This is a genomic window from Agrobacterium sp. DE0009 (assembly GCF_007680755.1).
Lineage (GTDB): Bacteria > Pseudomonadota > Alphaproteobacteria > Rhizobiales > Rhizobiaceae > Agrobacterium > Agrobacterium tumefaciens_B.
In genome coordinates this window covers 229038-344380 of sequence record NZ_VEIU01000004.1, presented here as the reverse complement: position 1 = coordinate 344380, position 115343 = coordinate 229038, and the positions used below count along the sequence as shown (strand labels likewise).

The 115343-nt window shown below is 59.0% G+C and carries 105 protein-coding genes and 1 pseudogene (2 of these 106 cut by a window edge); 41 read left to right on the top strand and 65 right to left on the bottom strand.

Going from position 1 to position 115343, the window contains the following annotated elements:
• The 7 genes from FS804_RS17085 to FS804_RS17055 all read right to left on the bottom strand — a co-directional run.
• Positions 1–600 carry the 5' portion of an ABC transporter permease gene (locus FS804_RS17085; RefSeq protein ID WP_144577988.1) on the bottom strand. Its footprint begins 315 nt before the window's first position, so only the first 600 of its 915 coding nucleotides appear in the window; the start codon lies at positions 598–600; its stop codon lies beyond the left edge, outside the window.
• A gap of 234 nt (positions 601–834) precedes the next feature.
• On the bottom strand, positions 835–2124 hold the full coding sequence (locus tag FS804_RS17080) for a PotD/PotF family extracellular solute-binding protein (RefSeq protein ID WP_144577986.1): 1290 nt from the start codon (positions 2122–2124) through the stop codon (positions 835–837).
• 31 nt (positions 2125–2155) lie between these two features.
• Entirely contained in the window at positions 2156–3241 is a 1086-nt protein-coding gene (locus FS804_RS17075) for an ABC transporter ATP-binding protein (RefSeq protein WP_144577984.1), read from the bottom strand.
• Between the two features lie 182 nt (positions 3242–3423).
• A complete protein-coding gene (locus tag FS804_RS17070) occupies positions 3424–4404 on the bottom strand; it encodes a 3'-5' exonuclease (protein WP_144577982.1) in 981 nt (326 codons plus the stop codon).
• A 172-nt stretch (positions 4405–4576) separates the two neighbouring features.
• Positions 4577–4990, bottom strand: coding sequence for a hypothetical protein (locus FS804_RS17065; RefSeq protein ID WP_144577980.1), 414 nt, complete (start codon positions 4988–4990; stop codon positions 4577–4579).
• 156 nt (positions 4991–5146) lie between these two features.
• Complete coding sequence (locus FS804_RS17060; protein WP_144578129.1) at positions 5147–6040, bottom strand: lytic transglycosylase domain-containing protein; 894 nt, start codon at positions 6038–6040, stop codon at positions 5147–5149.
• Between the two features lie 256 nt (positions 6041–6296).
• Positions 6297–8078 carry a PAS domain-containing methyl-accepting chemotaxis protein gene (locus FS804_RS17055; RefSeq protein WP_144577978.1) on the bottom strand — a complete coding sequence of 594 codons (1782 nt, stop codon included), beginning with the start codon at positions 8076–8078 and terminating at the stop codon, positions 6297–6299.
• Positions 8079–8355: 277 nt separating this feature from the next.
• Here FS804_RS17055 and FS804_RS17050 point away from each other — a divergent pair, with 277 nt between their 5' ends.
• Positions 8356–8829 (top strand): VOC family protein, encoded by a 474-nt coding sequence (locus FS804_RS17050; RefSeq protein WP_144577976.1) that lies wholly within the window; start codon positions 8356–8358, stop codon positions 8827–8829.
• 66 nt (positions 8830–8895) lie between these two features.
• Here FS804_RS17050 and FS804_RS17045 read toward each other — a convergent pair whose 3' ends face one another.
• The 7 genes from FS804_RS17045 to FS804_RS17015 all read right to left on the bottom strand — a co-directional run bounded on the left by FS804_RS17045 (position 8896) and on the right by FS804_RS17015 (position 17136).
• Positions 8896–9723: a carbohydrate ABC transporter permease gene (locus tag FS804_RS17045; protein ID WP_063949887.1), complete on the bottom strand. Its 828-nt coding sequence runs from the start codon at positions 9721–9723 to the stop codon at positions 8896–8898.
• The gene (locus FS804_RS17040; protein WP_063949888.1) at positions 9720–10604 is read right to left on the bottom strand and encodes a carbohydrate ABC transporter permease; all 885 of its coding nucleotides are present in this window, start codon (positions 10602–10604) and stop codon (positions 9720–9722) included. Before FS804_RS17040 ends, FS804_RS17045 begins: the two co-directional genes overlap by 4 nt.
• A gap of 67 nt (positions 10605–10671) precedes the next feature.
• Positions 10672–11946, bottom strand: a complete 1275-nt coding sequence (locus FS804_RS17035; RefSeq protein WP_144577974.1) for an extracellular solute-binding protein — start codon at positions 11944–11946, stop codon at positions 10672–10674.
• 74 nt (positions 11947–12020) lie between these two features.
• Positions 12021–13094, bottom strand: coding sequence for an ABC transporter ATP-binding protein (locus FS804_RS17030; RefSeq protein ID WP_144577972.1), 1074 nt, complete (start codon positions 13092–13094; stop codon positions 12021–12023).
• 7 nt (positions 13095–13101) lie between these two features.
• Positions 13102–14613, bottom strand: coding sequence for an alpha-N-arabinofuranosidase (locus tag FS804_RS17025; RefSeq protein WP_144577970.1), 1512 nt, complete (start codon positions 14611–14613; stop codon positions 13102–13104).
• 120 nt (positions 14614–14733) lie between these two features.
• Positions 14734–15663, bottom strand: coding sequence for a transcriptional regulator (locus FS804_RS17020; RefSeq protein WP_144577968.1), 930 nt, complete (start codon positions 15661–15663; stop codon positions 14734–14736).
• A gap of 180 nt (positions 15664–15843) precedes the next feature.
• Entirely contained in the window at positions 15844–17136 is a 1293-nt protein-coding gene (locus tag FS804_RS17015) for an ABC transporter substrate-binding protein (protein WP_063949893.1), read from the bottom strand.
• Between the two features lie 112 nt (positions 17137–17248).
• On the opposite strand from FS804_RS17015, the gene FS804_RS17010 reads away from it, so the two are divergent.
• The 6 genes from FS804_RS17010 to FS804_RS16985 all read left to right on the top strand — a co-directional run bounded on the left by FS804_RS17010 (position 17249) and on the right by FS804_RS16985 (position 22793).
• Complete coding sequence (locus FS804_RS17010; RefSeq protein ID WP_144577966.1) at positions 17249–18313, top strand: LacI family DNA-binding transcriptional regulator; 1065 nt, start codon at positions 17249–17251, stop codon at positions 18311–18313.
• Complete coding sequence (locus tag FS804_RS17005) at positions 18306–20177, top strand: DUF2264 domain-containing protein (protein WP_144578127.1); 1872 nt, start codon at positions 18306–18308, stop codon at positions 20175–20177. Before FS804_RS17010 ends, FS804_RS17005 begins: the two co-directional genes overlap by 8 nt.
• Positions 20174–21190: a hydroxyacid dehydrogenase gene (locus FS804_RS17000; protein ID WP_144577964.1), complete on the top strand. Its 1017-nt coding sequence runs from the start codon at positions 20174–20176 to the stop codon at positions 21188–21190. The genes FS804_RS17005 and FS804_RS17000 overlap by 4 nt, the downstream gene beginning before the upstream one ends.
• Positions 21187–21963 carry a sugar phosphate isomerase/epimerase gene (locus tag FS804_RS16995; RefSeq protein WP_144577962.1) on the top strand — a complete coding sequence of 259 codons (777 nt, stop codon included), beginning with the start codon at positions 21187–21189 and terminating at the stop codon, positions 21961–21963. Before FS804_RS17000 ends, FS804_RS16995 begins: the two co-directional genes overlap by 4 nt.
• Positions 21964–22056: 93 nt before the next feature.
• Positions 22057–22317 (top strand): DUF4160 domain-containing protein, encoded by a 261-nt coding sequence (locus FS804_RS16990; protein ID WP_144577960.1) that lies wholly within the window; start codon positions 22057–22059, stop codon positions 22315–22317.
• Entirely contained in the window at positions 22314–22793 is a 480-nt protein-coding gene (locus tag FS804_RS16985; protein WP_144577959.1) for a hypothetical protein, read from the top strand. The genes FS804_RS16990 and FS804_RS16985 overlap by 4 nt, the downstream gene beginning before the upstream one ends.
• 17 nt (positions 22794–22810) lie before the next feature.
• Here FS804_RS16985 and FS804_RS16980 read toward each other — a convergent pair whose 3' ends face one another.
• The 4 genes from FS804_RS16980 to FS804_RS16965 form a co-directional block, all read right to left on the bottom strand.
• A complete protein-coding gene (locus FS804_RS16980; protein WP_063949898.1) occupies positions 22811–23884 on the bottom strand; it encodes an ABC transporter ATP-binding protein in 1074 nt (357 codons plus the stop codon).
• 87 nt (positions 23885–23971) lie between these two features.
• Positions 23972–24847 carry a carbohydrate ABC transporter permease gene (locus tag FS804_RS16975; protein WP_063949899.1) on the bottom strand — a complete coding sequence of 292 codons (876 nt, stop codon included), beginning with the start codon at positions 24845–24847 and terminating at the stop codon, positions 23972–23974.
• Positions 24840–25727, bottom strand: a complete 888-nt coding sequence (locus FS804_RS16970) for a carbohydrate ABC transporter permease (protein WP_010972768.1) — start codon at positions 25725–25727, stop codon at positions 24840–24842. Before FS804_RS16970 ends, FS804_RS16975 begins: the two co-directional genes overlap by 8 nt.
• Positions 25728–25799: 72 nt before the next feature.
• A complete protein-coding gene (locus FS804_RS16965; RefSeq protein ID WP_144577957.1) occupies positions 25800–27089 on the bottom strand; it encodes an ABC transporter substrate-binding protein in 1290 nt (429 codons plus the stop codon).
• A 118-nt stretch (positions 27090–27207) separates the two neighbouring features.
• On the opposite strand from FS804_RS16965, the gene FS804_RS16960 reads away from it, so the two are divergent.
• The 11 genes from FS804_RS16960 (at position 27208) to FS804_RS24980 (ending at position 34676) form a co-directional block, all read left to right on the top strand.
• Positions 27208–27906 (top strand): TetR/AcrR family transcriptional regulator, encoded by a 699-nt coding sequence (locus FS804_RS16960; protein WP_144577955.1) that lies wholly within the window; start codon positions 27208–27210, stop codon positions 27904–27906.
• Between the two features lie 244 nt (positions 27907–28150).
• Positions 28151–29293 (top strand): Gfo/Idh/MocA family protein, encoded by a 1143-nt coding sequence (locus tag FS804_RS16955; protein WP_186376847.1) that lies wholly within the window; start codon positions 28151–28153, stop codon positions 29291–29293.
• Positions 29294–29303: 10 nt separating this feature from the next.
• Positions 29304–30467, top strand: coding sequence for a dihydrodipicolinate synthase family protein (locus FS804_RS16950; protein WP_144577954.1), 1164 nt, complete (start codon positions 29304–29306; stop codon positions 30465–30467).
• A gap of 27 nt (positions 30468–30494) precedes the next feature.
• Entirely contained in the window at positions 30495–31316 is an 822-nt protein-coding gene (locus tag FS804_RS16945; RefSeq protein ID WP_144577952.1) for a sugar phosphate isomerase/epimerase, read from the top strand.
• A gap of 18 nt (positions 31317–31334) precedes the next feature.
• Positions 31335–32570 (top strand): Gfo/Idh/MocA family protein, encoded by a 1236-nt coding sequence (locus FS804_RS16940; protein WP_144577950.1) that lies wholly within the window; start codon positions 31335–31337, stop codon positions 32568–32570.
• Between the two features lie 318 nt (positions 32571–32888).
• A complete protein-coding gene (locus tag FS804_RS24985) occupies positions 32889–33059 on the top strand; it encodes a hypothetical protein (protein WP_186376845.1) in 171 nt (56 codons plus the stop codon).
• 261 nt (positions 33060–33320) lie between these two features.
• Complete coding sequence (locus FS804_RS16930; protein ID WP_003508146.1) at positions 33321–33530, top strand: cold-shock protein; 210 nt, start codon at positions 33321–33323, stop codon at positions 33528–33530.
• 109 nt (positions 33531–33639) lie between these two features.
• A complete protein-coding gene (locus tag FS804_RS16925) occupies positions 33640–33930 on the top strand; it encodes a cold-shock protein (RefSeq protein WP_144577948.1) in 291 nt (96 codons plus the stop codon).
• Positions 33931–33957: 27 nt separating this feature from the next.
• Positions 33958–34194, top strand: coding sequence for a 30S ribosomal protein S21 (gene rpsU / locus FS804_RS16920; protein WP_063949907.1), 237 nt, complete (start codon positions 33958–33960; stop codon positions 34192–34194).
• Positions 34195–34230: 36 nt separating this feature from the next.
• Entirely contained in the window at positions 34231–34446 is a 216-nt protein-coding gene (locus FS804_RS16915) for a hypothetical protein (protein WP_063949908.1), read from the top strand.
• Positions 34447–34538: 92 nt separating this feature from the next.
• Complete coding sequence (locus FS804_RS24980) at positions 34539–34676, top strand: hypothetical protein (protein WP_172801636.1); 138 nt, start codon at positions 34539–34541, stop codon at positions 34674–34676.
• A gap of 611 nt (positions 34677–35287) precedes the next feature.
• On the opposite strand, the gene FS804_RS16910 is transcribed toward FS804_RS24980, so the two are convergent.
• Positions 35288–36385 carry an acyltransferase gene (locus FS804_RS16910; protein ID WP_144577946.1) on the bottom strand — a complete coding sequence of 366 codons (1098 nt, stop codon included), beginning with the start codon at positions 36383–36385 and terminating at the stop codon, positions 35288–35290.
• Positions 36386–36693: 308 nt separating this feature from the next.
• Here FS804_RS16910 and FS804_RS16905 point away from each other — a divergent pair, with 308 nt between their 5' ends.
• The gene (locus FS804_RS16905) at positions 36694–36930 is read left to right on the top strand and encodes an acyl carrier protein (protein WP_144577945.1); all 237 of its coding nucleotides are present in this window, start codon (positions 36694–36696) and stop codon (positions 36928–36930) included.
• 10 nt (positions 36931–36940) lie between these two features.
• Here the strand turns inward: FS804_RS16905 and FS804_RS16900 are convergent, their stop codons facing one another.
• The 9 genes from FS804_RS16900 to kduI all read right to left on the bottom strand — a co-directional run bounded on the left by FS804_RS16900 (position 36941) and on the right by kduI (position 45754).
• A complete protein-coding gene (locus FS804_RS16900; RefSeq protein WP_144577943.1) occupies positions 36941–38071 on the bottom strand; it encodes a glycoside hydrolase family 105 protein in 1131 nt (376 codons plus the stop codon).
• 80 nt (positions 38072–38151) lie between these two features.
• Positions 38152–39432, bottom strand: a complete 1281-nt coding sequence (locus FS804_RS16895) for a TRAP transporter large permease (protein WP_144577941.1) — start codon at positions 39430–39432, stop codon at positions 38152–38154.
• Positions 39432–39953, bottom strand: coding sequence for a TRAP transporter small permease (locus FS804_RS16890; RefSeq protein WP_144577939.1), 522 nt, complete (start codon positions 39951–39953; stop codon positions 39432–39434). The genes FS804_RS16895 and FS804_RS16890 overlap by 1 nt, the downstream gene beginning before the upstream one ends.
• A 70-nt stretch (positions 39954–40023) precedes the next feature.
• Entirely contained in the window at positions 40024–41001 is a 978-nt protein-coding gene (locus FS804_RS16885; RefSeq protein ID WP_144577937.1) for a TRAP transporter substrate-binding protein, read from the bottom strand.
• Positions 41002–41139: 138 nt separating this feature from the next.
• Positions 41140–42018, bottom strand: coding sequence for a D-galactarolactone isomerase (locus FS804_RS16880; RefSeq protein ID WP_144577935.1), 879 nt, complete (start codon positions 42016–42018; stop codon positions 41140–41142).
• Entirely contained in the window at positions 42015–43151 is a 1137-nt protein-coding gene (locus tag FS804_RS16875) for a D-galactarolactone cycloisomerase (protein WP_144577933.1), read from the bottom strand. The genes FS804_RS16880 and FS804_RS16875 overlap by 4 nt, the downstream gene beginning before the upstream one ends.
• Positions 43152–43174: 23 nt before the next feature.
• Positions 43175–44086: a 5-dehydro-4-deoxyglucarate dehydratase gene (kdgD, locus tag FS804_RS16870; protein WP_144577931.1), complete on the bottom strand. Its 912-nt coding sequence runs from the start codon at positions 44084–44086 to the stop codon at positions 43175–43177.
• A 103-nt stretch (positions 44087–44189) separates the two neighbouring features.
• A complete protein-coding gene (gene kduD, locus FS804_RS16865; RefSeq protein ID WP_144577929.1) occupies positions 44190–44933 on the bottom strand; it encodes a 2-dehydro-3-deoxy-D-gluconate 5-dehydrogenase KduD in 744 nt (247 codons plus the stop codon).
• Positions 44930–45754, bottom strand: coding sequence for a 5-dehydro-4-deoxy-D-glucuronate isomerase (gene kduI / locus FS804_RS16860; RefSeq protein WP_144577927.1), 825 nt, complete (start codon positions 45752–45754; stop codon positions 44930–44932). Before kduI ends, kduD begins: the two co-directional genes overlap by 4 nt.
• Positions 45755–45889: 135 nt before the next feature.
• Between kduI and FS804_RS16855 the strand changes: the two genes are divergently transcribed.
• From FS804_RS16855 to FS804_RS16845, 3 genes are all read left to right on the top strand, one after another.
• A complete protein-coding gene (locus FS804_RS16855; RefSeq protein WP_144577925.1) occupies positions 45890–46687 on the top strand; it encodes an NAD(P)-dependent oxidoreductase in 798 nt (265 codons plus the stop codon).
• A 109-nt stretch (positions 46688–46796) separates the two neighbouring features.
• Positions 46797–47534 (top strand): FadR/GntR family transcriptional regulator, encoded by a 738-nt coding sequence (locus tag FS804_RS16850; RefSeq protein ID WP_144577923.1) that lies wholly within the window; start codon positions 46797–46799, stop codon positions 47532–47534.
• A 29-nt stretch (positions 47535–47563) separates the two neighbouring features.
• On the top strand, positions 47564–47881 hold the full coding sequence (locus tag FS804_RS16845; protein ID WP_063949921.1) for a cupin domain-containing protein: 318 nt from the start codon (positions 47564–47566) through the stop codon (positions 47879–47881).
• Positions 47882–47889: 8 nt separating this feature from the next.
• Here the strand turns inward: FS804_RS16845 and FS804_RS16840 are convergent.
• From FS804_RS16840 to FS804_RS16815, 6 genes and pseudogenes are all read right to left on the bottom strand, one after another.
• Positions 47890–49121: pseudogene (locus FS804_RS16840) on the bottom strand (M24 family metallopeptidase).
• A 219-nt stretch (positions 49122–49340) separates the two neighbouring features.
• Positions 49341–51344 (bottom strand): aldo/keto reductase, encoded by a 2004-nt coding sequence (locus FS804_RS16835; RefSeq protein ID WP_144577921.1) that lies wholly within the window; start codon positions 51342–51344, stop codon positions 49341–49343.
• 45 nt (positions 51345–51389) lie between these two features.
• A complete protein-coding gene (locus tag FS804_RS16830; RefSeq protein WP_144577919.1) occupies positions 51390–52475 on the bottom strand; it encodes an ABC transporter ATP-binding protein in 1086 nt (361 codons plus the stop codon).
• Between the two features lie 11 nt (positions 52476–52486).
• Entirely contained in the window at positions 52487–53323 is an 837-nt protein-coding gene (locus FS804_RS16825) for a carbohydrate ABC transporter permease (protein ID WP_144577917.1), read from the bottom strand.
• Positions 53320–54180, bottom strand: a complete 861-nt coding sequence (locus tag FS804_RS16820) for a carbohydrate ABC transporter permease (protein ID WP_144577916.1) — start codon at positions 54178–54180, stop codon at positions 53320–53322. Before FS804_RS16820 ends, FS804_RS16825 begins: the two co-directional genes overlap by 4 nt.
• Before the next feature lie 260 nt (positions 54181–54440).
• Positions 54441–55712, bottom strand: a complete 1272-nt coding sequence (locus tag FS804_RS16815; RefSeq protein ID WP_144577914.1) for a sugar ABC transporter substrate-binding protein — start codon at positions 55710–55712, stop codon at positions 54441–54443.
• Positions 55713–55804: 92 nt separating this feature from the next.
• Here FS804_RS16815 and FS804_RS16810 point away from each other — a divergent pair, with 92 nt between their 5' ends.
• Positions 55805–56692 (top strand): helix-turn-helix domain-containing protein, encoded by an 888-nt coding sequence (locus FS804_RS16810; RefSeq protein ID WP_144577912.1) that lies wholly within the window; start codon positions 55805–55807, stop codon positions 56690–56692.
• Here FS804_RS16810 and FS804_RS16805 read toward each other — a convergent pair.
• Entirely contained in the window at positions 56689–57540 is an 852-nt protein-coding gene (locus FS804_RS16805; protein ID WP_144577910.1) for a helix-turn-helix domain-containing protein, read from the bottom strand. The two genes, FS804_RS16810 and FS804_RS16805, sit on opposite strands and share 4 nt — an antisense overlap.
• Before the next feature lie 124 nt (positions 57541–57664).
• Between FS804_RS16805 and FS804_RS16800 the strand changes: the two genes are divergently transcribed.
• Positions 57665–58861 carry an MFS transporter gene (locus FS804_RS16800; protein ID WP_144577908.1) on the top strand — a complete coding sequence of 399 codons (1197 nt, stop codon included), beginning with the start codon at positions 57665–57667 and terminating at the stop codon, positions 58859–58861.
• A 47-nt stretch (positions 58862–58908) separates the two neighbouring features.
• On the opposite strand, the gene FS804_RS16795 is transcribed toward FS804_RS16800, so the two are convergent.
• The 11 genes from FS804_RS16795 to aztA form a co-directional block, all read right to left on the bottom strand.
• Positions 58909–59922, bottom strand: coding sequence for a LacI family DNA-binding transcriptional regulator (locus tag FS804_RS16795; RefSeq protein ID WP_144578124.1), 1014 nt, complete (start codon positions 59920–59922; stop codon positions 58909–58911).
• Between the two features lie 161 nt (positions 59923–60083).
• Positions 60084–61166: an ABC transporter ATP-binding protein gene (locus tag FS804_RS16790; protein ID WP_144577905.1), complete on the bottom strand. Its 1083-nt coding sequence runs from the start codon at positions 61164–61166 to the stop codon at positions 60084–60086.
• 4 nt (positions 61167–61170) lie between these two features.
• Positions 61171–62001, bottom strand: coding sequence for a carbohydrate ABC transporter permease (locus FS804_RS16785; protein ID WP_144577903.1), 831 nt, complete (start codon positions 61999–62001; stop codon positions 61171–61173).
• A 3-nt stretch (positions 62002–62004) separates the two neighbouring features.
• Complete coding sequence (locus tag FS804_RS16780; protein WP_144577901.1) at positions 62005–62949, bottom strand: carbohydrate ABC transporter permease; 945 nt, start codon at positions 62947–62949, stop codon at positions 62005–62007.
• A 150-nt stretch (positions 62950–63099) separates the two neighbouring features.
• Complete coding sequence (locus FS804_RS16775; RefSeq protein ID WP_144577899.1) at positions 63100–64359, bottom strand: sugar ABC transporter substrate-binding protein; 1260 nt, start codon at positions 64357–64359, stop codon at positions 63100–63102.
• Positions 64360–64394: 35 nt separating this feature from the next.
• The gene (locus tag FS804_RS16770) at positions 64395–65567 is read right to left on the bottom strand and encodes a PLP-dependent transferase (protein ID WP_144577897.1); all 1173 of its coding nucleotides are present in this window, start codon (positions 65565–65567) and stop codon (positions 64395–64397) included.
• Complete coding sequence (locus FS804_RS16765; RefSeq protein WP_186376867.1) at positions 65564–66256, bottom strand: FadR/GntR family transcriptional regulator; 693 nt, start codon at positions 66254–66256, stop codon at positions 65564–65566. Before FS804_RS16765 ends, FS804_RS16770 begins: the two co-directional genes overlap by 4 nt.
• Positions 66257–66545: 289 nt before the next feature.
• Entirely contained in the window at positions 66546–67019 is a 474-nt protein-coding gene (locus FS804_RS16760) for a ribonuclease H (RefSeq protein ID WP_144577893.1), read from the bottom strand.
• 168 nt (positions 67020–67187) lie between these two features.
• Positions 67188–68201, bottom strand: coding sequence for a zinc ABC transporter substrate-binding protein AztC (gene aztC / locus FS804_RS16755; protein WP_144577891.1), 1014 nt, complete (start codon positions 68199–68201; stop codon positions 67188–67190).
• 27 nt (positions 68202–68228) lie between these two features.
• Positions 68229–69095, bottom strand: a complete 867-nt coding sequence (gene aztB, locus FS804_RS16750; RefSeq protein WP_144577889.1) for a zinc ABC transporter permease AztB — start codon at positions 69093–69095, stop codon at positions 68229–68231.
• Positions 69088–69930 carry a zinc ABC transporter ATP-binding protein AztA gene (aztA, locus tag FS804_RS16745; RefSeq protein ID WP_144577887.1) on the bottom strand — a complete coding sequence of 281 codons (843 nt, stop codon included), beginning with the start codon at positions 69928–69930 and terminating at the stop codon, positions 69088–69090. The genes aztB and aztA overlap by 8 nt, the downstream gene beginning before the upstream one ends.
• Positions 69931–70345: 415 nt before the next feature.
• Between aztA and FS804_RS16740 the strand changes: the two genes are divergently transcribed.
• Positions 70346–71551 (top strand): GTP-binding protein, encoded by a 1206-nt coding sequence (locus FS804_RS16740; protein ID WP_144577885.1) that lies wholly within the window; start codon positions 70346–70348, stop codon positions 71549–71551.
• A 190-nt stretch (positions 71552–71741) separates the two neighbouring features.
• On the opposite strand, the gene FS804_RS16735 is transcribed toward FS804_RS16740, so the two are convergent.
• Positions 71742–72179, bottom strand: a complete 438-nt coding sequence (locus FS804_RS16735) for a YqaA family protein (protein ID WP_144577883.1) — start codon at positions 72177–72179, stop codon at positions 71742–71744.
• A gap of 572 nt (positions 72180–72751) precedes the next feature.
• Here FS804_RS16735 and ugpB point away from each other — a divergent pair.
• The 4 genes from ugpB to FS804_RS16715 all read left to right on the top strand — a co-directional run bounded on the left by ugpB (position 72752) and on the right by FS804_RS16715 (position 76930).
• The gene (ugpB, locus tag FS804_RS16730) at positions 72752–74062 is read left to right on the top strand and encodes a sn-glycerol-3-phosphate ABC transporter substrate-binding protein UgpB (RefSeq protein ID WP_172801639.1); all 1311 of its coding nucleotides are present in this window, start codon (positions 72752–72754) and stop codon (positions 74060–74062) included.
• Positions 74063–74129: 67 nt separating this feature from the next.
• Positions 74130–75011 (top strand): sn-glycerol-3-phosphate ABC transporter permease UgpA, encoded by an 882-nt coding sequence (gene ugpA, locus FS804_RS16725; RefSeq protein ID WP_063949941.1) that lies wholly within the window; start codon positions 74130–74132, stop codon positions 75009–75011.
• A gap of 9 nt (positions 75012–75020) precedes the next feature.
• Entirely contained in the window at positions 75021–75869 is an 849-nt protein-coding gene (gene ugpE, locus FS804_RS16720; RefSeq protein ID WP_063949942.1) for a sn-glycerol-3-phosphate ABC transporter permease UgpE, read from the top strand.
• Positions 75869–76930 (top strand): sn-glycerol-3-phosphate import ATP-binding protein UgpC, encoded by a 1062-nt coding sequence (locus FS804_RS16715; RefSeq protein ID WP_063949943.1) that lies wholly within the window; start codon positions 75869–75871, stop codon positions 76928–76930. Before ugpE ends, FS804_RS16715 begins: the two co-directional genes overlap by 1 nt.
• Positions 76931–77001: 71 nt before the next feature.
• Here FS804_RS16715 and FS804_RS16710 read toward each other — a convergent pair whose 3' ends face one another.
• The 6 genes from FS804_RS16710 to odc2 form a co-directional block, all read right to left on the bottom strand.
• Complete coding sequence (locus tag FS804_RS16710; RefSeq protein ID WP_144577881.1) at positions 77002–77445, bottom strand: glyoxalase superfamily protein; 444 nt, start codon at positions 77443–77445, stop codon at positions 77002–77004.
• A gap of 207 nt (positions 77446–77652) precedes the next feature.
• On the bottom strand, positions 77653–78351 hold the full coding sequence (locus FS804_RS16705) for an OmpW family protein (RefSeq protein ID WP_144577879.1): 699 nt from the start codon (positions 78349–78351) through the stop codon (positions 77653–77655).
• A gap of 263 nt (positions 78352–78614) precedes the next feature.
• Positions 78615–79910 carry an MFS transporter gene (locus FS804_RS16700; RefSeq protein ID WP_144577877.1) on the bottom strand — a complete coding sequence of 432 codons (1296 nt, stop codon included), beginning with the start codon at positions 79908–79910 and terminating at the stop codon, positions 78615–78617.
• 83 nt (positions 79911–79993) lie between these two features.
• Positions 79994–80395, bottom strand: coding sequence for a MarR family winged helix-turn-helix transcriptional regulator (locus tag FS804_RS16695; RefSeq protein WP_144577875.1), 402 nt, complete (start codon positions 80393–80395; stop codon positions 79994–79996).
• Positions 80396–80539: 144 nt separating this feature from the next.
• Entirely contained in the window at positions 80540–81109 is a 570-nt protein-coding gene (locus tag FS804_RS16690) for a GNAT family N-acetyltransferase (RefSeq protein WP_144577873.1), read from the bottom strand.
• Between the two features lie 192 nt (positions 81110–81301).
• Positions 81302–82435: an ornithine/lysine decarboxylase gene (odc2, locus tag FS804_RS16685; protein ID WP_144577871.1), complete on the bottom strand. Its 1134-nt coding sequence runs from the start codon at positions 82433–82435 to the stop codon at positions 81302–81304.
• A 536-nt stretch (positions 82436–82971) separates the two neighbouring features.
• Here odc2 and FS804_RS16680 point away from each other — a divergent pair.
• Entirely contained in the window at positions 82972–83865 is an 894-nt protein-coding gene (locus FS804_RS16680) for a LysR family transcriptional regulator (protein ID WP_063949950.1), read from the top strand.
• Positions 83866–83919: 54 nt separating this feature from the next.
• Here FS804_RS16680 and FS804_RS16675 read toward each other — a convergent pair whose 3' ends face one another.
• The 9 genes from FS804_RS16675 to FS804_RS16635 form a co-directional block, all read right to left on the bottom strand.
• Entirely contained in the window at positions 83920–84873 is a 954-nt protein-coding gene (locus FS804_RS16675) for a substrate-binding domain-containing protein (protein WP_144577869.1), read from the bottom strand.
• Positions 84874–84945: 72 nt separating this feature from the next.
• Positions 84946–85947: an ABC transporter permease gene (locus FS804_RS16670; protein ID WP_063949952.1), complete on the bottom strand. Its 1002-nt coding sequence runs from the start codon at positions 85945–85947 to the stop codon at positions 84946–84948.
• A gap of 50 nt (positions 85948–85997) precedes the next feature.
• Complete coding sequence (locus tag FS804_RS16665) at positions 85998–87521, bottom strand: sugar ABC transporter ATP-binding protein (protein ID WP_144577867.1); 1524 nt, start codon at positions 87519–87521, stop codon at positions 85998–86000.
• A 200-nt stretch (positions 87522–87721) separates the two neighbouring features.
• A complete protein-coding gene (locus FS804_RS16660; protein WP_077224905.1) occupies positions 87722–88345 on the bottom strand; it encodes a TetR family transcriptional regulator in 624 nt (207 codons plus the stop codon).
• A gap of 119 nt (positions 88346–88464) precedes the next feature.
• On the bottom strand, positions 88465–91599 hold the full coding sequence (locus tag FS804_RS16655; protein ID WP_144577866.1) for an efflux RND transporter permease subunit: 3135 nt from the start codon (positions 91597–91599) through the stop codon (positions 88465–88467).
• Positions 91600–91610: 11 nt separating this feature from the next.
• Positions 91611–92789, bottom strand: a complete 1179-nt coding sequence (locus tag FS804_RS16650; protein ID WP_144577864.1) for an efflux RND transporter periplasmic adaptor subunit — start codon at positions 92787–92789, stop codon at positions 91611–91613.
• Between the two features lie 235 nt (positions 92790–93024).
• Positions 93025–94530 carry a sensor domain-containing diguanylate cyclase gene (locus tag FS804_RS16645; RefSeq protein WP_186376841.1) on the bottom strand — a complete coding sequence of 502 codons (1506 nt, stop codon included), beginning with the start codon at positions 94528–94530 and terminating at the stop codon, positions 93025–93027.
• Positions 94531–94695: 165 nt separating this feature from the next.
• On the bottom strand, positions 94696–95520 hold the full coding sequence (locus FS804_RS16640) for a bifunctional allantoicase/(S)-ureidoglycine aminohydrolase (RefSeq protein ID WP_144577860.1): 825 nt from the start codon (positions 95518–95520) through the stop codon (positions 94696–94698).
• Between the two features lie 92 nt (positions 95521–95612).
• Positions 95613–96659, bottom strand: a complete 1047-nt coding sequence (locus tag FS804_RS16635) for a class I SAM-dependent methyltransferase (RefSeq protein ID WP_186376840.1) — start codon at positions 96657–96659, stop codon at positions 95613–95615.
• Between the two features lie 316 nt (positions 96660–96975).
• On the opposite strand from FS804_RS16635, the gene FS804_RS16630 reads away from it, so the two are divergent.
• Positions 96976–98970, top strand: a complete 1995-nt coding sequence (locus FS804_RS16630) for a bifunctional diguanylate cyclase/phosphodiesterase (protein WP_144577858.1) — start codon at positions 96976–96978, stop codon at positions 98968–98970.
• Positions 98971–99009: 39 nt separating this feature from the next.
• On the opposite strand, the gene FS804_RS16625 is transcribed toward FS804_RS16630, so the two are convergent.
• Both FS804_RS16625 and FS804_RS16620 read right to left on the bottom strand, forming a co-directional pair.
• Complete coding sequence (locus tag FS804_RS16625; protein WP_144577856.1) at positions 99010–100086, bottom strand: Ldh family oxidoreductase; 1077 nt, start codon at positions 100084–100086, stop codon at positions 99010–99012.
• Between the two features lie 89 nt (positions 100087–100175).
• On the bottom strand, positions 100176–102881 hold the full coding sequence (locus FS804_RS16620) for a DNA translocase FtsK (protein WP_144577854.1): 2706 nt from the start codon (positions 102879–102881) through the stop codon (positions 100176–100178).
• A gap of 373 nt (positions 102882–103254) precedes the next feature.
• Here FS804_RS16620 and FS804_RS16615 point away from each other — a divergent pair, with 373 nt between their 5' ends.
• From FS804_RS16615 to FS804_RS24975, 7 genes are all read left to right on the top strand, one after another.
• Positions 103255–104865 (top strand): ABC transporter substrate-binding protein, encoded by a 1611-nt coding sequence (locus FS804_RS16615; protein WP_144577852.1) that lies wholly within the window; start codon positions 103255–103257, stop codon positions 104863–104865.
• A gap of 27 nt (positions 104866–104892) precedes the next feature.
• Entirely contained in the window at positions 104893–105864 is a 972-nt protein-coding gene (locus FS804_RS16610) for an ABC transporter permease (RefSeq protein WP_371417893.1), read from the top strand.
• Positions 105861–106691 carry an ABC transporter permease gene (locus FS804_RS16605; RefSeq protein ID WP_144577848.1) on the top strand — a complete coding sequence of 277 codons (831 nt, stop codon included), beginning with the start codon at positions 105861–105863 and terminating at the stop codon, positions 106689–106691. Before FS804_RS16610 ends, FS804_RS16605 begins: the two co-directional genes overlap by 4 nt.
• On the top strand, positions 106688–107491 hold the full coding sequence (locus FS804_RS16600) for an ABC transporter ATP-binding protein (protein ID WP_144577846.1): 804 nt from the start codon (positions 106688–106690) through the stop codon (positions 107489–107491). The genes FS804_RS16605 and FS804_RS16600 overlap by 4 nt, the downstream gene beginning before the upstream one ends.
• On the top strand, positions 107488–108267 hold the full coding sequence (locus FS804_RS16595; RefSeq protein WP_144577844.1) for an ABC transporter ATP-binding protein: 780 nt from the start codon (positions 107488–107490) through the stop codon (positions 108265–108267). Before FS804_RS16600 ends, FS804_RS16595 begins: the two co-directional genes overlap by 4 nt.
• A gap of 9 nt (positions 108268–108276) precedes the next feature.
• The gene (locus FS804_RS16590) at positions 108277–109395 is read left to right on the top strand and encodes an alanine--glyoxylate aminotransferase family protein (RefSeq protein ID WP_144577842.1); all 1119 of its coding nucleotides are present in this window, start codon (positions 108277–108279) and stop codon (positions 109393–109395) included.
• Between the two features lie 157 nt (positions 109396–109552).
• A complete protein-coding gene (locus FS804_RS24975; RefSeq protein ID WP_063949968.1) occupies positions 109553–109747 on the top strand; it encodes a hypothetical protein in 195 nt (64 codons plus the stop codon).
• Positions 109748–109887: 140 nt separating this feature from the next.
• Here FS804_RS24975 and FS804_RS16580 read toward each other — a convergent pair whose 3' ends face one another.
• The gene (locus tag FS804_RS16580) at positions 109888–111699 is read right to left on the bottom strand and encodes an IlvD/Edd family dehydratase (RefSeq protein WP_063949969.1); all 1812 of its coding nucleotides are present in this window, start codon (positions 111697–111699) and stop codon (positions 109888–109890) included.
• Between the two features lie 523 nt (positions 111700–112222).
• On the opposite strand from FS804_RS16580, the gene ytfQ reads away from it, so the two are divergent.
• From ytfQ to FS804_RS16565, 3 genes are all read left to right on the top strand, one after another.
• The gene (gene ytfQ, locus FS804_RS16575; protein ID WP_063949970.1) at positions 112223–113182 is read left to right on the top strand and encodes a galactofuranose ABC transporter, galactofuranose-binding protein YtfQ; all 960 of its coding nucleotides are present in this window, start codon (positions 112223–112225) and stop codon (positions 113180–113182) included.
• A gap of 298 nt (positions 113183–113480) precedes the next feature.
• Positions 113481–115004: a sugar ABC transporter ATP-binding protein gene (locus FS804_RS16570; RefSeq protein WP_144577840.1), complete on the top strand. Its 1524-nt coding sequence runs from the start codon at positions 113481–113483 to the stop codon at positions 115002–115004.
• Positions 115004–115343 carry the start of an ABC transporter permease gene (locus FS804_RS16565; protein WP_186376866.1) on the top strand. The gene runs 704 nt beyond the window's last position, so 340 of the gene's 1044 nt are visible here — the first part of the coding sequence; the start codon lies at positions 115004–115006; the stop codon falls past the right edge of the window. Before FS804_RS16570 ends, FS804_RS16565 begins: the two co-directional genes overlap by 1 nt.

The following is a 115343-nucleotide window of genomic DNA, read 5'->3' as shown; positions in this document are numbered from 1 at the left end:
GATGCGCATCAGCGTGTTGAAGATGGGCGTGACCATGAAAAGCGTATAGAGATGCACCATGGCCAGCACCACGGCGAAGTCGGAATAGAGCAACCACTCGATCGGCTCGGGAATGATGCCGGTGCCGACCAATGCGCTGTTGACGAGACCGTTTCGCCCGAGAACGGGAATCCAGGAAATCATGCGGATGATGTTCGAGGTCAGGAACGGCACGGTGCAGACGAGGAACAGGACCATCTGCATGGTGGTGGTGCGAATGTGGAAGGCGAGGAAATAGGCTACCCAGAAACCGCAGAAAAGCGTGATCGCCCAGACCATGGCGGCATATTTCAGCGTGTTGAGATAGGTCTGCCAGGTGACCCAGGAGCCGAGCGTCTCCAGGTAATTGAAAGTGACGAAATCGGGGTACATCTGGGCGAAGTCATAATCCCAGAAGCTGACGACGGCGATCATCAGGATCGGCAGAGCCAGGAAAAAGCCGAGGATCAGGAAAAGCGGCGTCGCCTGCACATAGGAGACGAGCTTTGTCGGCAGCGCGAAGCTGCGGGGCGGCTTGTCCTTATTTTTATCGCTGACGCCGATGAGTCTGACCGTCACCATGGGGGAGCCTTTCGGTGGATTTTCGGATGCACCGGCGGCTTCGCACCGGGCAATGTGTCAGGCAAAGCTCTCTTCAAACGCGACGTCATCCTCGGGCTTGTCCCGAGGATCCAACCACGTCTGATGTGGTGGTTCGTGAGATCCTCGGGTCAAGCCCGAGGATGACGGAGTGTTTAGAGGCTCTGTCCCTGTCAAGACCGGCAGCCGACGCCACCGATCTCAACTTTTCGGGTGCTAAGCGGCGATGAACTCGTTCCAGCGGCGGACCATGTAGCGGTCTTCGTCCATGACAGAGTTCCAGCACGCCACCTTGCCCATTCGCTCCTCAAAGGAGCCGCCATCGCGCACCGCGCCGGCCTTTTCCATGACCTTGCCGTCTGGTGCGATGATATCGCCCTGCGCGGGCTTGCCTTCGACCCAGTAGCCCCACTCGTCGGCGGTCATGTGCTCCTTTGCTGTTTCCATCGCCGCCGAGTAATAACCCTGACGATTGAGGTAAGCGCCGACCCAGCCGGAGGTGTACCAGTTGATATATTCATAGGCTGCATCGAGCTTCGCACCGGACAGATGCTTGGCGAGACCCAGACCACCGCCCCAGGAACGATAGCCTTCCTTCAGCGGCTGGTACTTGCAGGCGATACCCTTGGAGCGGACGGCGGCAACGGCCGGCGACCACATGGACTGGATGATGACTTCCCCCGAGGCCATGAGGTTGACGCTTTCGTCGAAGCTCTTCCAGAAGGCGCGGAACTGGCCGTCCTTCTTCGCCTTGATCAGGAACTCGATGGTCTTGTCGATCTCTTCCTTCGTCATATTGCCCTTGTCGGCATATTTGATGTTGCCCATGGCTTCCATGATCATCGCCGCGTCCATGATGCCGATGGACGGGATGTTGAGGATCGAGGTCTTGCCCTTGAACTTCGGGTCCATGATATCGGCCCAGCTGGTGATATCACGGCCGACGAGATCGGGGCGGATGCCGAGCGTGTCAGCATTGTAGATGGTCGGAACCATGGTGAAATAATCGGTTTCGCCCTTGGCGAAGGTCTTGTCGCCGGGCTTCTCGACGTAACCGACCGTGTGCGGCGCGGTGCCCTGCGCCACAACGCTGTCAGGCTTCAGCTTGCCGTTTTTGAACAGCGGCACGATCTTGTCGTAGTACTTCAGCTTCTTGATTTCCATCGGCTGGATAACACCCGCCGGATAGACCTTCTTGAGGATCCAGTATTCGATATCGGCGATGTCGTAGGAATTCGGCTGGGTGACGGCGCGCTGGGCGGCTGCATCGGAATCCGTCGCCGTCATCTCAAGCGTGATGCCGAGATCGGCCTTGCACTTCTCGGCAATGGCATTGAGGTTGGAGACGCCGGTGCCGAACTGGCGGATGGTGATGGGGTTCTGCGCCCAGATAGTCGGGAAGCCTGTGATGAGGCCGGAGCCGATCGCCGCACCCGTCGCGGCCGCGCCTGCCTTCAGAAGGCCACGGCGGGACAAGCCCTTCTTGCTGTTGATGGTATCGGTCATTTCAAAGTTCTCCTCTGGTTATTTTTTGGGGTCACTTCTCTACCCGGCCGAGCACGATGGCATCGGCCGCATTCCATGAAAGCGGTATGGCATCACCGGCCTTGACCGGATTTTCGAAGAAGGCGGCATCGCTGAGGATGACGTTGAAGTCCTCGATGCCCGCGCCGGTGACGGCAATCTTCACGCTGGCGCCGCGATATTCGACGTTGGAAACGATGCCGGTGAAACCGAGGCCCGGCTGATCCGCTTCGCCGACGCGCACGCGGTCGGTGCGCACGGCAATATCGACCGCGTCATCGTCAGGCGCGACGCCACTTGCGGTGAAGCTGCCGCCGCCGACAACGTCCAGCGTGACGAGATCAGCGCTCTTCTCCCGGAAACGCCCCGAGATGACATTGTGATCGCCCATGAAGCGGGCGACGAAAGCGGTCGCCGGACGTTCGAACACCTCACGTGGCGTGGCAGCCTGCTCGATGCGTCCGTCGTTCATCACGACGATGATATCGGCGAGCGCCATTGCCTCTTCCTGGCTGTGGGTGACATGGACGAAGGTGATGCCAAGCGACGTCTGCAGCTTCTTCAGCTCGGCGCGCATTCGTATCTTGAGGAAGGGGTCAAGCGCCGAAAGCGGTTCGTCCAGCAGCAGCGCCTCGGGATCGGTAATCAGCGCCCGCGCCAGCGCGACGCGCTGCTGCTGGCCACCGGAAAGCTGGGCGGGGCGCCGGCTGGCATAGGCCTCGAGCTGCATCAGTTGCAGCATCTCGAGCGCCTTCGCCCGGCGGGCATCCTTGTCCACGCCCTTCATCTTGAGGCTGAAGGCGACATTGTCGACGAGATCGAGATGCGGAAACAATGCATAGGACTGGAACATCATCGCCGTGCCGCGTCTGGCGGGCGGCAGGTCCGTCACAACCGTATTGCCAAGCCTGATATCGCCGCCGGAAATCGTCTCATGGCCGGCGATCATCCTCAGCGTCGACGTCTTGCCGCAGCCCGAGGGACCAAGAAGGCAGCAATAGCTGCCGGCGGGAATTTTGAGGCTGATCGCATGCACGGCGGTGGTGCTGCCGTAGACCTTGGAAACGGAAGCGATGTCGATTGCTGCGGCTTTGCTCATAAACACTCTCCTGCGACATCTTGGTCATGCAGGAGCCGCGCCAGTTGGGCTTTGCCATTGATCTAAAATAATATTTGTCCGCTGCCCGAAAAGGCGAATTCGGACATGCTCAAATTTAGGTCGATTGTTTTCGATCCATTGCAGAAATTGTATGCAATCCTGACTGGCGGATTTTGCAGCTTCTAACGGGCCTTGAACCGCTCGAAAGCGGTGAGATGCTGGATAACAGGATAAGCTTCCCACCTATAGATTTCCGTGCGCAGGAAATGCAGTTCGTCGTCCAGACTCTCTTCCGGCAATTCCACCCACCAGGATTTCGGTCTGCCATCCGAGCCGTCGGACCAGCGATAGCCGCGCTTTTTCAGATGATCCTTCATGTCGAACGGGCTGTTTTCCGCGTAGAGGCGCACTTTTGACCGCTGGCTTGCCGCATAAAGTTCGGCAAACGGCGTGATGCTGTCGCCCGGTCGGGTCTGCTCAAGGACCTCCAGCAGAGCGAAGCAATCATCCACGGCGCGATGTCCGTCATGGAAGTAGCCGGATTGCCCGATGAGATAGCCGAGCTTGTTACCCTCGAAGCCCCGGCCTTTCCAGTCGATTTCGGAAACGGAACAAGCCCAGGCCTTTTCGTGGAAGATAGGGGAAAAAGCCTCGCAAAACGGCCGGTCGAACCCGGCATTATGGGCGATGATCAAATCCGCATCGGCGACAAGCGACGTTAGGACGTCGATATCGATCGACTGCCCTGAAACCATTTCGTCCGTAATTCCCGTCAGGCGCGTAATATCCTCGGGGATTGCGATATCGGGCTGGCGAAGTCCGCCATAGATGCCGGTGACATCACCGATCATCCCGTGGTCGTCGAACGTAAAGGCGATGACGCCAATTTCGATGATCTCGTCTGCGCGGTGGTCAAGGCCAGTCGTCTCCGTATCGAGGATCACGCCCCGCCGCGGATAGTCCGGCCTCGGCCGGTCAACGACCGCGCGCTGCTGCAGCCTGCGCAGGACGCGATAATTGCCAGTGGACTCCAGGTAGTTCGCAAGCGATTCATCATCAGCCGCCGCGCGCTGAACTCTCTCGCGCCCTACCGCTTTCCGCCCCTTGTCAGCCTGGGAAAGCCGCGCCGCGGCAGGAGCAAAGAAGTCCAACTGAGAGGTCATTAGGGGCCTGTCCGCCTTGCCGAAAGATCGAAATTAAGGGACCCAACATATGCTCAGAGGCTCACGGTAACAACCGCATGAAACCTCATCCACAGGAACAACGAACGAAGTGGGGCTCAAGTCCGGTCCTGCCCAGAACGACCCCACCGCCTCTCACCCACAAGGGAACGCTTTACGACGTCTGGCGATTGAGGACATTCTTACAATTGGCGGGACGACCGATGATTTCGCTCGTCTTGATGACCGATGCTGCATCGGCGGTCATCTTGATGATGCAGTCGCGCCGATGTTGCTTGATCTTCATGCCCTCCGTTTCTGACACCTGCGCCTTTCCGTCGACAGTGCTGATTTCTCGCCTGTTGCTGAGACCCGCATAGGTTTCCACATCGACCTTCAGCCAATAGGATTCGGTTTCGCCGTTTTCGATGATAACCTTGTTCGGGCGGCCAAGGCGATCGATCGCGGCTTCACGCGGCTGACCAACAAAACCCGCGACAGTGCGTGAAATCTGCGTTTCTCCTGTCGTGGTGCAGGCCGCTACGAAGACCAGAACGGCTGCGAGACAAGCGGTTTCAAACCATTTCATTTTCAGATCAATCCCCAACGATACAGCGGCCCCCTTGGCCGGCAATCGCCGCCAATCTAGGCACGTTCATGGCTCCCTAAAAGATCGAGCACTGCTTTGCGAGATCAACTTGTTATGATGATGCGGCGCTTTGCGAACTGGTCACGGAGCACGCGGCTATCTGTTGCGAAAAACGGTACAGGGTACCCCCGCTTGCCTGATGTCGTGACAGAGAGCGTTGGCTTCGGCTCTATTTTCACGGCCGATACGGGCGGCATAACGCGGGCGCGAGCCAAAATTTCCGCCTCTCTGGCGCACGATCAGTGCGCGTTCTGCATTGAGCGGCTCGGGCAATTGAACAATTGCGCGCGTAAACAGGCGGTTCGCCACGCCGGGATTATAGTGCGCGGAAAGCTGCACACCCCAGGGCGCCCAGTCTGCCGAGGAAACAAGGACGGGATCATTCATGGTGCGGGTGTCGGCGAGCCGCACGCAGGCATCGAAAAAAGGGCGGCTGTCGTCCAGTGCCGGAGCGGCCTTTTCAGGCGGATTATCCTTCCAGGTCTCCACCGGATGACCGGTAATGGCAAAGACGTAGTCCCGTGTCTCCGTCGGCAGGCGACCGTTGGCAATAAAATTGCGAAGGCCTGCCTCGCCCGCATTGTAGGCCGCTGCGGCAAGACCGAAATTGCCGAACCGCGTATTGAGTTCGGACAGATAACGGGAAGACGCCTCCAGTGCGGCAATAATGTTGAAACTGTCGTTCAGACCCCGCAGCCGCGCCGTTCCCGGCATGAACTGTGCAATGCCTTCCGCCCCCTTGGGGCTGACGGCATTCGGCCGAAACAGGCTTTCCCGCCAGATCAGACGCGCGAAATAATCCGGCGGAACCGCGTGCCGGGTAGCCAGCGCTTCGATGGCACGGCAAAGATCTTTGTTGTAGGTCGCTGCATGGATGCACAATTCCGGTGCGACATCGTGCCTATAGGTGCAGATGGCTTTGGAATCAGCGGTACCTTGATCCTGCGCCACCGCGTCCCCCGTGGCCAGCAGGCAGATGACAAGAGCCAGGCGGCTTATCGATAGTCCTGACAAACGAATGTCCCCAGACTGCTAAGGCGGAAATGGTTGTATCGGCCGATCCACAACCATATCCGTTGTCTTTAGCCTTGTCATCACGTGGCCACCCCGGTCGAGAAGCCCCGTTCAAAGGATGCGCTGGCAAAACGAGAAATCCCGCCCCCTGCGACGGGACCGGCCCGAGGCATGAGAGCGGGAGAATACTCGATTTAGCACCTGCCGCCCGAGGGCGATGACTGACCAGTCCTCAAAAGTCCTGCCATTCCTCCTGGTTGGCAGCAAGGGCAGCAGAGCCACGTGTGGCAAGGGGACGCGAGACGGCACGGCGCGGAGCGACGGGCGACGCCTGATGGTGGACGCTCCGTGAAGACGAGACCGATCGAGACGCATCCTCGAACTTGAATTGCCCCAGGAGTTCGAACAGGGCTGCGGCCTCGCGCGCCAGGCTGTGGCTTGCTGCCGTCTGCTCCTCCACCATGGCCGCGTTTTGCTGCGTACCCTGATCGACGGTGTTCACCGCCTGATTGATTTCCGCAAGGGCCGTGGACTGTTCACGAGCAGCGTCGACAATCGCCACGACGTTGCCATTGATATCCCGAACCTGCTCGGCAATCTCCTGAAGAGCCGAGCCAGCCTTTGTGACGAGGCTCACGCCGTTCTCCACCTGCGCGCCGGAGGCATTGATCAGGCTCTTGATTTCTTTTGCGGCCGTCGCGGAGCGTTGGGCGAGTTCGCGAACTTCCTGCGCCACGACGGCGAAGCCTTTGCCCGCCTCGCCTGCCCGCGCCGCTTCCACACCGGCATTCAGAGCCAGAAGATTGGTCTGGAAGGCGATTTCATCGATCACGCCGATGATATTGGAAATTTCACGGGACGATTTTTCGATCTGGTCCATTGCGCTGATGGCGTCGCGCACGACCTGGCCCGAATGTTCGGCATGGTCGCGGGCACGGGCGACGATCTTTCCTGCTTCGTCCGCACGGCGGCTCGAATCATTCACTGCAGTGGTGATCTCTTCCAGTGCGGCCGCCGTTTCCTCAATCGAGGCCGCCTGCTGTTCGGTGCGTCTCGCAAGGTCATCGGCAGCGGACCTGATTTCGTTAGAGCCGGACGAAATGGCGCCGGCATTTTCAGAAACCAGCGTCATCGCCCTTTTCAGCTTTTCAGACGCGGCGTTAAAGTCCGTGCGCAAGCGATCCAAAGATGGAATGAACGGCTTGTCGATGCGTTGCGCCAGATCACCATCCGCGAGGTCGGTGAGACATTGCGCCAGTTTCTCGACATTCTCGACGCGTCCCGTAACGTCAGTTGCAAATTTGACGACCTTGAACACTTTGCCGTTCAGATCGAAGATCGGATTGTACGAGGCCTGTATGAAGACCTTGCGGCCGCCTTTTCCAAGACGCATGAACTCATCCGCCACAAAATTGCCGCCGGCCAGCTTGTCCCAGAACTGTTTATATTGCGGCGACTGGATATAGGCGGGTTCGCAGAACATGGAATGGTGCCTGCCCTGCACTTCGGAAAGAGAATAGCCGAGCGCTGCCAGAAAGTTGTCGTTCGCAGTCAGGACTTCACCCTCGGGAGAAAATTCAATGATGGCCTGCGCCCGCGAAAGCGCGTCGATCTTGCCCGCATCTTCTGCCGACTTCAACTTTCGGTCAGTAATTTCAGTGGCGATCTTGACGACTTTGACGGGCTTGCCGCGCCGAAACACGGGATTATAGGAAGCCTCGATCCAGACCTCACGTCCGCCCTTGCCGATGCGCTTATATTGCCGCTGATCGAACTGACCGGCAGCGAGCTTGGACCAGAAGGCTTTATAGTCCTGCGAAGACACGACGGACGGCTCAACGAACATGCTGTGGTGCCTACCGACAATTTCAGAAAGGTCGTAACCCAATGCCCGACAAAAATTCTCGTTTGCTGTCAGGATCTTCCCCGAAAGATCGAATTCTATGATGGCCTGCGATTTGGAAAGCGCGGCGAGAACCGCAACGGCATTTACACCACGATCAAGAATACTCACGCGCCATCCTCCATAAAAGATAAATTCACACCAAGAATTGTTCGATGATATTATCATTGCATTATTAAATAATATTTAAGAATAATATTGACTTTCGTCATCAGTATAGCGCTGGAAAGACGCCCAATGTTCGGTGTCGGCTCTGATCTTGCGAAACGTCAGGGCCTTGGATTTCGTTCGGAACAATTGACGCGCGCTGGCGTTTCATCCCGATGCGGGATGCATTGGAGCTCCACGTTCCGCCTGCTGCACTGATTTCACCTGCAGGATGATCCACATGGAAAAGAACACGATCTGCATCTGGTACGACAAGGACGCCGAGGCTGCCGCCAGATTTTATGCCGAGACATTTCCCGACAGCGCGGTTACCGGGGTCAACCATGCGCCCGGCGATTTTCCCTCCGGTAAGAAGGGTGATGTGCTGACCGTGCAGTTCACGGTCGCGGGCGTTTCCTGCATCGGTCTCAACGGCGGGCCGGCCTTCAAACATAGCGAGGCTTTTTCTTTCCAGATTTCAACCGACGACCAGGAAGAGACCGACCGCTACTGGGACGCCATCGTCGGCAATGGCGGTCACGAAAGTGCCTGCGGCTGGTGCAAGGACAAATGGGGCGTTTCCTGGCAGATCACGCCCCGCGTGCTGATGGAAGCCCTGGCCGCCGGAGGCGCAGAAGCCAAGCGAGCCTTTGACGCCATGATGGAGATGAAGAAGATCGACATCGCCGCCATCGAAGCCGCGCGACGCGGTTGACACGAACCTTTCGGCGGGCAGACCTGTGTTCCTTGCTGCCCGCCGCGCTCCGGCTAGAAGTGGGATTTATCCCTTTACCCCCGAAGAAATCATGATCGCCTCCGTGACGCGTCTCTGGAAAATGACGTAAGCGATGATCACCGGGAGCGCCGCCAGCATGGCGATGGCCATGAGCCTGGCATAAGCGACACCAAAGGTGTCGTTGACCTGTGTGATGCCAACAGGGATGGTCATCATGTTTTCCGAGGTGACGACAAGGAAAGGCCAGAAGAAGGCGTTCCAAACCGTGATGAATGTTACGATCGCCATGGCGGTCGTGATGCCCCAGTTGAGCGGCAGATAGACCTTGAACAGAATGGTGTATTCGCCGCCGCCATCCAGCACCACAGCCTCTCGCATCTCTTTCGGCACGCTGTCGAAGAACTGCTTGTAGACGATGATGACGATGGGCGTGATCAGCTGCGGCAGGATGATGCCCGCCCAGGTATTGATGAGGTTGAGGTTCTTCATCAGGATGAACTGGGTGACCACAAGCGTCTGCGCCGGCACCATGAAACTCGCCAGCACGATGCCGTAAAGCAGCCGCCTGCCAGGAAAGCGGATTTGCGACAGGGCATAAGCGCACAACATCGAAATCAGCAGGACCGACACGGTAACGATCGCCGCCGTGCCAACGGAGTTGATATACCAGTTCATCAATTTGGTATTGAATATGGCGCTGACATAGGCGCTCAGCCGGAATTCATCCGGGATCAGCGATGTATTGCCCGCGACATTCTCATCCGAACGGATGGAGGTGACGAATGTCCAGTAGAGCGGGAAAATCCAGACCAGTGCCGCAGAAAAGGTCAGCACGGTCAGGATAATGTTTTCTAGTCTTCTGGTGAGGCTCATGAGTTCCTCCGGATGCGCAGCAGCTGGAACTGGAGAATGGAAACGATCATGATCAGCAGGAACAGCACGGTCGCGACAGCGGAGGCATAACCGCCATTGTTGAGCTGGAAGGCTTCACGATAGACTTTGAGCAGAAGCACGAAGCTGGAATTGAAGGGTCCGCCGCCGCTGAGCAGATAGATCTGGTCGAATATCTTTAATTGCAGGATCAATTGCAGAGTGAGCACGAGAGCCGTCACGGGCCAGAGAAGCGGCCAGGTCACCCGCCAGAAGCGCTGCCAGGTTGTCGCACCATCGAGCGAGGCGGCCTCGTAAAGCTCGGTCGGAATATTGCGAAGACCCGCGATGAACAGCAACACGTTGAAGCCATTCGTCCACCAGATGGTGACGACGGCGACCATCGGCATCACCCAGTATGGATTCTTGAAGACGGCGACCGGCTTTCCGGCAATCAGCGAAATGACAGGCTGGAGAATGCCGAACTGCAGATCGAGCATCCAAGCCCAGATTTCGGTCACGACCGATACGGGCAGCACATAGGGCAGGAAGAACAGGCTCATGGCGATCGTCTGCTTGACGCCCGAAAGACGGCTGACGGCGAGCGCTATCATCAGGGCGATGACGGTCGTCGGCACGACGGTCAGAAGCACGAAATAGCCGTTATTCTTCAGCGAGGTTACGAAGAGCTTGTCGCTCAGCAGCTTGGTGTAGTTGGCAAGCCCAACCCAGTTTCCGTCACCGATCAGCGGCGCATCTGTGAAACTCATGCGCACCATTTCAATCAGCGGATAAAGGAAAAAGGTGGCGAAGACCACGATGAACGGCGTCACCATCGACAGCGCGATCAGCGATTTCTTGCGCCGGTTTTCAATCATTGCCATGGACTGTCTCCGGAACTTCACGCATTGCAGGCGCCCCCCGGCCAGAGACCGGAGGGCTGGTATCCTGTCACTTCAGCTTGCTTTGCAGCTCTTCCTTGATCTGCTCCACCGCATCCGCACCGCTCATGAAGCCCTGGATGGCCGGCGCGATGACATTGAGCGCCGCATCATAGGCGGGCGAGGCAACACCGGTGATCGTGGTTTTCGGATCGAATACTGCCGCTTCCGCAAGAGATGCATAGGTCGCATTCGGCTGCATCGCCTTGTAGTCGCTGCCTTCGGTGATGGACTTATAGGCCGGGATATGGCCCGCATCCGCCCAGCTGATGGCATGTTTTTCCATCCAGCCGATCACTTTCATGACGGCGGCGCGCTTCTCACCCGAAACGGTCTTGTCGCCCTGGTTGGGAATGGCAAAGGCGTGTGAATCCGCCCATGTGGCGCGTTTCCCCATGAAGGGCGGAACCTCGACCGCACTCCATTTGAAGCCCAGCTTGTTGTTCTTTTCCAGATCCTTGTAGGTCGGCACTTCCCAGACGCCGTTTAGCTGGAAGGCGGATTTTCCGGCGGAGAAGAGCGCAACCGAGGCGGGATATTCCGCCTGCTCCGGCGCCCAGCCGTTTTCACGCCATTTCGACATGGTGTCGATGGCCTTAGCGGCCTTTTCGGCATTGTCGCCAGCAAGCACCTCGCCATTGGTGACGAGCTCGCCGCCCTGCTGCGAGAAGAGGGTGTAGAAGACACGCCAGACCCCGGCTTCGCCGCCGGATTGGTAGGTCACCGGCGTCTCAACGCCATTCTCCTTCGCCCAGGCCAGCGCCTTCTCAAAGTCATCCATCGTCTTGATGCCGGTCAACTTGCCTTCGGCGTCGATATAGGGCGACCCTTTGAGAAGATCGGCATTGTAATAAAGAATAAGCGCGTGAATGTCGAAAGGCACGGCATAGAGATTGCCGTCATGGGTCGCCGCCTCAAGCGGTGCGCTGAAGAAATCGTCTTTCTTCAGACCGGCATCTTCGAGGTCCTTGTCGGTAATCTCGCTCAGCACCTTTTCCTGGAGCGCCAGCGGCGCACGGGAAAGGTGGTAGGTCATGACATCGGGCCCCTCACCGACGGCAGAAGCGGTCCGCACCTTGGTGTAGAAGGGCACGCCCCATTCGAGCGTTGTTCCCTTCACCTGGATATCCGGATGTTCCTTGTTGAAGGCATCGATCAGCGCCTTCATGCGCACGCCGTCACCGCCGGACAGAAAGTCCCACCAGACGATATCCTGTTTGGCCAGCGCCGGCAGGGCGGTCAAACCCAAAACCGTGCCAACAAGCAATGTCTTGATCAGTCGCATCGTTCACTCCTCCCGTTATGTGGAAACACCCTTTGAAGAGGTGGTCTGCTCAATCGAAAGGCGCCTCCTCGCGCCTATCGCAATCTCCTGCCCTCGCTGTCGAAGACCAGGATGTGCTGAGGCGCGGCGCTCAGCGTCACGGACCGGCCATCGAGGCTCTCGCGTGAGCCCTGCCGCTGCACGATGATTTCCTTGCCCGAGGGCGCGCGTGTGTAGAGATAGGAAACATCGCCCAGCTCCTCCGCCACCTCAACATTGACGGGCAAGGCACCCTCCTGCGTTATCGTCAGATGCTCCGGCCGAACGCCGATTTCGACCCGCTGGCCGGCGGATACAGGCTGTGAAAGCCGTGCTTCGAGATGCTTCTGCCCGCCATCGAGCGAAATCGTCACGACGCCATTTCGCTGTTCGACAATCTGCGCCTGCAGGAAGTTCATCGCCGGCGAGCCAATGAAGCCAGCGACGAACCGGTTATCAGGATCGTCATAAAGGGTGAGCGGTGCACCAGCCTGCTGCACCACGCCGCCCTTCAGCACGAAAATCTTGTCAGCCAGCGTCATGGCCTCCACCTGGTCATGCGTGACATAGATCATCGTGGCGCCGAGCTTGCGATGAAGGCGTGTCAGTTCCAGCCGCATCTGCACGCGCAATTCCGCATCGAGGTTCGAAAGCGGCTCGTCGAAAAGGAACACTTTCGGCTGCCGCACGATCGCGCGTCCAATCGCGACGCGCTGCCGCTGCCCGCCGGAAAGCTGCGAAGGTTTTTTATGCAGATGGTCTTCGAGTTGCAGGATGCGGGCAGCCTCGCCCACCCTCTCATTCACCTCGGCTTTCGGGCGGCGCGCAAGCCGCAGGCTGAAAGCCATGTTCTCAAACACCGACAGATGCGGATAGAGCGCATAGTTCTGGAACACCATGGCCACACCACGATCGGCCGGTTCGACGGCCGTGACATCACGGTCGTCGATGGCGATGCGCCCGCCGCTGGTCTCCTCAAGACCGGCGATCATTCGCAGCAGCGTGGATTTGCCGCAACCGGAAGGCCCGACGAAGACCGCAAAGCTGCCGGTCGGGATTTCCATCGAGACATCCCGGATCGCCGCAAAGGACCCGAAGGACTTGGCTATATTGTTGAGACGGACACCCATGGCCGCCTCACTGAACCTTCAGCCGCAGCACGTGATAGGACAGCGCCGGCACGGAACCTTTCAGCGCTCCGTCTTCGACGCCAACGCCGCTGCCCGGCGTCGGCACAACGCGATCCGGCTGATCCGGCCCGTTGCCGACACGCAGGTCGTATCCCGCCATGGCCAGATGCAGGTCGAGTGTTGCCGACGAGAACCCGGTGAGGCTGACATCGAGATCGGCTGACTCGGTCAAGTGCCGGTTCAACACGAACAGCGTCACCATGCCTTCGGCTTCATCATAAACACCGGCGACATCGAGATACTTGACGTCATCAGCCGCGTTGCAATCATAAGTCGGGCAATCAACCGCAACATTCAGCGCAACACCGCGACCATAAAGCGAGGCGAACTGATAGGGATAATAGATGGTCTGGCGCCAGGCAGGCCCGTTCTTTTCCGCCCGGATGGGGGCAATGACATTGACGAGCTGCGCGATACAGGCGATGCGCACCCGGTCCGAACGGCGGATGAACTCGTTGAGCAGACCGGCGACAAACAGCGCATCCTCGAAATTGTAAGTTTCCTCCAGAAGTGCCGGCGCTTCCGGCCAGTCCCAGCTCTTGATGCGTTTGCCGTCTTCTTCGCGGATGTGATACCAGACGTTCCATTCGTCGAAGCAGATGGACACATCGTTCTTGGCGCGCTTCTTCGCCTTCACATAATCGATGACGCCTGCAATCGTCTGGATATAGCGCCCGGTTTCCTCGATCTTGCCGAAATAGTTCAGCGTGTCGCGGCTGCTGTTGCCGAAATATTTGTGCAGCGAGATGTGATCGACATTCTCGTAGCATTCTTCCAGCACTTCGCGCTCCCATTCGGGATATGTCGGCATGCCGTCATTGGAGCTGCCGCAGACGATCGCTTCAATGGTCGGATCGAAGCCCTTGAAAGCCTTGGCTGTTTCATTGGCGAGGCGGCCATATTCCACCGCCGTCTTATGGCCGATCTGCCAGGGGCCGTCCATCTCGTTGCCGAGGCACCACATTTTCACGCCATGCGGCTTCTCCGTGCCGTGACTGCGGCGCAGGTCGCTGAGAGCAGTACCGCCTGGGAAATTCACATATTCAAGAAAGTTGCGGGCGTCATCCAGACCACGGGAGCCGAGATTGACCGCGAGCATCATCTCGATGCCGGCCATCTGCGCCCAGTCGGCAAATTCATTGATGCCGATCTGGTTGGTTTCCTTGGAGCGCCAGGCGAGGTCGAGGCGGATGGGACGCTGGTCGCGCGGGCCGATGCCGTCTTCCCAGCGATAGGCGGACACGAAGTTGCCGCCGGGGTAGCGGATGGCTGGAATTTTTAGATCCTGAACAAACTTCAGAACGTCCTTGCGGAAGCCATTTGCATCCGCCTGCGGATGGCCGGGCTCATAGATCCCGCCATAGATCGCACGCCCCATATGTTCGATGAAGGCGGAATATAGGCGATCGTCGATACGCCCAATCCGGAAATCCCGGTGGACTGAAACCCGCGCTTTCATAGGCTCTCCTCCCTGCGCATTCATATTTCAAAACATGATATAAACCATATTTATCGATATAGTTGCCGAGGGAATTCGCGCCTGTCAACCGCGAAAATCATACTTATGACTTTTGTGAGATCAGCCGGCTGTTCGCAGCCGCAGGATTATGTCCTGATCATAATTGCCGAAACCACGACCGAAGATGTTCAACCCGCCGGGATGTTTGGCATCGGCCTTGACCTCGATGCGTAACCGAATGGAGCGGTGGCTGGCGAGATCGATATCCGCAAGCGTGACATCCGAAATGCGGGTTCCGTCGACATAGGTTCCCTGTGCGGTGATGCGCCACGTTTTCAGCATCCCGTATTGGGAGCCGGACAGTTTCCACCAGTCCGGCGTGAAGACGCCACGCTTGTCGCCGAAGTCCCCTGGCGAGGTCCAGACGCCGATTTCCTTGCCATTGACGGACAGCGTGATATCGGAGGGCCAATTGCTGTGAGTTCCCGGCACCTCGGAACTCACCTCCATCGAAAACTCGATTTCCTCGACTTCACGGCCCTGAATCTTGGCATTATTAGGGAATTGATACTCCACGAAACCCGACGTCAGCCATAGCAGCGCCGTCTTCATCCGGTCTGGATCCATGAAAGTATCAGGCACATCGAGAAGCCCGATAATACCATCGGGCGAGCAGATGCCACAGGGCGCGGTGACAGAACTCTGGGTATAGAGGCCGAGCGGCATGGCGACCGCAATGTAATTTGAGACCACCGGCACCTCGGGTTTCCGGAAGGAAACGATCAGTTCGTCGCAGGTGGCAAAGCAGATTTTTTGGCTGCCCTTACGGGCCTTGCGTGTCTCCGTCCGCAACAGCCCGGCGTCTTCGAGCACAGCCACACCGGCGGAAACGGTGGACTGCGGCAGCTCTAATTTTTGAGCGATTTCGTTGACGTTGAGGCCGCTTTGCTCATGTAGCAATTTCAATATCTGTACGCGGATCAGAGACGCAGCCGCCTTCAGAACATCGAACTCTTTTTCAGCATCAACGAGCAGGAAATTGGGCGCCATAGTCTAATCTTCAGATTTATCGATCCAGATCAGAATTTCTGGCTTAAATAACCCGTACTTGTCCAGCCCTCTTTGTCATAATGCCGGCGCAAAGGAAAGAAAGCCTTCCCACGTCGCCAGATATCAAGGGAAAGGCACCGCCATGCGGCTGCGAGACGGCACGGCGGTGCCTTTTCGTCGTCACCCGCGCTTGCGCAGGGTCCGCGTGCCGGTGTCGACGAGATTTTGCGCTGCTTCATCCACGCTGGCGCGGCCGAAGGCGAGCGAATCGGCGATAGGACGCATCACGCCGCGGTCAAACTCATTGGCGCCGATCGGGGCGGGCTCGGGGTAGGAATCCAACTTACCCGACAGGCTCTCAATGTAATCCACCGTCTTGCGCTCGGTCTCATTGAGCGTCGGCAACAGGGCCTCACGCACCACCTTGGCGGGCGGCACGCCGCGCTCGACGCCGAGCACCTTGCCCGCTTCCAGATCATTGACGAAGAAGTTGATGAATTTCGCCGCCTCTTCCCCATTGGTCGAGGTGGACGAAATCGACCAGATGAGCCCTGGCCGGTAATAATGACCGGTTGGCTTCCCCGGCCCCTCGCCCGGGAGCATACCGATGGAGAGCGTTTGCTTGTTGAGTTTCTGGTAGCCGACAAGCTGGTTGGAATAGGCAAAACCGATGGCTGAATTGCCAAGCGTCAAGGCGTTGGACTCGATGGTATTGTCGTCGCGCGTCTGGATATCGGCGGAAACGCAAAGCTTGTTCTCGCGCAGGTCCTCCCAATAGGCGAACCATTCCTTGGCGTCTTCCTTGTTAAAGCCGATGGTGCCGTCCTGGAACAGAAGCTTGCCGCGCTGACGCAGCCAGACATCGAAGACATAATGATAACGCGCGCCATAGGGCACGGCCCAATAGTTGCGTTTTGCCGGGCCGTTCTTCTTGAAATCGCGCGCCAGTTCCGCAAGCGCCTTCCAGGTGATCTGCTCCTTCGGCACAGATACGCCGGCCTCCTTCAGCGTATCGGCGTCATACATCATGCAGAAGGAATTCAGCCCGAGGCCGACGCCGTAAAGCTTGCCGTCGATGCGGCAGAGATCCACCTCGCTTTTGCCGAAGGTAGAAAGATCAAGCGACTTGCCGACGAACTGATCCAGCTCCATGCAGGCGCCTCGACCCGAATAATCGGCAATGGTGGAAGGCTCGAGCTGGAAGATATCGGCAACGTTGCGTCCCGCCATCGACGTCGCAAGCTTGGTCCAGTAATCGGAACCGGCGATCATTTCGCCGCTCACCTCCGTCTGCGGATTGGCCTTCTGGTAAAGAGCAATGACATCGTTGGTGCGCTTGCTGCGATCGGCAGATCCCCACCATACGCAACGGAGGCGCGTGTCTGCTGCGGACGCGCGCAAGCCGCCAGCGGCAACGCCAAGGCCGGCCAGTGCCGCGGTCACCAAAAATCCACGTCTATCGATCATTTGCATCTGCTCCTCCCGCGTTTTGCAAATTTTTCAGATACGGCTTAATTTCTTGCAATTTTTCTTTCGTTGCAATATTTGCATTACAAATGATTTTTTTGCAAGCGCAGGAGACGATATGAACGATACGCCCGACATCAGCCGTCCGCGTCAGTCGGATATCGCCCAACGCGCTGGCGTCTCCATCAGCACTGTCTCGCGCGTTTTGGCTGGCGAAAAAGGAATCAGCGCATCGATCCAGACCAAGGTTCTGGGCGTTGCGGCGGAGCTCGGCTATCCTCTGCGACCGGCGATGAACCAGACAACCGGCGTGCCGCTGGAAGGCAAGACAATTCTTGCGCTCATGTCCGCGGAAAGGGCAACCGGCGATATCGGCGCCTTTTACCACGACATTTTCGATACGTTGCGAAGCCTTGCGCAGACGGACGGATTCGAACTCGATATCAGGCTTTTACACCAGAAGCAGATTGACGACGCGCTGATCCAGCGGGTTTGCGAGGTGGACGGCCTCCTCGCAATCGGCCTCGATCCTGAGGAGGAGATCATCCACCGCATCACGCAGGGCGTCGTGCAACCGGTTCTGGTCAACAGCGCCGATCCCGCCATGGCCCTCGATTGCGTCTCGCCTTCGAATTTTTACGGGGGTGCGCTGGCAGCACGAAGACTGCTGGAACTGGGGCATCGCAAGGTCGCCTATATAGGCCCACATCATCGCCACACCATCAGGGAGCGTATGCGCGGTTTCCGGCAGACGATTCTTGAGGAAGAGGGAGCGACCTATGAGGAGTTCCTGCTTTCGACGGCGGATAGCGGCTTCGGGCAGGCCGGCGATGCGGTTCGTCAGCTGCTGGCCCAAAACCCTGAACTGACAGGCCTATTCTGCATGAATGACGCCATTGCGCTTGGTGCGCTGGGCGCAGCGCAGGAGCTTGGCCTCGGCGTGCCCGAGGATCTTTCCATCATCGGTTTCGACGACCTTCCTTTTGCCGAACTCTCCACGCCTCGTCTCAGTACAATCCGGGTCGAACGCCGCGAGATCGCCCGCGAAGCGGTTGACCTGCTGCGGCGGCGTCTGACCGAGCCTTCCGCCAACGCCCGTCAGGTGCAGCTCGGCGTTCATCTTGTCGAGGGGCAAACCGCAGGCGCGGCGAAAGTGACGCGGAAGGCAACACGTGATGCATGACACCATGACCAGACCCGCAATGGCCAGATTTAATCCGCTATACGGTAACCCGCTGAAAAGCCGCGCCGATGTGCGCCGGGCGCTGGATGACAGTTTCGCGCCGCTTCTCCGCTATTTTTCGGCAGGCGGCGCAAGGGTGACGCTGAGCGGCACCGCCGCACATTTCGACCGCGCCGCGGCTGATCTGGAAGGCTTTGCCCGGCCGCTATGGGGCATCGCGCCGCTGGCGATGGGCGGCGATCCATTCGACCATTGGCCGCTTCTGGCACGGGGCATCGCTAATGGCACCGACCCTTCCCACCCTGAGTATTGGGGCGACGTACGCGAAAAAGACCAGCGACTTGTGGAGCTCGCGGCCATCGGATTTGCGCTGCGCCTTGCGCCGCAGCACCTTTGGGAGCCGCTGTCCGCTACACAGAAAGACAATGTGCGCCGCTATCTCCTGGCAGCGCGCGAGCGCCAATACGCCGACAATAACTGGAAGTTTTTTCGCATCATGGTCGACATGGCGCTCGACCATCTCGGTATCGAATTCGACCGCAGCCTGACGGAAACCTTCCAGAAGCAACTCGACGATTTCTATATAGCCGACGGCTGGTATCGCGATGGCAATTACCGCCGCGTCGATCACTATATTGCCTTCGCCATGCATTTCTATGGCCTGATTTATGCGAAACTGAGCAAGCCGGGTGATGCCTTTGCCGAACGTTACCGCGAACGCGCACGGCTTTTCGCTGGCGATTTCGCCAGCTGGTTCGATAACGATGGCGGAACACTGGCTTTTGGTCGCTCCATGACCTACCGTTTTGCCTGCGGCGGTTTCTGGGCCGGCCTTGCCTTTGCCGACGAGGAGGCGCTGCCCTGGGGCGAGATCAAGGGACTTTATCTGAGCCATCTGCGCTGGTGGGCGGACAAGCCGATTGCGGGTCGCGACGGCGTGCTTTCCATCGGTTACGCCTATCCGCAGCTTACCATGTCGGAAAGCTATAATTCGGCCGGTTCGCCCTATTGGGCCTTCAAGGCGTTTTTGCCGCTCGCCCTGCCGGAAAGCCACCCCTTCTGGCTGGCGGAAGAAAAGCTGCCCGAACCATCCGCAAGCCCTAAGCCGCTTGTTCATCCCGGCATGGTCATGATGCGGACGAAGGGCAACGTGACCGCACTTTCCAGCGGGCAGGAAAACCTCGCCATGCGCGGCGGCCCAGAAAAATATGCCAAATTCGCCTATTCCTCCCGTTATGGTTTCGGCGTCGAAGTGGATGAACGTGGTTTCAAGACCAACGGCTTCGACAATATTCTGGCCTTTTCCGACGACGGCCTGCATTACCGCGTGCGCGAAACCAACGAGAGGGTTCTGCTGGCGGGGGAAAACCTGCGCGCGACATGGAAGCCGTTTGCCGATGTCGCCGTTGAAACCACGCTGGTTGTGGCTGGCGACTGGCATATCCGGCTGCACCGGATCACGTCCGAACGCCCCCTTTCCCTGATCGAAGGCGGCTTTGCAATCAACCGCAACGATGGCGACGGCGATGCCTTGCGCGAAGAGACCGGACGGGCGACGGCCGATTGCGGGACCGATATTTCCGCCATTGTCGATCTTGGTTCGAGCATCACCCGGTACGGCGTCGCGCTGAAAGCGCTTCCCAACACGAACCTCATCAACGCCAAGACCACGGTGCCGCAATTGCGGGGTGATATTCCCGCGGGGGACACTCTGCTTGCCTGTGCCGTCTTTGTCGGTGTCAGCGGGGCAGAAAGCAAGGAGGCACTGGCTTCTGTTCCGCGCCTCCCGGACCTCGAAACGCTTGATCGCCTGTTTGCTGATGAGGGAGCTCCGGTCAGCGCCATGGCAGGACTGCCGCAATGACAAGCCCGCTTCCACGTCTCAGTCTGGCGATGGATACCAAGCGAACACAGCACGTGCTGACTTCGCAGGCATTGACCAAGCTTTCACAGATTGCCGATATACTCGATACTCTTCCGATCAGCGACTTCCACGATCCCGCGGTGCAAGAGCAGCTCGCGCAGACGGATATTCTTCTGACCGGCTGGGGCTGCCCGGAGATCGGGGTAAGGGAGCTCGCTTCGATGCCGCGGCTCAGGCTGATCTCCCATGCTGCCGGCACGGTCAAATATTTCCTGTCGCAAGCGGTGTTTGATCGGGGCATTACGGTGTGCAGCGCGGCCGAGGCGAACGCACAGCCGGTTGCCGAATTTTCGCTGGCGATGATCCTGCTCGCCGGTAAAAGAACCTTCAGCTTCCGGCGTCTTTATCTCGAACATCGTGGCCGCGGGCCCGTCGAGCAATTGCAGGCGCAGGCGATCGGCAATCTCGGTCTGACGGTCGGCATTGTCGGCGCCTCACGCATTGGGCGTCGGGTGATCAGCCTGTTGCAGCCCTTCGATCTCAACCTGATCCTGTTCGATCCACTTCTTGGCGCTGCGGAAGCGGAAAAACTCGGCGTGCGTCTCGTCCCACTCGATCAGTTGATGACCCTGAGCGATGTCATTTCCCTGCATGCTCCCTCGCTGCCGCAGACACGGCATATGATCGGCGCTCCGGAACTCGCCCGCATGAAGGACGGCGCGACACTGATCAACACCGCTCGAGGCGCGCTGGTGGATGAAGACGCGCTCCTAACCGAACTGAAAACCGGCCGCATCGAAGCCATCATCGACGTCACCGACCCGGAAGTGCCGCCACTGGATTCACCCTTTTACACGCTTCCAAATGTCTTTCTCACTCCCCATATCGCCGGCGCCACCGGCCTTGAGCGGGCAAGGCTCGGAGAGATGGCCATCGCCGAGATCGAGCGCTTCTGCCTCGGCATGCCCTTGCAGCAGCAGGTCCGGCCGGAGCATCTGGAACTGATCGCATGAGGATGTTGCAGCCGGGCCTCTGCTCTGTCACCTTCCGCTCCCTGACGCCACAGGCCGTCATCGACCTTGCCGCCGCCAATGGCATCAAGGCAATCGAATGGGGCGGGGATGTCCATGTGCCGCCGGGCGACCTAGAGAATGCGCGGCAGGTTGCGGCGCGGACGGCAGAAACCGGTCTCTCGGTTTCGTCCTACGGTTCCTATATCTTCGCGCCGGATTTCACATCTGATAATGTGACCGCTGTGCTCGAAACGGCAGGGGCGCTCGGCGCACGCCATATCCGTATCTGGCCGGGGCGACGGAAACGCCCTTCCACGGAATACTCTGCCGCCGAACGACGGGATGCAACACAGGCGCTGGCGACAATCGCCAACAGGGCGAACGACTACGGGATGACGATCGGCCTCGAGTATCACCCCAATTCGCTGACCGACACCCTGCCCTCCGCGAAGCAACTGGCGCAGGATTTGCCGATGCTTAACCTCTTTTTCTACTGGCAACCCGCCCCCGGCCTGCCGCTGGAAGAGGCACTCGCGGAAATATCCGCACTCGGCCCACGCATCTGCCATCTGCATGTGTTCGCCTGGCTCTCCGACGCCAGCCGCCTGCCGCTTGCCGACCGGGCAGAGTACTGGCGGGCGTGCGTGGATGCATTGCCGGAGAGCGACTGGAAAAAACCGGCTTTCGCGATGCTTGAATTCGTCAAAGGCGACGATGCCGGACAGTTCGCGGAAGATGCGGCGGTTCTCACCGACATTCTTTATAGAATATAGAACCCGACTACCACTTACCGGAGATATGCTTGTTTGCCGCCCTTCACATAGTGAAATTTATGCACTATGTTTTATTGGTGCCGTGGAGGCTGCATGGGCAAGCTGGTTCAGATTGGGAACATCATCATACGCGTCTATGCGAACGATCATTTGCCACCGCATTTTCACATCGTAACACCGGATGCCGATGCCCTTGTCAACATCGAAACTCTGGAAATCATGCGCGGCAAGCTATCCCGCAGGGCTGAAGCCGAAGCTTTGGCATGGGCGAGAAGCAATGGGAACCTGATTGTCAATGAATGGAATCGGACGAACCCGCGTTTTCCCATTGTAGTAAGGGGAAAGAAGTCATGACACCACGCATCAAAACCATCCTGCCCAAACCGCCTTGCACGCTCATCATCGACTGGGCGGACGGGAGCCAGTCGACCGCCGATCTGACAGGATGGATAGCGACCGGAGGAGAATTGCTCAATCCGCTCCATTCGGCAGAGATCTGGCAGACCGCGACAGTCGCCGACTATGGCGCGACTGTGGAATGGGACGGAGACGACCTGGCAATCGATGCCTATCACCTTTACCAGATCGCTGAGGACCAGCGGGACTTCGATGTGGACGACCTGCGCAAATGGCAGGAGGAAATCGGCCTTTCCAATAATGAGGCGGCGGATTTTCTCGGCGTCACGTTACGGACGTGGAACAACTATCGTGCAGGCACGCCCGTAAGCCACGCGGTCAAGATGCTGTTGCGGGCCACCCAGCGCGACCCGCTTCTCATGCATGCGCATTTCCGGCCACGCCGTCCCGGACGCCCGAAACACGCGGCGTAAGACGGCTGCCGGCAGGGCTATATCCGCCGCCCATCCGCCCCGAACAGATGAGTCTTCGAAAGATCAAACGCAAAGGGAATGGTCTCGCCGATGCGGATCTGGCGCTGGCCGTCCAGCAGGAGGGTGGCTGACTGGCCGTCGGGGGTGTTGGTGTAAACCACCGTCGAGCCGCCGAGATGTTCCACAAGCTGGATGGAGGCTTCGCCGAGCGAGGATGGCGCCTGCGGGTTCACATGTTCCGGGCGCACGCCAAAGGTGAGCGGTTCCCCCTGCTGCGCGGCGACCGGTTTTTCCAATACGATGCGCTGTCCCGCTACTTCGATGGTGCGGTTGGAACTGTCGCCTGAAGCCACCTTTGCGGAGAGGAAATTCATCTTCGGCGAGCCGATGAAACCGGCCACGAACTGGTTGGCGGGATTGTTGTAAAGATCGAGCGGCCGACCGACCTGCATGATCCGGCCGTCGCGCAGCACGACGATTTTATCGGCCATGGTCATGGCTTCCACCTGGTCATGCGTCACATAGATCATCGTGCTCCCGAGCGTCTGGTGCAGCTTGGCGATTTCAACACGCATCTGCACGCGCAGCTCCGCGTCGAGGTTGGAGAGCGGTTCATCGAACAGAAAGATTTTCGGCTCGCGCACGATGGCGCGACCAATGGCGACACGCTGGCGCTGGCCGCCGGACAGCGCCTTCGGCTTGCGCTGCAACAGCGGGCCGATCTGCAGTATATCGGCGGCCTTCTGCACCCTCGCCTCGACTTCCGGTTTTTTGTAGCCCGCCGTTTCCAGCCCGAAGGCGAGGTTCTTGTAGACGCTCATATGCGGATAGAGCGCATAGGACTGGAAGACCATGGCGATGCCGCGTTTCGATGCGGCGGTTTCGTTGACCCTCTCACCGTCGATGCGAAGATCCCCTTCGGAGATTTCCTCAAGCCCGGCGATCATGCGCAGAAGCGTGGATTTGCCACAGCCCGAAGGGCCGACAAAAACGGTGAACTCGCCCGGCTCGATCTTGAGATCGATGCCGTGGATGACCGGAAAAGCGCCGAACCGCTTGACGATTTTTTCGAGCGTAATGCTGCTTGCCATGCTGTTTCTCCCGACTGTCGCGCCGCATGCGGGACGGCTGCGACAGTGTTGATTGTCTTAAAAATGCGTTCCCGATCCGGGTCCCGTTCAGCGTTTCATTCCGGTGGTGGCGATGCCTTCAATCAGCAGCCGTTGGAAGAACAGGAAAAACAGGAAGACGGGCACCAGCGACAGGTTGGACATGGCGAAAAGCGAGGTCCAGTCCGAACTGCCGGTGGAATCCACGAAGGATCTGAGGCCAAGCTGCACGGTGTAGGTGTTGATGTCGTTCAGATAGATCAGCGGCCCAAAGAAATCATCCCAGGTCCAGATGAAGGAAAAGATGGCGGCGGTTGCCAGAACCGGCAACGACAGGGGCAGCATGATCTTCCAGTAGATGCGGAAGGGCGAGCAGCCATCCATGACCGCCGCCTCGTCCAGTTCGCGCGGAATGCCGCGGAAGAACTGCACCATCAGGAAGATGAAGAAGGCGTCTGTCGCCAGGTACTTCGGCACGATCAGCGGCAGCGAGGTGTTCACCCAGCCCATTTCCAGAAACAGTATATATTGCGGAATGAGCACGACGTGATAGGGCAACATCAGGGTGCCGAGCATCAGCGCAAACCAGAAATTGCGTCCACCGAACCGCAGCCTCGCAAAAGCAAAGGCGGTGAGCGAGCAGCCGACCACATTGCCGATGGTGGCGAGCACCGAGATGAAGAAGGAGTTCCAGAAGAACTGACCAAAACTCACCTGCAGCCCGGTCCAGCCACGGATATAACCGCCGATATCGACCGACGAGGGGATGAGCGACGAAGAACCGAACAGCTCATCCTGTGGACGGAACGAACCTGAAATCATCCACAGGATCGGATAGAGCATCGCAAAGGAAGCAATGATCAATGCCGTGTGGAGCATCACCGATTTCAGCGGCGAGCGTTGCGGGCCTTGTCCCGGCCGGGGGGCGGTAACAGCGTCAGTCATCGTAATGTACCCAGTATTTCGCGCTGAGGAACGAGAAGGCCGTGAACAGCGAGATGATGATCACCAAAATCCAGGCAAGCGCCGAGGCATAGCCCATGCGGAAGAAGCCGAAGGCCTCCTGGTAGAGATAGAGCGTGTAGAACAGCGTCGAATTGATCGGCCCGCCCGTACCTTCGGAGATGATGAAGGCTGGTGTGAAGGCCTTGAAGGCGTCGATGGTCTGGATGACAGCGTTGAAAAAGATCACCGGCGTCAGAAGGGGCAGCGTAATACGGAAGAACTGCCGCACTTTGCTCGCGCCATCGATTTCGGCGGCCTCGTACATATCCTGCGGAATTTGTCTCAGACCAGCGAGGAAGATGATCATCGGCGAACCGAACTGCCAGACCGACAGGATGACCAGAGTGTAGATAGAATAATCCGGATTGGAAATCCAGCTCGGTCCTTCGTAACCGAAAGCCTGCCAGAGGATCATATTGACGAGACCGTCAGAGGCGAAAAGCTGGCGCCAGAGAACGGCGATTGCGACACTCGAACCCAGCAGCGACGGCAGATAGAAGATTGCCCGGTAGAGGGTGAGACCGCGAATGCCGCGATTGAAAGCGAGCGCCACCAGCAGCGCGAAGATCAGCTTCAGCGGCACCGACAGCAGCACATAGGTAAAGGTGACCTGCATGGCGGCGGCAAATTTCGGGTCGGCCGTGGCGATGCGCACATAATTGGCCGCACCAACCCAGTCCGGCGACTGCAACAGGTCGTAATTGGTGAAAGACAGATAAAGCGACGCAAGCGCCGGGCCGAGGGTAAGGCCGAAAAAGCCGATGAGCCAGGGCAGAAGAAACAGGTAGGCGTGAATGTTGCGGTCGAACATCCGCCTCATGCCGCCCCGCTTCGGGAGAGCCGCGCCACGGCTCTCCCCCACAAGAGTTTCAGATCGAAAGGCCATAAACCATCACTTCCGTTTGATAACGGTTTCGGATTCCTTGACGAGGCGGTCACCGCCTTCTTCCGGGGTGATCTTGCCGAAGCCGACTTCTTCCGCCGTACGTTTCAGGACAAAGGCAAACTCGCCCGCCCCCGGAGGCGGCGCCGGCGGCAGATCGCCGACGCCGGGGGTAATCTCGGCGATATATTCCACCATGCTCTTGCTGACTTCATCGAGCTTGGGGGTCAGCGCATTGCGCATGGATTCCGAAGCAGGAACACCGCGCTCCACACCGAGAATATCGATACCCTCAGGTTCCGCGACGAGGAAATTGATGAAACCAACCGCCTGCTCGATGCCGGCGCTGCCGGCGGCAACGCTGATCAACATGGAGGGCTTGAGGTAGTGGCCGGATGGGCCATCCTTCGTGCTCTTTGGATAAGAGCTTATCGCCAGCTTCGCCTTGTTGAGCTTCTGATAACCGACGAACTGGTTGGAATGAGCAAATGCGGTTGCCGCTTTGCCCGTCGTCAGGGGGTTCGTTTCTATGTTGAGCTGGTCGAGTGCCTGCACATCGGCGGGCACGCAGGCGCCGCTCTTGCGCAGATCCGCCCAGAGCGTGAACCACTTGGTCGCGTCAGCAGGATCGAAGCCGATGCCACCATCCTGCGTATAAAGCGACTTGCCGTTCTGGCGAAGCCAGTTTTCGAAGCTCGGTTCCACGCCGCTCGCATCGGCCGTGGCATAATAACCGGGTTTCGGCTTGTTCTTGCTGAGCTTGGCGGCGTTCTCGGCAAACTCTTCCCAGGTCTGGCCGATCGCTGGCGGTGTCGCGCCGGATTTTTCCCAGGCCGCCTTGTCGAAGAAAACAGCGCTGGAATTGACGCCGAGATTGATGCCGTAAAGCTTGCCATCGACCCTGCCGGAATCGATGTTCATCTTGCCGAAATCCTCGATCTTCAGGCCCTTGCCAATATAGTCATCGAGGGGTGCCAACGCGCCGCGGCGGCCATATTCGAAAATGTAGCGATAATCCATCTGGATCAGGTCAGGCGCATTGCGGCCCGCCACCTGGGTGGCAAGGCGCGGCCAGTAATCGCTCCAGCCGGCGAATTCCCCGGCAATATCGAGATCCGGCTTAACCTGCTTATAGGCTGCTATCGCCTTATTGGTGCGATCGGCGCGCTCCTGCGAACCCCACCACAACATGCGAAGTCGCGCGGCCTGCGCCTGCGCCGACCCTCCTCCAAATGCTGCTAGCGACAGGGCAGCAAGCCCCGCTGAAAGCACACTTCTCCTGTGAAGCATCACGGACATTGGCAACTCCTCCCTAATGACTGCCAAATTGATGATGAGCGTAAACGACACTTGCCGTTTTATAACTAATTGGTTACATGGGAACACCGATCGCAAACATTGTCAAGCGGGTGCTTAAATGGAAAAAACGACAAAGGACCAGCCACTCGACGCGGCCCCGCAAGAAACTCCAGCGCCCAAGCGCAAACGCGCCACCGCACAGGTGCGGAACCCTGAAAGAACCCGGGCAGCCATTCTTGAAGCGGCCCGCCGCGAGGTGGCGGCGAAGGGCCTGGCCGGCGCTCGAATCGATGTTGTCGCCCGTCGCGCCGGCACCAACAAACGGATGATCTATCACTATTTCGGCGATAAGGACGCACTTTATCTCGCGGTTCTGGAAGACGCCTATCGCCACATCCGCCACACCGAAAGACGGCTTGACCTGACCCGCAAGCCCCCGTCGGAGGGCTTACGGGAACTTGCACTTTTCACCTGGCATTATTTCCTCGACCATCCAGAATTTCTGAGCATTCTCGCCACCGAAAACCTCAATAAAGCCCGTTATCTCAGGCAATCCCCGACGATCACGGCGATGCATTCGAATTTCATTTCGGAACTTGAAGACGTGTTGCGGCGTGGCAGCGAGGCGGGCGAATTTCGCGACGGCCTCGATCCGATCGACGTCTATCTGACCATCGCTTCGCTCGGCGCTTTCTATCTTTCGAACCGGTTTACGCTGTCGACGATCTTCCAGCGTGACCTGACCGACCCATCTGAACTGGAACGCTGGGGCCAGCATATCGTCCACACCCTGCTTGCTGCAGTGCGGCCAGTCTGAACCAAGAGAACCGAATTCCCGTTTAACAACAGCGAGGACGCGCTATTCGCATCCGCGAAGCGCGTCCTTTTCTTTTGCAGCGCGGTGGGCAAGGCTGACGGCTGCTCTTCTGAAATCCAAACTTTTCCTGCCAAAAACACCTTGACAGATCGTACTCTTCACGATCACAAATAACCAAATGGTTACAAATAGCCATGTTTGACGGAAGCGGCTTTCGGGAAAAGGCCGCCTTGGGAGGAAATTCATGAAACGTATCGGCGTTATCATGCACGGCATCACCGGCCGCATGGGTTACAACCAGCACCTCGTGCGCTCCGTTCTCGCTATTCGCGATCAGGGCGGCGTGCTGTTGAAGAACGGCGAAAGGGTCATGCTTGACCCCATTCTGGTCGGCCGCAACGGCGCGAAGATCGAGGAAATCGCCAGGAAGCACAATGTTGCCCGCTGGACGACTGATATCGACGCAGCTTTGGCAAACCCCGACGACACGCTGTTCTTCGATGCCGGCACCACGCAGATGCGCGGCAGCCTTCTGGAGAAAGCCATCAAGGCCGGCAAGAACGTGTATTGCGAAAAACCCATTTCCGACACGATGGAAGAGGCGCTGGCAATTGCGAGGCTCGCCGAAAGCGCCGGCGTCAAGCACGGCGTGGTGCAGGATAAGCTGTTCTTGCCCGGCCTTCGGAAGCTCGCCATGCTGCGCGACAGCGGCTTTTTCGGCAAAATCCTCTCCGTGCGGGGCGAATTCGGTTACTGGGTGTTCGAGGGCGACTGGCAGCCGGCGCAGCGCCCGTCATGGAACTACCGCCTGAAGGACGGCGGCGGCATCATTCTCGATATGCTGTGCCACTGGCGTTATGTGCTCGACAATCTCTTCGGCCCGGTGAAATCCGTGAGCTGCCTCGGCGCGACGCACATTCCCGAACGTTTCGATGAACAGGGCAAAGCCTACAAAGCGGATGCGGACGACGCCGCCTACGCCACCTTTGAACTGGAGGGCGGGATTATCGCCCACATCAACTCTTCATGGGCGGTGAGGGTGCGTCGCGACGATCTCGTCACCTTCCAAGTAGATGGCACCCATGGTTCGGCGGTGGCGGGCCTGACCAAATGCTTCACCCAGCACCGCACCAACACGCCAAAGCCGGTATGGAACCCCGACCAGCCACAGACCATCGACTTCTACAAGACCTGGCAGGAAGTGCCTGACAATGTCGTCTATGACAATGGCTTCAAGGCGCAGTGGGAAATGTTCGTGCGCCATCTGGTGGACAATGACCCATGGCCCTATGGGCTGATGGAAGGCGTGAAGGGCGTGCAGCTTGCCGAGCTGGGGCTGAGATCGTGGAAGGAACGCCGCTGGCTCGACGTTCCCGCCATTTCCTGAGGAGGCTGACGTGAGCGAACTGAAGCTTCCGAAGGACGACCGCAGCATCGAGGTCTACAGGCTGTCCGGCACACCGGTCGCTGTTGAAAAACGAAGTGCTGCGGATTTCAACCGCGTCGCCTTCGCCGCCGCTCACGTGGTGGCCGATCCGCTTGCCGACAACGATCCGTGGCTGACACCCGCCATCGACTGGGATGCGACCTTACGTTTCCGTCACCGGCTGTGGGACCTCGGCCTTGGCGTGGCCGAAGCCATGGATACGGCTCAGCGCGGCATGGGGCTGGCATGGCCGCAGGCGCAGGAGCTGATCTCCCGGTCGCTGAAGGAAGCCGCCAGTCGCAAGGATGCGCTGATTGCCTGCGGAGTGGGCACCGATCATCTGAACGGCAGCGGTTACGATCTGAATCAGATTGTCCACTCTTACCTTGAACAGCTTGATTTTGTTCAGGGTGAAGGCGGTCGCGTTATCCTGATGGCGAGCCGCGCTCTGGCCGCTGCCGCTCGTTCCCCGGATGATTATCTCAAGGCCTATTCCAGGGTCCTTGGCCACGCCGACCAGAAAGTGGTGATCCACTGGCTGGGCGAGATGTTCGACCCGGCGCTTGAGGGCTACTGGGGCTCGGGCGACCATATGGTGGCGATGGACACCTGCCTTGCCATGATCGAGGAGAATGCCGACAAGATCGACGGCATCAAGATTTCGCTTCTTTCCAAGGAGAAGGAAATTGCCATGCGCCGCCGCCTGCCCGCGGGCGTGCGCATGTATACCGGCGACGATTTCAATTATGCCGAATTGATCGCCGGCGACGCACAAGGACATTCGGACGCCCTACTCGGCATTTTCGACGCCATTGCGCCCGCCGCCTCCAAAGCTCTCGCTAGTCTGAAGCGCGGCGCGGACAATGAATTCTTCGACATTCTGGAGCCGACGGTGGCGCTCTCGCGTCACATCTTCAAGGCACCTACCCGCTTCTACAAGACAGGTGTGGTGTTCCTCGCCTACCTCAACGGATTGCAGGATCATTTCACCATGGTTGGCGGACAGGAAAGCGCCCGTTCCACGCAGCATTTCGCCGAGCTTTTCCGGCTGGCGGACAAGGCCAACGTGCTGGCTGAACCTGACCTGGCGACGCACCGCATGAAGGCGTTCCTTTCGGTCCGGGGCATCGGCTAAGGCAGCAGAACCAGGGGAGACATCGATATGAGCCTTGAAGGCCTTTCAATCAATTTCGCCACCGTGCGGCAAGGCGCTAACTTCAGCGCCATTGTTGACGCCTGCCTCGCCCACGGCATCACAACTATCTCGCCGTGGCGCGAGCAGGTTCATGGCATCGGGCTGACCGAAGCCGCGCGCATCGTCGAAGCAAACGGCCTGCGCCTTTCCGGCCATTGCCGTGGCGGCTTTTTCCCCGCCATCGACGCAGAAGGCCGACGTCTCGCCATCGAGGACAATAAACGCGCCGTCGATGAGGCCGCGGCCATGAAGGCCGACTGCCTCGTGCTTGTCGTGGGCGGCCTGCCTGCGGGCTCGCGTGACCTGAAGGGCGCGCGGCAGATGGTGGAGGACGGCATGGCCGAACTTCTTCCCTACGCACGAGCCGCCGGTGTGCCACTCGCCATAGAGCCGCTGCATCCCTTCTATGCCGCGGACCGCGCCTGTTTCAACACGCTCAAACAGTCGCTCGATCTCTGTGACAGGCTTGGCGCAGGAACCGGCGTCGCCATCGACGTCTACCATGTCTGGTGGGATCCGGAACTGGAAGAGCAGGTGGCGCGTGCGGGCAGGAACGGGCAAATTCTCGCCCACCACATCTGCGATTGGCTGGTGCCGACCACCGATCCGCTCAATGATCGCGGCATGATGGGCGACGGCGTGATTGATCTCAAGGCGTTTCGCGCCATGATCGAGGCCGCCGGCTTCCACGGCCCGCAGGAAGTGGAGATTTTCTCGCATCGCTGGCAGGCGCGGCCGATGGATGAGGTTCTGTCCACCGTGGTCGAGCGTTTCAAGACTGTTTGTTGATTATCCGGGAGAGTGACGATGCCTGAAAGGGTGAAACGCAAACGTTACGCGCTGGTTGGCACCGGCAATCGCGGCACCACCATGTGGGGCCGCGAGTTGCTGGCCGGCTGGAGCGATTATGTCGAGCTGGTGGGCATTTGCGACCTGAACCTGATGCGCGCCCAACGCGCCCGCGCCATGATGGGATCGAACGCGCCGCTTTACGATGATTTCGACCAAATGATGCTGGAGCAGCGCCCGGAACTGGTAATCGTCTGCACCCCTGACGACACGCATGATGACATTATCATCCGTGCGCTGGAAGGCGGAGCCGATGTCATCAGTGAAAAACCGATGACCACCACCCCGGAGAAGATCGATCGCATTCGCGCGGCGGAGGCCAAAAGCGGTCGCCGTGTCGACGTGTCGTTCAATTACCGTTTCTCCCCCACCGCCGCCCGCATCAAGGAGCTGATCGACGAAGGCGCCATCGGCACGGTAACCTCGGTCGATTTCCACTGGTATCTCGATAACCACCACGGCGCGGATTATTTCCGCCGCTGGCACGCCTTCACCGAACATTCCGGCAGTCTGTTCGTCCACAAGGCCACCCACCATTTCGATCTCTTGAACTGGTATCTCGATTCCGACCCCGTGGAAGTGAAGGGGTTCGGACAGCTGCTGCATTATGGCAAGAATGGCCCGTTCCGCGGAACGCGCTGTCGCACCTGTCTGCACAAGGATGAGTGTGATTATTTCATGGATCTCGGCGCCGATCCCTTCCTTGATGCGCTCTATGAAGACCCGTCGAGCATTGACGGCTACATGCGTGATGCCTGTGTCTTCCGGGAGGAGATCGACATTCCCGACACGATGAGCGCTTCGATCCGTTACGAGAGCGGCGTGCAGGTTTCCTATTCGCTCAACACCTACATGCCGATAGAGGGCCACCACATCGCCTTCAATGGCCACAAGGGTCGCATCGAGATGCGCCAATATGAAAAGCAGCCGTGGACCGAACCCCCTGCCGACGAAATCCTCGTCGTCAAAAGTTTTGGCGGCGGTGTCGAGCGCATATGGGTGCCGCATGAGCCGGGCGGCCACTATGGCGGGGACAACCGTATGCGCGACATGATTTTCAAGCCTGGCTCCAATGATCGGCTGCGGCAGCGGGCGGGCTCACGCGCAGGCGCCATGTCCGTTCTGACCGGCGTAGCGGCCCTGAAAAGCGCCCGTGAAGGCGGATCCCAGCCTATAAAATCGCTGCCGCTTTAGTCTTCGATCTGCAGACAAGGTCGTTGCTGCTCAATTTACGAAAAAGAACGGGCGATATTCCGCAGATTACGCGCTTCTTTCCTACCGGTAGAGTGACTGCCGGGGGAAGAAAGAGTGAGTCATGTCCAGTTTGCAGTCCATCGTTCCGCTTATCGTCATCGGCCTCTGCCTCATTGTGTTCTTCAAGTGGGTGGGACGGGATATGAACCGCGAAGAGAAAAAACCGCGTTCCCGACGCTAAGCTCGTTCTCCTGAAGCGTTCTTGATTGCGGAACCTCGTCTGCGCAACAGCGTTTTCCCGTCAAAAGGAGAACCTTCATGACGCAAGAGCAAACGCCAAAACGCGATGAGAACAAGCCCTCCAAGGCCAGCGATATTCCGCCGGCGGGTCCCCACGCCAAACCGTCGCTAACAGACAATGAAAAGACCCCTGGCGCCGGCAGCCTGCCGGATGGCGACGGCAAGGATGTCACGCCGGGCTCCGGTTGACGCCAATAGCGCCGAAATATCATACCTTTATTATATTTCGGCGCATTAACAGCAGCTTAGCCTTCAAATACGAGACGAAAATCCTGTTTCTCCGCTTCAGTCATTGCAAAATCAAAAATTGAGCCTATATTTGCTTCATCGACCATTGCTTGTGACGTCGTTCTGGAACAGACTGTTCCCCGTCGGATTTCCTCTCAAATAATCGATCTTATCCCGCAAGGTATCGCGGGAACCACAACGATTCTACGAAAGGAAATCGTTATGAACACTGGTACTGTAAAGTGGTTTAACGCCACCAAGGGCTTCGGCTTCATTCAGCCTGACAACGGCGGCACGGACGTTTTCGTCCACATCTCCGCTGTTGAGCGCGCTGGCATGCGTTCTCTGAACGACGGCCAGAAGATCAGCTACGAGATCGTCCAGGACCGTCGTTCTGGCAAGAGCTCGGCTGACAACCTTCAGGCAGCTTGATATTCGTCATTTCCAAACCGCAGACCACGGATGTACTGGCTGCAGGTTAGGATGACTGTGAGAGGTCGGGTCAACGCCCGGCCTTTTGTTTTTGGGCCATGGAGGTCCTATGCGTAAAAATTCCTATAAGTCCGGCGACACAGTTTTTCTGAAGCCCGGTGTCATCGGCAACAACCAGCCCAAAGGTCCTGCGCGCGTGATGTCCGTCATGCCGGAGGGACAGGGCGTCGTTCGTCTCAGGGTGCGCTTCCAGCAGGAAAATTTCGACCGCAGTATTGCGATCGACGAAATAGATTTGTCAGCGTCCACCACGCCGACGCCACGCACCAGCGAGAACACGGCGGTGCGCGAAGCGGGATCCAGCTGGATCAACCTGAGTTCCATCAAAGTCAGAAAATAGCAGCGTCGGCTGCTGAAGGAGAATTTCTTGCAAGTACTCGTCCGCGACAACAATGTAGACCAAGCCCTTCGCGTTCTGAAAAAGAGAATGCAGCGCGAGGGCATATTCCGCGAAATGCGTGCACGCGAATCCTATGAAAAGCCTTCGGAAAAGCGGGTCCGTGAACAGGCCGAAGCCGTGCGTCGTCATCGCAAGCTGGAAAAGAAGAAGATGCAGCGTGAGGGCCTGCTGCCGGCGCCGAAGAAGGCTGCCCGCACCCGCTAAGCCGCTCGACACTGCTCTTGCCCAAAGGAGAATGCCATGGCCGCGACTAAAGAAGCTTTTTTCAAACCCGGCAAATTATCCGCGCAGGACAAAGCATCATTGACGGATAGCGCCGCAAAGCAGATCATCAATGCCGAGGCTGACCAGCGCGCCCGCAAAACGGAACGACTTCGTCAGCTTCGTGAAGCACAGGAAGCGACTGTTATTGTCGACGCTCCCGTTGCCGCGAAAAAACGATCCGGCAAGAGATAGCCGTTCGGGATCTCCGGAAACGCTGCGAGAACTGCATCAGGAGCGGATCATCCATAGCCGCCAGTGGCTATGGAATTCAGGAGGAGGACACCATGGCCAAGGGTCAGTTGCGCAGCAACAAGGAAATCCGAAAACCCAAAAAGGACAAGACGAAAGCGCCGGCAGCAGCCCCTGCTGGCTCGCAGGTCAAGTTCGCAAACGCCACCACGGCGGACGGCAAAAAGAAATAGTGCGGCCTGTGGCCTGTGTATCAAGTCGAATAAATTCATCGATATAGATACTGGACTTGATTTGGCCACATTGCCAAACTAAATATCTCTCATAGCAACTGCTGGTGAGCGCGAATGAAATCGACGTTCGCAGTTGCGTTAGTCGCTTTTAGACTTTTGACCACGGATGTACTGGCACTGGTGTTGAGAGCGATGTGTGGAAGGTCGGTGCAATATTGCCCCGGCCTTTTCTGTTTTCTGCGGGACACGCGCTGGTTATTCAGCGTTCAAAATCACCTCCAAAATCACCGATGAAAATAATGGCTTGGCAAACTCCCTATATCAGGCAACACTGATATTAAGCGTCCCCCCTGCGATCAGGCGGGCTTGGGAACGCTGAGGCATGGAATGTACGTCTGACGAGTGGGATCCCATAACGGCTCCGCTATTCGGATGCAGCCCCTGCCGATATGTTTTGCGTCTGCGTGGAGGTGGGTATGACGTATGACTGGAGCGGTCGCAGAATGCGCCGCATGCGAGCGGCGAAACTGACGATCATCAGCCTTGTTGCGGCCTTCGTGATAACGGCACCGATTTTCGCGCATTATTGACAGCGCGAACACAGGACAGGATCAGACCGGCTGGCGGACGTCGCGTTGCTTCTTCAATCGGCTTTTCAGCCATCTCTGGACTGGCTGATCGTAATAGACCGTCAGCCACCAGGAGAGGCACGTCGTGGCAATGAGGAAAACGACGCCCGCCGGAAGGGCCATATCGTCGCGGTGAACCGCCGGGATCAGAAATTCGGTCCAGGCGAGAAGCGGAATATGCAGGACATAGACCGCATAGGACGCCGTTCCGAGAAACACCGATACCGCGCCGACGCTGCGCCCCGGCACCGTTTTGCTGGCGACGACCAGAAGCAGCGGCCAGACGAACAGAACGACCGCAAGGTCAAAAAAGGGCCGAAGCTCGGGCGACATCGGAGCTGCGAGAATGGTACAGACAAAGAGAAGGCAAAGGGTCGCCTGAACGGGTCTTATTTGCGGTGTGCGATCGCGGAAGCGATAAATCAGCACGCCAGCAAAGAACGAGAAGAAGACGCGTCCCATGCCGGCATACATCTCGTGCCAGCGAAAGCCCGCATGCAGACGGCCGAACTCGACCGCCGCAACCATCAGCACAAACGCACTGATTCCCAGTACAAGAGCAGTCTGCCGCACCGAAAACCGCACACCCCAACGGGCATAAACGGCATTCACCACAAGTTCGTTGAAGAGCGACCACGCCGGACTAACGAGAAACAGTGCGCCGTTTAGCGTCAGTGTGAAGGGTGCTGGCAAAAACAGCAAGCCCGTGACGAGGGCAAAAGCGAGTTCGCCGGGATTGATGAGGCGGTGCAGATCATCGATCGGCGTCGGCAGGCCGAGCGCGTAGAGACAGATGAAATAAGCGGCCATCAACGTCAGCGCCAGGACATAAAGCGGATAGAGCCGGGCGAAGCGCGCCTTCATGAAAAAGCTGGGCGTCATGGCGCCTTCGCCCAATCTGCGGCTATAGGCATGCGCCAGCACGAAACCGCTGAGCGCAAAGAACAAGTCCACGGCCAGATAACTCGACGCCGTGCTCTTTCCAAACAGGTCCTCGGCATGGCGGTGAACGATGAAAAGAGCGGCCACCCCCCTGATACCGTCGAGCAATATGAACCGTTCCGAAGATGAGTTTATCATGGGTTATGGCTCTGAGGTGACTGAACAGTTTGATGTTCTAATGGACGAGCTTTACTGCGAGCAGGTTCATCTTAGCCAGCGAAAATATGTTCGGAATCGCGAGCAAACCGCATTATCCTCGACTATGATGTTGGCCCCCCTGCCCTTTCGCGGTTGCGAAAGGCAAGATACGCCCCGATGTCATCATCTTTCGACCAGGTGACTCTGCTGCCTGTCCCAGCGAAATCTGTTTTGGTTTTGTCTTGGAAATTCAAGGCGATTTCACCTGGGTCGGGGTGACCGGCAGACAAGTCTTGCGGAGTATTACCATGTCCACCGTTGCAGAACGTATCAGAGACATCATCGTCCATCAGCTTGGTGCGGACCCCGCCGCAGTCGTCGATGACGCCAACTTCGCAGACGATCTTGGTGCAGATTCCCTCGAGACCGTCCAGATCGTGATGGAAATTGAAGAGGAATTCGGGGTCGAAATCCCTGATTCCGCCGCCAACACCATCCTGACTGTCGGCGACGCCATTCGTTTTATTGAAAAAAACAAAGCCTGAACCTGGCATTTCATCCAATCGTCGGGGCCCTTTGGCCGGCATTCACCCCGGCAAGACGCAGGCTCTCCGCATAGGCCATCATTAACGGCCCTACACCCTTGGCATCGTCGGAGACAACAGGCTCCGTGAGATAATATTCCGGCGTCCCATCGCGATAATTCCCCTCGAAGCCACCAAGCCCGGCGACATGCACGATACCGATCAGCCGCATCACACCTTGCTCATCAGCTTTGAGGCGCGTTTGCAAGATCGCCTGAAGGGCGCGACGACCCGCTGAAAGAGCATCGTTCGCCGCTCTCCCCTGCACGAGCTTCAGTCGCTCCGCGCGCAACAATGCATAAGCGAACATGGCAGACGCCGACGTTTCCTCATAGTTGCCCGCGAGGTGCGGTTCGTCCAGAACCTGCATCCAGAGGCCGTTGTTGGTCTGTCGCGCCACGATGCCCGCCAGAAGGTGCCGTGCCGCATCCCGAAGCGTTCGCGTTGCGTTGTCTTCCGGAAGAAGTGTCAGCGCGTCCACCAGCGCCATGGCGAGCCACCCGACCGCGCGCGCCCAGACGGCGGGTGATTTGCCGCTTTCGTTGTTGGCCCAAAGCTGGCTGCGGCTTTCATCGTACCCATGAACATAGAGGTCACCGCCGTCTTTCGTGACGGCGAGTGCGGTCGAAAACTGGCGTAAGGCATCGCCGATCAAATCCTCGCGACCTTTGGCAAGGCCGTATTCGATCTGGAAGGGAAGACCCATGTAGAGGCCGTCCAGCCAGACCTGATGCGGATAGCGCTTCTTGTGCCAATAGTTCCCCGCTCCCGTTCGGGGGTGCGTGCTGAGCTGCCCGGCCAGATGCTCTGCAGCCTTAAGGTAACGCGGATCGTTCGTTTCCGCCGAGAGTGGAAAGAGAACACGCCCGGCTAAAACGTGGTCGATATTATATTCCTGCGGATCGTAACCGGCGAGCGTTCCATCAGGCGCTATTTGTTGATCGGCAAGGCGATGAAGATGCGCATTCCAGCGACGATCTCCGGTCGCGTCATAAAGCTGCTGCAAACCACGATAGACACACCCGTCCTCGTAACACCAGCTTCCGCCCTTGTAGTGGCGGTATCGGCTCGAAAATTGGTCAAAATAGTCGATGGGATTCATTAATCGCCTCGCCGCAACTGTAAAAGCGCCGGGTGATCGCGACATCCGGCGCCCATTGATTTTTAACCGCCAATCCCGCTTCAGCGGAAAAGCGAAGGCAGCCAAAGGGAGAGCGACGGAATATAGGTCACGGCCAGCAGCACGGCGATACTCGCGCCGAAGAACGGCCAGATTGTGCGCATCGCCTCCCGTATCGATATGCCGCCGACAGCGCAGCCGACGAAGAGCACGGTTCCGACCGGTGGTGTGTTGAGACCGATACCAGCGTTCAGGATCATGACCACGCCGAAGTGGACGGGGTCTATGCCGAAGGCCTTCACGACGGGCAGAAGCACCGGCGTGGAGATGATGACCATCGGCGCCATGTCCATGAAGGTGCCGAGCAACAGCAGGATGACATTGATGACCAGCAGCACGATGATCGGATTGTCCGAAATCGCGCTGATCGCGGCAATCATCAGCGTCTGCACCTGCAGAAAGGCCATCAGCCAACCAAACGATGCGGCTGTCCCGATGACGAGCAGAACCATGGCCGTGGTACGGACCGCTCCCATCACCGCGTCCACGAAACCTTCCCAGTTGAGCTCGCGGTAGACCAGCATGGCGACGAGAAACGCATAGAGCACTGCAATGCAGGAACTTTCGGTCGCAGTGAAAACGCCTGAACGGACGCCGCCGAAGATAATGCCGATCAGGAGGATGCCCGGAAACGAGGCCAGCAGGTAATACATCAGCCTGGAGAAACCCGGGAAAGGCTCGGACGGATAACCTTTGCGCCGCGCAACGATATAGGCCGTCACCATCAGCGCCGCAGCAAGCAGGAAGCCTGGAATGATGCCGGCGGTGAAAAGATCGGCCACCGAGACGTTGCCGCCGGCCGCGATCGAGTAAAGGATCATGTTATGCGAGGGCGGGATCATCAGGGCGATGATAGCCGCGTTGACAGTGACATTGACGGCATAGTCCCTGTCATAACCGCGCTTGGCCATTTGCGGGATCATCAAGCCGCCGACAGCTGAAGCATCGGCGACGGCCGAGCCGGAGATGCCGCCGAACAGCGTCGATGCCACGATATTAACCTGGCCAAGACCACCACGCAGGTGCCCGACGAGGCCGGCGGCGAAGCGGATGAGGCGATGGGCAATACCGCCACGCACCATCAGGTCGCCTGCGAAGATGAAGAACGGGATCGCCATCATCGCAAAAACGTTCATGCCCGAATTCATCTGCTGGAAGACGACGATTGGCGGCAGGCCGAGATAAAGAACGGTGGCGAAGGAGGCGATGCCGAGGCAGAACGCAATCGGCGTGCCGATCAGCATCAGCAGCGTGAAGACGCCGAAGAGAATGGTGTAAGCCATTACGCGGCCTCCTGCACAATGACGTCAGCCGCGATGTCCTCACCGATGGCAAGGTCGACGAAACGTTCGGCAGCGAAAAGCGCGATGAGGAAACCCCCACCGATCAACGGAAAGAAGTCCGTTCCGCCCGGCCAGCCAAGAACCGGAATGGTCGCTGACCACGTGCCCATTGAAAGCGACGTGCCGTACCAGGCCATGCCGGCGCCAAAAAAGAAGATGAGCGCAAGACTGGTCATGTCCATGCCTTTCTGAACCCGGGGCGGCATCATGTAGCGCAGGATATCGAGCCCCAGATGCACGCTTTCGCGCACGCCAACGGCTGCCCCCAGCATGATGAACCATGACATCAGATGCAGCGACAGCGGCTCCGACCAGCTGGGTGAATTATTGAGAATATATCGCGCGAAAACCTGCCAGCCGACGATCAGCGTCATGGCGATCATGCCGATACCGGCAATATAGAGCGACGCGTGGCTGAGCGCGCCGAGAAGGGGGCGGATTGCCCGCATGAAATTTCGCATTGTCTGTTCCTCCCGCATCAACGGTGGCAAAAGAAAACCGGCCCTGTCTCCAAGGCCGGTTTTCCGCGCGTTACTTGACCGCTTTCACGCGTTCCAGAAGGTCTTTCATCTTCGGATCGGTCACGAACTTGTCGTAGACCGGACCCATCGCGGCCGCGAATTCCTCCTTGTTGACCTTGATGACATTGGCGCCACCGGCGCGGACCTTCTCTTCCGACGCCTTTTCGCGGGCGCTCCAGAGTTCGCGCATCTTGCCGACGGAATCCTTGGCCGCCTGGCGCAGCAGCTTCTGGTCCTCAGGCGAAAGCTTATCGTAGGAAATCTTGGAAATGACGAGGATTTCCGGATTGAGGGAATGTTCCGTCAGCGAATAGTTCTTCGCCACCTCATAATGGCGGGCGGACTCGTAAGAGGGCCAGTTGTTTTCCGCACCGTCAACGACACCGGTTTCAAGGGACGAATAGACCTCGCCCATCGGCATCGGCGTCGGGTTCGCGCCAAAGGCCTGCATCATCGAAATCCACAGATCCGATTGCTGTACGCGGATTTTGAGGCCCTTCAAATCGGCCAGTTTCTCGATGGGCTTTTTGGTGGTGTAGAAGGAGCGCGCACCGGAATCGTAAAAGGCAAGACCGATAAGGCCGTGCGGTTCGAAGGCCGCCAGAACCTCGTCACCGATCGGGCCGTCCACCGTATTGTGCATGTGCTCCGTCGAACGGAACAGGAAAGGCAGACCTAGAACCGTGGTTTCCTTCACTAGGTTGTTGAAGGGCGCAGCGTTGACTCGGTTCATGTCGATGACGCCGAAGCGGGTCTGCTCGATAGTGTCCTTCTCGCCGCCGAGCACGGAATTGTTCATCACCTGTATCTTGATGCGGCCATTGCTGCGTTCGGCCAGCAACTCGCCCATATATTTCACAGCCTCGACCGTCGGATAACCATCCGGATGAATGTCGGCCGACCGCAGAGTGATTTCCTGCGCCGCGGCGGGAACGCCTGACAGCGCGAGCCCCATCGCGACGCTTATCATGCTTGCAATCTTTTTCATGCTTTCCTCCTCCGTTGTTGATACGGCCCGGCCCCTCCAGGCCTAGCGGACCGATTTTGTGACGCCCCTCCGGGCCGGCATGCAAAGACCTTTCGCTTGAAAAGATGATGGGCCCTTCCCCAACCATCCCCGACGAAACTAAGTCGCCTCGACGGGCGACAGCTTGAACAGCGCTTCCGGGTTCTCGACCAGCGCCCGACGGCGCGCCGCCTCATCCGGCAACCAGCCGAGCGTCAGTTCCGCCAGCCGGGCATCATCGGGATAGGCCGCCGTCTCGCGCACCGAATTGTGCGGCCAGTTGGTGCCCCAGACGATGCGTTCCGGCGCATGGGCCGCAATCACCCGGGAAAAGGCCGCAACATCCGCATAGGGCCAGCTTTCCCGCGAACTTTCGTAGACGCCGGCAAATTTGAACCACAGATTGCCGCGGTCGATGAGTTTGAGAAGTGCCGCCATTTCCGGCCCATCGGTTTTGATGCCCTTGAAGAACTTGCCGTGATGATCGAACACCCAGCGGGAGCGGATTTTCTGAAGGCGCGGCAGATGGTCGAGAAGACCGTTTCCGTCGAACTGTACCGCCACCATCCAGTCGGCCGCATGCGCCCGCTCGTCCACCGCCTCCAGCTCGGAAAGGTTCACCGCGCCACCCGGCAGATCCATGATACGCGCGCCGACCGCACCCGCAGCGGTAAGCTTTTCCATCTCCTTTTCGGTCGTGCTTGCATCGATGATGACCACGGCGCGGGCTGCCTCGCCCATTTCTGCGACGCAGGCGAGCGTGTTGCCATTGTCGCGCTGATGGGCGTTGCCCTGCGTGATGATGACCCGATCTATGCCGAGCCATTGCATGAGGCGACGATAATCCTCCGGCCCCGGCAGGGCGCCCGGCGGCAACCCCGGACCACCCGGTAAGGCGGGGTAACCGGGGAGGTACATGTGCATCTGCGTATCGACCGCCCCTTTCGGGAAAGTGGGGTTCGGCGCAGTGCCGCTCAGTTTTCTGACAAGTTCGCTCATGGGTCTGGCATCCTGAATTCTGTCAATGCATCGCGGTTGATCTCGATGCCGAGACCGGGACCATCGGGAATGGCGACGATGCCGTTTACCGCCTCGAGAGGCGCATGCAGAACAGCCTGGCGGAACGGATTATGGGTGCGATCAAATTCCATGATCGGCTCGATCGGATTGACCCGCACCGGGTCCGGCGTCATCGCCGCCATGAATTGCAGCGCGGCGGCGATCTGCACGCCAGTACCCCAGACATGCGGCACGATACGCACGCCGTGCAGCGTGGCAAGCGTGGCAATCTTCTGCGTTTCTGAAAAACCGCCGCAGCCGCACAGATCAGGCTGAAGAATATCCACGGCACCGACGGAAAGCGCCTGCCACATGCCATAACGCCCATGCCACGTCTCGCCGCCCGCAACCGGGATCGGCTGACCGGCCCGCACGCGCTGATAGGCGTCGAGTTGTTCCGGGACCACCGGCTCCTCGAACCAGTCGATACCATAGTCTGCCGCACGGTTGCCAAGAGTGATCGCTTCGGAGACGGTGTAACCGTGATTGGCGTCGATCATCAGCCGCATGTCCGGCCCGATCGCCTCGCGCACCGCGGCGATGACGCTGATATCTTCCTCGATGCCGAAACCGATCTTGATCTTGCAAGCGTGGAAACCTTCCGCGCGGCGCTCTGCCATTTCGGACGCATTGTCCGAAACGCGGTCGACGCCATCGCGCTTGAAGCTGCCGGTGGCATAGGCGCGCACGCTCTCGCGCCAGCGCCCGCCGAGCAGCATTGAGATTGAAGCACCGTAGTGCTTGCCCTTGATATCCCAGAGCGCGATATCGATACCGGACAAGGCGGTGAGGCTGAGGCCGCGCTGCCCCTGATCGCGCAGGGCATTATAAAGCAAGGCCCAGATTTTTTCGGTCTGACGAGGATCCTGGCCGATGAGCCAGCCGGAATAGGCCTGAACCACGGCAGCGTTCGGCCGCGCCGGACCGAGGCATTCGCCCCAGCCGACCGTTCCGTCGTCGCACTCGATCTCCACCAGAACATGGGCGCGACGATCAAAGCGCATGGAGGCGCTTTCGAACGGCGTGTCCAGACGATGTTCGAGCAGATGCGTGCGCACCGCCGTGATCTTCATCGCTCCCCCTCCGTTATGTCTTCTCAGGTTTTCCGCTTGTGCGTGCCAATCAGGGCTTCGAGCATGCCGATTTCCTCATTTGTCAGATCCTTCAGCGGCGCACGCACCGGACCGGCATCAAAGCCTTGCAGGCGAACACCGGCCTTGATGGCGGAGACAGCATAACCCTTGGCGCGGTTGCGGATCGCCATGAACGGATAGAAGAAATCGACAAGAATGCGCTCGCAGGTAGCGCGCTCTCCGGCGCGCAACGCCGCGTAGAATTCGTTGGCAAGGCCGGGAACGAAGTTGAAGACGGCCGAAGAATAGGTGGTGAAACCGGCGCCGAGATAGGCTTCGGCAAACAGTTCCGCCGTCGGCATGCCACCAAGATACATCAGGCGGTCGCCCATCTTGGCGGTGATCTGGCGCACGAGGCCGATATCGCCGGTGCCATCCTTGAAGCCGACGAGGTTCGAGCATTCGTCGCAAAGACGCGCCAGCGTATCCGCCTGCAGCACGGAATTGTCACGGTTATAAACCATCACGCCGATGCCGACCGACTGACAGACCTTCTTGATGTGCGCGTAAAGCCCTTCCTGCGGCGCATCGATGAGGTAATGCGGCAGAAGCAGGATGCCATCGGCACCGACCTTTTCGACGGAGCGCGCGATATCGACCGCAATCTCAGTGCCGTAACCGCAACCGGAAACGATGGCGGTTTCGCCGGCGACCTCCTTGGCGGCGGAAACGATGGTCGGAATCTCATCCGGCTTCAGCGAAAAGAACTCGCCTGTGCCGCCGGCGGCAAACAGCACCGGCGCCTTGTAACCGGCGAGCCACTCCACATGCGCCCTGTAGCTATCGGCAGCGAAACGACCGTCCGCATCGAAATGGGTGACCGGGAAGGACAGGAGGCCGGAGCCCAGCGCTTTCTTGATCTGTTCAGGGTTCATGGCCGGAATTCCTCTGCGACATCTTGGATTGAAATCACCTAAACCGCTCCGCCTCGCTTTGTCAATAATTCATCATACAACTTGTAAGATGAATTTCCGGGCATCAGCGCGCCAACCAGCCACCATCGACATTGAGAATGGCGCCATGGACATAATCGGCAGCGGGCGAGGCCAGAAAAACGGCGGCGCCGGCAATATCGTCAGACCGGCCCCATCGCCCGGCCGGGATGCGTTCCAGAATAGCCCTGTTGCGAGCAACATCGGCCCGCAGCGCCTCAGTGTTGTTCGTTTCCATGTAACCCGGGGCGATCGCGTTGACGTTTATGCCCTTGGCCGCCCATTCATTCGCGAGGAGCTTGGTGAGGCCGGCAACGCCATGTTTCGCCGCTGTATAGGACGGCACGCGGATGCCGCCCTGGAAGGAGAGGAGCGAGGCGATATTGACCACCTTGCCGGAGCGCCTTTTTGCCAGCAATTCCTTCGCAAAGGCCTGCGTGGTGAAGAACAGCGCCTTGAGATTGACGTCCATCACCTCGTCCCAGTCGAGCTCGGAAAACTCGACGGAATCGGCGCGGCGGATGATGCCGGCATTGTTGACGAGAATATCGAAACCGGCGTCAGTGAAACTGTCCTTCGCCGCCAGCGGATCGGAAAAATCGAGAAGCAGCGAACTCGCCTTACCACCATCTTTTGCGATGATATCAAGGGTTTCGTCCGGCGCACGGCGGGCGGCGCAGACCACTTCTGCACCGGCGGCGGCGAGGCCTATCGCAATCGCCTGGCCAAGCCCCGTATTCGCGCCCGTCACGAGCGCCTTACGCCCTTCAAGCGAAAAGGGGTTCCTCATTTCATATCCCCCGGCTGGATGAAGTCCATATCTGTGTAGTCGACGTTGTCACCCGCCATTGCCCAGATAAAGGTGTAGGAACCGATCCCTGCACCGGAATGGATCGACCAGGGCGGCGAGATCGCACCTTCTTCATTCGAAATGAACAGGTGCCGGGTTTCCTGCGGCTCGCCCATCAAATGCAATACGCGCGACGTTTCATCCATGCCAAAATAAAGATAGGCCTCCATGCGGCGGTCATGGATGTGTGAGGGTATGGTGTTCCAGACAGACCCCTCCTCCAGCGTCGTATAGCCCAGAACAAGCTGGCAGCTTTCCATGACGAGCGGATGGATGAACTGGTTGATGGTGCGCTTGTTGGAGGTCTCGGTCGCACCGAGCTTGACCTCCTTACTATCGGCAAGGCTGACGAGTTTTGCCGGGAGACTGCGATGCGCCGGGCATGACGTGATGTAGAACCGGCCCGCGCCATTAAAGGTCACCGCACCGCTGCCCGCACCGAGATAAAGCACGTCGCCGCGATTGAGCGAATAGGTCTCGCCACCGGCGCTAACCGTGCCAGCGTCACCAATATTGACAATGCCCATCTCCCGCCGGTCGAGGAAGGACGGCGTTTTTGTCTCCTCGACCTTGTCCAGCGTCAGCGGCGCGCCATCCGGCACCGCACCGCCCATCACGAAGCGGTCGTAATGGGTGTAGATGAGCCGGATCTCACCGGGCCGGAACATATCGCTCGCAAGGAAATGGCGGCGGAGCCCGTCGGTATCCAGCGTTTTAGCATAGTCCGGATTCACAGCCTGTCTGGTCTCGACGGTCAGCATCCAACCTCTCCCTCATCATTGTTGCGTCATGCACATATTATATGTTACGCGATTTGTGGATTATATGTATGATAACGTCAAGGGCTCGTATTCTTTCAAGTGCAAAGGACGCGCAAGCCGAAACGGGGAGTGGTAATGAAACGGCTTCTCATCACGGGTGGGGCGGGGCAACTGGGTCGCGTGATGCGCAAACGTCTCGCACCTATGGCCGAAACTCTGCGCATCGCCGACATCGCCCCGCTCGATCCGCCAGGACCGCGCGAAGAATGCCTTCAATGCGATCTCGCGGATGCTAACGCTGTCAACGCTATGGTCGCCGGTTGCGACGGTATCGTTCATCTCGGCGGCATTTCTGTCGAGCGTCCGTTCGATCAGATTCTTCAGGGCAACATCATCGGGCTTTATAACCTTTACGAGGCCGCACGCGCCCATGGAGCGCCGCGCATCGTCTTTGCCAGCTCGAACCATACGATTGGTTATTACCCGCAGACAGAACGGCTCGGCCCCGATGTTCCCTTCCGCCCAGACGGGCTTTATGGCGTCTCCAAATGTTTCGGCGAAAACCTCGCCCGGATGTATTTCGAGAAATTCGGCCAGGAGACGGCGCTGGTCCGTATCGGCTCCTGCACGCCGCAGCCGGAGAATATCCGCATGTTATCGACCTGGTTCTCCCAGGATGATTTCGTATCCCTGATCGAGGCCGTGTTTCGTGCCCCGGTGCTTGGCTGTCCGATCATCTGGGGCGCTTCGGCGAACGACGCCGGCTGGTGGGACAATTCACATCTCGGGTTCCTCGGCTGGAAACCGAAGGATAACGCCGAAAACTTCCGACACCATATTATGGAGACCACACCCAAGCCGGATCCGACTGATTCGCTGGTCCGCTTCCAGGGCGGCGTTTTTGTCGACAATCCGATCCTCAAGGAGGATTGAAGACCATGTGCGGCGGTCTGGCCGCGGCGGCGGGATTGCGTGCCGGGCCGGGAATGACGTATCCAGAAACGGCAGACGTAAACGACATTTTCGAGAACGGCGAACAGAGATGACAAAAGCATCAACCTCCGAGCAGGCGGCTCCACAGGGTAGAACTCTTGTGGTGAAGGTTTCGGAGGAACTGCGAGTCCAGATCGCCAAAGGCCGCTACAAAACGGGCGACCGCCTGCCATCCGAAGCGCAGATGACGCAGGAGTTTGGTGTCAGTCGCACGGTGGTTCGCGAGGCTATCGCTTCGCTGCGATCCGATGGCCTCGTCGAACCCCGTCAGGGTGCCGGGGTCTTCGTGCTGGAGCCGGCGCCAGCTGAGCGACGACCTTTCCACAATGTCGATCTTGCCCGCGTTTCTTCCCTTATCGAAATGCTCGAACTGCGCACCGCCGTGGAAGGCGATGCGGCCGGGCTCGCTGCCCTTCGTCGGTCTCCCGCGCAGGAAGAAAAGATCATCGAAGCCTTTGATGCCTTTCGCGCAAGTGCGGCAAAGGGAATGCCGACCGCCGAGGCTGATTTTGCCTTCCACATCGCTGTCGCGGAAGCGACCAACAATCCCCGCTTCAGCGAATTTCTGCAGGTGCTTGGCCCCACCCTCATTCCGCGCAGGGCCGTTGCTGAAAACGGCGCGGAAAACGTTCTTCCACCCTCCGAACTCGAGCGCCTGGTCGGTGAACACGAGGCGATCCTGATCGCCATCCAGGATGGCGATGAGGAGGCCGCACGAAGCGCCATGCGCCATCACCTGAAGAGCAGTCAGACGCGTTACCGCGCCATGTTGCGCGCACCACGCTGAAAAACATTGCAAGCCTGAGGAGAAAACCCATGCAGAAGCTTCCGACATTCCCCACCGTTTCGCCCGACGACGGCGTGGAGCGGACCGTGCTTTCCGAAGCGCCGGAGCTGATGGTCGTATCCTTCCGCTTCAAGACCGGTGCCGAAGGAAAGCTGCACAGCCATCCGCATGTGCAATCGACCTACGTCGCCAGCGGCAGCTTTCGCTTTTACCGCGATGGCGAGGCCTATGATCTGCAGAAGGGCGACAGCCTGGTCGTTCCCGGGCACATAGAACACGGTTGCCTGTGTCTGGAAGAGGGCGAGCTGATCGACTGCTTTACGCCGCGCCGCGACGATTTCCTCTGAACCGGTACTCAGCCTCTGGATAAATCCCTGAGAGTGCGTGGCAGGTTGTTCATGCATTCTGCGCCTGTCGATGTGACGAGGAACTGATCCTCGATCATCAGCGCCCCCAGCCCCTCACCATAAAACGGCGCTTCGAGCGCAACCACCATTCCCGGAAGAATGATTTCCGCATTGTCATGGGAAAAGAACGGCCATTCCTCGATACCGACACCGCCGCCAACGGAATGGCCAAAATGGCCGCGATAATATTCACTGAAGCCGTCCCGGCGCATGGAGGCGAGCATCGCAGCGTGAACCGCACCAAAGCTATTGCCGGGGCGGAGCGCCTCCAGCCCGCAGGCGAAGGCCGCTTCCAGCGCCTTGAAGATATCCCCCGCCAAGGGTGAGACCGGGCCCCATGAGAAGGTTCTTGCGCCATCTGAGGAATAGCCGTCGACCAGTGTGCCGACATCGGCCTTGATCAATGCCCCCGGCCTTACCACAGCCGCCATATGCGACAGGGCCGGTCCGACCGATATGTAATCCCAATGTCCGCTGAGCGAAAAACCTGATGTCGCGGCATGCGCCTGCGCGCCGGTCTTCCAGGCGGCTGAAAGCCGGCCGAGCGCCGCTCCCGGACTGACGACTGCCGCCATCGCGACCAACCCTGCCTCGGCAGCGGCCGCAGCCTGCCTCAGAAGCGTGATTTCCCGTTCCGATTTCACTGCCTTCAGCCGTTTCAGCACCGTCGAACCGTCGATCCAGTCCACGCCAGGCAAGGCCTGACGCAGCGCCAGGAAATCGGCCGCGGGCATGAATTCGAGGTCGGCACCGATGCGGGCCGATGATAAACCGCGCTCCCGCAATAAATCCGCGAGAAGGTTGAAACAGGCGGCGCGGTCAAATGTCTCCGGCCGCGGCCCGCCCGTATCGGTGCGGCGATAGGCGTCATCCACTTGGCGCACGGTTTCGGCACCGGAAAGAACAACCATATCGATCCAGATACGATGCCAACGCAGGTCGACATCAGGCGCAGCGCGCCGAACGAGCGGCACGGCATGATCGCTGACGATGGCGGCAAGCTCCGCTCCGGCGCCGGCCGGAACGAGCGCAATCGCCGAACCCGCCCTGCCCACATGGTCGCAACACCGGCGTGAGCGCCCACCGCATATAGGAAAGCTTCAGGCTGGAACAGCACCAGCGCGTCGATCTCCGCTTCCCGCATCAGCTGCTGCGCGCGGCCTCGGTCGATATCACTCATGGGAACTCCGGTGGTTGTTTGGCGGCAGGTTTGTGAACCTTCGCTTTAGCAGTCACCGGGAGAGGAAAGAAGGTGGAAGATGACATCTCGACCCCAACGGTCGTCAATTGGAGCGAGCGCATGCCACTTGTTTCTTCTCCCCGCCGGGGAGAAGAAATATGCCGCACCGCCTTCCCTATCTCATAGAGGCGGCGGATAATTCTGCCGCCCCATCGTCTTTCAAGCCTCCAGCCACTTCACCTGCTCATCCGTCAGCGCAAGATTCAGCGCCGAAAGACTGTCTTCCAGTTCCGCAATCGTGCGCGGCCCGATCAGCGGGATGACCGGGAAAGGCTGGGCGATGACATAGGCAAGCGCGATATGGATCGGGTGACGCCCGAGTTTCTGCGCCAGTTCGATCGCCCGGTCGCGGCGGACGAAATTGCGGTCGGAATACCAGACGCGGACGATTTCCTCGTCATCGTGTTTGTCCCGCCCTGCCCGGTCGGTGAAGAAACCGCGCCCCTGGCTGGACCAGGCAAAATTCGGGATCTGGCGGGATTTCAGCCATGACTTCCACTCATCATCAGATGCCGCCACGCAGCCCGCCCAGATGGGATCGAGCATTTCGGCGAGCGAGAAATTGTTGGAAAGCGCGCCAGGAGCCTGCTTGCCGTTCTTCTGGGCATAGGCGGCCGCCTCATCCATCCGCTCGCGCGTCCAGTTCGAGCCACCGAAAATGCCGCGAATGCGCCCGCGCCGGACTTCGGCATCCATGGCGTCGACAAATTCGGCGACCGGAATATCGAGATTATCGCGGTGCATGAAATAGGCATCGACATACTCCGTTTTGAGCCGTTCCAGCGACTGATCGAGCTGCTTGGCGATCATATCGGGATAGCAGAGGGGCGAATGCGCGCCCTTGCCAATCAGCACGATCTCTTCGCGTGGCACGTTGCGGCTGGTGTGCCAGTCACCGAAAATCGCCTCGGTCTTGCCGCCACCATAAACATAGGCCGTATCGAAGAGATTGCCGCCTGCCTCGTAAAACGCATCGAGCGTCAGGGATGCGGAAGCGAAATTGGGGAAGAACTCGAAACCGAGCGCGACCACGGAAGTGGGCTTGGCAAGGCCCGGTACCTGCCGCTTGGGAACCGCATTTCCGGCCGTGACCTTACCACCGGCGATATTTCCGACGCGCGACGTCGCCTTTTCGACGCTGTATTCCAGCCCGACGGAAGCCCGCCACTGGTCCATGACACGCAGATTGCCAAGGCTGTCGGCCCAGGTCATGCCGGGTGCCGCGAATTCATGTCTGCCCTGCCGAATTGCCTCACCGGCCGCATCGACTTCGAAGGAATAAAGCCAGCGATCCTCGGGCAACTCGATGGTTTCGACCTTGTCACCCTTGACGATATCGATCCGTCCGGTGCCACCCTTGTGGCCGGCGGCAAACCAGAAATCCTTGACCTCGATGCGCCCTTCCGAGCCGATGATGCGCAATACATTGTCCTGCGCCGCCATGATCGAGCAAGAGACTTCGGCGACAATGCCGTTTGCAAATTTCAGCACGGCGGAGGCCCATTCATCGACGCCCGACTGGCCGAGATGCGCCGCCCCCGCCACCTTTTCCGGTTCTTCAAAGGGTTTTCCGTCTACGGTACCTGCAATCATCCGCACCATCGAAACCGGATAACCACCGACATCGAGAATGCCGCCGCCCGCGGTTTCATTGGCAAAAAGTCGGTGATCAGCCCTGAATGAGCCCATGTTGAAACCGAAGCTGGAGCGGATGATACGGATATCGCCGACGGCACGGGCTTTCACCAGTTCCAGCAATTTCGCCGTCTGCGGATGCAGGCGGTACATATAGGCCTCGCCGGCGAAGACGCCGGCCTTTTTCGCCTCGTGAAAAATGGCGTCGGCATCATAGGCGGAAAGCGCGATGGGTTTTTCCACGAGCACGTGTCTGCCGGCCCGGACCGCCTTGATCGCCCATTCAGCATGGCCCGTATGGGGTGTGGCGATATAGACGGCATCGATATCGGGATCGGCAAGCAGCGCGTCGTACCCATGGATAATGCGCGCGCCGGCAAAAGCTTCGGCAAGGCCGGGCTTGTCCGGATTGCGGGTGGCGATGGCCTCTAACCTGCCGGTGCGGGAATTGGCGATACCGTCAGCAAAGGTTCTGGCGATGGTGCCCGGGCCGATGATGCCCCAGCGGATCGGTTGTACGGTCGTCATGAAATCCTCGTCCTTCATATCAGTCTTGGGTGCTTGGGAAAGGGTTCAGCGCAGGCGGTCGCCCTTGCTGTCGAAAAGGAAAGCCCTGCGGGCAAAAAGGCCGACCGTCAGCCGGTCACGATCGCCGACATCGCGCGATTCCGGCCGCTCGATGATGAGCTGCTCGCCGCCTTCGGTTCGGGCATAGACATAGCTGGTATTGCCGAGATGTTCGGCGACATCGACGTGCACGGTGAGATCGGCATCGGCCCCGCCCGCATCGGCAAAATGCTCGGGCCGGATGCCAAGCGAGACCTTGGCTCCCTCGCTCAAACGGCTTTTCACCGGCAGGCTCAGCCGCACCGCAGGATCGCTGTCGAGCGAGAGCGTAACGCTCTCCGCGCCGCTGCCCATGATGGTAGCGTCGAGGAAATTCATCTTCGGCGAACCGACGAAACCCGCGACGAAACGGTTGGCCGGATCATCGTAGAGATCGAGCGGCGCGCCGACCTGCGCAATATTGCCCGCCCGCAGCACGACGATCTTGTCGGCGAGCGTCATCGCCTCAGTCTGATCATGGGTGACATAGATCATCGTCGTGCCGAGCTGTTTGTGCAGGCGCGATATCTCGACGCGCATCTGCACCCGCAATTCCGCATCGAGATTGGACAGCGGCTCGTCGAACAGGAAAACCTGCGGTTCACGCACGATGGCGCGGCCGATGGCAACGCGCTGACGCTGCCCGCCGGAAAGCTGTTTTGGCCGGCGATCCATCAGCTCGTTGATCTGCAGGATTTCGCCGGCGCGATTGACCCGTTTTTGCGTGTCGGCCTTGGGATTGCCGTTCATCCTCAGCCCGAATGAGAGGTTTTCGGCGACAGTCATATGCGGATAAAGTGCATAGGACTGGAACACCATGGCGATGCCGCGATCCGCCGGATCGGCATCGCTCACCGTCCTGCCGCCAATCACGATATCGCCGCCGGAGATATCTTCCAGCCCGGCTATCATGCGCAGAAGCGTGGATTTGCCGCAGCCGGACGGGCCGACAAACACGACGAATTCGCCGTCTTTCACGTCGAGATTGGCACCGTGGATCACTTCCAGCGCACCATAGCGCTTGACCACGTTTTTGAGCGAAAGTTCCGCCATGCGGCCTCCCCTTACTTGACTGCTCCGGCAGAGATGCCGGCGATGAAGTGACGCTGCAAAGCCACAAAAACCACGATGATGGGTGCAGTGAGCAGCACAGCCCCCGCCATGATGCCGCCCCATGACACCTTGGTGAGCCCGATGAGGGTGCCAAGCGCCACGGGTGCGGTCATCATTCCTGGGCGGGAATTGATGAGAAGCGGCCAGAGATAGTTGTTCCAAGAGGCCAGGAAGAGGATGATGGAGAGCGCCGCCATGGTGGGACGCGCCAATGGCAGGGCGATGCGCAGGAAGATCTGCCATTCCTTGACCCCTTCCACGCGTGCCGCATCGAAAAGCTCCGTCGGCATCATCGAGAAGGATTGCCGCATGAACAGCACGCCGAGCGAGTTGAAGAGCGGCGGCACGATCAGGGCCACCCAGGTGTTGGCGAGCTTGAACTCCCGCGCCACCATGATGAATTGCGGAATGACCACGACGGCAAAAGGCAGGGTGATGGTGCCAAGAATGATGGCGATCACCACCCGGCGCCCTGCAAAACGATACCGCGCCAGCGCCCAGCCTGCCATTGACGTCAGCATTACCGAGAGCACCGTATAGATGACGGCGACGGTGATCGAGATGAACATGGCTCGCAGGAAATTCGTATCGGCCTGCAGGTTGTTGAAGTTCTCGACGAAATTGGTGGAAGGCACCAGAACGATATCAGGGCTGAAAATGCCGTAATCCGGCATGGTCGAAAACACGAACATCATCCACAGCGGAAACAGCCAGATGATGGCAAGCGGTGTCAGCGCCGCATGCAGGGCAATCTTCTGCCAGAAAAGCGATCTCGATTTCGATCTCATTTCGGCTCCCTCCCGACCCAGAGATTGAGCAGTGAAATGGCGATGGCGAGCGCCGCCATGGTGTAGGCAATGGCCGAGGCGTAACCGAAATTGAGCGAGGTGAAGCCCTGTCGATACAGGAACAGCCCCAGCGTTTCCGTGCCGCCGCCCGGCCCGCCCCTGTTGGTGATGAGGAAGGGTTCGGCAAACAGCTGCATGGTGCCGATGACCGAGAGCACGACGCAGAACAGGATGATGGGTTTAAGCAACGGCAGGGTGATGTAAAAGAACTGCTGGCGTTTGCTCACCTTGTCGAGCGTTGCCGCCTCGTAGACATCGCCGGGGATCGATTGCAGCCCGGCCAGAACGATGATGGCGTTATACCCGGCCCAGCGCCAGGTTACCGCGATGATGACCAGCGCCATGGCGGCATTGGCATTGTCGAACCACGAGATGGGCGAAAGGCCAACCGACGTGATGAGCTTGTTGATGATGCCGAAATCGGAGCTGAACATCAGCCGGAACACCGCCGCGTAGGCCACCTCGCCGACAACGACAGGTGCGAAGAAGGCAAAACGATAAAGCGGGCGTGCCTTGAGAAGCGGCGAATTCAGGAGCACCGCCATGACGGTGGCAAGCGCGATCATCACGGGCACCTGAATGACCAGAATGATCAGCGTATTATAAAGCGCATTATAGAAGGCCGGATCGGAAACCAGCCGCCCCCAGTTCATGGAAGGCGCAAACCGCCATGGGTTGATGCGCGTATTCTGGAACGACAGCATGAATGAACTGATGATCGGCCAGACCCAGAAGGTGGCAAAGATCAGGAGATAGGGCGCAAGAAACGCATAAGCGATCCTGTTCCTGGACGGCATGACGACCTCCATGTGCCGGACGGTGGCCGGATAGATGGAAAAGCTTCAGAAAGAGCGCACCCCTATGCGGGGAATGCCTTTGCAAAACGGTGCGGCCAATTTCTTCTCCCCGAGGGGGAGAAGGTGGCCCGAAGGGTCGGATGAGGGGGCTGGCTCTCAGTATATCTCTAACCTCGCCCCCTCATCCCGCTGCCGCGGACTTCTCCCCGGCGGGGAGAAGAAATTCGTGGCACCCGCACGGTTCCTAAACCAGCGAAGGCTTACTGCGCGACGGGCAGCCCCGTCGCCGTTTCGATCTGCTTGGCCGCATCGTCAAGCGCTGCTTTCGCATCGGGATAGCCGCCCGCGAAATATTTCGTCTGCGTCGCCTTGTAGATCGCATCCGCATCCGACTGGAACGCCGTGCCGCGGCTCGGAACAATCTTCGGCAGCGTGGCGAGAATATCGGTCCAGACCGCCTGCCCGCCCCAGTAGGCCTGCTTTTCCTTGACGAAGGGATCATCGATGGCGGAAAGCAGCGAGGGAACTAGGCCGAAGGATTTCAGCATCGTCACCTGGCCTTCATTGGTGGTCAGTGCATAGTCGATATACTTCCACGCCGCCTCCTTGTGTTCGGATGTCGCGCTGATCGCCAGCGACGAACCGCCGAGATTGGCCGCATGCGGACCATCAGGCGTCAGGCTCGGCATCAGATAGACACCCCATTTGCCGGAAAGATCGGGAGAGCCGGAGCGGATCGTGCCCTCATACCAGGCGCCATACATCTGGCTCGCGGCCTTGCCGGCCGTGTTGGCCTGGATCTTCTCATCCCAGATCGCCGCCGTTATAATGCCGGCGTCTTTCATCTCCTTGACCTTTTCAAGGGTCGCGACACAGGCGGGCTGGTTGATGGTGATGTTCTGGCCATCGGTCGAAAAGTAACCGCATCCCTGCTCATTCGCGATCATACGAAACCATTCGCTATCGCCGTTGAAATCGGCCTGCGCCATGACGGTGCCGGGATTTGCGGCCATGATCTTCTTGCCGGCAGCGATGAAATCATCCCAGCTCTTGATGGTTGCCGGATCGACGGCTGCCTTCTCATAGAAGTCGCGGCGATAAAATACCGCCACCGGACCGGAATCCCACGGAACGGCATAGGCGACGCCGTCAACCTCCAGTTCGGTGCGCTTGAAGTCAGGGAAAAGCGCCTGTTTCTCAGGCGTATAGCCAAGCTCGGTCAGATTGGCGAAACAATCGGGAAAGCGGCTCCAGAACAGTTCCGCTTCGAAATTCTCGATCGTGACGATATCCGGAAGACCATCTCCGCCGGCTGCGCAGGCCGCCAGCGTCTTGTCAAAAACCTGATTGTTTCCAAGGTCTTCAACAACGATCTTGATGTCCGGATTCTGCTTGTTGAAACCTTCCACCGTGGATTTCAACGCGGAAGCCGCGACATTCCAACTCCAGATGGTGACGGTCTCGGTTTGCGCGAAAGCGGGTGCTGCAAGAAGCAGCAGGGCCGTAGACGCGCCAAGAAATTTCAAGCACATTGAAAACCTCCCTTTTTCAATTGCTGTTCTTCAGCGAACATGGGCACATTAGCGAGGGCAGGAAATCTGTCTCGTAAAACGGGAACACCGATTTGGCGAAAAGTAAGATTGCCGAAAGAGCCTTCTACCAGCCGGGCGCCAGCAGCATCGAAGGCATGCCGACCACGCTTCAACTCTTCCATAATCATCCACCCATCATGCTCCGGCCGCACTGGCATGCGCAGGTGGAGGTGAATTATATCATGTCTGGATCGGTGCATTACCGCATGGGCGATCACGACCTGTCGCTTGACGCCGGGCAGATGTGCATCTTCTGGGGCGGCCAGCCGCACCAGATGGACCGCTCCTCGGACGATTCCTTTTACGCTGGCGCGCACCTGCCGCTTGTGCACTTCTTCCGGATGCGCCTGCCGACCGCCGTTTCCAGCCAGTTGATGGGCGGCGCGACGATGGTCAGCGCCGAAACCGACGGGGCCGATCCGGAAAATTTCGGCCGCTGGTTCCGCTATGCAACATCAGGTAACCCCGCGAAAGCACAGCATGCCGTGGAGGAATTGCTGCTCAGGGTGGAGCGCATGTTCCTTGAACCCTATTCCGTTATTTCCTCCGCCTCGTCTGGAAAAAGCAGAGAGGATGATGGCACGGCGCCCTCCATCAGCGTCGTGCGCATGTGCGACTTCATTGCGGCCAATTTTCTCGAGGATATCGACGCGACCGATATTGCCCGCGCCGCCTCGCTTCATCCGAAATATGCAATGAACCTGTTCCGTAAATCCACCGGCATGACGCTTATCAAATACCTGACGCTGCTCAGACTTTCCCGCGCGCAGGCGATGCTGATGACCGGGAAGGACAACATCCTGCAGATCGCGATGGAAAGCGGCTTCGGTTCGGTCAGCGCGTTCAATAAGGCATTTCGCCAGATATCAGGCATGTCTCCCTCCGATTTCCGCCGCGACACGCGGTCGGTGGCGGCTTAATAGACGGCATCCTCTTGGAGGGACGTCGCACCATTGCGCTGCCTCGCGGCCTGCCGATAGGCGCGTGGCGAACTGCCCAGCATGCGCCGGAACATGGTGGTGAAAGCCGGAATGTTTTCGTAACCGGCATCCAGCGCCACATTAGTCACCGCCTCTCCCGCCGCAAGCCTCGGCAGCGAGGCGAAGATACACGCCTGCTGGCGCCAGGTGACGAAGCTGACGCCCAACTCCTTGCGAAACAGACGCGTGAAGGAGCGTCGGCTGATGCCCATGGCTGCCGCCCAGTCGTCGATCTCCACCCGCGCCACTGGCCTGTTGAGGAACTCCCGGCAAAGCGCCGCTAGCCGCTGGTTGTCCGGAAAGGGCAGACCCAGCGGACGTTCCGGCAGCCGATTCACTTCATCCAGCAAAAGAGCACGCACCAGCCCCTGCCTGTGAAACGCCGAGGGCTGATGCTCTTCCGCCAGCAATTCGGAAATAAGGCTCGAGGCCAGATCGGTTATTTCCACCACCCTTGGAGACGTAGCCTGGAAGAGATCAGGATGCACATAGATGGAGTGCATCTCGACATTGGATATGACTTCGGCCTCGTGTTGCAGACCCGCAGGAATGAGGAGACCATGACCGGGCGGTATCATCCAGCGTCCATCCGCGGTGCTGACCAGCACCACACCCCGGCGCGCGCACCATATCTGCACACGGCTATGGCTATGGGGTGGTGTGCGATGCCCCGTCGGATAGATGCGATGAAGCGCCAGCACCGGCTCGTTGGTGCCGTCGATCAGTTTCAGGCTACGCTCATGCTCTTCGAGCGCCAGCATCGCCTGACGCGATTTGATTTTTGCCATTTGGCCCACTCACAAAGAAAATCGTCCAGAACACAAATGCAGGCCAGACACAATATGAATAAAAGCGGGAGCAAATAAAGACATGTTTTCCGCGACACCAGCGGGGACCTGAAGAGGACTTACCATGGCCACCGTCACCAGCACCGGGTTCAACCCGCAACGCACGGCGTTTTCAATCATCGCAGCCGCGAGCTTCTGCCATATGCTGAACGACATCATGCAATCACTGCTGACGTCGCTCTATCCGCTGTTGAAGGCGAATTACGCGCTCGACTTCATGCAGATCGGCCTGCTCACGTTCGCCTTTCAGGTGACCGCGTCGCTGCTCCAGCCGGTCGTCGGCATGGTGACCGACCGCTGGCCGATGCCTTTCTCCCTGCCCGTCGCCATGCTTTCCACCTGTGCTGGGCTCATTACCCTTGCCTTTGCTCACAGCTTCGTCGTTCTTGTTCTCGGTGCATGCCTGATTGGTGTCGGTTCGGCGATCTTCCATCCGGAAGCCTCTCGCGTAGCCCGTCTGGCGTCCGGCGGGCGTCACGGCCTTGCGCAGTCGTTTTTCCAGGTTGGCGGGAACACGGGCACGGCCATCGGCCCGCTGCTCGCCGCTTTCATCGTCATCCCGTTTGGCCAGACGAGCCTCAGCTGGTTCTCACTGATCGCGCTGCTCGGCTTCGGTGTCCTGTCGTGGGTCGGCGTCTGGTACACCCGTCACCGCCGCGCGACGGTCGGCAGGCCCGCCGCCAGCCGCACCTTGCCGCTCGCACGCGGCACAGTCATGATGACTTTGCTGGTGCTGGTGGTGCTGACTGCGACGAAGAACGCCTATCTCGCCAGCCTGTCGAGCTACTTCACCTTCTATACCATCGACAAGTTCGGCCTGGGCGTACAGGACGCGCAGGTTCTGCTGTTCCTCTTCCTCGGCGCTTCGGCACTGGGCGTGTTCTTCGGCGGCCCGATCGGTGACCGCTTCGGCTCGCGAGTCGTCATCTGGTTCTCGATCCTCGGCGTCATTCCATTCGCACTGCTGCTGCCCTATGCGAACCTGTTCTGGACGGCCATTCTGGTCGTCGTCATCGGCTTCGTGTTTTCTTCCGCGTTCTCGGCCATCGTCGTCTTCGCGCAGGAACTGGTGCCGGGACGTGTGGGCCTGATCGCCGGCATGTTCTTCGGTTTCGCCTTCGGTTTCGGCGGCATCGGGGCTGCGGTTCTGGGTGTTTATGCGGATAAGGAAGGCATCGAGTTCGTCTACCGCGTCTGCTCCTACATGCCGCTGCTTGGCCTGCTCACGGTATTCCTGCCGAAACTGCCGAGCCATCGATAGGGCTGGACAAAAGCGGCGGTCACTTCAAACCTGACCGCCGTCCCGCATCAAGCCGATTTTCGTAACATCAGATCGGCGTTGAGGAGAATTCGATCGCGGATGCGGGTCACCTGACCCTCCTCCTCATCCAACTTCTGAAAGAGAAGCTCGATCGCCAGTCGGCCGATCTCGTTGTAATTCTGTGCCACCGTCGTGATCGGCGGGTTGGCGTAACGTGATAGCGGATGGTCGTCATGCCCTGCCACCCGAAGATCATAGCCAGCGCCATGACCAACCTTCAGGCCCTTCTGCGCGGCCGCGGCGATGACGCCAAAGGCGATCCGGTCGTTCGCGCACAGGATGGTGCGGGAGGACAACTGGCCCATGTTTTCAAAAAGCCGGCTCGCCTCATCGAATGCGAACCGCTCGAAATCCCATCGCGCCTGCTTGGCAACATCGAGGCATAGGGGTTCGCGACCAAGACGCTGCATTGCCTCCTCGTAGGCTATGCGCCGCGTCACGGAGTTGGTGTTGACCTGCGGCATATCGAAATAGCTTGGCGGATCACCCGAGCGACAGAGGTAATCAACGATCAGGTCAACGCTCTGCCGGTTATCCGTCCCGACGAACGCCGACCGCCCGTCCAGCGGCGAATCGACATAAACGATGGGTATCGTGGCGGCGAGCTGTTCGAGCGTCGAGCAGTGCGATGTGACGCCGAGCGGCGCGATGATAGCGCCCGCCACATTCATGGACTTGAAAGTGCGGATGGCCCGGTCTTCGATTTCCGGTTTTCCGTCCGAAGACAGCACGAAGGCAAGAAAACCGGCCTCGTTGGCGATCGATTCGATACGGTTCGTCAAGGCCATATAAAAAGGATCGGCATAGTTCGGAATGACGATACCGATAATATTGCTGCGACGGCGGTTGAGATTGACGGCAAAAATATTTGGCCGGAAGCCAGATTTCCTCAGCGCTTCCTCGATCGTCTCCCGTGTTTTCCTACGCACCGACGATGGGTCGTTGAAGTATTTGGACACCGTCGGGCGCGAGAGCCCGACGAACTCCGAAAATTCCTCCATCGTTCTGATAGACTTTGCCAAGATGCTGCCCCCATGAAAGAATCATGGATAGATTACATCGCACTTTCTTGTCACGAAAGGGCGGCTGCCTAGGCTGCTCGAACCCTAAACATGATACGACGTAAACTATACTTTCCTGTCATAAAGGAAGCTGGATCGCTTCAGGGGCTATCGGCGCCAATCCTGACGCCATGTCTGTCAAAAACATGCAGCCGCGCCTGCGGGAACCCGACCCGAAGGGATTTGCCCGGCTGCAATAGCGCCCGGTCCGAAGAAAACAGCTTGAAAGGCAATCCATGCACGGTCAGATGCAGGATGACACCGAGACCCGTAGGCTCGACGAGATCGACGGTCGCCTCGATACCCCCGTCGGTTGGCGCAACAGTGACGTGTTCCGGGCGGATGCCGAGCGTGACCGGCTCGCCATCGGCGAGGTCCACTTCCCGGCCAAGCGCAAGGCGCGTGCCGTCACCCAGCACGACGAAACTGTCGCCACTCTCCTGCCCGAGCCGCCCTTCGAGAAAATTCATGCCGGGCGAGCCGATAAAGCCGGCAACGAACAGATTGGCAGGACGATCATAGAGATCGAGCGGCGCGCCGATCTGCTGCACATGGCCGGCATTCATGGCGACGAAGCGTGAGGCGAGCGTCATCGCCTCGATCTGGTCATGGGTGACGTAAACCGAGGTCGCGCCAAGGTCGGCATGCATGCGCTTGATTTCGGCACGCATCTGTTCACGCAACCGGGCATCAAGGTTGGAGAGCGGCTCATCGAACAGGAAGGCCTTCGGCTGGCGCACGATGGCGCGGCCCATGGCGACGCGCTGACGCTGGCCGCCGGACAGCGCCTTGGGGCGGCGGGCGAGATAGGGATCGAGGCCTAGCTTGGCGGAGGCGCCCGAGACCGCAGCGGCGATGGTTTCCTTGGGGCTGCGGCGCAGGCGCAGGCTGTAGCTCATATTGTCGGCAACGCTCATATGCGGATAGAGCGCATAGGACTGGAACACCATGGCGATATCCCGGTCCTTCGGGCGACGATCATTGACGCGCTCACCGTCGATGGAGAGGTCGCCGGATGTTATCTCCTCAAGTCCCGCGATCATGCGCAGCAGCGTCGATTTTCCGCAGCCGGAAGGTCCGACAAGGACGATGAACTCGCCATCCCTGATATCAAGATCGACGCCATGCAGCACGGCGAGGTCGCCATAGGTTTTGCCGACATTCTTCAGCTCGATGGAAGCCATGGGATTATCCTTTCACCGCGCCGGCCGTCAGGCCCTGCACGAGATAACGTTGAATGAGCAGGAAGAAGAGGCAGGCCGGAATGAGCGCCAGGACGCCCGCCGCCATCATCTGCCCGAAATCGACGGAGAACTTGGAAACGAAGGTCAGAAGCCCGACCGGGAAAGTGGCGCTCTGATTGCCGGAAATCAGCATCAGCGCAAACAGAAGCTCGCTCCACGCGGCGGTAAAGACGAAGCCGAGCGTCGCGGCAATGCCCGGCAGCGTCAGCGGCAGGATAATCTGGCGGAAGGCCGTAAACCGGCTCGCTCCGTCAATCATCGCAGCATCCTCCAGATCTTTCGGAATGCCGTCAAAGAACGACTGCATTAGGAAGGTGGCGAAGGGAACGTTAAAGGCGGTATAAACGATGACGAGGCCCGTTAGGCTATTGGTGAGGCCGAGCGGCGACAGCATCTTGAAGATCGGCGCGACCAACATGACCAGCGGAAACATCTGGGTGATCAGCATGAGCGCCACGATCCAGTATTTGCCCTTGAAGCGAAAGCGCGACAGCGCGTAACCCGAGAGCGACGAGAGTATCGTTACGGCAATTGCCGTAGAGCCCGCGACGATAACGCTGTTCTTAAAAAACGTCGGGAAAGCACTGTTTTCTATGACGAAACGATAATGATCCCATGTCGCCCGCGATGGCCACATCCTGACACCTTCGCTGTAAAGGAGGTCATTCGGCGTGACGGAAACCTTCAGCAGCCAGAACAGCGGGAACAGTGCGAAGGCGATATAGGCGAGAATCGCCAGACGATGGGCAAGGGTGAGAAAAATCCTTGATGTCATCGATCAGTCCTTCTCAATCAGGCGCTGGCGCAGCAAGACGATCAGCATGGAATAAGCGAGCAACAACGCCAGAAGCACCAGCGCAATCGCCGAGGCGTAACCGAAGTCCAGCCGCTTGAAGGCCTGCGTGAAGATATAGCTCGCGACGATCTGCGTGCGGTCGGCCGGTCCGCCATTGGTCATGACGATGATGAGATCGGCGAAATTGGCGATCCAGACGGTGCGCAGCAGGATGGTGATGGCCATGGTGGGCGCCAGAAACGGTAGGGTGATGGAAGTGAACCGCTGCAGCGGGTTCGCCCCGTCAATTTCCGCAGCCTCGTAGAGATCGCGCGGGATCGCCTGAAGGGCGGCAAGAAGGGTTATGGCGAAGAAGGGAATGCCCCACCAGACATTGGCGATAATCGGCCCCCACATCGCAAGCTGCGGATCGGCAAGGATATTGTTGGGGGCGGATAAAAGCCCGAGCGAGACCATCCAGTGCGGCAGCGGCCCAATGACCGGATTGAACAGCCATGCCCAGTTGAGGCCAGCGAGAAATGTCGGAACGGCCCATGGCAGAAACACCAAAGCCTGCGCCAGCCCCCTGCCCGCAAAGGGCTTATCGAGCAGCAGCGCCAGAATGAGGCCGAAGAAAAATTGCAGGAAAACCGAAGCGCCGGTCCACCACAGCGTGTTTTTCAACGCCCGGTAAAAGGCCGCATCCTGCGACAGCGTCTCCAGATGTTTCAGGCCAACGAAACCGCCCGAAAACGGATTGAGCAGTTGCACATCACGGAAAGCATAGGAAAGGCCGAGCACCAGCGGCACCAGCATCACGGCGACGATCAGCACAAGCACGGGCGCGCTGTAAAGCCAGGGTTCGGCCCAATCGGCAAACCGCCGCATCGCGGGCTTGCCAGCCGGTTTGCGCGCAGCCACCGGCCCGGCGCCATGGGCATAGGACATTGTATCGCTCCCTGATCGGACGACGAAACGGACGGGTTTTCCAGCCTCTCGGCTTGCCGATCCGAAAAATTGCAAGAAAAAGGCCTATCGCAGCGAAGGCCGGCAAGATCCGTCGCACGGGCATTTGCGCCCGCACGGCCGGTCATATTGTTATTTCGAGGCGAGGAACTTCTGCTGCGCCTTGGTCATGTAATCAGCCCATTGTTTGGCCAGATCCTCGGGCGTGATGTCGCCGAGCAGCGCTTCCTGCGAGGTCTTGATCACAAGCGAGTCCTTGAAGAAGGCGAATTCCTCAAGATAGGTCGGCATTTTCGTCGGCACGGCATTTTTGTCGGCCAGTTCGTCGAACCAGCCCTTGAACTGCTCGCTGGAATAGAAAGGGTCCTTCTCCGCCGACTTGTGCACCGGCAGCGCGCCGGTCTTCTTGTTCCACTCAATATTGCCTTCTGGCCCTTCGAGCGTTTCGATCAGCTTCCAGGAAAGGTCCTTGTTTTCAGACTTCGCCATCATCGACCAGCCAGCAAAACCAATCGTCGGGAAGGTCTTGCCGTCAGGCCCCTTCGGCATGGTCATGACGCCGAAATCTTCCGGCTTCATGCGCTGGGCAATGGCGATAAGGGCATCCGGGTCCTGATCGAGGAAAGCGCAGGTGCCGGAATAGAAGCCGGCAACGATCTCGTTGAAGCCCCAGTTGACGCTGTCCTTCGGCGCCAGTCCGTTCTTGTAGAGATCGATCACATAGGTCAGGCCCTTCACCCAGCCGGGACTGTCGAAGGTGGAGGTGCCGTCCTTGGTGAAGAACTCGTTCGAACCCGCCATGGAAGCGCCGAACATCACCCAGCCGTTGAGGCCGCCGGGGCCGCCGCGCAGGCAGTAGCCATACTTGCCCGGAAGCGCTGCGACCTTCTTGGAGGCATCCGCGAATTCATCAAGCGTCTTCGGCGGCTCCTTCACGCCGGCCTGTTCCAGCAGCTTCTTGTTGTAGAACATGGCGCGCAGATAAAAGCCGTAGGGCAGCATATAGGCCGTGTTCTTCACGTCGCGGCCGAGTTCAAGCGTGCGCTCGCTGAGCCCCGCCGTATGCTCCCACTTGGCAAGATAGGGCTCAAGGCTTTCGAGCATGCCATTATTGGCATAGAGCGACAGCCATGTATCGGGCATTTCCATCACATCCGGAACATCACCTGCGGAAACCATGGTGGCGAATTTCTGGAAGGCCTCGCTCCAGGGAAGCGAGATGATTTCCACCTTGGTGCCGGGATTGGCGGTCTCGAATTTCGAGACGATGCCCTTCAGCGTTTCGGTTCGTTCCGGGCTGGTGATGACTTCCACCAGCTTCAAGGTCGTGTCCGCCAGCGCCGTTCCGGTCATCAGGGCGGTAAAAATTGCTGCTGCTACCAGTTTTTTCATGTCGTTCTCCCCTTTTTGTGGTCAGTTAAAACACGTCAAGCGGTGGTGGCCGCCTTGATCGCGGGTTCGAGATCGTTCCAGAGAGCCTCCGTGCCCTCCAGCCCGACATGCAGGCGCACCGACCGTGCGCTGATGCCGAAAGTGTGGGCGGAGTTTGACTGCGCCTTCTGTTCGAGCACCACTTCACCCGGAACGATCAGGCTTTCATGCCCGCCCCAGGAAACACCCAGTTTAAAAAGCTTGAGGCGGTCGGCAAAAGCGCGCACATCCACCCCCTCCTTGAAGATGAAGGAGAACAGGCCGGAGGTGCCGTTGAGGCCGGGCGGCAGGCGGTTCGCCAGCCCCGGATGGCAGACGGTTTCCACCACATCGAGAGCGTGAAGGCGCGTCGCTATATCCATAGCGGAGGCCTGATGCGCCTTCATGCGCAACGGCAGGGTACGCAAGCCACGGATGAGCAGCCACGCATCGAATGGCGACATCTTGCCGCCGAGATAGGGATAGGCCTCTGCCCGAATGCGGTCGATCATGGCCTTCGAGCCGGCAACCACGCCGGAGACCACATCGCTATGGCCGCCAAGATATTTCGAAGCGGAATGCAGGACAAGATCGACACCAAGCGAGATCGGCTGCTGGAAAACCGGGCTCGCCCAGGAATTATCGATGACGGTGACCGCACCATGCCGTTTGCCGATGGCGGCGAGGGCACCGACATCATGCGCCTCCATCACCCAGCTTGTCGGGCTTTCCATGTAGAAGAGTTTCGCGCCCGGCATCGCCTTTTCAACCGCCGCCTCGTCGCGACCGTCGACATAGACGACCTCGATATTCATGCGCTTCATGAAGGTGCCGAACAGCCGGAAAGCATCGGGATAAACGTGGCGTACCGCGACGATCCGGTCACCGGGCGACACGAAGGAAAGCACGGTGGATGAGATCGCCGACATGCCGCTTGCAAAACCCAACGCGTCTTCCGCACCCTCGAGTTTCGCCAGCATCTCTTCGAACAGTCGAACGGTGGGGTTCAGTCCGCGCGTATAGACCGGCCTCACCTTCTCGCCGCGATAGGTGGAGACCATTTCGTCGTAGCTGGAGAAAGTGAACAGCGACGTCTGCACGATGGGCGGCACCACGGCCTCGAAGGCGTGGACGTCGTCATGGGCGACGATCAGGGAAGCGGGATCGAAGAGATCGTTGCCATGGTTCATTTCGACATGTCCTTGATATCTTCCTCGACGACAGCGAGGATTTTCAGTGTTTCTTCCCGCGCCGTTTCTGCGTCTCCGGCGGCGATCGCGTTGAACAGGGTGCGATGAAAGGGAAAGGAGCGACTGGCGAAATCCGGCCGGTCAAAGGGTTTCGACCAGAAGCGTTCAAAACCCTCGCGCATCTGCTCCAACAGCTGCTTGAACAACGTATTGTGGGTGGCGTCGTAAATAGAGAGGTGAAAGGCGAGGTCCGCCTTGCCAGAGGTTCCCTCGGCCAGATGCACCCTCTCCATCTCATCGAGCCGCGCTTCCATGGTGGCGATGTCCTCGGGCGTGCGACGGCGCGCAGCGGCCATGGAGGCTTCGACCTCGATGCCGCGGCGCACCTCCAGCGTCATCAGCAACGCATCGCGCAGGCTTTCCGCGTCGATGGAAATCGGCATATGCACGGTGGCGGCGGAAATCGGCTTCAAGAGGTAATTGCCGCTGCCCTTGCGGCTGTCGATGACGCCGAGTGCCTGAAACTTGCGGATGACTTCGCGAATTGTGGACCGGCCCACACCCAGCGCCGCCATAAGCTCCCGCTCGGCTGGCAGCCGGTCTCCCGCCTTCAGCCCTGCCCGCTCCACATAGTCGGAAAGCGCGGCCTCCACCTGGCGCACGCGGTCGCTCGGCGGAATCGGCTGCATGAGTTCCCGGCTGGACCTGTCCAAGACGCATCCCCTAAATTGGTCTGACATCTTACCATTCCAAAAGGTAAAAGGAATGTCAACGGGCAAATCATGTTGCACACACCTCTCAACGAAATGATTTAAGAACCTGAAGAATATAGATATTATCGAATAAGCTACCCGGCTTTGTGGGTGGCCGGTCCAGCAAAAAATCAGACCGCACCGTCCCTCGACATTGAAAAGTCAAAGGGTCAAGCTTTACGGGGAGAGATAATTGCGCCGCATCAAGGCGACGGAGAGCGGCCGATTACGGCGTCTTCACGCGCGCCGCCTGACGCGCCAATGCGTCGGCATGCTCATTGCCGACAGAGCCTGAATGCCCCTTGCACCATTCCACGGTTACAAGGGGATGCCGCTCCAGCAGCGTGTCTAGTTTCTGCCAGATTTCATTGTCAGGGATCGGTCTTCGGCGTGTGTGCTGGTTGGGCGTGATGCGCTTCCAGCCATTGTTGCGCCAGATCGCCCGATATCGATTGCAGCCCTCAATGACATGAACGGCATCCGTCCAGAGCGTGACCGCACGCGTTGGCGCCTCAACGGCGATCCACGACATTGCGTTCAGGACGGCGAGGACCTCGAACGTATTGTTGGATGTTCCGCCTGCCTTACCCGAGGCCGAATGGATTTGGTTGCCTGCTTCACGAACGACAAAAGCCCACCCTCCGGAACGGGAGGCATCGTTGAAGGAGCCATCGGTGAAGATGTGAAGCGGGTCAGCCATGAAGAGGGTGTGTAGCACCGAATTGGAGATCGCCAAAGGAACAGGCCATTGGCACAGAATTATTTCGTTCCGATGCCGTGTTGCGTTCCTCGGAAAAACCGAAGCCGCGTCATAAGAAGCAGGAAGGGCGGCCTATGCCGCCTTCCCACCCCCTGCGGAAGGCCTATTTTACTGGCTGAGAACCGCCGCCGTGATCGTCTGCATATTGTGGTTGATCATGTCGATATAGGTCGAAGCCGGGCCGTCGGCGGTCGAAAGCGCGTCAGAGTAGAGCGTGCCGCCAACCTTCAAGCCGGTTTCGCTAGCAATCTGGTCGATCAGCCGCTTGTCGGTGATGTTCTCGACGAAGATCGCCGAGGCCTTGTCGTGTTTTACCTGATCCACCAGCTTGGCGACATCGGCGGCCGAGGCTTCCGATTCCGTCGATACGCCTTCCGGGGCAAGGAAGTTCAGGCCATAGGCGTGCTCGAAGTAGCCAAAGGCATCATGCGAGGTGATGATGACACGTTTTTCCGGCGGGATGGCTGCAATCTCGGTCTTCACCTTCTCGTTCAGCGCGGCAAGCTTGGCGATATAGGCATCCGAGTTGGCGGTGTAGGTTGCGCAACCGGCCTTGTCGACTTCGCAAAATGCGCCGGCGATGTTCTTCACATAGATTTCCGCGTTCTTGATCGACTGCCAGGCATGTGGATCGTACTCGCCGTGATGGTGCCCCTCGTGGCTGTGATCGTGAGCCTCAACGGTCTCGTGTTTGTGGCCAGCCTCTTCGGCTTTGTGGTCGTGGCCTTCTTCTTCTGCTTCCGGATGGGCGTGACCGGCCGGCTCGTCGGAAAGCTTGAGGGGTTCAACGCCCTTCGTCAATTCAACCACCGGAGCCTTGGTGCCGCTCGTGTCGATCAACCGCTTCAGAAAGCCCTCGAATTCGAGGCCATTGACCAGCACCACATCCGCCTTGCTGACGGCGACGGCATCGGCCGGGCGCGGCTCATAAACGTGCGCATCACCATCCGGGCCCACCAGTGTGGTGATTTCGACGCGGTCACCGCCGACGTTCTTGGCAAAATCGGCGATGATCGAGAAACTGGCCACGACCTTGAGTTCGGCGGCGGACGCCTGCGCCATCAGAACCGGGGAGAGGGAAAGAAGGCTGGCGCAGGTTGCCAGACGGAAGGTTTTGAACATGAGGGTTCTCCTTTTTCGAAACTGTTTTCAGGCCGTCGTGTGGCGGCCGGAACCGAGAAGATCGCTGAGCACGCCGCGCGTGCCGACGAGGATGGAGAGCGCGTAAATGACGCCCGCGGAAAGGATGATCGCCGGGCCCGATGGCAGCGACGCGTGATAGGACAGGATGAGGCCCGCAAAGCAGGACACCATGCCGATGCCGATCGAGATGAAGCACATGGGCGCCACGCGGTTGGACCAGAAGCGGCTGGCGGCAGCGGGTAGCATCATCAGCCCCACCGAGAGCAACGTTCCCAGCGCCTGAAAGCCGCCGACCAGATTGAGCACGACGATAGCAAGGAAGAGGAAGTGCACCGGGCTGCCCCAGTTACTGACGGAGCGCAGGAACAGGGGGTCTAGGCATTCCGCCAGCAGCGCCCGCCAGAAGGTGATCATCATCACAAGCGTTACCACGCAGATTCCGACGATCAGGCCGAGCGCCTCGTTGTTCAGCGCCAGCACCGTGCCGAACAGCACATGCATGAGATCGACGCTGGAGCCACGCCACGAAACGAGCAGCACGCCGAGCGCCAGCGAGATAAGATAGAACGCGGCAAGCGACGCATCTTCCTTCTGGACGGTGAAACGCGACACGGCACCGGCACCGAGCGCGACCAAAAGGCCAACTGCGAGGCCACCGACAGTCATCGGCAGGATTTCCAGCCCGTAAAACAGAAAACCGACGGCCGCACCGGGCAGGATGGCGTGGGACATGGCATCCCCCGTCAGGCTCATGCGCCGTAGCATCAGGAATACTCCGACCGGCCCGCAGCTGATGGCGAGGATCAAGGCACCGGCGAGTGCCCGCTGCATGAAGACATATTGAACGAAGGGTTCGATGAAGAAATCAGCCATGGGCATTCGAATTTGCGTGGGAGTGGAGGTGAGAATGGGATGAAGCCGTCCGTGGGCCTGGATCGATCGCATCGGTCGCTGATGCGTCGATCATTGGCGCATCGCCAGGCGCGCACCACGCTGCATTTTCCTCCCATGCTTTGTGGAAATGCCGCGCCTGGCGCATGTTTTCCTGCTTCAGGACATCGGCTGTCGGACCAAGGCCCACGAGACGCCGCGCGAGGAACAGGGTCTGGGGAAAATGCTGCCGCACCAGCTGATGGTCATGCAGGACGGCAAGCACCGTGCGCCCTTCTGCAACCCATGCCTTGATCAGCACGAGAAGATCGGTGACGGTGCGCTCATCGACGGCATTGAAGGGCTCATCCAGCAGGATCAACTGCGCATCCTGCAACATGGCGCGGGCGAACAGGGCACGCTGCATCTGGCCACCGGAGAGCGAATCTATATTGCGCCTTTCAAAGCCGGAAAGCCCGACCTCCTCCATCGCACGGCCCATCGCCGCCTTGTCTTCAGAACGGTGGCGGCCAAGCAGGCCGCGCTTGGGCCAGAGACCCAGCGCAACGAGATCGCGCACCTGAGCCGGGAACGACCGGTCGAGTTCCGATTGCTGCGGCAGATAAGCGACGGAAACATCTGCGCTCACGCGGCACTCACCGCCGAGCGGCTTCAATATGCCGGCAATGCCCTTCATCAGCGTCGATTTTCCAGAGCCGTTGGCGCCGACCACCGCAGTGAGCGAGCCTTTGGCAATATCCCCATTCAGATGATGCACCGCCGCGCGGCCGGCATATCCAAGCGTCAGGTTTTTGAAGGCAAGGCACGGATCAGCCATTGATCCCTCCGGGGCAGGATGACATTCGATGGCCCTTGATATGTAATGTTATTACATTCGTCAAACGAATATGTAATGAAATAACATTAACTATTGGAAAATGGCTTGCCCGTCGTCACCCTCGGTTTTGACTGGAGGGACCACGGCCATGCTGGGCTGCGGCTCTAAAGTCAGGCCAAAGGATGGCTTCGAGCGTGGAGACCGTCTCGATCCAGGAACGCGCTTAGACATCCGCTCGCGCAGCTTTGGTACTCAGGCAGCTTCCAATTTTCCCATTGCCTGTTGACATGCACGACGTATGTTATGTTATTACATTACTGCATATGGAAAAAGAACTGCGATCCGCGTCGTTATCTTTCCTCCTCGACGCCAACACCGTGGCCCACGCGCGCTCTGCTCACACCAAGAGGTCTTTATGTCGAAAAAACTTCCCGTCACCGTACTGTCCGGCTTTTTAGGCGCCGGCAAGACAACGCTTCTGAACCACATCCTCGCCAATCGCGATGGTCTGCGGGTGGCGTTGATCGTCAACGACATGAGCGAGATCAATATCGATGCCGCATTGGTGCGCGATGGCGGTGCCAATCTTTCCCGCACGGAAGAACAATTGGTGGAAATGACCAATGGCTGCATCTGTTGCACGCTACGCGACGACCTCCTGACGGAGGTGCGGGCGCTGGCCGAACAGGGCCGCTTCGATTACCTCCTGATCGAATCGACCGGCATCGCCGAGCCGCTTCCCGTGGCCGCCACCTTCGATTTCCGTGACGAGAACGGCCGCAGCCTGTCTGATATCGCGCGCCTCGACACCATGGTAACGGTGGTCGATGCCGCCAATCTTCTCAAAAATTACGGTTCGTCGGATTTTCTGGCTGCCCGGGGTGAAACGGCGGTCGATGGCGACAACCGCACAATCGTCGACCTTCTGGTGGAGCAGATAGAGTTCGCTGACGTCGTCGTCCTCAACAAGATCGGCACTGCAACGGCGGAAGAGCGCGACGCAGCCCGCAAGATTATCGTCGGGCTGAACCCTGATGCGAAACTCATCGAGACAGATTTTGGCAAGGTGGCGCTGGAAGAGGTCCTGGGCACAGGCCGTTTCGATTTTGCAAGGGCAGAAGAACACCCTCTCTGGTTCAAGGAATTGCACGGTTTTAAGGATCACATCCCCGAAACCGAGGAATATGGCATCCGCTCTTTCGTCTACCGCGCCAAAAAGCCCTTCGACCCCGTGCTGTTCCAGCGCTTCATCGATCGCCCTTGGCCGGGGGTGGTGCGCGCCAAGGGGTTCTTCTGGCTGGCGACGCGGCCGCGTTATGTCGGCGAGATCAGCCAGGCGGGCGCCCTGGTCCGTACTGGGAAGATGGGTCTTTGGTGGTCGGCCGTTCCAAAAGAGCAATGGCCCCGCGAAAAGCAGTTTTTAGATATGATGAAGCCTTATATCGACCCCGTCTTTGGCGACCGGCGGCAGGAAATCGTCTTCATCGGTTCCGATCCAATGAATGAAGCCCGTATCCGCTCCCTGCTCGATGCCTGCCTGATCGATACGGATGCATTCACGCCGGATGCATGGCGGCACCTGCCCGATCCATTCGCAAGCTGGGACCGACAGGCGGCTTGATTGTCTCCACCGCCCGCATTTCACGCGAGCGGATACGTCTTTCGCCTTCTCCCCGCCGGGGAGAAGGTCGCGGCAGCGGCATGAGTGGGTGAGTGTAGCGATATGCGGTAAGCTTACCCCCTCACCTGACCTTCGGGCCACCTTCTCCCCGGCGGGGAGAAGAAGCAAGCCGCACCGTTCTTGCGAAACACTACAGAAAATTCAGCGTCAGCAGCGCGAGAACGAGATATCGCCCTACCTTGGCGATGGTGACCAGCAGCAGAAACACCGGCAGCGGCTCCTTCATGATGCCAGCCGCAACCGTTAGAGGGTCCCCGATGATCGGCGCCCAGCTGAGCAGCAGGGACCATTTGCCATAACGCCGGTACCAGTTCTGCGCCCGTTGCAGCGCCGCCTCCCGGACCGGAAACCAGCGCTCATGCCGGAAACGTTCGATGCCACGCCCAAGCAGCCAGTTGGCGAAAGAACCGGCGACATTGCCGACGCTGGCCACCGCCACAAGCAGCCAGACAGGCTGGGATTTCAGAAGGATGAGACCGGCAAGCGCCGCCTCCGACTGCATGGGCAGGATGGTCGCAGCGATGAACGCCGTCAGAAACAAGCCCGCATATACCGCCAGATCGGCCATTCCCTGCCCTTCATCACTGTCGAATCCCGCCGCCGTTTCTGAAGTGGCGGATGAGGATGGCGGTGGTCAAGCGCCTCGGCTGTGTAGAGGCTGATTCTCAGGTAGAATTCGCGGCATCGGCGCACACGACATCGTCATGATCCACCGCGAGCAACGCCTAGTGGATGTATATCTGCCTGACATCGCCGAAGTCGGACAGAACGACAATCGTCGTTTCCAGCAGCCGGCAATCAGGCAGCTAAACAAGGTCACAGCAATCGACTCGTCATGTGATAACATGTCACCTTTATCTGCGAAGCGCCATGAGTGCTGGCATCGCCTAATGTGATAACGCGGCAGTGCGTCTTGGCAAAACGCCACACGAGCGTACGAAAAAACCGCCGACAGAGAAAAATGGAATAATTAATCCGTTCCCTTCACTTTCGTTTTAATCGTTCCACGTTCTCTTGCATTTTCGTTAGAGTTCGCTTTTAATCGACATTGCTAATACAGAAGAGGTCGCCCGCAGCCGTGTCGTGGAGGACAAGCTGCAATAAGGGGCTGTATCTTTTACTGTTTTCATAATGGGAGGAATCGCCTTGAAAAAACTCAGCTACCGCCTTGCCGCGGCATCTGCACTTTCGTTTTTTGTCACATCGAATGCCTATGCCGTGACGGAGATCCAGTGGTGGCACGCCATGACCGGCGCCAATAACGAGGTCGTGGATACGCTGGCGAAAGAATTCAACGAAAGCCAGAAAGACTACAAGATCACGCCCGTGTTCAAGGGCACCTATCCGGAAACACTTAACGCAGGCATTGCGGCATTCCGCGCCAAACAGCCGCCGGCGATCATTCAGGTCTTCGACGCCGGTTCGGGTGTGATGATGGGTGCTGCCGGCGCCATCAAGCCGGTGGCAGAGGTGCTGAAGGAAGGCGGTTACACCTTTAACAAGGACGAATATCTGGCCGGCATCGTCGCCTATTATTCCAAGCCCGACGGCACCATGCTGTCCTTCCCTTATAATTCGTCGTCGCCGATCCTCTATTACAACAAGGACGTCTTCCAGAAGGCCGGCCTTGACGCTGCCAACCCGCCAAAGACCTGGCCTGAAGTCTTCGAAGCCGCCAAGAAGATCAAGACCAGCGGTGCCGCGCAGTGCGGTTTCACCTCGACCTGGCTGACATGGATCCAGACCGAAAACTTTGCCGCATGGAACAACGTTTCCTATGGCAGCAATGAAAATGGGCTGGGAGGCACGGATGTGAAGCTTGCGGTCAATGCGCCGCTCTTCGTTGAGCATTTCCAGGCGATTGCCGATCTCGCGAAGGACGGCACCTTCCGTTATGGCGGTCGCACGTCCGAAGCCAAGCAGCTGTTCATGTCCGGCGAATGCGGCATCCTGACCGAATCGTCCGGCGGTCTGGGCGACATCATCAAGACCGGCATGAATTACGGCATCGGCCAGCTGCCCTATTATGAGGGCCATGGACCGCAGAACACCATTCCCGGCGGCGCCAGCCTCTGGGTGTTCGGTGGCAAGAGCGATGCGGAATACAAGGGTGTGGCGGAATTCTTCCACTTCCTCTCGCAGACAAAGATCCAGTCTCGCCTGCATCAGGTCTCGGGCTATATGCCGGTGACGATCGCAGCCTATGAGGAAACCAAGAAATCCGGCTTCTACGACAAGAACCCGGGCCGCGAGACCCCGCTGCTCCAGATGATGGGCAAACCCCCGACAGAAAACTCCAAGGGCGTGCGCCTGGTTAACCTGCCACAGGTGCGCGACATCATGAACGAAGAGTTCGAGGCGATGCTGGCCGGCAAGCAGGACGCAAAGACGGCGCTCGACAAGATCGTCCAGCGTGGCGATGCCGCCATCAAGCAGGCGGCCGGCAAGTAACTGATCCCCTGCTCCGCCCGCGCCTCGACAGGTGCGGGCGGTATTTTCATGTCACCAGGAGATCGCCGTGCAAAGCGTCGTATTCCCAAACAAGATCCTGCCTTATCTGCTGGTCGCACCGCAGATCATTTTGACGGTGATCTTTTTCTTCTGGCCCGCAAGCCAGGCTCTTTATCAGTCGACAATGCGCGAAGACGCCTTCGGCCTCAGCAGCAATTTTGTTGGGCTGGCAAACTTCTCAGCCGTCCTGTCGGATGAGAGCTACCTCAACTCGCTCAAGGTCACGGTCATCTTCAGCATCCTCACGGCGCTGGTTTCCATGGGGCTGGCGCTGCTTTTGGCGACGGCGGCGGACCGCGTGGTCCGCGGCAAGGGTCTTTACCGCACCATGATGATCATGCCCTATGCCGTCGCCCCGGCGGTGGCAGGCATGCTGTGGCTGTTCATGTTCAATCCGGCCATGGGAACGTTCTCCTACATCCTGCGCCGCAACGGCATCATGTGGGATCCGCTGCTGAATGGCGATCAGGCCATGCTGCTGGTCGTCGCGGCCGCCGCCTGGAAGCAGATCAGTTACAATTTCCTGTTTTTTGTTGCCGGCTTGCAGGCAATTCCGAAATCATTGCTGGAGGCGGCGTCCATTGACGGAGCCCGCGGAGCGCGACGCTTCTGGACCATCGTTTTCCCACTGCTGGCACCGACCACTTTCTTCCTTCTGGTTGTCAACACGGTTTACGCCTTCTTCGACACCTTCGGCATCATCCATGCGGTGACGGGCGGCGGTCCTGCCAAGGCGACGGAAACGCTGGTTTACAAGGTCTACAATGATGGCTTCGTGAACCTCAACCTCGGCTCTTCCGCCGCGCAATCGGTCATCCTGATGGTGATCGTCATCGCGCTCACCGCCTTCCAGTTCCGCTTCGTCGAGAAGCGCGTGCATTACGGCTGAGGATTTATCATGATTGAAAATCGCCCGGTCGCCCGCGTGATCGCCCACCTGATGCTGGTTCTCGGCATCATCATCGTGGCCTTCCCGATCTATTACACCTTCATCGCTTCGTCGATGACGTCGAACGACATCATCCGTCCGCCCATGTCGCTGCTGCCCGGCGGCCATCTTACCGAAAACTATACAGACGCCATGGTGGGCGGCGTAGAGCGCGTCGTCGGCGTCAGTCTTGAGAGGCTTCTGTTCAACAGCTTCGTGGTGGCACTCGCCATCGCCATCGGCAAGATCGTCATCTCGTTCCTGTCGGCCTTCGCGATCGTCTTCTTTCGCTTTCCATTCCGCATGGGCTTTTTCTGGATGATTTTCATCACGCTCATGCTGCCGGTGGAGGTCCGTATCCTGCCCACCTACAAGGTCATCGTCGACTTGGGGCTGATCGACACCTATGCCGGACTGACGCTGCCGCTGATGGCCTCGGCAACGGCGACCTTCCTGTTCCGGCAGTTCTTCCTCACCATTCCCGGTGAGATGGTAGAGGCTGCGCGTATCGACAATGCCGGACCGTTCCGCTTCATGCGTGATATTCTTTTGCCTCTGTCGAAGACGAATATCGCGGCTCTTTTCGTGATCCTTTTCATCTATGGCTGGACGCAATATCTCTGGCCGCTGCTCGTAACCAACGACGCCAAGATGAACACGATCATCATCGGCCTCAAGCGCATGGTGGATTTCACCGACGCTTCGACGCCGTGGAATTATGTGATGGTGACGGCGATCCTCGCCATCATCCCCCCTGTTATCGTTGTGGTGCTGATGCAGCGCTGGTTCGTCAAAGGTTTGGTGGAGACCGAGAAGTAATGGCAAAAATTGCGCTGAAAGACGTCCGCAAGGTTTATGGCGGCAATGTCGAGGCCATCAAGGGCGTGTCCATGGACATCGCCGACGGCGAAATGATCGTGCTGGTCGGCCCTTCCGGCTGCGGAAAATCCACCCTGCTGCGCATGATCGCCGGTCTGGAGGGCATTTCCGGCGGCCAGATCATCATCGGTGACCGGGTCGTCAACGATCTTGAACCCTCAGACCGCGACATCGCCATGGTGTTCCAGAACTACGCGCTCTACCCGCATATGACGGTGCGGCAGAACCTCGCCTATGGCCTGAAGAACCGCAACACGCCGAAGGAAGAAATCGAGCGGCGCATTACGGAGGCGGCGAAGGCGCTTGAGATCGAGCAGTTCCTGGAACGCAAGCCTCGTCAGCTTTCCGGTGGGCAGCGCCAGCGTGTGGCCATGGGCCGCGCCATCGTGCGCAAGCCGGCGGCCTTCCTGTTCGACGAGCCGCTCTCCAACCTCGATGCCAAGCTGCGCGTGCAGATGCGGGTGGAAATCCGCCGCCTGCAACGCTCGCTCGCCACGACCAGCGTTTATGTGACCCACGACCAGATGGAAGCGATGACGCTCGCCGACCGGCTGGTGGTATTGAATGCCGGCCGCATCGAGCAGATCGGCACGCCGATCGAGCTTTATGAAAAACCCGCCACTACCTTTGTCGCCACCTTCATTGGCTCGCCGTCCATGAACCTGTTGAACCACGGAACAGCGACGGCCAACGCTTCCTCCGGCTGGGCGGTACAAGGAACCACCGCACTGCCGCAAGGCGTCGCCACACTCGGTATCCGCCCGGAAGATATTACGCTTGCCACCGAAGCTCCCTCTGACTCCGCCTTCACCGGCACCGTTCAGGTGGATGCCGTGGAACTTGTCGGTGCGGAAAGCTATGTCCACGGCTCGTTCTCGGACGGCACGACAATCGTCTTCCGCGTTCCCGGTCGCTCACAACTGCGCATCGGCGAAACGTTGAGGATCGCTGCACAGGCCAGGAATTTCCATCTGTTCGATACGGCGGGCAAACGGCTTTAGCCTCTTCGCAGGCACGGAACACCCGCAAATCGGCGGGTGCTTTCACGGCTGCTGGATTCTTCAGCGACTCGCTACCAAACCAACTCCACCTGCGGACGGCCATTGGACGTTTTCTCCACTGTCCGTCCGGCGGTATCGACATTACAGTGGATACGCTGGCGGAAAGCGGAAAAGCTTTCGAATGTCACTACATCCACGGGATCATCGAGATGAAGCGTCAGCCGAAAACGTTCGGGCTCCCCGCCGAGCGCCTGTACGCCGAGCACGGAGGCCACAAATGGCTGGCCGAGGTAAAAGCCTTCCACTCTTGAACCCAGAAGATAAGGATTGAAGGCTGGGCGATTGCCGGCCGCAGCGTGCAGGGTATTCCAGTCGCGAAAGCCATATTGCGCCGCTATAAGCTCAAGCGCTTTCGAGTGGGTGATTTCCTGCCCCTCATCTTCAAGGGCGACGCGCAGGCGTTTTGCCTGTTCCTTTAGACCCTCAAGCGCGGGAAGGGGTTTGGACACAATCATAACGGTTCTCCAACATGTGCATGCCGAATGTTCCGAGGGGTGTCCGCGTTGCCATCGACGACATGCAAAACATGGGATGACCGTTATCAAAAAAGAGCTTCACCAGGGGCGCAAGCGCCTGCGGACGGCCGGGGCTCTTTGCCCGTGGCCGTCCCTATAGCTTAGAAAGCGCCGCCCGTCAAAGGTGGCGATGCGCTGATGTCTCGATCAGAAACGGTAGGTGATGCCCGCACCGATCAGCCAGGGATCGAGCTTGGCCTTGCCGCTGATGGGCGTGCCACCGAGTTCCGCCGTCCAGTCGGTCTTCAGGAAGATTTTCTTCACGTCGAAGTTCACGCCCCAATGCTCGTCCAGCATATAGTCGAAACCGACCTGTACGGCGGCTCCAAGCTTGTTCTTCACGTCGAGATTGCTGAAGCCGGGCTTTTCCGACTGGTTGTAGAACAGCGAATAGTTCACGCCAGCGCCGATGTAGGGCTTAAACGCACCGAAATCGGTGAAATGATATTGCAGCGTCAGCGTCGGCGGCAGCAGCCAGGCCTTGCCGACAGGTGTGCCAGCCAGCACGCCTTCGCCGTCGATCCTGGCATAGGTGGTGCCGAGGATAAGTTCGGCGGCGAAGTTTTCGGTGAAGAAATAGCTGATGTCGAGTTCCGGGATCACGGTATCCGAATAGGACAGGCCCGCCCCGGGAACGCCATCGACGCTGCCGCTGTCATTTGTGATGACGCCGAGGCCACGCACGCGCAACATCCAAGGGCTTGCCGCCGCAATCGCTTCTTCTGCCGTTGGCGCGGGCGCCGCCTCGGTCATATCAGCGGCCATCGCATTGGCCGACGCGAGCATGGCCGCAACGCCAATCGCAACGCTGGCGAGCAAGGCACTATTTCTGTTTTTATTCGTCATTCCATCTCTCCTATAGCGCACCGCAGCGGGGGAGTTCCCCCGCAACCGGTCGATCACGGCGGGCCAATGCGAATCCCCGCCTGCCGCAACCGCTTGAAGCCACTATGTCGACGGGAGAGACAGGCCTATTGAGATGGATCAAACCGTGGCGGAGAAGATGGATCGGAGCGATCGACCGGCAGGATTTGTGACAATTTCGCAACAGTACCATACAAGCCGGAAACAGGGTGGAGGCCGGCACTTGCGGGCCTTCACCCGTCTTATCAAGCCGCTTGCGTGGTTAGCGCGGCGGAACCCGGCTTACGCAGGAGCAGAACGGAGACGGCGGCGATCATGCACATCAGACCGGCAATCTGCAGCGCGGGCATATAGGTATCGAAGTCACTCTTGAAGAAACCGGCGCCAAAGGCCGCGGTGGCTGCCCCCAGCTGGTGGCCGGCGAACACCCAGCCGAACACAAGCCCAGCTTTTTCGCGACCGAAGTTTTCCGCGGCGAGCTTCACCGTCGGCGGCACAGTCGCCACCCAATCCAGCCCGTAGAAAACGGCAAAGACAGAAAGCTCAACAAAGCTGAAGCCTGAGAATGAGAGATAAAGCAGCGAGAGCCCGCGCAGGCCGTAAAACCAGAACAGCAGAAAGCGATTGTCGAACCGGTCGGAAAGCCACCCGGCGAAAACCGTACCGAAGAAATCGAAAACCCCGATCACCGCCAGCGTACCCGCCGCTGTCACCGCAGCCATGCCGAAATCGCCGCAAATCGAAATCCAGTGTGTCTGGATCAGGCCATTGGTTGAAAGGCCGCAAACAAAGAAGGTGCCAAAAAGCACCCAGAAGACGGGGTTGCCCGACACGCTTTTCAGCGTCACCAGCGGCGATGCCAGCGTGGCGAGGAGATTGTGGTCCTGCTTGACCGGCTTTGCCACGGCTGTCTCGCCATAGGCAGGCAGCCCGACATCGGCGGGGTGGTCACGCATTAAAAACAGGACGAGGACCATGGCTGTCGCAATCACCGCAACAGATAGCGTCAACGCGGTTCGCCAGCCATAGGCTTCCGTCAGCGCCGCAAGCAGCGGCAGGAAAACCAGCTGGCCGGTGGCATTGCTCGCCGTCATCAGGCCGATCACCAGTCCACGACGCTTGGAAAACCAGCGTGTCGCCACGGTGGCGCCCAATACCAGTGCGGTCATGCCGGTGCCGACGCCGATCACCACGCCCCAGAGCAGCAGCAATTGCCACACCTCAGTCATGAAGAATGACGCGACGATGCCGCCCATGATCAAGGCCAGGGCGGTGGACACCACCTGCCGGATGCCGAAATGATTCATGAAAGCGGCGGCAAAGGGCCCAAGCAGACCGAACAGCACAAGCCTGACGGCCATGGCCGAAGAAATATCGGCAATATCCCAGCCGAATTCCTGGTGCAGCGGCTGGATCATCACCCCCGCCGATCCCATCGCACCGGCGGTGGCCAGCATGGTGAGGAAAGTGGTGGCGGCAACGAGCCAGCCGTAATGTAGGTTTCTGGCGGCCATCCAGCTGGCGAGGCGTGCGGATATCATGTTCAAATTTCCCTTAAAGCGCGATTGCCTGGCTTCTCTACTTATCCAATTTACGGGTATATGCCCGCGTTAGAATCAAAAAATTACAGTGCTTCCAGCAACTGCTGCAATTGCGCTGTTTTCTCTGGCCCCAACCGGGCCTCGATATTATCCTGCACCCGATCCCAAAGCGGAGCCCCCGCCTCTAAAATCGCATGACCCTCCTCGGTAACGGAGAGCATCGCTTCCCGCTGATCCTCGCCGTGGCCTATAGCGACCAGACCCATCCGCGCCAACACTTTTGCATTGCGGCCAACGGTGGAGCGATCCAGCTCCACCCGGGCGGCCAGATCCGTGAGCGAGACCGGCGCCGTTCTATTGATATTCCGCAACAGGCTAAACTGAGCGATATTCACACCAAGCGGCGCCAGCGCCTCGTCGTAATAGGACGAGACCTTGCGGGATGCTTTTCGCAACAGGATACAGTGGCAGTGACTGTTTGACATAATATCGGGGTATATACCCGCAGATTGTCGAGCGCAAGACCTCCCCGGAAATTGTCCACCTTCGCAGGGCCTCGCAATCGCGCAAAGCGGAAACAATAAACCCCGGCTTTCGGTCGGGGTTTGACATCAGACGGGAAATTCGTCTCAGGCAGAGAGCCGGCGGCCGGCCGCGACGAGCATTCCCGCCGCGCCTTCCAGCCAACCGGATTTCAACTCCAGCGCCAGGAAGCGGCCGCGTTCAAACGGGCCGGGCATCATCAGGTGCTGCGTCTTGTCGGCAAAAAAACCGAAACGCTCGTAATAGGGGGCGTCACCAACCAGAAGGATGGCGCCGTGGCCGCGCCTGGTGGCCTCGCCAATGGCAGCACGCATCAGCGCCGATCCGATGCCCTTGCCTTCATGGGCGGCATCGACGGCGAGCGGGCCGAGCAGCAGGGCTTCGACGGCGCGACCTTCGCGGGTGATCCCCGCCTCGACGTTCCACAGGCGCACCGTGCCAATGACATGGCCGTTCTCATCGCGGGCGACCAGTGCCAGGCCCTCGGCTGGGATGCGGCCAGCGCGCAGCTTTTCCGAAGACTTGCGGCGGCGGCCCGCACCCATGGCGCGGTCCAGGAGGTTTTCACGGGCAACGACATCGCCCGGATTTTCCTGATCGACATGAAATGTCTGTGGGGTGAAAAATGCCCGTACCGAATTCAAAAGAGCGGCCATCCTTGGCCTCCCGTCGCAACACCGCCCACACGCGGCCCTTGATAAAAATTGGTGGAGCCGTTCCGGCCCGCCGACACGCTTTCCTCGGCTGGAAGAGGCGCAGCAAGCAGGGGGTTGCGCAACAGCACAATCGGCAGGGCCGGAACGGAAGCTTGGTCGAGACGCCGCCCTTTTAAGCGGACGGCGCTCGGATCAGATGACGTAGGCCTTCAGCGGTTCGAAACCGTTGAACGCGACTGCCGAATAGGTGGTCGTGTAGGCGCCCGTGCCTTCGATCAGAACTTCATCGCCGATGGTCAGAGAGACCGGCAGCGGGTACATGTTCTTTTCATACAGCACGTCGGCGCTGTCGCAGGTCGGACCGGCCAGAACGCAGGGCTGCATCTCGTCCTGATCGCGCTCGGTGCGGATCGGGTAACGGATTGCCTCGTCCATCGTCTCGGCGAGACCGCCGAACTTGCCAATGTCGAGGAACACCCAGCGGTGGTTGTCGTTGTCGGACTTCTTCGAGACGAGAACGACTTCCGCCTTGATGACGCCAGCATTGCCGACCATGCCGCGGCCCGGCTCAATGATCGTCTTCGGGATCTGGTTGCCGAAGTGCTTGCGCAGCGCGGTATCGATTGCCTGGCCGTATTCTTCGGCAGCAGGAACGTCGCGCAGGTACTTCGTCGGGAAACCACCGCCCATATTGACCATCTGCAGGTGGATGCCCTGCTTGGCAAGCGATGCGAACACACGCTTGGCGTCAGCCAGCGCCGCATCCCATGCGTCGAGGTTCATCATCTGCGAGCCGACATGGAAGGATACGCCGTAGGACTCGAGACCGAGCTGATGGGCGTAGACGAGAACGTCGACCGCCATCTGCGGCACGCAGCCAAACTTGCGCGACAGCGGCCATTCGGCACCTTCACCATCCGTCAGCACGCGGCAGAAGACGCGCGCGCCGGGAGCGGCGCGGGCAACCTTCTCGACTTCCTCATGGCTGTCCACGGCGAAGAGATCGATGCCGAGCGCGTGGGCGCGTGCAACATCGCGTTCCTTCTTGATGGTGTTGCCAAAGGAGATACGGTCAGCCGTCGCACCGGCATCGAGCGCCATCTGGATTTCAGCCACGGAGGCGCAATCGAAGTTGGAGCCGAGCGACGCGAGCAGCTTCAGGATTTCGGGAGCCGGGTTTGCCTTGACGGCATAATAGATCGCGCTGTTTGGCAGGGAATGCCGGAACGCGTTGAAATTATCGCGCACGACGTCGAGATCAACCACGAGGCAAGGGCCTTCGGGACGTCGGGTCTTGATGAAGTCGAGAATGCGTGCAGTCGTCATCGATGTATTCCCTGTTAAACCGGCTCCGGAAAAATCCGGAGGACAAAGGACGCTCGAGATATGCATTCGAATCAGCCGGTGGAGGCGCAGAATCGATAGCATACGCTCAAGGCGCGAATGTGAACGACGCCCTGCCAGAGCATCATTCGGCTTTGTCTGCCATGGATTGGAGGGAATGACCCGACCGCACTTCAGGCAATGATGGTGTGCCTCTTCAGTACCCCGGCTGATGGAAAGCCGGCAGAGAACCAGAAAGGCCCGCACCGTCGTTGCTTCGTATGTCCTCGCATTTCCCGGTTGGCCGGAATAGCGACTGGAGGGGTTAGTTCCAGGTACCTTACCTAAATCCTCACCACATCGAGGAATCGGCGGACACACATGGGCACGTGCGACTTTGGGCAGCACGGGAGATAAGAATATTCGCAGTCATAATCAAGAGGAATTTTTCACCAAAGAGCGGATTTTTTCGGCAGCGATTTAAGGGTTGAACAGTGGCCGCTACACGTTCAATTATATGGAACAAACCGGAGGATTTCATGGACACCCTGACCCGCATCCGCGCCTTTATCGATGTTGTCGAAGCGGAGGGATTTTCTGCAGCGGCGCGCAAGACAGGGCGTTCAAAGGCGCTGCTGTCGAAATATGTCCGGGAACTGGAGGATGATCTCGGCGCGCTGCTCCTCAACCGCACCACACGGCAGTTCTCTCTGACCGAAGCTGGACATACCTATTATCGCACTGCCTCCGATATCCTAAAAGAGATCGACAACCTCGCTGATCTGGTGCGGGAAAAAAATGCCGATCTGAAGGGCAAGCTCAGGATTTCCGTTCCCCGCACCTTCATCGATGCCGATGTCGGCCAAAGCCTGATCGACTTTGCCAAGGAAAATCCGGAACTCGCATTGGAGATCGTTGCCGATGACAGGTTCGTCGATCTGATCGAGGAAGGTTTCGACCTGGCGATCCGTATCACGCGACTGGAAGATTCGGGCCTCATCGCCCGCAAGCTGTCCGACTTCAGGGTCTATGCGGTTGCCACGACGGATTTCGTGGCGAAACATGGACCCCTTGACGGCCCGCAGGATTTCGCCCGCGTCCCTTTCATCATCGATACGAACACGCGTTTCCACAATACGGTGCGGTATCTGGAGCCGGATGGCGGATCGAATTCCGTGACCATCAGCGGACCGATTGAAGTCAATAGCCCACAGGCGACATTACGCGCTGCGCGCGCGGGTCTCGGCATCGCCATGGTGCCTGACTTCATTGCCCGTCCTCATATCCAGTCTGGCGAACTTGTGACGCTGTTTGACGACTACATATCAAAGGACCGCGGCATCTATGCCGTCTACCCGCACCGCCGCTACCTGCCAGCCAAAGTACGCAGTTTTGTTGATTATCTCTCGGCGTGGTTCAGGAAGAACGCGTGATGCGAAAATGAAACGCCCGCCTCGCGGCGGGCGTCTCCAGCTGCTGAAATCAGATCAGAACGGCGAATCCGGGAAGTAGAACTGCTCGGCATTGTCCTTGGTAATCAGCGTCGCATCAAGGATGTACTCACCCGCGACCGGCACCTGATCGAAGAAATGCCCGGCCGTCAGCTGCATGGCGGTCGCCACCATCGCCGGCGGATAGAGCACGTCGACCGGCACGAGCTTGTCGCCGTCCATGACCTTCTTGATCATGTCCTTGGAACCGGCGCCGGCAACGATGTATTTGATATCGCTACGCTTAGCCTGCTGAATGGCTTCCAGCACGCCGATTGCCATATCGTCATCCTGGCACCAGACCACGTCGATCTTCTTGTACTTGGTCAGATAGTCCTGCATCACGCGGAAGGCGTCGTCACGGTTCCAGTTGCCGTACTGGCGGTCAAGAACCTTGACGCTGGAGCCGGCGATTCCCTTGTCAAAACCATCCTGGCGCTGCTGGTCGATCGGGATCGGCAGCCCACGAATGACCACGACTTCGGCATCCGGTGTCGTCTTCTTGATGTATTCGCCGGCCACCTGGCCGAGCGCCGGATTGTTGCCGGCCACATAGAGATCGCGGATCGAATTGTCGTTGACACTCGGCGCGCGGTCGACGAGCGCGACGAAGGTGCCCTTGTCCTTGATTTCCTTGATGGCGTTGACAAGCGGGTCGGGATCGGACGGCAGGACGACCAGCGCGTCGAGCCCCTGCACGGCCAGATCCTGCAGCGCGTTCGCCTGATTGGCTGCATCCGGCGATGTCTTGACGATGACATTGAGCCCCGGATGTTCCTGCATCAGAAGCTTGGCCACACGCTCGGCGTGATAGACCACGCCCGCCGTCCAGCCGTGGTCGGCCGCCGGAATGGAGACGCCGATCGTGACCTTCTTGTCCTGCGCATGGGCAGAGCCCGCAAGGACCGTTGCCAGCGCGGCAAAGGCCACGCCGATGAATTTTCTACGCATAGTCTCTTTCCTCCCAAGACCGGGGCGTTCCTCCTCCAACCGCACCTGCCCCAGATGGCGCGGCGTGATACCTTACCTGCGGCTGAGCGAGCGCTGCACCAGCATGGCAATGATGATGATGGCCCCCTGAATGGCGCCGATCAGATATTCGCTGACGAAGTTCGACAGGATCATGATGTTGCCGACGATTTCCAGAATGAAGGCGCCGCAGATCGTGCCCCAGATGCGCCCTACCCCGCCGCGCAGCGCCGTGCCGCCGACAACAACCGCCGTGATCGCCTGCAGTTCCCAGAGCATGCCGGTGGTCGCAGACGTCGAAGCAAGGCGCGGCACGTAAAGCAGGACCGCAACGGCGACGCACAGACCCTGCACGACGTAGGCGATGGTTCTCACTCTCGCGACCGATATGCCGGAATAGCGTGCGACATCTTCGCTCGACCCCACCGCCGTCAGATGCCGGCCGTATCGCGTGCGGTAAAGCACGAAGGCCGCAAGCGCGGCGGTGACGAAAATGACGATCACAGGCACGGGTACGCCGAGCACATTGCCGAAGTAGACCGGGCGATAAAGCGTCTGGATTTCGGGGTTACGCAGCGTTATCGCGCCGCCCTGTGACAACCAGGTGGTCAAGCCGCGATAGATCCCCATGGTGCCGAGCGTGGCGATAAAGGGTTCGATACGGCCGATGGTGGTGATCAGGCCGTTGGCAAGCCCGCAAGCCGCGCCGATGGCGAGCGCCAGCGCCATCGCGGCAATCAGCATGACCGCCGGGTTCGCAATCGAACCGCTATTCATGAACAGGATCATCAGGCTGGCCACGAAAGCGACCATCGCCCCGACTGAGAGATCAAGCCCGCCGGACGTGATGACATAGGTTGCACCCAGCGCGATGATGGCAATGAAGGCGCTGCGGGTGATGACATTCAACAGATTGTCGATGCCGATGAAATTCGGGTTGGCAATGGCGCCAAGAACCAGAAGCAGGGCGAGCGCCACGAATGGCGCCACGGCGCGCAGGTCCCAGTCTTTGGAAGTCTTCGGCGTTTTGCCGGAATCGAGTGCGGCCTCAGTCATTTTTCCCCTCAATTGTCTTTTCGTCAGGCCTTTTCCAAAGGGCTCGCTTCTCAGGCGACTTCCTGCGTGTGAACGCCCGTCGCAAGCGCCACGATGTCGTTTTCGGTCATGCGCTCGCCCGCCACCTCGCCAACGATCCTGCCAGAACGCATGACCAGAATGCGGTCGCAGATGCCGATCAGCTCCGGCATTTCCGACGAAACCACGATGATCGACCGCCCCTCGTCAGCGAGCCTGGCGATGAAACGGTAGATCTGCTCCTTGGTACCGATGTCGATGCCACGTGTCGGTTCGTCAATGATGACGATCGACGGATCGAGCAGCATCATCTTGGCCAACAGCAATTTCTGCTGGTTGCCGCCGGAAAGCTGACCCGCGAGCAAATCCTTGCGGCCGGTGCGAATGTCGAAATCCCGCACCGCATCATCGAGCGCTGCCGTCTCCCGGCGGGTGTCGATCTGGAACAGCCGGCTGAATTTCTTAAGCGATGCAAGCGTGAGATTGATCCGCAAGTCTTTGCCGAGCAGCAATCCCTTTCCCTTGCGGTCCTCGCTCAGATAGACGATGCCAGCCTTCAGACTGTCTTCAGCTTTGGCGAAATGGGCGAGGCGGCCGTTATGGCGCACTGTTCCGCGTCCTGGCCGCAGGCCGAGTATGCCTTCCATAAGTTCCGTTCGCCCGGCACCGACAAGCCCCGCGAAACCGAGAATTTCACCTCTGCGCAGGCTGAAACCGGCATCCTGGGCATAGCCAGGCACGGTAAAATCCTCCACCTCCAAAACGGGCTCCCGCTCGCCGCCGGCGGCTCGATCCGGATAAAGCTTTGCCACATCGCGCCCGACCATCAGCCGTGCCATATCGGCCGGCTCCAGTCCCGATGCCTGATGCGAAGCGACCAGCTTGCCGTCACGCAGAACGGTCACCCGGTCGGCAATCTCCTTCACTTCAGGCAGACGATGCGAAATATAAAGCACCGCGACGCCCTTTGCCCTGATGTCTCTGATGACATTCAGCAGCGCATCGGTTTCGATGGGTGTGAGGCTGGCCGTCGGCTCGTCGAAAATCACCACGCGGTGCGGCACTAGCAAAACCCGCGCGATCTGCACCAGCTGCCTCTGGGCAATCGACAGGCTGCCAACAATCGCGTCCGGATCAATCGTACCGCCGAGATCGCCGATCGCCTTGCGGGCGCCCTCGCGCATGGCGCGGTCGTCCACGCTCGCACCCCTGCAAAGTTCACGGCCGAGATAGATGTTCTGCGCCACCGTCAGATCGGGTGCGAGCAAAATTTCCTGATGGACAAGAACGATGCCGCGATGTTCGGCATCCACGGGGCCGCTGAGGACCACCGCTTCACCATCAATCCGGATTTCTCCGCCCGTCGGCTTCTCGTTGCCTGCCAGAAGCTTCATCAGCGTCGACTTGCCGGCACCGTTTTCGCCGATGATCGCGTGAACCTCGCCGGCCCGGACAGAAATCTCGATATCCTTGAGAACCTGTACCGGCCCGAAAGATTTCGAAAGGCCGACTGTTCGGATAAGACCGCCGTCTGGAGAGTCGTCAGCAAAAGCCATGTGTCGTCACCAGTTCCGTGAAAGAACGGGCGACAGCAGTCTCTTTGTTCTCGTGAAAATGACCATCCGCGAACTCCTCCCAAAGCTCGAAGAAGAAGCTAGCGTCGGTTTTGAGGTACGTAAAGCAAATTTCGCTTGTCTTTTAGAATACACTCAAATTTGACCAGCAGACGCCGCTCTTTGCGGTCACGTCAGGACAATCATGGTTCCGCTGAGCGCTGGAACCCTTTCATGAGGCGGTGAACAGCTTCGGCGCCGTCCCTGGCAAGGTCGAATCGCTTGCCGAAAAGCAGCCAGTCCGAACACATTCCCTTGAGCAGCCAATAGAGCGCACCAAGTGCCGAATCTGCCGTCCAATTGTCATTAAACGCGCCTTCCGCCTGCGCCCGCTCGAAAGCGGCCTCGAGCCGCTCCTTGTGATAGCGATCCAGCTCTTCCTGTGCATGCAGCACGGGCGCAAATTCATCGGAATAATTGGTGCGCAGACTAATGGTCATGATGCGCTGGCGCTGCTCATCCTCGGCAAGAAGCTTCAGCCATTTACAGGCCGCCTCCTCTATCCTGTCCAAGAGGGCCGAGCCCTTGAGGCCGGGATCACCGAAATCCAGCAGGTCCGACTCGGGCAAGGCCACCGATTGATAGAGACCGATGAAGAGGTCAGTCTTACTGGCAAAATGCCAGTAGATCGCTCCGCGGGTTACGCCGGCCGCTGCCGCCACCTCGTCCAGCGAGCTGTTGGCCACACCCTTTTTGAAGAACACCCGCTCGGCAGCGGCAAGGATCGCCTGACGCGTCTCTTCTGCCTCGGCCTTTGTTCGGCGCATGCTGATGTCTCCTTCCACTCGCGGCACGGCGCTTTCGCACCGTGCTTTCTTTTCAGTGCCAGTCTTTCCTTACGATGAAAACATCTCCATCACGTTCGGAACGGCCTTGCCTTCCAATTTTATTCCGCTGGCGATACGGCGTCAGCAGCAATCTTGTCGTCCTTCTTCCGATCCCCGAAAATCCTCATGACGAAGACGAAGAAAACGGGCACGAAGAAGATCGCAAGGATCGTCGCCGAGATCATGCCACCGAGAACACCGGTACCAATGGCGTTCTGGCTCGCCGCACTTGCGCCCGAGGCGATCGCCATCGGCAGGACGCCGAGCGAGAAGGCAAGCGACGTCATCAGGATCGGCCGGAAGCGCAGGTGCGCAGCCTCCACCGTCGCATCGTAGGTCGACTTGCCTTCCGCCCGCAGATCCTTGGCGAATTCGATGATCAGGATCGCGTTTTTGGCGGACAGGCCGATGATGGCGACCAGCCCCACAAGGAAGTAGACGTCGTTGGGCATGCCGCGCAGCATCACAGCTGCTACCGAACCAATCACTCCAAGCGGGACGACCAGCATGACCGAAATCGGAATCGACCAGCTTTCGTAAAGGGCCGCCAAGAGCAGGAAGACGAACAGCACGCTGAGGCCGATCAGGGCTGGCGCCTGCGAGCCCGACTGAATTTCCTGCAGCGACTGGCCGGTCCACTCGAAACCGAAACCAGATGGCAGTTCCCGTGCCAGCCGCTCCATCTCGGCGATCGCATCGCCAGACGAGTAACCCGGTGCGGATTGGCCGCTGATGCGGATTGCGGGATAGCCGTTGTAGCCGACCACCTGCGAGGGACCGCGCACCCATTCCACCGAAGCGAACGAGCTGACCGGCACCATCCCGCCATTGGCATTGCGCACGTTGAGGTTCAGAAGATCCTCGGTCTTCATGCGTTGCCCCTGTTCGGCCTGCACCGTCACGCGCTGCATACGGCCGGCATTGGGAAAGTCATTGACGTATGACGAACCCATATTGGCCGAAATAGTGGCGTTGATGTCGCTGAAGGTGACGCCGAATGTGTTGGCCTTTTCACGGTCGATGATGAGATTGACCTGGGCCGCGTCCGGCATGCCTTCGATGCGAAGGCCGGCAAGGATGGGGCTCTTCCGCGCAGCAGCCATCAGTTGCGCGCCAGCTGCGCTAAGTGCCGTCTGCCCGGCACCCGACCTGTCCTGAAGACGGAAAGTGAAGCCGCTGGAATTGCCAAGACCCTGAATCGGCGGTGGCGAAAGCGCAAAGGACATGGCGTCCGGAAGACCCCAGAGCTTGCCGTTGATCCGGGCGGAGATTGCCGCAGCGGAATCTTCCGGTCCACGTTCGCTCCAGTCCTTCAGGGTCGCAAAGGCAAGACCCGCATTCTGGCCGGAGCCGGAGAAGGAGAAGCCCGAAACCGCAATGACCCGTTCGACAGCCGGCTCTTCCATGAAGATCTTCTCGATCTGCTGGATGGATTGCAGTGTGCGCTCGGTGCTGGCCTCGGCCGGCGCCTGAATGTCGACAATCAGATAGCCCTGGTCCTCATTCGGCAGGAACGAGCTCGGCAACTGCATATAGGCCCAACCAAGACCGGCCAGCAGTGCCGCGTAGATGACCATGAACCGGCCCGACCGCTTGATGATGCCGCCGACCGATGACGAATATTTGTGCGACGCCTTATCGAAGTTCCGGTTGAACCAGCCGAAGAAACCCCTCTTTTCGTGATGCCCTGCCTTGATTGGCTTCAGGAACGATGCGCAGAGCGCCGGCGTGAGCGACAGGGCCAGGAAGCCCGAGAACAGGATCGACACCACCATCGTCAGGCTGAACTGCTGGTAGATGATGCCGACCGCACCGGGGAAGAAGGCCATGGGCACGAACACCGCCGTCAGCACGAGGGTGATGCCGATGATCGCGCCAGAAATCTGGCCCATTGCCTTGCGGGTGGCTTCCTTCGGCGAGAGATGCTCCTCCGCCATGATGCGCTCGACGTTCTCGACGACGACGATCGCGTCGTCCACCAGAATACCGATGGCAAGCACCATCGCAAACATCGTCAAAACGTTGATCGAGAAGCCCGAGACATACATGATGGCGCAGGTGCCGAGTAGCGCGACAGGCACCACCAATGTCGGAATGATCGTGTAGCGGATGTTCTGCAGGAAGACGAACATCACGATGAAGACGAGGATGATCGCCTCGATCAGCGTATGGATGACCTTCTCGATCGAAATCTTGACGAAGGGACTGGTGTCATAGGGGATTTCGTATTCGATGCCCTGAGGGAAGTATTGCGACAACTCCTCCATTGTGGCGCGCACACCTTCTGAGGTCTGAAGCGCGTTCCCCGTCGGCGACAGCTGGACGCCGATCGCGGCGCTCGGCTTGCCGTTGAGACGGCTCGAGAAGTTGTAGCTCTCGCCGCCTACTTCGACGCGCGCGACATCACGCAGCCGCACGGAAGACCCATCGGGGTTGGCGCGCAGCACGATGGATCCGAACTCCTCCGGCGAGGTCAACTGTCCCTGGACGTTGACGGTTGCGGAAATCTGCTGGCCAACAGGGTTTGGCGATGCACCGATGCGGCCGGCCGCAACCTGCGAGTTCTGCGCCTGGATGGCGCTGATAACATCATTCGAGGTGAGGCTGAGGCCCAGCATCTTGTCCGGGTCCATCCAGATTCGCATGGAGCGCTGGGTAGCGAAAAGCTGCGCGCTGCCAACACCGGGCACACGGCGCAATTCACCCAGCACGTTGCGGCTCAGATAGTCACCAAGTCCGATGGCGTCGGTGTTGCCGTCAACGGAGGTCAGCGCGACCATCATCAGAAACGAGGTGCCGGCCTGCTCGACGCGCAGACCCTGCTGCGTCACAGAGCGTGGCAGCCGCGGCTCGACGCGCGCTATACGGTTTTGCACTTCCACCTGAGCTTCGCCGATATTGGTGCCGGGCTCGAACGTCACATTGATGGAAATGCGGCCGGACGATTCCGAGGTCGACTCGAAGTAGATCAGACCGGGGACACCATTCAGCTCTTCCTCGATTGGTCGCGTGACACTCTGGTAGATGTCCTCAGGCGAAGCGCCGGGGTAAGAGGTCGAAACGGAAATCTGTGGCGGCGCAACATTCGGATATTGCGCAATCGGCAGCATCGGAATGGCCAGCAGGCCCGCAAGCATGATGAAAATGGCGACGACCCAGGCAAAAATAGGCCGGTCGATAAAGAAACGTGCCATGAAATCGGTCCTTATTGCTTCTGAGCCGGCGCTGCACTCTCGGCAGCGACGACGGGCTCGGCAGACCACGCTTCAGGCTTTACCTTGGCGCCGGGAGCCGTCTTCTGGAAGCCTTCGGCAACAACCCGGTCGCCGTCCTTCAAGCCGTCGGAGATAACCCAGCGGTCGCCGATGGCGCGTCCGACGCTCACCCGGCGCTGTTCGACAGTGTCTTCGGCATTGACAACCAGCACGCTCGCCTGCCCGCCGGCGTCACGCTGCACGGCCTGCTGCGGCACGGCGAAAGCCGCCTTCTGAATGCCCTGCTGAATCTGAACGCGAACATACATGCCCGGCAGCAGATCGCCGTTCGGGTTGGGGAATTCGCCACGCAGCGTTACCTGACCGGTCGTTTCGTCCACAGCCGCTTCCGAGAACAACAGGCGACCGGGAACCGGGTAACGGCTGCCGTCATCGAACAACAGGTTAACTTCCGCCTCATTGGGCCCTGTCATCAGCTGGCCGTCTTGAAGCGCCTTGCGCAGGCGAATGAGGTCGGCGGCCGGTTGGGTAAAGTCGGCATAGATTGGATCGAGCTGCTGGATCGTTGCCAGACTTTCCGAACCGGTAGCGCTTACAAGCGCACCTTCCGTGATGCGCGCGCGACCGATCACGCCGCTGATCGGCGCTTTCACATCGGCATATTGAAGGTTGAGCCTCGCTTCCGCGACACCGGCTTCGGCCACTGCCACCTCTGCATCGGCCTGGGCAAGCAGCGCGATGGCGTTGTCGAACTCCTGTTGCGAACCGACATTGGAACGGCGCAGCTGCTGCTGCCGGTCGGCCGTCTGCCGCGCCTGAAGCTGGGCTGCCTGTGCCCTGCGCAATGTTCCCTCAGCACTGTCAACGCGCACCTGGAATGGCGCGGGATCGATCCGGTAGAGAACGTCGCCTTCCTTCACGAGCGAGCCTTGTTCAAACACGCGCTCGACGATGATGCCAGACACACGCGGACGAACTTCGGCAAGTCGTGTAGGGGCGATGCGGCCGGGCAACTCGTTCGTGATCGGCAGCTCTTCCGGCTTTACGGTCACGACCTTGACCGCAGCAGGCGGCGGAGCGCCGGGTGCAGCAGCCTGCTCGTCGCTACATCCGACAAGAACGATGCCCGTGAAGAACACCGCTACCATCTGCCCCAATCTTTTCGCCATACTGCGCTCCGAATCCATAAAATACGTCCTGTTTACATACATACTAAGACGTATGTAAAATCCCGGCAACACATTTGTTGCATCGCAAAAAGGGTTTCACGCGCTTGTGAAACCTGAATTTTAAGGAAGGCAGCGGCAACACGCCTCAAAGAGAGCACGCGACCACGGAGCACCGGTCTGCTTGAATTTGAACCAGCCGCCAGATGACGGAGATGAAGCGGGTATGCCGCCTTTGTCAGAGCTGACGCTTCAGGGAGCCCGGCTCCGTCTGCGCCCCGTCTGTCGTCTCGTCGCTATTGTCCGCGGAGCGGCTGCGAAGAGCAGCATAATAAGCGTTCTTATGCTCGTACATATTGATGTCCGCGCGGCGCACAAGCGATTCCATCGTTTCCCCGGCTTCACTCGTTGCCACACCCAGCGACAGGCTGAGGGGCGCGCTGGAATAGAACTGATTGTTGATCTTCAGCAGCTCGTAAACGGTATCAACCATCGCTGCCGCCACCTGCTTGTCGGCGCCAGGCAGAAGAATGGCAAACTCATCGCCACCGATGCGCGCGGCGTGGTTGGGTGCGGTAACGACGCCGTTCAACACCTCCCCCATGCGCCGCAGCAGCGCGTCACCGGCATCGTGACCCAGCTTGTCGTTGGCGTCCTTCAGCCCATTAAGGTCGATAACGATGGCCGATACGGGACGGACCGTGCTGCGCTCCAGCCGATTCAGCTCGTCGGAATAAAAGGCGCGGTTGTGCAGCTTGGTCAGCACGTCGTGTTTGCCGAGGTATTCAAGATAGGCTTCCGCCTTCTTGCGCGCCGTGATGTCTGTCAGCGCTACCTGCACCAGAGACCAGTCTCGCTCATGGCCCGGGAAGACCGAAAAATGCAGGAGAAGATGCCGCTCGGAACCATCGAGTGCGTAATTCACCACCTCGCGATGGTGGTTGAGATTGCCGTTCCAAAGCTCGATCAACTGTTCGCGGAACGGCTTTTCCATTTCGCCGCGGAAAATGTCGCCAAGCCGCTGCAACAGAACCTGCCGGTCCGGCGCGCAGAACAAATCCAGCGTTGCGCGGTTGACGTCAATGACGCGGATTTCGCTCATGCATTGCCGCACGAATTCAGGATGCACATCCATGAACACGCGGAAATCGACGATGCCGCGCTCTCGCACCTCTTCGATCAACCGGCGAACCCGGCTGAAATCTTCTACCCACAGGGAAATCGGCGAATGTTTGAACATGCCTTCGGCATAACGGCGGTTGAGAAGCTCCTTGCGCCGCGCTTCCTCCCGTTCCGTCACATCTTCGGTCGTCAGAAGCAGCCGATCGAGCGTTTCCTCATGTCCGGGAAGAACCGTGCCGCGCAGCTGAATATCGAGCCGCTTGCCGCCGATCGAATAATTGACCGCGTTGCTGGTAAATTCAGTTTTGCCTGCCCAGAGCTCGGAAAGCTCGTTGATATGGCTTTCCAGCATGTCGTCGCGGAAAATGCGATGCAGATTCTCGACCAGGTGCACCTGATCGCGCGCCTCGAACAACTCGAGCGTCTTGGCGTTGACCTTGATGACGCGGATTTTCTGCGAGCAGGCCGCTACCCGGGATAAATCTTCCAGAAGAAACGCCCTGATATCGTCCACGCCCTGCGACCGCCAGATATCGAACTGGCTTTTCACCGCGCTGAAGTCCTCTATCCACATCGCCACCGGGGCAAGATTGAAGATATTGGTATCGATCGTCTCACTCATGCGGGCATTCTTCTTGGGTAAATGCGGATGGAGGCCGAAAGGCCGCACGACGGTATGACTGACTGTGTCACCCGATTTATTAGGGTTATGAGATTGAACGCAAGCGTTTATCGCGCGAACCGCCGGATTGCGCGATAATTCCTGGGGCATGTGGCCGGGAAGCCGTTACCAAAGCTTCACGTGACGGTTGACGTCCTTGTAAAGCAGGTAACGGAAGCGGCCGGGTCCACCCGCATAACAAGCCTGCGGGCAATAGGCACGCAGCCACATGAAGTCGCCGGCCTGCACTTCCACCCAGTCCTCATTCAGACGGTAGACGGCCTTGCCTTCCAGCACATAGAGACCATGCTCCATCACATGGGTCTCCATGAAGGGAATGGTCGCGCCCGGCTCGAAGGTGACGATGTTGAGATGCATATCGTAACGGACGTCTTCCGGATCGATGAAACGGGTCGTCGCCCATTTGCCTTCCGTTTCAGGCATGGCCGACATGGCGACGTCGTCTTCATGCGAAAAGATTGCTGGCGGCGCCTCAAGGCCGTCCACTGCCTCGAATGCCTTGCGAACCCAGTGAAACTTGACTGGCGCGGGACCGGAATTCTTGATCTGCCAGCGCGCGCCCGCCGGCAGGTAGGCAAACGAGCCTTCCCGCAACGCGTGCTGCTCACCCTCAAATTCGATGGTCATTTCACCGTCGACGACGAAGATCGCGGCTTGAGCCCTTGCGTCCGGCTCCGGCCGTTCGCTGCCGCCACCTGGCTGGATTTCGACGATATATTGCGCGAAAGTCTCGGAAAAACCTGTCATCGGGCGCGCGATGATCCAGGCTCGCGTGCCCGTCCAGTGCGGCAGCACACTCGTCACGATATCGGACATGACGGTTTTGGGAATGACCGCGTAGGCGGTCTTGAACACCGCCTTGCTCGACAAAAGTTCCGTCTGTCCCGGCAGACCACCCATATCCGAATAATATCTCTTCATTTCAGCCATTCCATTCTGCAACGCATTCGGCGCGGATTCTTACGGCCGCGCCGAGGTTTAAGCAAATGGTTATTGGCCAGAAAAGACCGGTTGGAAGACCGTCACACCTTCTTGCGCATAGTCGCATAAACGATGTTGTGATTTTCGCCGAAGAACACGTCAGCCTCTATGGAGGAGGGTTCGGCGCTGGCGTTGACGATCCGCCACATATCCGCTTTCGAGCGCAGCAGCAGCGCCCAGTTCATGAAGGTCTCCATATAACCATCGACAACGATGTCTTCCGAGAAATTGGCGAAGAGGAACATTCCGCCGGGCTTCAACATCTCCATGCAGCGGCGGGTCAGTTTGATGGCGACCCTGTCATTCAGATAATCGTAGAGGCCGGCGGCATAGATCAGATCAAAGCTGCCAAGCGCCTGTGTGCGAAGGACGATATCACGCACGGAGCCATCGATGGCCTCAATGCACGTGCCGTTGAAATCGCGGGCGACGGAACCGACACTCAAGGGGTCCTGATCGAGCGCCACCCAGCGCTTGATTCCCCCCTCTTTCAACGCGACGGACGCGTCTGCCTCGCGCAGGTGCCCGGACGCAATGGTCAATATTTCGGTTTCCTTGCCATGCTGCGCTGCGGCCTCGTCAACGAATCTGGTCAGCAGATCGCGCCGCTCGCGAACCGCGACAGAGGAACTGGCGTCTTTCGTGTAATTGTAAAGCGCAGCACCAAGCGGGCTGGCCTTATTGACCAGATCCGCAACACTGGCGTGACCGTAAATGAAATCGAGCAACTGCGCGTCGCCGGAATAGCCGCGCGGTTTTTCGAAAGACCAGCGCGTGAACGGATCCTCCAGGAACCTGGCCGAGACCGGGTGATTCTGCACCAGGGGGATCAGTTCAGCCCACACGCTTGAGTGGAGCTTCTCTCTCAAACCATGCAGTGCTCCTGCCGTTCGATGTATTATCTCATGCGCTAAAATACCGTTGTCGAATTGCTGTTGTGCCAATTCGAGAATGAGCGCCGTTTCTGCTTTCGCAATGGCAAACTGCTCATCGAACGTTTCCGTTCTGCGCGCAAAAACCTCTTTTGCGACAGTATCCGGGGTGATCAAACTTGCTCCGTCCAGACTTTTCTTCTTTACCCGCACCACATCAGCCTCCAGTATTAACACATTGTTAACTATACGTTTCTGGGAACTGGAAGGCCACTCGCTTTCGAATTTTCGGCGGTGTAGGGATAGATTAGTAAATTAGCGTATTTTTTTGGTCACACTTACGATGACGGGAGAAAGTAGATACGCAATTTAGTGAAACTTAATGCTGCGAACATATGATGCGTTCTTCCTTTCCTTGGTCTCGGGCTACATCGGCAGAGATCGGCGGAAACCCGCAGTGGGTGCAAAAGCACACGGAAAAGTGGAATAAGCAGTTACTTGATAAAGTAGACGCAACACTATGGGAAAGTGCATGAAGCACACAGTGGGAGAGGTGAGTGGACGGCAAGACTATCGGCGGCCGGACTCCCGGTTTTCTGATGAACTTCTTGCCCTCTACCAGCAGGAAGGTGAGCGCAGCCGCCGCGGTTCCATCCGCCGGGGTCTCTGGACCGCTGTTTTCATCTATCTGTTGTTTGCCGCTTCAGACATCGTTCTGATACCCGACGTCGCCTTCCAGACAATTCTGGCGCGATGGATCGTCGTATTGTCGTGTCTTCTCACTCTCGAGGTCCAGCTAAGCCGGGGCGCCAGCACCGCGGCACTCGATCTTACCTGCGCTGCGGCGCTGGTGATGGGCTATATTGGATGGCTCGTCCCTGCCCTCATGACCGACAAAATCGAAAACATGTCCTATTACATGGTTTTCGGGGCTATCTTCATGATGGGCGCCAATCTGTTCTTCACCTTTCGGTTTCACCTGTCCCTGATATCCTCTGGCATTATCCTCGCCACCTACTTTCTGGCAGCGATGCAGTTTCCGGAGGATTCCTTTTACAAATTCGCCTTCGGTACGTTTTACATTTCCTGTTTTGTCTTCACGTCCTACGTGAACTGGAATCTCAACCGGGAGCGCTACCAGGTCTTCGTCAACGCCCTTGAGGCCAAGGCGCAGCAGAAGGCGGCGGATGAGCGCGGGCAAGCCCTGCTGCGGCTTTCCAACACCGATTCCCTGACCGGCCTGCAAAACCGACGCGCGATCGACCATCAACTGCGCCTGCTCTGGGATAATTGGAGCAAGAAGGGAGAAGGCTTCGCCGTCCTCTTGATCGATGTCGACTTCTTCAAGAAGTACAATGACCGTTACGGTCACCAGGAAGGCGACAAATGCCTCATTACCGTTGGCAACGCACTCCAGGACGCGATCAGCGAACACAGGGCCTCTATCGGTCGCTATGGCGGCGAGGAATTTATCGTCCTTGCGCCATTCAAATCCAGGCAGCAAGTGGGCGAGCTTGCCGAGACGATCCGTCATACCGTCGAAAGCCTGTCGCTCGCGCATGACCAGCGCCGCGACGGAACCTTCATCGTCACCGTGAGCATCGGCGCATCCTTCACCCGCGCCAACCCCGATGGAAAGCTGGAAAAGATCATCAACGAGGCCGACCGCGCGCTCTATATCGCCAAGGGCAACGGCCGCAACTGCATGAAACTGTTTGATCCGGCCGATCCGCAAACCAGTGACGAGACCGAGAATATTGCCGCCCTTCTGAAAATTGCTGTCGCGGAGGATCTCGTTTCACTTGTGTATCAGCCGATACTCAATGTTTCGACCAACCAGACCGAGGGCGTCGAGGCGTTAATGCGCCTCCGCTTGTTGGACGGCAGCCCCGTGGCACCCGGCATCTTCATTCCGATAGCCGAGCGGACCGGCACGATCATGGAACTTGGTCTGTGGACCATCAAGGCGGCCTGCAAACAGCTTCTGGCCGATGATCGCGTATCCGTCGTCAGCGTCAACGTTTCGCCGATGCAGCTGAAAAATCCTGGATTCGCCACGTCCGTAGCGGCCATTCTGGTAGAGGCAGGTATCGCCGGAAACCGACTCGCTTTCGAAATCACCGAAGGCGTCGACATGGAAATGCATTCGGACGTGCTTCGCTGCCTGAACGACCTCAAGACGCTCGGTATCAACATCTGGCTGGACGATTTCGGAACCGGTTTTGCCGGCCTTTCATGGCTGCGCATGACAGAATTCGATACCGTGAAAATCGACCGCTCGTTCCTGCACGACAGCATGACCCCGCGCGGACGGGCGATGCTGCAGGATATGATCCGCCTCATTCGCAATCGCGGGCACAAGATCCTGATCGAAGGTGTCGAGACCGAAGAGCAACTGAGACTGGTGCGGCAGATGGAGATTGATTACGCGCAGGGTTACTATATCGGACGTCCGGTCGCTGCGGAGCGCTTGGGCGCGAGCACAACACACTTTCCGCGTCCCATGATGATGCTTCGCCCCGCCTAGCTGATCGCAAGCTGTGGAAGCCTATCGCGAGAAGATGAATTACTGATAGGCGGGCGGATCGACCGAAAATTTCGCGGCGAGTTCCAGGAAAGCCGCGCGCGTCACGGGGTCGACAGGCGCGCCTTCCCTTTCCCGCTTAGCGGCCACTGCCCACTCCCGGTCACCCGGCGCCATGACCTTGCAGTCGTCGCGCACGGGAGACTCGCGCAGAACTTCAAGATAACGTTTCATGCCGGCATCGAACGTCCCGCGTTCCACGAAAGCTTCGGGCTTCAGCGCAAGAACGAAGGCGCCAAGCCCCCGCGGCGTGGAAAAATCGGGGCCGCCCATCGGCCCTATGTCAAAGCTGAGTTTCATGCCTGTGAGGACGGCGCTGAAAATCTCCACCATCCCCGCAAGCGCGGCACCCTTGAAGCCAAACTCACCGCCTAATGGCGCGAGCATCTCAGCGGCGTTGGGATCGCGGCTGTCAACGCCGTCTCCATCAGAGGCTACTCCTTGGGGTAATTGCTGGCCAAGGCTTCGGTAAAGCAAAACGCGGTTATAGGGCACCGCACTGGTCGCCATGTCCAGCAGCCAGGGCATGTCGTCTTCAACAGGCACGCCGACAGCAATCGGGTTGGTGCCGTGGAAACGCATGGCGCCGTCATGAAGGCGCACGAAACTATCGGAGTTGCAGAACGCAAGGCCGATATATCCCTGTCGAGCGGCTTCCAGGGCATAAGCACCGGCAGGTCCGAAGTGCGACGAGTTCCGGATGGCCACCGCCCCAATGCCGAAGTTTTCCGCCAGCGCCATGGCTCTTTCCATCCCGGCATAGGTGGCGCGGGCACCATGCGCGTTGTCAGCGTCGATAGTTTCAACCGCGCCGAAGCCGGAAACGCGGCTGATCTGCGGCCGCCCATTGAGCCGGCCACCTTCGAGACCGGTGACATAGTGGGCGAGAAGGCGAACGCCGTGGCTGTCCACACCGAGCCTTGTGCCATGCATCATGGCGCGCGTTGCCGCGCCGGCCGTCTCTTCATCGGTCCCCGCGGCAAGCAAAACGGCGCGGCAAAACCGCCCCAACTCGCCCAGCCTCGCATGTACCGCTGCTTTTTCGTCGCCGTGCGCCATGAGGGAATCTCCCCATTCCAGAATAGACGCTGCACAAGCTATTCAAGGGTCGCGGTTTTGCAATGCATTTCCGCGCCTCGACTGCTCGATCAGTCTTCCGATCCCACGGCATCGTAGGCAGGCCGTTCGCCAACGATAATGGCGCGTTTGCCGACGTGGTTAGCGGGTCCGACGATACCTTCCTGCTCCATGCGCTCGACCAGCGACGCAGCACGGTTGTAGCCAACAGACAGGCGGCGCTGGATGTAGGAGGTCGAGCACTTCTTGTCGCGCATCACCACCTTCACGGCTTTTTCGTAGAGGTCGTCGCTGTCATCCTCGCCCATGGCGGACTTGTCGAAGACCGCCGTTTCCTCTTCCGCCTCTTCGTCGGCCTCATCGGCGTCTTCCGTAACGGTGCCGAGATATTCCGGACGGCCCTGCGTCTTCAGATGCGCAACGACCTTTTCCACTTCCTCATCGGAGACGAAAGGACCGTGAACACGGGCAATACGGCCGCCGCCCATCATGTGCAGCATGTCGCCCTGGCCGAGGAGATGTTCCGCACCCTGTTCACCAAGGATAGTCCGGCTGTCGATCTTCGACGTCACCTGGAAGGAGATGCGCGTTGGAAAGTTTGCCTTGATCGTGCCGGTGATGACGTCGACCGAAGGACGCTGGGTGGCCATGATGAGGTGAATACCAGCAGCACGCGCCATCTGCGCCAAGCGCTGGATTGCGCCTTCGATCTCCTTGCCCGCCACCATCATCAGGTCGGCCATCTCGTCGACGATGACGACGATATAGGGCATGGCCGTGAGGTCCATTTCCTCCTGCTCGTAGACCGCCTCGCCGGTCGCCCGGTCAAAACCGGTCTGGACGTTGCAGAACACCGTCTCACCTTTGGCGCGGGCGGCTGCGGCCCGTGCGTTGTAGCCATCGATATTGCGGACACCGAGACGCGACATCTTGCGATACCGGTCTTCCATCTCGCGCACAGCCCACTTCAAGGCCATGACGGCCTTTTTCGGATCCGTCACCACAGGCGTCAGAAGATGTGGAATGCCGTCATAGACGGAAAGCTCGAGCATCTTCGGGTCAACCATGATCAGGCGGCACTCTTCCGGCTTCAGACGATAGAGCAGCGACAGGATCATGGTGTTGATGGCGACCGACTTGCCCGAACCGGTGGTGCCGGCAACAAGCAGGTGCGGCATCTTCGCCAGTTCAGCGATGACAGGTTCGCCGCCGATCGTCTTGCCGAGGCAAAGCGCGAGTTTCTGACGCGTCTCGGCATAGTCGGTCGCCTCGATCAGCTCGCGCAGGTAAACAGTCTCACGCACCGGATTCGGCAATTCGATGCCGATGACATTGCGGCCGGGCACCACGGCGACGCGCGCCGACAGTGCCGACATGGAGCGGGCTATATCGTCCGAAAGACCGATGACGCGCGAGGATTTGACACCAGGCGCCGGCTCGAATTCATAAAGCGTCACAACCGGACCGGGGCGAACATCGATGATCTCCCCCTTGATGCCAAAGTCCTCAAGAACGCTTTCCAGTAGTCCAGCGCTCTGTTCCAGCGCTTCCGGCGTCATCGTCGTGGTCTGCTGGACACGCGCCTCCTGCAAGAGGTCGATCGAAGGGTACTCGTATTCGCCATCTGCGAAAACGGGCGCTTCGCGGAACATCGGCTGTGAAGCCTGAATAGGAGCGCGCGGCGTGAAGCGCGGCTCGACGGCAACTCTCTCGGCCGGCATGACCTGCTCGACACGCCCTTGCGGCTCGACGACACTGGGCGCTTCCGCGACCGGCGCCGACGAGACTTCCTGTGCCGCGACCGGCAGGACGGCGGGCGCGATGGACTGGCGAACGCCAATCTCACGGTAAAGCCGGATGGCCGAACCGCCCGGCACGCTGACAACAGGCGGCTCAGCCGATAGAACGATGGTGGGGGCCGGGGATGACGAAATGGTATTCGGCGCGGCGGTGGCAGGTGCCGCGACAACCGAGCTTGCCAGAACCTGCCGCGCGGACGCGACGATGCCCTCGCCAGCACTGTCCGGCAGATCGAGCGTCATCACCTCCCAGAAAAGCTCATCCGGCAGATGGGCGGCGAAAGCTGGAATCACCACCTGTGGCACGGGAGGCTGCGTCGCCTCAACAGCCGGCGCCACGGAGGATGGCTCGACTGGAGAGACGGCTGGGCGCGCAGACGTTGCCCCGGCCGAGGACAGATCGGTTGACACCGGCATCACTGTTGCGGCTGCGGCCTCTTCAGCCTGCTTGCGGGCAAGCTCAAGCCGCAACTTATAGGTTAGCGCCCTTGCGCCCCGGGCATCCGGCGGCTGCGGCAGAAATGGCATGCGTGGCGGCGGCACACGTTGCTCGGCCGGCCTTACCGTGACTTCGCTGACAGGAGCACCATGCGGCTCCACTGACTGCTGCTGCGTTACCGGCTCCGAGTCTATCGGCTCGAGCGATGCAACAGGCAGCTCCTCCTCAGGCAGATTGGGCGTCTCCACCGGCATACGTCGATTGAACGCGCTCTCGGGCGTGCGGGTGAAACGGACATTAGGACCGAGCACGAATGCATTCTGCCAGCCAGGCATTTCAGCGCGGCCTTCAATGGCATCGGCAGCACTGATATCGGCGTTGGGCCGAGACGCAGCACTCGCCTTCACTGTGGCCGACGGCTGACCGGCAACCACCTGGCCGCCGGCATGACGAGCCTTTTCGCTCCCCTCCCCTACGCTATTGGACGAATTCTGGAATCTGGATCGGGAGAAACTCATGGCAGCGTGCACACTCATCATAAACGTACATATTTCGGTCTCCCTGAAATAAAAAATAAAGGTTAATTACCCCTTTCCAAACGGGACGGCGGCGGCAATTTTTCGAGCCAGCCACAAGGTGCTGAGAGAACCCGCGCCGAAGGAATATTCCAATCACCTTATTGATTTTGTTGTGTAAAAACCGGGTTTTTTGCGCCATTTTAGAGGCAGAGAAGCAAGCGTGGAAAAGCGCCTTGGGTCCGTGAGGCATATTGTTTCCGCAAAGGCGCGCGCAACGTAAAATCATTGCTGTAAAGCCATAGAATTAACGTGGACACTGCCGGCATTACAGCCTTAAGATCGGTCGGCCGCGGCCCCATTAAACATCCGCTCGGCCCCATTTCCGGAGTGAACCATGTCACCTGTCCAACTCTCCCGCCGTTCGTTGCTCAAGACCTCGGTTTTTCTGGCCGCGACAACGGGGCTGGCAGGCATTGCCGCCGCGGAGCAGGCGACACCTGGAGGAAGGTTGATCGTAGCAGCCGATTCGGAGCCGAAGAATCTCAATCCGGCAATCGTCGCCTCCAACGGTGTATTCTACATCGCCAGCAAGATCATCGAGCCATTGGCGGAAGCTTCTTTTAACGGCAAGGATGGGCTGGAGCCGCGCCTTGCGACCGAATGGCAGGGATCGGACGATGGCTTGAGCGCCACCTTTAAGCTGCGTGAAGGCGTGACCTGGCATGACGGCAAGCCTTTCACCTCTGCGGATGTTGCCTTTTCGGCGCTGTCGGTCTGGAAACCGCTGCAGAACCTCGGACGGCTGGTCTTTGCCAATCTGGAGAAGGTGGAGACACCGGACGATCACACGGCGATCTTCCGCTTTTCAAAGCCGACGCCGTTCCAGCTGATCCGCAACGCGCTGCCGGTCGTCACCAGCGTCGTACCGAAACATCTTTATGAAGGCACGGATATCGCCACCAATCCCGCCAATACCAGACCGGTCGGCACCGGACCTTTCGTCTTTACCGAGTACAAGCCTGGCGAATATTATCGTCTCACTCGCAATGCGAATTACTGGGGCAAGGATCAGCCGCACCTCGAGGAGATCATCTATCGCGTCCTGCCGGACCGGGCGGGAGCTGCTTCCGCGCTGGAGGCGGAGGAAATCCAGCTCGCGGCCTTCTCCGCCGTTCCCCTGGCCGACCTCGCCCGCATCTCGAAGGTGGAGGGTATCAAGGTGATCGCCGATGGATACGAGGCCCTCACCTACCAGCTGGTGGTCGAAATCAACCATCGTCGCAAGGAATTGGCAGACCTCAAAGTCAGACAAGCCATCGCCCACGCCATCGACAAGAAATTCGTCATCGACAAGGTCTTCCTCGCCTACGCGACGGCATCGACGGGCCCTGTACCGAAGAATGCGCCGGAATTCTACACAGGTGACGTCGAGACCTATGATTTCGATGTTGCCAAGGCAAACGCTCTGCTTGACGAGGCGGGATATGCGCGGGGGCCGGATGGCAAGCGCTTTTCCTTGAAGCTTCTGCCCGCGCCGTATTTCAACGAAACCAAGCAGTTCGGTTCGTATCTTCGCCAGGCGCTTCAGGAAATTGGCATTGATGCTGAACTTGTCAACAATGATGCAGCGGCCCACCAGAAAGCGGTTTATACCGACCACGCCTTCGACCTCGCCGTCGCGCCGCCGGTCTTCCGCGGCGATCCGGCAATCTCCACCACCATCCTGGTGCGCTCCGGCATTCCGGCAGGCGTCGGATTCTCCAACCAGGGCGGTTACGAGAACAAGACTCTCGATGAACTCATCGACCGGGCAGCCGCAACGGTGGATGCCACGACACGCACCGCACTTTACAAGGATTTCCAGAAGCAGGTTGCGGCCGACCTGCCGCTGATCAACGTCGCCGAATGGGGCTTTATCACCGTCGCACGCGACACGGTGAAACAGATCGCCACCAACCCACGCTGGGCCGTTTCAAACTGGGCGGATACGGCGGTCGAAAGCTGAGGAACAGGGGTGAAGCGTGCCACAAGAATGCTGAGGAGAAGGGCAGTCAGCGCCATTCCGGTGCTGCTTATTGTTCTGGTCTTCACCTTTGTTCTGCTTGAAAATGCATCCGGGGACGCTGTTGATGCCTATCTCGTCTCGATCGGCGGTGGCGATGCAGGGCTAAGGGATACGTTGCGCGAGCAATATGGTCTGAACGGATCGGTCCTCGCACGTTTTTGGCTCTATGCCAGTTCAGTCCTGAGGCTCGACTTCGGTTGGTCGCTCGCCTTCGACCGACCGGTATTAGGGTTGATCCTCGAGCGTCTCCCAAACACCCTTATCCTGATGGGAAGCGCCACGACACTTGCCTTCATCCTGGGCACGGGTCTCGGCATCGTGGCGGGTGCGCGCCCCGGCGGAACCGTAGACCGCGTGCTATCAACCCTGTCGCTTGCCCTATACGCCACGCCCGGCTTTTGGCTTGGCCTCGTCTTCGCGATCGTTTTTGCGGTCCAGCTTAAATGGCTGCCGACGTCAGGCATTGAAACCATCGCCTCGGGCAAGCAGGGACTGGCGCGCGCGTTGGACATCGCGCGGCATCTCGTGTTGCCCGTTGCCAGTCTCGGGCTTATTTATCTCGCACTTTTTCTGCGCGTCATGCGCACCGCCATGGCCGCTGTCTGGCCACTGGATTTCGTACTTTTTGCCCGATCCAAGGGGCTTTCCCGACGACGCATCGTGCTGCGCCATGTCGCGCGCAACGCTGCCCTGCCGCTGATCACGGTGCTTGGTCTGCAGGCCGCCACGATGCTCGGCGGCAGCGTGGTGATCGAGAGCGTTTTTGCCATTCCCGGTTTTGGCCGGCTGGCGCAGGAAGCTGTCAGTGGACGCGACACGCCGCTCCTGATGGGCATCATTTTGACAAGCGCTGTTTTCGTCATTGTCATCAATCTCGTCGTTGACATTCTCTACGCCGTTCTTGATCCGCGCATCGGCAGCGGGGAGCAACAGGCATGAGTTTCGCTCTCCGGCTTTTGCGCAGTTTCGAAGGAGCCACTGGCGCCATTGTTCTGCTACTGCTTGCCGTGATGGCGCTCGCTGCCCCCTTCGCTTTCCCGGGCGATCCCTTGGCGATCGTCGGCGATCCGCTGCTTGCGCCTTTCACCGATGCAGCCCTTCCGCTGGGGACAGACCGGTTGGGCCGAGATGTGCTGGCCGAACTCGTCCACGGAGCGCAGGCCTCTATTCTCGTTGGCATCGGTGCCGCCGCGGCGGCGCTGATCGTCGGCACCTTCATCGGAACCATTGCCGGTTTTGCCGGCGGGTTGGTGGACGAGGCGTTGATGCGGCTCACGGATGCATTTCAGATCGTGCCCAATTTCCTGCTTGCGCTCGCCTTTGTCAGTACCATTGGCCCTTCCATGCCTGTTGTCATTCTGGCAATTGCGCTTGGCGCGTGGGCCGATCCGGCGCGGCTGATGCGGGCACAGGTCTTGAGCATCCGCGAGCGTGACTATGTGCAATCCGCCCGCGCCATCGGGATGCATCCGCTGGAAATAGCCTTCCGGCAAATCTTGCCGAATGCGCTGCCGCCCGTCATGGCTCTCGCCGCCATCATTGTCGCTGCCGCCATCCTCACAGAAGCAGCCCTTTCCTTCCTCGGGCTTGGGGACCCTAATATCGTCACCTGGGGTTCGATGATTGCGGAAGGACGCAACGTCCTGCGTTCGGCCGCCTTCCTGTCTGTAATTCCCGGTCTCGGATTACTCGTTACGGTTCTCGGCGTCTATCTCCTCGGCGAGGGCATCAACAGGGCGATGGCGACAGGGAGGCAGGCACCATGACCGGTAACGCTCTGTGCCGCATCGACGATCTCAGCGTTCACTACAGGCCGGGTCAGGCTCCCGCTTTGCTGAATGTTTCACTGACAATCCGCCAAGGGCAGCGGCTGGCGATCATCGGAGAAAGCGCCTCGGGGAAATCCACGCTTGGCAAAGCCGTTGCCGGGCTTCTTCCCGGTAACGCACTGGTTACCGGCGACATTTCCTGGAGCCGCGACAGCGGCCTGTTTCAGGGCCGGCCAAAGCCGGGGCGCGATATCGGCACGATCTTTCAGGATACCGGCGCGACGCTTAATCCGGTTCTCACAATAGCGGAACAGGTGGCGGAAGGTGCCGTTCGGCATCTGGGCCTGTCCTGGCGGCAGGGCCGGGATCTTGCTCGCGACCTCTTGGAACGGGTTCGGCTGCCACATCCATCCCATCTTCTCAAAGCCTACCCGCACCAGCTTTCCGGCGGCCAAAGGCAGCGTGTTGCGATTGCCGCCGCTATTGCCGCAAGCCCTTCCATTCTGATTGCCGACGAGGCGACCAGCGCACTCGATACGGTCAGTCAGGCCGCCATTGCCACGCTTCTTGACGATCTGGTGCGGCGGGAAAACAAAACGCTTGTGTTCATCACCCATGACATTGGCCTCGCGTCCAGTCTTGCCGACGAAATCGCAGTTTTACATTCCGGCCGGCTGGTTGAACACGGTCCGACCCGGCGGGTGCTGTCTGCACCCAGCCGCGACTACACACGGGCGCTGCTCGCCGATTATCTGGACCTGTCCACTCCGCCGCTCATCAGCGAGGCTGCGTCATGAACGAAGCCCTTCTGAGCGTCGAAGGACTGTCGAAAACCTATCGCACCCCCGCCAGAACGGTGGCGGCACTTTCCGATATTTCTTTTTCGCTCCAGCCCGGGGAAACTCTGGGACTGGCCGGCCCCTCCGGCTGCGGGAAGTCGACACTGGCTCGCATTTTGATGCGGCTCATCCCCCCCGACCATGGCACAATCCGTTTCCAGAATCGCGACTGGCTCACGCTTGACGGGAGCGGGCTGCGTTCCGCCCGCCGGCACGTGCAGATGGTCTTTCAGGATACGCACGGCGCCTTCAATCCGCGCGCGCGTGTCGAGGATGCCATCGGTGAGCCGCTGCGCATTCATCGCATCGTCAGACGGCGCGATCGCGCGGCGGAAATACGCCGTCTTCTGGACCGCGTTGGCCTGGCGGACATCGATGCCAGCCGCTCGATATTGGAGCTTTCCGGTGGGCAGAGGCAACGTGTTGCCATAGCGCGGGCCATTGCAGTCCGACCGGCGGTGCTCATTCTTGACGAGGCCGTCTCTGCCCTCGACGTGTCAGTGCGCAGGCAAATCCTCGAGCTGCTGGTGGAAATCCAAAGGGATACCGCCGTGTCCTGCATTTTCGTCTCGCACGATCTCGCTGTCATCCGCGCCGTCTGCCACCGCGTTGCCATCATGGCGGCCGGGCGGATCGTTGAAATTGGCACGACACGCGACATCATCTCGGCACCGCAATCATCGACAGCCAGAACATTGATTGACGCCGCACCGCGGCTGATCAGAACCAGGTAAGGAAGAGACATGCCCGCTCCGGATTACGCCTTGCTGCTTGACCCACCGGCTTTTCCAGCGGAGCGTTACGCGATCCTCGCCGACCGGCTCGCAGCCTTGATGGGCACGAAGAACGACGTCCTCCTTATACAGGCCGAAGCCGTGCTGGCGCTTGAGGCGGCGGCCACAAGCCTTGCCCGGCCCGGGCTGAGGGCGCTCAACATCGTCACGAGCCCCTACGGCTCCTGGTTCGGCGGCTGGCTCGCCAGGGGCGGCGCCAGCGTGCGCAATCTGACAGCCAGTCCGGCAAAGCCAGTAACGCTGGAGGAGGTTGAACAGGCGCTGTACGAGGCACCCGACTTTGATCTTCTCGCCGTCGTACATGCGGAATCGGCAAGCGGCATTCTCAACCCTCTGCCAGCCATTACGGCACTCGCGCACGAACGCGGCATCGTCACTCTTGTCGATGCGGTCGCCTCCATTGGCGGGCACCCGCTGGACGTCGATCGGCTCGGTATCGACATTGCCGTCATTGGGCCGCAGAAAGCACTGGCCGGGCCGGCCGGCGTGTCGGCTATTTCCGTCAGCGACAAGGCCTGGGGCCTTCTATCGCATGGGCAAGCGCCTGAAAATTCCATGCTTTCGCTTCTGGACCAGAAAAGGCTCTGGCTGGATGCCGGCCGCGACACGCTGCCCGGAACGCCGGCTTCGCTGGAGTTTTATGCGCTGGAGGCAGCCCTTGATCGAATAGAGGCGGAAGGTTTTGCATCGGTGCTTCAACGCCACGAGATGGCGGCCGCAGCCACGCGCAACGGCATAAATGCGCTCGGCATCAAAAACTGGGCCGACGAGGCGAAGGCGTCAGCGCTCGTTTCGACGGCAATTCTGCCTGATGGCGCCAACGCCAGGGTGCTGCTTGAAGCTGCATCCCGGAAAGATGGTGCTGACATCACCGCCGGTGTCGGCCCCGGCGCCGAGAGGTTGATAAGGCTCAACCACACCGGCCGGCGGGCGAACCGGCAAGCGGTCGAGGCAAACATCGAAGCATTCGCCAGCTCTTTAAAAGACCTAGGGTACGCCGCAGAAGCTTCCTCTGCTCTCGAGGCAGTTGACACTGTCTACCTTGATGCTGGTTCGACCGGTGCCTGATGCTGCCAGGAAAAGATCGTTGCGGAAATCGTACGTCTTTTGAAACGTTGCTCACGACATTGTTGTTAAAAATAGTAGACAAACACCTCCGTCAATCTTGACGAAATCATGGCAAAGCGCGAAACTTAACGCAGCGTTAACTTGCGTGAAGAAGGGAATGGCCATGGTAGCAGGGTTCAACATGCTCTCCTTTGACCTCTTTGGCATCGGCCGAAGAATGCCCGTCGTCAATGAGCGGGTGGAGACCGAATTTCAGGAAAAGACGCCGCGCCGGCCTGATGACGAGTCGCAGAACGACGACCGAGATCAAGAATATGAACTGTTTTTCTGGTCGCTTTATCCGGTGATCTAAAGCTTTCAAGGCGATCGAGTTAGGCGTTTACCCGGTGCAGAACGCCTGTTTTGATCCCACGAGACGGCGCATTATTCGTATTTTTAAAGTCAAAAAGCGGCCCCGAGGAAACCTCGAGGCCGCTAATTTATTTTGGCTGGTCAGTGGTTATCGCGCGGCAGACCCTTGGTCTGGGCGATACGCTGATATTTCACCGCCGGTTCGAGAACCGCGCCGGTTTCCATCTGGCTGACGATGCCGCGCTGAATTTCCTGCCATGGTGTCTGGTGGTCTGGGAACTTGTAGCCGCCCTCCGCATGCAGCGCCTCGTAGCGCTTTGCGAGTTCCTCGCCGGAAATCAGGATGTCCGCCTTGCCGCGGCCCACATCGATGCGGACGCGGTCGCCCGTCTGAAGAACGGCAAGGCCGCCCCCTGCCGCTGCTTCCGGGGAAGCGTTGAGGATAGACGGGCTGCCTGACGTGCCGGACTGGCGGCCATCACCGATACAGGGCAGCGAACTGACACCTTGCTTCAGAAGATAATCCGGTGCGCGCATGTTCACGACTTCCGCGGCACCCGGATAACCGATGGGGCCTGCGCCGCGCATGAAGAGAACGGTGTTGGCGTCAATGCCGAGCGACGGATCGTCGATGCGGTGATGGTAATCTTCCGGACCATCGAACACCACGGCGCGGCCTTCGAAGGCCTCCGGATCGTCAGGATTGGAGAGATAACGGTTGCGGAACTCTTCCGAGATGACGCTTGTCTTCATGATGGCGGAGGAGAACAGGTTGCCGCGCAGCACGCGGAAGCCAGCGCGCTCCTTGAGCGGCTGCTCATAGGGGCGGATGACCTTTTCGTCTTCGATGATCGCGCCACGGCAGTTTTCGCCGATGGTCTTGCCGTTGACCGTCATGGCATCTTCCATGATCAGTCCCTGGTTCATCAGCTGGTTGACGACAGCGGGAACGCCGCCGGCATGGTAATAATCCTCGCCGAGATATTCACCAGCGGGCTGCAGGTTGACGAGCAGCGGCACGTCTTCACCATAGGTCTGCCAGTCGTCCACTGTCAGTTCGACGCCGACGTGGCGCGCAAGGCCGTTCAGATGGATCGGTGCGTTGGTGGAGCCACCAATCGCCGAGTTGACGCGGATGGCGTTGATAAACGCATCCTTGGTCATGATGTCTGATGGCTTCAGGTCTTCCTTGACCATTTCAACGATGCGCAGGCCGGTAAGGTAGGAGACTTCCTGACGGTCACGGTAAGGCGCCGGGATGGCGGCGGAGCCTGGAAGCTGCATGCCCAGCGCTTCGGCGAGCGAGTTCATGGTCGTTGCCGTACCCATGGTGTTGCAATAGCCGGTCGACGGAGCCGAAGAAGCGACGAGCTTGACGAAGCCCTGGTAATCGATCTCGCCCTTGGCCAGCAATTCGCGTGCCTTCCAGACGATGGTGCCGGAACCGGTGCGCTCGCCGCGGAACCAGCCGTTCAGCATGGGGCCGACGGAAAGAGCAATGGCCGGGATGTTGACGGTGGCCGCCGCCATAAGACAGGCAGGCGTGGTCTTGTCGCAGCCAATGGTCAGCACGACGCCATCGAGCGGATAGCCATAAAGCACTTCCACGAGGCCGAGGTAAGCCAGGTTGCGGTCGAGGCCGGCGGTCGGACGCTTGCCGGTTTCCTGAATCGGATGCACCGGAAACTCAATCGCGATGCCGCCGGCTTCACGGATACCTTCACGCAGGCGATTTGCCAGTTCGAGGTGGTGGCGGTTGCAAGGGGAAAGGTCAGAGCCCGTCTGTGCGATACCGATGATCGGGCGATCAGACTGAAGCTCGGCTTGGCTGAGACCAAAATTCATGTAGCGCTCAAGATAGAGCGCCGTCATGTCCGCATTGGCGGGATTATCGAACCAGGCGCGCGAACGCAGCTTGCCCTGAGTTGCAGGAAGATTATCAGATGTCGTCATGATGCGGGTCTCCAGCCGGAAGTGGCCAACGGTAAAATATTACGAAATGCGACAAGCTTATGTTGCGCGCAAGGAAAATGGAATCAGCGTTTCGGAGATCACGCATAACCGACAGTGCTGCTCCAGACGAGTGGCATCGAGCGGCAATTCGGCTTTAACCGAATATTTTTCGGCAGTTACGGCCATCGCGGGATTACGCAACGGAATCTCCCTCCCTCTTTTGCCGTTAAACCTCGACCCCGAGAGGCGAAATTCCGGCAAAAAATCATTTTCTTATTTGTATGACTATTAGATGAAACCACGCCCTGTCAAGCACTCGAATACCAGACGCAGCGGTAAGCGAGATCTTCCAAACCACAAATTGTGAATTATTTATCATATTGATTTAACACAATATCTTCTCTCTTTCGGGGCGTGAAAGCCCATTCGCAACCTGAAATATACGAAAATGCCTCTTTTCAAGAGTATTACTATATGCTCATAGTGTCTGCGTCACGCTGACATCATCTCTGGGAGGAATAAGATGAGAAAAGCTCTCGCGACAGCTACTGTCGCCGTTTCGCTGTGCCTTGCATCAAGTGTTTCCGCAAAATCGCTGACCGTCGGCTTCTCGCAGATCGGTTCGGAATCGGGCTGGCGCGCCGCTGAAACCACCGTCACAAAACAGCAGGCCGAAAAGCGCGGCGTCACGCTGAAATTTGCCGACGCGCAGCAGAAGCAGGAAAACCAGATCAAGGCCGTGCGCGGCTTTATCGCGCAGGGCGTCGACGCAATCCTGATTGCACCTGTGGTCGCAACGGGCTGGGATGCTGTCCTGAAGGAAGCCAAGGAAGAAAAAATCCCTGTCATCCTGCTCGACCGCCAGATCGAGGCTCCTGATGATCTTTACCTGACAGCCGTCACGTCCGATCAGGTTCATGAAGGCAAGGTTGCCGGCGACTGGTTGGTCAAGGATGTCGGCTCCAAGGATTGCAAGGTGGTGGAATTGCAGGGCACGACAGGCTCGTCGCCTGCCATAAACCGCAAGAAGGGCTTCGAAGAAGCCATTGCCTCGCACAAAAACATCAAGATCGCGCGCTCGCAGACGGGTGACTTCACCCGGACCAAGGGCAAGGAAGTGATGGAAAGCTTCATCAAGGCCGAGGGCGGCGGCAAGGATATCTGTGCCGTTTACGCCCATAATGATGACATGGCCGTCGGCGCAATCCAGGCCATCAAGGAAGCCGGTCTGAAGCCCGGAACCGACATCAAGGTCGTCTCCATCGACGCCGTGCCTGATATCTTCAAGGCCATGGCAGCCGGTGAAGCCAACGCCACCGTCGAACTGACGCCCGATATGGCAGGCCCAGCCTTCGACGCGCTCGAAGCCTACTTGAAGGACAAGAAAGAGCCGCCGAAGTGGATACAGACCGAATCCAAACTTTACACGGCATCTGATGACCCGATGAAGGTCTACGAGGCGAAGAAGGGTCTGGGTTACTAAGCCATTCTTCGGAGGAACGGCACATGACTGTGCCGTTTCTTTCTGCTGAAGAGAAGGAAACTTCTCCGATTTTTGCCTGCTGAATGATCACGTATGGAGCGAGCGGACGCCACTTGTTCTTCTCCCCGCCGGGGAGAAGTCCGCGGAAGCGGGATGAGGGGGCGACGGTAGCGATAGGCCGAGAGCTAGCCCCCTCATCTACCCTGCGGGCATCTTCTCCGCGGCGGGCAGAAGAAACTGCACCCGCCCGCTCGATACACGATTATTCCAAGACCCATTGTAATGCGGAACCTGCTCAATGTCCGAAACGGCACCACTTCTGGAAGCACGCGCCATCGGCAAATCCTTTCTAGGGATCACGGCGCTTGATGGCGTTGATTTTACGCTTAGACGCGGCGAAATCCATGCCCTCCTCGGCGAAAACGGCGCAGGCAAATCGACGCTGATCAAAATCCTGACGGGCGTCTACAGCCGCGGCAGCGGATCTGTCTTTCTGGAGGGCAGCGAAATCTCGCCCGCGAATGTGGGTGAAGCGCAGGCGCTTGGCATCGGCACCGTTTATCAGGAGGTCAACCTTCTCGAAAACCTCACCGTCGCGGAGAACCTCTACCTTGGCCGCCAGCCGCGGCGCTTCGGGCTGATCGACCGCAGCACGATGCAAAAGAATTCAAAGGCGCTGCTTGCCCAGTATGGGCTCTCTATCGACGTCAACGCCCTGCTTTCCAGCTATTCCGTCGCTATCCGCCAAATCATCGCCATTGCGCGTGCCGTCGATCTTTCCGGCAAGGTGCTGGTTCTCGACGAGCCAACGGCCAGCCTGGACGCCCATGAAGTCGAGATGCTTTTCGGGGTTCTGAAGAAGCTGCGCGCCCGGGGCATCGGCATCGTCATCATCACTCACTTTCTCAATCAGGTTTACGATATTGCCGATCGCGTAACGGTGCTGCGCAATGGTCGTCTCGTTGGCACCCGCGACATCGGCAATCTGCCGAGGCCGGAACTCATTTCCATGATGCTCGGCCGAGAGCTTCAGCACATCACCCACGAACATCAGGCAACCGACGACACCGTTGTTGAAGGCGAGCCACCGATCCGCTTCGAAGGTTATGGAAAACGCGGCAGTATCGCCCCCTTCGATCTCGGCATCCGGCCCGGCGAGATCGTCGGCATCGCCGGTCTCCTTGGTTCTGGCCGAACAGAAACTGCCTTCCTGCTATTTGGCATAGACCGTCCCGACACCGGCGTTGCGACGATCGACGGGAAGCAGGCGGCCATCTCGTCGCCGGAGGCGGCGATCTCCGCGGGCTTCGGCTTCTGTCCCGAAGAGCGCAAGACGGATGGGATTATCGGCGACTTCTCCGTTACCGATAATATCGCGCTGGCGCTTCAGGCGAGACAAGGCTGGGCGCGCCCTCTTTCCCGACGGCAGAAGGCGGAGCTTGCCCAAAACTTCATTAGGTCGCTTGATATCCGTCCTGCGGATCCTGACCGGCCGATCAAGTTCCTTTCAGGCGGCAACCAGCAGAAGGCAATTCTTGCCCGCTGGCTCGCTACACAGCCGCGACTTCTGATCCTCGATGAGCCGACACGCGGTATCGATATCGGCGCGCACGCGGAAATTCTTAAAATGATCGAAAAACTCTGCACCGAGGGCATGTCGCTCGTCGTCATCTCTTCCGAGCTGGAAGAGCTGACGGCCGTTGCGCACCGGGTTATCGTCCTCTCCGACCGCCGCCACGTCAACGAATTGAAGGGCAGCGAGGTGACCGCGGATAACATCATGCGCGCCATTGCCGATGCGGCGAAAACGGAGGCGGCATGATGGTGGCGGTGACACGACGTCTCAAAAGACTTGCGCCGCAACTTGCAGCGCTGTTCATCATTCTGGCCGCGATAACAATCATTTCGCCTGGCTTTCTGAATGTTTCGCTGCAGAACGGTCGCCTTTACGGAAGCCTGGTCGACATTCTCGTGCGTGCCGCTCCCGTGGCGCTTTTGACCATAGGCATGACGCTGGTCATCGCCACCAAGGGTATTGATCTTTCCATCGGCGCTGTCATCGCCATCTGTGGTGCGGTCGCGGCCACGCTTATCAGCAATGGTTATTCCATTCCCTCGGTCATCGCCATCTCGCTCGCGGTTGGCATCGTCTGTGGCGTTT

What these genes read in the sequence shown, in the direction of transcription:
- FS804_RS16690 (WP_144577873.1), bottom strand. Translation starts at nt 81,109, where the DNA reads ATGGCCGCTCTTTTGAATTCGGTACGGGCATTTTTCACCCCACAGACA.
- FS804_RS16795 (WP_144578124.1), bottom strand. Translation starts at nt 59,922, where the DNA reads ATGGAGGAATTTTCGGAGTTCGTCGGGCTCTCGCGCCCGACGGTGTCC.
- FS804_RS16930 (WP_003508146.1), top strand. Translation starts at nt 33,321, where the DNA reads ATGAACACTGGTACTGTAAAGTGGTTTAACGCCACCAAGGGCTTCGGC.
- FS804_RS16825 (WP_144577917.1), bottom strand. Translation starts at nt 53,323, where the DNA reads ATGAGATCGAAATCGAGATCGCTTTTCTGGCAGAAGATTGCCCTGCAT.
- FS804_RS16740 (WP_144577885.1), top strand. Translation starts at nt 70,346, where the DNA reads ATGTCGAAAAAACTTCCCGTCACCGTACTGTCCGGCTTTTTAGGCGCC.
- FS804_RS16620 (WP_144577854.1), bottom strand. Translation starts at nt 102,881, where the DNA reads ATGATGAGTGTGCACGCTGCCATGAGTTTCTCCCGATCCAGATTCCAG.
- FS804_RS16640 (WP_144577860.1), bottom strand. Translation starts at nt 95,520, where the DNA reads ATGGCTGAAATGAAGAGATATTATTCGGATATGGGTGGTCTGCCGGGA.
- FS804_RS16835 (WP_144577921.1), bottom strand. Translation starts at nt 51,344, where the DNA reads ATGACGACCGTACAACCGATCCGCTGGGGCATCATCGGCCCGGGCACC.
- FS804_RS16915 (WP_063949908.1), top strand. Translation starts at nt 34,231, where the DNA reads ATGGCCGCGACTAAAGAAGCTTTTTTCAAACCCGGCAAATTATCCGCG.
- FS804_RS16710 (WP_144577881.1), bottom strand. Translation starts at nt 77,445, where the DNA reads ATGATTGTGTCCAAACCCCTTCCCGCGCTTGAGGGTCTAAAGGAACAG.
- aztC (WP_144577891.1), bottom strand. Translation starts at nt 68,201, where the DNA reads ATGTTCAAAACCTTCCGTCTGGCAACCTGCGCCAGCCTTCTTTCCCTC.
- FS804_RS16955 (WP_186376847.1), top strand. Translation starts at nt 28,151, where the DNA reads ATGAAACGTATCGGCGTTATCATGCACGGCATCACCGGCCGCATGGGT.
- FS804_RS16805 (WP_144577910.1), bottom strand. Translation starts at nt 57,540, where the DNA reads ATGGCAAAAATCAAATCGCGTCAGGCGATGCTGGCGCTCGAAGAGCAT.
- FS804_RS16890 (WP_144577939.1), bottom strand. Translation starts at nt 39,953, where the DNA reads ATGCGAAATTTCATGCGGGCAATCCGCCCCCTTCTCGGCGCGCTCAGC.
- FS804_RS16980 (WP_063949898.1), bottom strand. Translation starts at nt 23,884, where the DNA reads ATGGCAAGCAGCATTACGCTCGAAAAAATCGTCAAGCGGTTCGGCGCT.
- kdgD (WP_144577931.1), bottom strand. Translation starts at nt 44,086, where the DNA reads ATGAACCCTGAACAGATCAAGAAAGCGCTGGGCTCCGGCCTCCTGTCC.
- FS804_RS17005 (WP_144578127.1), top strand. Translation starts at nt 18,306, where the DNA reads ATGCATGACACCATGACCAGACCCGCAATGGCCAGATTTAATCCGCTA.
- FS804_RS17075 (WP_144577984.1), bottom strand. Translation starts at nt 3,241, where the DNA reads ATGAGCAAAGCCGCAGCAATCGACATCGCTTCCGTTTCCAAGGTCTAC.
- FS804_RS16665 (WP_144577867.1), bottom strand. Translation starts at nt 87,521, where the DNA reads ATGGCTTTTGCTGACGACTCTCCAGACGGCGGTCTTATCCGAACAGTC.
- FS804_RS16885 (WP_144577937.1), bottom strand. Translation starts at nt 41,001, where the DNA reads ATGAAAAAGATTGCAAGCATGATAAGCGTCGCGATGGGGCTCGCGCTG.
- FS804_RS16680 (WP_063949950.1), top strand. Translation starts at nt 82,972, where the DNA reads ATGGACACCCTGACCCGCATCCGCGCCTTTATCGATGTTGTCGAAGCG.
- FS804_RS16965 (WP_144577957.1), bottom strand. Translation starts at nt 27,089, where the DNA reads ATGTCCGTGATGCTTCACAGGAGAAGTGTGCTTTCAGCGGGGCTTGCT.
- FS804_RS16595 (WP_144577844.1), top strand. Translation starts at nt 107,488, where the DNA reads ATGAACGAAGCCCTTCTGAGCGTCGAAGGACTGTCGAAAACCTATCGC.
- FS804_RS16655 (WP_144577866.1), bottom strand. Translation starts at nt 91,599, where the DNA reads ATGGCACGTTTCTTTATCGACCGGCCTATTTTTGCCTGGGTCGTCGCC.
- FS804_RS17025 (WP_144577970.1), bottom strand. Translation starts at nt 14,613, where the DNA reads ATGAAAGCGCGGGTTTCAGTCCACCGGGATTTCCGGATTGGGCGTATC.
- FS804_RS16875 (WP_144577933.1), bottom strand. Translation starts at nt 43,151, where the DNA reads ATGAAGATCACGGCGGTGCGCACGCATCTGCTCGAACATCGTCTGGAC.
- FS804_RS16815 (WP_144577914.1), bottom strand. Translation starts at nt 55,712, where the DNA reads ATGTGCTTGAAATTTCTTGGCGCGTCTACGGCCCTGCTGCTTCTTGCA.
- FS804_RS16760 (WP_144577893.1), bottom strand. Translation starts at nt 67,019, where the DNA reads ATGGCTGACCCGCTTCACATCTTCACCGATGGCTCCTTCAACGATGCC.
- FS804_RS16615 (WP_144577852.1), top strand. Translation starts at nt 103,255, where the DNA reads ATGTCACCTGTCCAACTCTCCCGCCGTTCGTTGCTCAAGACCTCGGTT.
- FS804_RS16590 (WP_144577842.1), top strand. Translation starts at nt 108,277, where the DNA reads ATGCCCGCTCCGGATTACGCCTTGCTGCTTGACCCACCGGCTTTTCCA.
- FS804_RS16705 (WP_144577879.1), bottom strand. Translation starts at nt 78,351, where the DNA reads ATGACGAATAAAAACAGAAATAGTGCCTTGCTCGCCAGCGTTGCGATT.
- FS804_RS16630 (WP_144577858.1), top strand. Translation starts at nt 96,976, where the DNA reads ATGAAGCACACAGTGGGAGAGGTGAGTGGACGGCAAGACTATCGGCGG.
- FS804_RS16990 (WP_144577960.1), top strand. Translation starts at nt 22,057, where the DNA reads ATGGGCAAGCTGGTTCAGATTGGGAACATCATCATACGCGTCTATGCG.
- FS804_RS17065 (WP_144577980.1), bottom strand. Translation starts at nt 4,990, where the DNA reads ATGAAATGGTTTGAAACCGCTTGTCTCGCAGCCGTTCTGGTCTTCGTA.
- FS804_RS16830 (WP_144577919.1), bottom strand. Translation starts at nt 52,475, where the DNA reads ATGGCGGAACTTTCGCTCAAAAACGTGGTCAAGCGCTATGGTGCGCTG.
- FS804_RS16775 (WP_144577899.1), bottom strand. Translation starts at nt 64,359, where the DNA reads ATGAAAAAACTGGTAGCAGCAGCAATTTTTACCGCCCTGATGACCGGA.
- FS804_RS16850 (WP_144577923.1), top strand. Translation starts at nt 46,797, where the DNA reads ATGACAAAAGCATCAACCTCCGAGCAGGCGGCTCCACAGGGTAGAACT.
- FS804_RS16910 (WP_144577946.1), bottom strand. Translation starts at nt 36,385, where the DNA reads ATGATAAACTCATCTTCGGAACGGTTCATATTGCTCGACGGTATCAGG.
- FS804_RS17030 (WP_144577972.1), bottom strand. Translation starts at nt 13,094, where the DNA reads ATGGGTGTCCGTCTCAACAATATAGCCAAGTCCTTCGGGTCCTTTGCG.
- FS804_RS16770 (WP_144577897.1), bottom strand. Translation starts at nt 65,567, where the DNA reads ATGAACCATGGCAACGATCTCTTCGATCCCGCTTCCCTGATCGTCGCC.
- FS804_RS16570 (WP_144577840.1), top strand. Translation starts at nt 113,481, where the DNA reads ATGTCCGAAACGGCACCACTTCTGGAAGCACGCGCCATCGGCAAATCC.
- FS804_RS16895 (WP_144577941.1), bottom strand. Translation starts at nt 39,432, where the DNA reads ATGGCTTACACCATTCTCTTCGGCGTCTTCACGCTGCTGATGCTGATC.
- FS804_RS17035 (WP_144577974.1), bottom strand. Translation starts at nt 11,946, where the DNA reads ATGCGACTGATCAAGACATTGCTTGTTGGCACGGTTTTGGGTTTGACC.
- FS804_RS16905 (WP_144577945.1), top strand. Translation starts at nt 36,694, where the DNA reads ATGTCCACCGTTGCAGAACGTATCAGAGACATCATCGTCCATCAGCTT.
- FS804_RS16765 (WP_186376867.1), bottom strand. Translation starts at nt 66,256, where the DNA reads ATGCAGCCGATTCCGCCGAGCGACCGCGTGCGCCAGGTGGAGGCCGCG.
- FS804_RS16845 (WP_063949921.1), top strand. Translation starts at nt 47,564, where the DNA reads ATGCAGAAGCTTCCGACATTCCCCACCGTTTCGCCCGACGACGGCGTG.
- FS804_RS16625 (WP_144577856.1), bottom strand. Translation starts at nt 100,086, where the DNA reads ATGGCGCACGGCGACGAAAAAGCAGCGGTACATGCGAGGCTGGGCGAG.
- aztA (WP_144577887.1), bottom strand. Translation starts at nt 69,930, where the DNA reads ATGGCTGATCCGTGCCTTGCCTTCAAAAACCTGACGCTTGGATATGCC.
- FS804_RS16985 (WP_144577959.1), top strand. Translation starts at nt 22,314, where the DNA reads ATGACACCACGCATCAAAACCATCCTGCCCAAACCGCCTTGCACGCTC.
- kduD (WP_144577929.1), bottom strand. Translation starts at nt 44,933, where the DNA reads ATGAGGAACCCCTTTTCGCTTGAAGGGCGTAAGGCGCTCGTGACGGGC.
- FS804_RS17000 (WP_144577964.1), top strand. Translation starts at nt 20,174, where the DNA reads ATGACAAGCCCGCTTCCACGTCTCAGTCTGGCGATGGATACCAAGCGA.
- ugpE (WP_063949942.1), top strand. Translation starts at nt 75,021, where the DNA reads ATGATTGAAAATCGCCCGGTCGCCCGCGTGATCGCCCACCTGATGCTG.
- FS804_RS17015 (WP_063949893.1), bottom strand. Translation starts at nt 17,136, where the DNA reads ATGCAAATGATCGATAGACGTGGATTTTTGGTGACCGCGGCACTGGCC.
- FS804_RS16675 (WP_144577869.1), bottom strand. Translation starts at nt 84,873, where the DNA reads ATGCGTAGAAAATTCATCGGCGTGGCCTTTGCCGCGCTGGCAACGGTC.
- FS804_RS16800 (WP_144577908.1), top strand. Translation starts at nt 57,665, where the DNA reads ATGGCCACCGTCACCAGCACCGGGTTCAACCCGCAACGCACGGCGTTT.
- FS804_RS16855 (WP_144577925.1), top strand. Translation starts at nt 45,890, where the DNA reads ATGAAACGGCTTCTCATCACGGGTGGGGCGGGGCAACTGGGTCGCGTG.
- FS804_RS16580 (WP_063949969.1), bottom strand. Translation starts at nt 111,699, where the DNA reads ATGACGACATCTGATAATCTTCCTGCAACTCAGGGCAAGCTGCGTTCG.
- FS804_RS16715 (WP_063949943.1), top strand. Translation starts at nt 75,869, where the DNA reads ATGGCAAAAATTGCGCTGAAAGACGTCCGCAAGGTTTATGGCGGCAAT.
- FS804_RS16880 (WP_144577935.1), bottom strand. Translation starts at nt 42,018, where the DNA reads ATGAGCGAACTTGTCAGAAAACTGAGCGGCACTGCGCCGAACCCCACT.
- FS804_RS24975 (WP_063949968.1), top strand. Translation starts at nt 109,553, where the DNA reads ATGGCCATGGTAGCAGGGTTCAACATGCTCTCCTTTGACCTCTTTGGC.
- FS804_RS17080 (WP_144577986.1), bottom strand. Translation starts at nt 2,124, where the DNA reads ATGACCGATACCATCAACAGCAAGAAGGGCTTGTCCCGCCGTGGCCTT.
- kduI (WP_144577927.1), bottom strand. Translation starts at nt 45,754, where the DNA reads ATGCTGACCGTCGAGACCAGACAGGCTGTGAATCCGGACTATGCTAAA.
- aztB (WP_144577889.1), bottom strand. Translation starts at nt 69,095, where the DNA reads ATGGCTGATTTCTTCATCGAACCCTTCGTTCAATATGTCTTCATGCAG.
- FS804_RS17045 (WP_063949887.1), bottom strand. Translation starts at nt 9,723, where the DNA reads ATGAGCCTCACCAGAAGACTAGAAAACATTATCCTGACCGTGCTGACC.
- FS804_RS16660 (WP_077224905.1), bottom strand. Translation starts at nt 88,345, where the DNA reads ATGCGCCGAACAAAGGCCGAGGCAGAAGAGACGCGTCAGGCGATCCTT.
- FS804_RS16695 (WP_144577875.1), bottom strand. Translation starts at nt 80,395, where the DNA reads ATGTCAAACAGTCACTGCCACTGTATCCTGTTGCGAAAAGCATCCCGC.
- FS804_RS16645 (WP_186376841.1), bottom strand. Translation starts at nt 94,530, where the DNA reads ATGAGTGAGACGATCGATACCAATATCTTCAATCTTGCCCCGGTGGCG.
- FS804_RS16610 (WP_371417893.1), top strand. Translation starts at nt 104,893, where the DNA reads ATGCTGAGGAGAAGGGCAGTCAGCGCCATTCCGGTGCTGCTTATTGTT.
- FS804_RS16960 (WP_144577955.1), top strand. Translation starts at nt 27,208, where the DNA reads ATGGAAAAAACGACAAAGGACCAGCCACTCGACGCGGCCCCGCAAGAA.
- FS804_RS24985 (WP_186376845.1), top strand. Translation starts at nt 32,889, where the DNA reads ATGACGCAAGAGCAAACGCCAAAACGCGATGAGAACAAGCCCTCCAAG.
- FS804_RS16780 (WP_144577901.1), bottom strand. Translation starts at nt 62,949, where the DNA reads ATGTCCTATGCCCATGGCGCCGGGCCGGTGGCTGCGCGCAAACCGGCT.
- FS804_RS17010 (WP_144577966.1), top strand. Translation starts at nt 17,249, where the DNA reads ATGAACGATACGCCCGACATCAGCCGTCCGCGTCAGTCGGATATCGCC.
- FS804_RS16925 (WP_144577948.1), top strand. Translation starts at nt 33,640, where the DNA reads ATGCGTAAAAATTCCTATAAGTCCGGCGACACAGTTTTTCTGAAGCCC.
- odc2 (WP_144577871.1), bottom strand. Translation starts at nt 82,435, where the DNA reads ATGACGACTGCACGCATTCTCGACTTCATCAAGACCCGACGTCCCGAA.
- FS804_RS16600 (WP_144577846.1), top strand. Translation starts at nt 106,688, where the DNA reads ATGACCGGTAACGCTCTGTGCCGCATCGACGATCTCAGCGTTCACTAC.
- FS804_RS16605 (WP_144577848.1), top strand. Translation starts at nt 105,861, where the DNA reads ATGAGTTTCGCTCTCCGGCTTTTGCGCAGTTTCGAAGGAGCCACTGGC.
- FS804_RS16940 (WP_144577950.1), top strand. Translation starts at nt 31,335, where the DNA reads ATGCCTGAAAGGGTGAAACGCAAACGTTACGCGCTGGTTGGCACCGGC.
- FS804_RS16970 (WP_010972768.1), bottom strand. Translation starts at nt 25,727, where the DNA reads ATGAGGCGGATGTTCGACCGCAACATTCACGCCTACCTGTTTCTTCTG.
- FS804_RS16995 (WP_144577962.1), top strand. Translation starts at nt 21,187, where the DNA reads ATGAGGATGTTGCAGCCGGGCCTCTGCTCTGTCACCTTCCGCTCCCTG.
- FS804_RS16945 (WP_144577952.1), top strand. Translation starts at nt 30,495, where the DNA reads ATGAGCCTTGAAGGCCTTTCAATCAATTTCGCCACCGTGCGGCAAGGC.
- FS804_RS17040 (WP_063949888.1), bottom strand. Translation starts at nt 10,604, where the DNA reads ATGGCAATGATTGAAAACCGGCGCAAGAAATCGCTGATCGCGCTGTCG.
- FS804_RS16975 (WP_063949899.1), bottom strand. Translation starts at nt 24,847, where the DNA reads ATGACTGACGCTGTTACCGCCCCCCGGCCGGGACAAGGCCCGCAACGC.
- ytfQ (WP_063949970.1), top strand. Translation starts at nt 112,223, where the DNA reads ATGAGAAAAGCTCTCGCGACAGCTACTGTCGCCGTTTCGCTGTGCCTT.
- FS804_RS17050 (WP_144577976.1), top strand. Translation starts at nt 8,356, where the DNA reads ATGGAAAAGAACACGATCTGCATCTGGTACGACAAGGACGCCGAGGCT.
- FS804_RS16820 (WP_144577916.1), bottom strand. Translation starts at nt 54,180, where the DNA reads ATGCCGTCCAGGAACAGGATCGCTTATGCGTTTCTTGCGCCCTATCTC.
- FS804_RS16670 (WP_063949952.1), bottom strand. Translation starts at nt 85,947, where the DNA reads ATGACTGAGGCCGCACTCGATTCCGGCAAAACGCCGAAGACTTCCAAA.
- FS804_RS16650 (WP_144577864.1), bottom strand. Translation starts at nt 92,789, where the DNA reads ATGGCGAAAAGATTGGGGCAGATGGTAGCGGTGTTCTTCACGGGCATC.
- FS804_RS16790 (WP_144577905.1), bottom strand. Translation starts at nt 61,166, where the DNA reads ATGGCTTCCATCGAGCTGAAGAATGTCGGCAAAACCTATGGCGACCTC.
- FS804_RS17020 (WP_144577968.1), bottom strand. Translation starts at nt 15,663, where the DNA reads ATGGCGCCCAATTTCCTGCTCGTTGATGCTGAAAAAGAGTTCGATGTT.
- FS804_RS16735 (WP_144577883.1), bottom strand. Translation starts at nt 72,179, where the DNA reads ATGGCCGATCTGGCGGTATATGCGGGCTTGTTTCTGACGGCGTTCATC.
- FS804_RS16700 (WP_144577877.1), bottom strand. Translation starts at nt 79,910, where the DNA reads ATGATATCCGCACGCCTCGCCAGCTGGATGGCCGCCAGAAACCTACAT.
- FS804_RS16785 (WP_144577903.1), bottom strand. Translation starts at nt 62,001, where the DNA reads ATGACATCAAGGATTTTTCTCACCCTTGCCCATCGTCTGGCGATTCTC.
- FS804_RS24980 (WP_172801636.1), top strand. Translation starts at nt 34,539, where the DNA reads ATGGCCAAGGGTCAGTTGCGCAGCAACAAGGAAATCCGAAAACCCAAA.
- FS804_RS17070 (WP_144577982.1), bottom strand. Translation starts at nt 4,404, where the DNA reads ATGACCTCTCAGTTGGACTTCTTTGCTCCTGCCGCGGCGCGGCTTTCC.
- FS804_RS16900 (WP_144577943.1), bottom strand. Translation starts at nt 38,071, where the DNA reads ATGAATCCCATCGACTATTTTGACCAATTTTCGAGCCGATACCGCCAC.